Annotated in this window: 103 protein-coding genes, 7 tRNA genes, 3 rRNA genes and 1 pseudogene (2 of these 114 cut by a window edge); 78 read left to right on the top strand and 36 right to left on the bottom strand. The window is 65.3% G+C overall.

Going from position 1 to position 111,552, the window contains the following annotated elements; translation table 11 throughout:
• Both M8R19_RS13105 and M8R19_RS13100 read left to right on the top strand, forming a co-directional pair.
• Nucleotides 1–384, top strand: partial view of a helix-turn-helix domain-containing protein gene (locus M8R19_RS13105; protein ID WP_043319201.1) — the 3' portion only. 165 nt of this gene lie to the left of the window's left edge; the window shows 384 of its 549 coding nt (coding positions 166–549); its start codon lies off the left edge, out of view; its stop codon occupies nucleotides 382–384.
• A 36-nt stretch (nucleotides 385–420) separates the two neighbouring features.
• On the top strand, nucleotides 421–1,770 hold the full coding sequence (locus M8R19_RS13100; protein WP_249917992.1) for a glutamine synthetase family protein: 1,350 nt from the start codon (nucleotides 421–423) through the stop codon (nucleotides 1,768–1,770).
• Nucleotides 1,771–1,960: 190 nt separating this feature from the next.
• On the opposite strand, the gene putA is transcribed toward M8R19_RS13100, so the two are convergent.
• Nucleotides 1,961–5,896 (bottom strand): trifunctional transcriptional regulator/proline dehydrogenase/L-glutamate gamma-semialdehyde dehydrogenase, encoded by a 3,936-nt coding sequence (gene putA / locus M8R19_RS13095; RefSeq protein ID WP_249917991.1) that lies wholly within the window; start codon nucleotides 5,894–5,896, stop codon nucleotides 1,961–1,963.
• A gap of 355 nt (nucleotides 5,897–6,251) precedes the next feature.
• Here putA and M8R19_RS13090 point away from each other — a divergent pair, with 355 nt between their 5' ends.
• Nucleotides 6,252–6,410: a YqaE/Pmp3 family membrane protein gene (locus M8R19_RS13090; RefSeq protein WP_009615518.1), complete on the top strand. Its 159-nt coding sequence runs from the start codon at nucleotides 6,252–6,254 to the stop codon at nucleotides 6,408–6,410.
• Between the two features lie 290 nt (nucleotides 6,411–6,700).
• Here the strand turns inward: M8R19_RS13090 and M8R19_RS13085 are convergent, their stop codons facing one another.
• Complete coding sequence (locus M8R19_RS13085) at nucleotides 6,701–7,189, bottom strand: BRO-N domain-containing protein (protein ID WP_058073292.1); 489 nt, start codon at nucleotides 7,187–7,189, stop codon at nucleotides 6,701–6,703.
• A gap of 458 nt (nucleotides 7,190–7,647) precedes the next feature.
• Here M8R19_RS13085 and M8R19_RS13080 point away from each other — a divergent pair, with 458 nt between their 5' ends.
• The 4 genes and pseudogenes from M8R19_RS13080 to M8R19_RS13065 all read left to right on the top strand — a co-directional run.
• On the top strand, nucleotides 7,648–7,830 hold the full coding sequence (locus M8R19_RS13080) for a type II toxin-antitoxin system HicA family toxin (protein WP_009615522.1): 183 nt from the start codon (nucleotides 7,648–7,650) through the stop codon (nucleotides 7,828–7,830).
• Nucleotides 7,831–7,862: 32 nt separating this feature from the next.
• Nucleotides 7,863–8,267: a type II toxin-antitoxin system HicB family antitoxin gene (locus M8R19_RS13075; protein ID WP_009615524.1), complete on the top strand. Its 405-nt coding sequence runs from the start codon at nucleotides 7,863–7,865 to the stop codon at nucleotides 8,265–8,267.
• Nucleotides 8,268–8,416: 149 nt separating this feature from the next.
• Nucleotides 8,417–8,671 carry a type II toxin-antitoxin system Phd/YefM family antitoxin gene (locus M8R19_RS13070; RefSeq protein ID WP_249917990.1) on the top strand — a complete coding sequence of 85 codons (255 nt, stop codon included), beginning with the start codon at nucleotides 8,417–8,419 and terminating at the stop codon, nucleotides 8,669–8,671.
• Nucleotides 8,671–8,856, top strand: a pseudogene (locus tag M8R19_RS13065) (PIN domain-containing protein); the annotation flags it as partial. The gene M8R19_RS13070 and the pseudogene M8R19_RS13065, both read left to right, overlap by 1 nt.
• Before the next feature lie 362 nt (nucleotides 8,857–9,218).
• Here M8R19_RS13065 and M8R19_RS13055 read toward each other — a convergent pair.
• A complete protein-coding gene (locus M8R19_RS13055; RefSeq protein WP_249917989.1) occupies nucleotides 9,219–9,833 on the bottom strand; it encodes an SEN1982 family lipoprotein in 615 nt (204 codons plus the stop codon).
• Between the two features lie 387 nt (nucleotides 9,834–10,220).
• Nucleotides 10,221–11,405, bottom strand: coding sequence for a Fic family protein (locus M8R19_RS13050; protein ID WP_249917988.1), 1,185 nt, complete (start codon nucleotides 11,403–11,405; stop codon nucleotides 10,221–10,223).
• A gap of 53 nt (nucleotides 11,406–11,458) precedes the next feature.
• Here M8R19_RS13050 and M8R19_RS13045 point away from each other — a divergent pair, with 53 nt between their 5' ends.
• Together M8R19_RS13045 and M8R19_RS13040 are read left to right on the top strand one after the other, a co-directional pair.
• Nucleotides 11,459–11,686, top strand: a complete 228-nt coding sequence (locus M8R19_RS13045; RefSeq protein WP_249917987.1) for a type II toxin-antitoxin system HicA family toxin — start codon at nucleotides 11,459–11,461, stop codon at nucleotides 11,684–11,686.
• A gap of 28 nt (nucleotides 11,687–11,714) precedes the next feature.
• Nucleotides 11,715–12,137 (top strand): helix-turn-helix domain-containing protein, encoded by a 423-nt coding sequence (locus tag M8R19_RS13040; RefSeq protein WP_058073289.1) that lies wholly within the window; start codon nucleotides 11,715–11,717, stop codon nucleotides 12,135–12,137.
• Between the two features lie 24 nt (nucleotides 12,138–12,161).
• Here M8R19_RS13040 and M8R19_RS13035 read toward each other — a convergent pair whose 3' ends face one another.
• The 6 genes from M8R19_RS13035 to rpsU all read right to left on the bottom strand — a co-directional run bounded on the left by M8R19_RS13035 (nucleotide 12,162) and on the right by rpsU (nucleotide 21,410).
• Entirely contained in the window at nucleotides 12,162–12,932 is a 771-nt protein-coding gene (locus M8R19_RS13035; RefSeq protein WP_249917986.1) for a nuclease-related domain-containing protein, read from the bottom strand.
• Between the two features lie 177 nt (nucleotides 12,933–13,109).
• Nucleotides 13,110–13,186: transfer RNA gene (locus M8R19_RS13030), tRNA-Ile, on the bottom strand.
• A 16-nt stretch (nucleotides 13,187–13,202) separates the two neighbouring features.
• Entirely contained in the window at nucleotides 13,203–16,937 is a 3,735-nt protein-coding gene (locus M8R19_RS13025) for a bifunctional diguanylate cyclase/phosphodiesterase (protein WP_249917985.1), read from the bottom strand.
• 120 nt (nucleotides 16,938–17,057) lie between these two features.
• A complete protein-coding gene (gene rpoD, locus M8R19_RS13020) occupies nucleotides 17,058–18,908 on the bottom strand; it encodes an RNA polymerase sigma factor RpoD (RefSeq protein ID WP_249917984.1) in 1,851 nt (616 codons plus the stop codon).
• Nucleotides 18,909–18,986: 78 nt separating this feature from the next.
• Complete coding sequence (dnaG, locus tag M8R19_RS13015) at nucleotides 18,987–21,005, bottom strand: DNA primase (protein ID WP_249917983.1); 2,019 nt, start codon at nucleotides 21,003–21,005, stop codon at nucleotides 18,987–18,989.
• A 189-nt stretch (nucleotides 21,006–21,194) separates the two neighbouring features.
• Nucleotides 21,195–21,410: a 30S ribosomal protein S21 gene (rpsU, locus tag M8R19_RS13010; protein WP_003085057.1), complete on the bottom strand. Its 216-nt coding sequence runs from the start codon at nucleotides 21,408–21,410 to the stop codon at nucleotides 21,195–21,197.
• A 203-nt stretch (nucleotides 21,411–21,613) separates the two neighbouring features.
• Between rpsU and tsaD the strand changes: the two genes are divergently transcribed.
• Nucleotides 21,614–22,639, top strand: a complete 1,026-nt coding sequence (gene tsaD / locus M8R19_RS13005; protein WP_116425450.1) for a tRNA (adenosine(37)-N6)-threonylcarbamoyltransferase complex transferase subunit TsaD — start codon at nucleotides 21,614–21,616, stop codon at nucleotides 22,637–22,639.
• 93 nt (nucleotides 22,640–22,732) lie between these two features.
• Here tsaD and plsY read toward each other — a convergent pair whose 3' ends face one another.
• On the bottom strand, nucleotides 22,733–23,302 hold the full coding sequence (gene plsY, locus M8R19_RS13000; protein WP_074984348.1) for a glycerol-3-phosphate 1-O-acyltransferase PlsY: 570 nt from the start codon (nucleotides 23,300–23,302) through the stop codon (nucleotides 22,733–22,735).
• 82 nt (nucleotides 23,303–23,384) lie between these two features.
• Here plsY and folB point away from each other — a divergent pair, with 82 nt between their 5' ends.
• Both folB and folK read left to right on the top strand, forming a co-directional pair.
• On the top strand, nucleotides 23,385–23,738 hold the full coding sequence (gene folB, locus M8R19_RS12995) for a dihydroneopterin aldolase (RefSeq protein WP_043269307.1): 354 nt from the start codon (nucleotides 23,385–23,387) through the stop codon (nucleotides 23,736–23,738).
• Nucleotides 23,729–24,265 carry a 2-amino-4-hydroxy-6-hydroxymethyldihydropteridine diphosphokinase gene (gene folK / locus M8R19_RS12990; protein ID WP_249917982.1) on the top strand — a complete coding sequence of 179 codons (537 nt, stop codon included), beginning with the start codon at nucleotides 23,729–23,731 and terminating at the stop codon, nucleotides 24,263–24,265. The genes folB and folK overlap by 10 nt, the downstream gene beginning before the upstream one ends.
• 227 nt (nucleotides 24,266–24,492) lie before the next feature.
• On the opposite strand, the gene M8R19_RS12985 is transcribed toward folK, so the two are convergent.
• From M8R19_RS12985 to M8R19_RS12930, 12 genes are all read right to left on the bottom strand, one after another.
• Complete coding sequence (locus tag M8R19_RS12985) at nucleotides 24,493–25,719, bottom strand: multifunctional CCA addition/repair protein (RefSeq protein ID WP_116425448.1); 1,227 nt, start codon at nucleotides 25,717–25,719, stop codon at nucleotides 24,493–24,495.
• A gap of 264 nt (nucleotides 25,720–25,983) precedes the next feature.
• The gene (locus M8R19_RS12980; protein WP_249920174.1) at nucleotides 25,984–26,493 is read right to left on the bottom strand and encodes a DUF4136 domain-containing protein; all 510 of its coding nucleotides are present in this window, start codon (nucleotides 26,491–26,493) and stop codon (nucleotides 25,984–25,986) included.
• 58 nt (nucleotides 26,494–26,551) lie between these two features.
• Entirely contained in the window at nucleotides 26,552–28,105 is a 1,554-nt protein-coding gene (locus tag M8R19_RS12975) for a SpoVR family protein (RefSeq protein ID WP_074984341.1), read from the bottom strand.
• Nucleotides 28,102–29,373: a YeaH/YhbH family protein gene (locus M8R19_RS12970; RefSeq protein WP_058487628.1), complete on the bottom strand. Its 1,272-nt coding sequence runs from the start codon at nucleotides 29,371–29,373 to the stop codon at nucleotides 28,102–28,104. Before M8R19_RS12970 ends, M8R19_RS12975 begins: the two co-directional genes overlap by 4 nt.
• Before the next feature lie 93 nt (nucleotides 29,374–29,466).
• Nucleotides 29,467–31,389, bottom strand: a complete 1,923-nt coding sequence (locus M8R19_RS12965) for a PrkA family serine protein kinase (RefSeq protein ID WP_009615576.1) — start codon at nucleotides 31,387–31,389, stop codon at nucleotides 29,467–29,469.
• A gap of 275 nt (nucleotides 31,390–31,664) precedes the next feature.
• Entirely contained in the window at nucleotides 31,665–31,994 is a 330-nt protein-coding gene (glpE, locus tag M8R19_RS12960) for a thiosulfate sulfurtransferase GlpE (RefSeq protein ID WP_116425446.1), read from the bottom strand.
• A 22-nt stretch (nucleotides 31,995–32,016) separates the two neighbouring features.
• On the bottom strand, nucleotides 32,017–32,841 hold the full coding sequence (locus M8R19_RS12955) for a symmetrical bis(5'-nucleosyl)-tetraphosphatase (RefSeq protein WP_116425445.1): 825 nt from the start codon (nucleotides 32,839–32,841) through the stop codon (nucleotides 32,017–32,019).
• Nucleotides 32,841–33,221 (bottom strand): Co2+/Mg2+ efflux facilitator ApaG/CorD, encoded by a 381-nt coding sequence (gene apaG, locus M8R19_RS12950; protein WP_043319225.1) that lies wholly within the window; start codon nucleotides 33,219–33,221, stop codon nucleotides 32,841–32,843. Before apaG ends, M8R19_RS12955 begins: the two co-directional genes overlap by 1 nt.
• Before the next feature lie 28 nt (nucleotides 33,222–33,249).
• The gene (gene rsmA / locus M8R19_RS12945) at nucleotides 33,250–34,056 is read right to left on the bottom strand and encodes a 16S rRNA (adenine(1518)-N(6)/adenine(1519)-N(6))-dimethyltransferase RsmA (RefSeq protein ID WP_116425444.1); all 807 of its coding nucleotides are present in this window, start codon (nucleotides 34,054–34,056) and stop codon (nucleotides 33,250–33,252) included.
• 100 nt (nucleotides 34,057–34,156) lie between these two features.
• Nucleotides 34,157–35,158 (bottom strand): 4-hydroxythreonine-4-phosphate dehydrogenase PdxA, encoded by a 1,002-nt coding sequence (gene pdxA, locus M8R19_RS12940; RefSeq protein ID WP_116425443.1) that lies wholly within the window; start codon nucleotides 35,156–35,158, stop codon nucleotides 34,157–34,159.
• Between the two features lie 133 nt (nucleotides 35,159–35,291).
• On the bottom strand, nucleotides 35,292–36,584 hold the full coding sequence (surA, locus tag M8R19_RS12935) for a peptidylprolyl isomerase SurA (protein WP_249917981.1): 1,293 nt from the start codon (nucleotides 36,582–36,584) through the stop codon (nucleotides 35,292–35,294).
• The gene (locus M8R19_RS12930) at nucleotides 36,565–39,357 is read right to left on the bottom strand and encodes an LPS-assembly protein LptD (protein WP_249917980.1); all 2,793 of its coding nucleotides are present in this window, start codon (nucleotides 39,355–39,357) and stop codon (nucleotides 36,565–36,567) included. Before M8R19_RS12930 ends, surA begins: the two co-directional genes overlap by 20 nt.
• Nucleotides 39,358–39,484: 127 nt before the next feature.
• Here M8R19_RS12930 and M8R19_RS12925 point away from each other — a divergent pair, with 127 nt between their 5' ends.
• Genes M8R19_RS12925 through M8R19_RS12915 form a run of 3 tightly spaced genes read left to right on the top strand, consistent with a single transcriptional unit; the run spans nucleotide 39,485 to nucleotide 41,931 of the window.
• Complete coding sequence (locus M8R19_RS12925) at nucleotides 39,485–40,501, top strand: aminoglycoside phosphotransferase family protein (RefSeq protein ID WP_249917979.1); 1,017 nt, start codon at nucleotides 39,485–39,487, stop codon at nucleotides 40,499–40,501.
• Nucleotides 40,498–41,172: an N-acetylmuramate alpha-1-phosphate uridylyltransferase MurU gene (murU, locus tag M8R19_RS12920; RefSeq protein ID WP_249917978.1), complete on the top strand. Its 675-nt coding sequence runs from the start codon at nucleotides 40,498–40,500 to the stop codon at nucleotides 41,170–41,172. Before M8R19_RS12925 ends, murU begins: the two co-directional genes overlap by 4 nt.
• Nucleotides 41,173–41,931 carry a DnaJ domain-containing protein gene (locus M8R19_RS12915; RefSeq protein WP_249917977.1) on the top strand — a complete coding sequence of 253 codons (759 nt, stop codon included), beginning with the start codon at nucleotides 41,173–41,175 and terminating at the stop codon, nucleotides 41,929–41,931.
• 14 nt (nucleotides 41,932–41,945) lie between these two features.
• On the opposite strand, the gene M8R19_RS12910 is transcribed toward M8R19_RS12915, so the two are convergent.
• Complete coding sequence (locus M8R19_RS12910; RefSeq protein ID WP_249917976.1) at nucleotides 41,946–42,986, bottom strand: alpha/beta hydrolase family protein; 1,041 nt, start codon at nucleotides 42,984–42,986, stop codon at nucleotides 41,946–41,948.
• A gap of 143 nt (nucleotides 42,987–43,129) precedes the next feature.
• On the opposite strand from M8R19_RS12910, the gene M8R19_RS12905 reads away from it, so the two are divergent.
• The 10 genes from M8R19_RS12905 (at nucleotide 43,130) to trpE (ending at nucleotide 55,754) form a co-directional block, all read left to right on the top strand.
• Nucleotides 43,130–45,553, top strand: a complete 2,424-nt coding sequence (locus M8R19_RS12905) for a PAS domain-containing sensor histidine kinase (RefSeq protein WP_249917975.1) — start codon at nucleotides 43,130–43,132, stop codon at nucleotides 45,551–45,553.
• 39 nt (nucleotides 45,554–45,592) lie between these two features.
• Complete coding sequence (locus M8R19_RS12900) at nucleotides 45,593–46,222, top strand: response regulator (RefSeq protein WP_043269277.1); 630 nt, start codon at nucleotides 45,593–45,595, stop codon at nucleotides 46,220–46,222.
• A 142-nt stretch (nucleotides 46,223–46,364) separates the two neighbouring features.
• Nucleotides 46,365–47,402 (top strand): ABC transporter substrate-binding protein, encoded by a 1,038-nt coding sequence (locus M8R19_RS12895; RefSeq protein ID WP_116425535.1) that lies wholly within the window; start codon nucleotides 46,365–46,367, stop codon nucleotides 47,400–47,402.
• 344 nt (nucleotides 47,403–47,746) lie between these two features.
• On the top strand, nucleotides 47,747–48,856 hold the full coding sequence (locus M8R19_RS12890; RefSeq protein ID WP_009615598.1) for an ABC transporter ATP-binding protein: 1,110 nt from the start codon (nucleotides 47,747–47,749) through the stop codon (nucleotides 48,854–48,856).
• Nucleotides 48,857–48,897: 41 nt separating this feature from the next.
• Nucleotides 48,898–49,956 (top strand): ABC transporter substrate-binding protein, encoded by a 1,059-nt coding sequence (locus M8R19_RS12885; RefSeq protein WP_074984326.1) that lies wholly within the window; start codon nucleotides 48,898–48,900, stop codon nucleotides 49,954–49,956.
• 174 nt (nucleotides 49,957–50,130) lie between these two features.
• Nucleotides 50,131–51,378 (top strand): ABC transporter permease, encoded by a 1,248-nt coding sequence (locus M8R19_RS12880; RefSeq protein ID WP_074984324.1) that lies wholly within the window; start codon nucleotides 50,131–50,133, stop codon nucleotides 51,376–51,378.
• Nucleotides 51,379–51,391: 13 nt separating this feature from the next.
• Nucleotides 51,392–52,219 carry an ABC transporter permease gene (locus M8R19_RS12875; protein ID WP_074984321.1) on the top strand — a complete coding sequence of 276 codons (828 nt, stop codon included), beginning with the start codon at nucleotides 51,392–51,394 and terminating at the stop codon, nucleotides 52,217–52,219.
• Between the two features lie 478 nt (nucleotides 52,220–52,697).
• Nucleotides 52,698–53,372 carry a ribulose-phosphate 3-epimerase gene (gene rpe / locus M8R19_RS12870; RefSeq protein ID WP_074984318.1) on the top strand — a complete coding sequence of 225 codons (675 nt, stop codon included), beginning with the start codon at nucleotides 52,698–52,700 and terminating at the stop codon, nucleotides 53,370–53,372.
• Nucleotides 53,372–54,196, top strand: a complete 825-nt coding sequence (locus tag M8R19_RS12865) for a phosphoglycolate phosphatase (protein WP_249917974.1) — start codon at nucleotides 53,372–53,374, stop codon at nucleotides 54,194–54,196. The genes rpe and M8R19_RS12865 overlap by 1 nt, the downstream gene beginning before the upstream one ends.
• Before the next feature lie 70 nt (nucleotides 54,197–54,266).
• A complete protein-coding gene (gene trpE, locus M8R19_RS12860) occupies nucleotides 54,267–55,754 on the top strand; it encodes an anthranilate synthase component I (RefSeq protein WP_009615607.1) in 1,488 nt (495 codons plus the stop codon).
• A gap of 347 nt (nucleotides 55,755–56,101) precedes the next feature.
• On the opposite strand, the gene M8R19_RS12855 is transcribed toward trpE, so the two are convergent.
• Complete coding sequence (locus tag M8R19_RS12855; protein ID WP_043319249.1) at nucleotides 56,102–56,410, bottom strand: pyocin activator PrtN family protein; 309 nt, start codon at nucleotides 56,408–56,410, stop codon at nucleotides 56,102–56,104.
• Nucleotides 56,411–56,539: 129 nt separating this feature from the next.
• Entirely contained in the window at nucleotides 56,540–57,298 is a 759-nt protein-coding gene (locus M8R19_RS12850) for an XRE family transcriptional regulator (protein ID WP_043269263.1), read from the bottom strand.
• A gap of 395 nt (nucleotides 57,299–57,693) precedes the next feature.
• On the opposite strand from M8R19_RS12850, the gene M8R19_RS12845 reads away from it, so the two are divergent.
• From M8R19_RS12845 to trpC, 25 genes are all read left to right on the top strand, one after another.
• On the top strand, nucleotides 57,694–57,903 hold the full coding sequence (locus M8R19_RS12845) for a TraR/DksA C4-type zinc finger protein (protein ID WP_009615610.1): 210 nt from the start codon (nucleotides 57,694–57,696) through the stop codon (nucleotides 57,901–57,903).
• 17 nt (nucleotides 57,904–57,920) lie between these two features.
• Nucleotides 57,921–58,280, top strand: coding sequence for a PA0613 family protein (locus M8R19_RS12840; RefSeq protein ID WP_009615611.1), 360 nt, complete (start codon nucleotides 57,921–57,923; stop codon nucleotides 58,278–58,280).
• A 66-nt stretch (nucleotides 58,281–58,346) separates the two neighbouring features.
• Nucleotides 58,347–58,826, top strand: a complete 480-nt coding sequence (locus tag M8R19_RS12835; RefSeq protein WP_249917973.1) for a GNAT family N-acetyltransferase — start codon at nucleotides 58,347–58,349, stop codon at nucleotides 58,824–58,826.
• Between the two features lie 280 nt (nucleotides 58,827–59,106).
• A complete protein-coding gene (locus M8R19_RS12830; protein WP_009615613.1) occupies nucleotides 59,107–59,439 on the top strand; it encodes a phage holin family protein in 333 nt (110 codons plus the stop codon).
• Nucleotides 59,440–59,467: 28 nt separating this feature from the next.
• Entirely contained in the window at nucleotides 59,468–59,986 is a 519-nt protein-coding gene (locus M8R19_RS12825) for a hypothetical protein (protein WP_074984310.1), read from the top strand.
• A complete protein-coding gene (locus tag M8R19_RS12820; protein ID WP_249917972.1) occupies nucleotides 59,983–60,546 on the top strand; it encodes a phage baseplate assembly protein V in 564 nt (187 codons plus the stop codon). Before M8R19_RS12825 ends, M8R19_RS12820 begins: the two co-directional genes overlap by 4 nt.
• Nucleotides 60,547–60,646: 100 nt before the next feature.
• The gene (locus M8R19_RS12815) at nucleotides 60,647–60,973 is read left to right on the top strand and encodes a GPW/gp25 family protein (protein ID WP_043269256.1); all 327 of its coding nucleotides are present in this window, start codon (nucleotides 60,647–60,649) and stop codon (nucleotides 60,971–60,973) included.
• Entirely contained in the window at nucleotides 60,970–61,860 is an 891-nt protein-coding gene (locus tag M8R19_RS12810) for a baseplate assembly protein (protein WP_069862271.1), read from the top strand. The genes M8R19_RS12815 and M8R19_RS12810 overlap by 4 nt, the downstream gene beginning before the upstream one ends.
• Nucleotides 61,853–62,467 carry a phage tail protein I gene (locus M8R19_RS12805; protein ID WP_249917971.1) on the top strand — a complete coding sequence of 205 codons (615 nt, stop codon included), beginning with the start codon at nucleotides 61,853–61,855 and terminating at the stop codon, nucleotides 62,465–62,467. Before M8R19_RS12810 ends, M8R19_RS12805 begins: the two co-directional genes overlap by 8 nt.
• Nucleotides 62,458–63,948: a phage tail protein gene (locus M8R19_RS12800; protein WP_249917970.1), complete on the top strand. Its 1,491-nt coding sequence runs from the start codon at nucleotides 62,458–62,460 to the stop codon at nucleotides 63,946–63,948. Before M8R19_RS12805 ends, M8R19_RS12800 begins: the two co-directional genes overlap by 10 nt.
• A 10-nt stretch (nucleotides 63,949–63,958) precedes the next feature.
• Nucleotides 63,959–64,474 (top strand): DUF4376 domain-containing protein, encoded by a 516-nt coding sequence (locus M8R19_RS12795; protein WP_249917969.1) that lies wholly within the window; start codon nucleotides 63,959–63,961, stop codon nucleotides 64,472–64,474.
• Nucleotides 64,475–64,569: 95 nt separating this feature from the next.
• On the top strand, nucleotides 64,570–65,727 hold the full coding sequence (locus tag M8R19_RS12790) for a phage tail sheath subtilisin-like domain-containing protein (RefSeq protein WP_249917968.1): 1,158 nt from the start codon (nucleotides 64,570–64,572) through the stop codon (nucleotides 65,725–65,727).
• Nucleotides 65,728–65,739: 12 nt separating this feature from the next.
• The gene (locus tag M8R19_RS12785) at nucleotides 65,740–66,243 is read left to right on the top strand and encodes a phage major tail tube protein (RefSeq protein ID WP_043269248.1); all 504 of its coding nucleotides are present in this window, start codon (nucleotides 65,740–65,742) and stop codon (nucleotides 66,241–66,243) included.
• A gap of 10 nt (nucleotides 66,244–66,253) precedes the next feature.
• Nucleotides 66,254–66,565, top strand: a complete 312-nt coding sequence (locus M8R19_RS12780) for a phage tail assembly protein (RefSeq protein ID WP_009615639.1) — start codon at nucleotides 66,254–66,256, stop codon at nucleotides 66,563–66,565.
• A gap of 158 nt (nucleotides 66,566–66,723) precedes the next feature.
• On the top strand, nucleotides 66,724–68,646 hold the full coding sequence (locus tag M8R19_RS12775; RefSeq protein ID WP_249917967.1) for a phage tail tape measure protein: 1,923 nt from the start codon (nucleotides 66,724–66,726) through the stop codon (nucleotides 68,644–68,646).
• A 28-nt stretch (nucleotides 68,647–68,674) separates the two neighbouring features.
• A complete protein-coding gene (locus M8R19_RS12770; RefSeq protein ID WP_249917966.1) occupies nucleotides 68,675–69,511 on the top strand; it encodes a phage tail protein in 837 nt (278 codons plus the stop codon).
• On the top strand, nucleotides 69,495–69,701 hold the full coding sequence (locus M8R19_RS12765; RefSeq protein WP_009615647.1) for a tail protein X: 207 nt from the start codon (nucleotides 69,495–69,497) through the stop codon (nucleotides 69,699–69,701). The genes M8R19_RS12770 and M8R19_RS12765 overlap by 17 nt, the downstream gene beginning before the upstream one ends.
• A 46-nt stretch (nucleotides 69,702–69,747) precedes the next feature.
• Nucleotides 69,748–70,764, top strand: a complete 1,017-nt coding sequence (locus tag M8R19_RS12760; RefSeq protein WP_249917965.1) for a phage late control D family protein — start codon at nucleotides 69,748–69,750, stop codon at nucleotides 70,762–70,764.
• A gap of 11 nt (nucleotides 70,765–70,775) precedes the next feature.
• Nucleotides 70,776–71,393: a glycoside hydrolase family 19 protein gene (locus tag M8R19_RS12755; protein ID WP_249917964.1), complete on the top strand. Its 618-nt coding sequence runs from the start codon at nucleotides 70,776–70,778 to the stop codon at nucleotides 71,391–71,393.
• Nucleotides 71,390–71,524: a hypothetical protein gene (locus M8R19_RS33185; protein ID WP_283939461.1), complete on the top strand. Its 135-nt coding sequence runs from the start codon at nucleotides 71,390–71,392 to the stop codon at nucleotides 71,522–71,524. The genes M8R19_RS12755 and M8R19_RS33185 overlap by 4 nt, the downstream gene beginning before the upstream one ends.
• A gap of 12 nt (nucleotides 71,525–71,536) precedes the next feature.
• The gene (locus M8R19_RS12750) at nucleotides 71,537–71,749 is read left to right on the top strand and encodes a hypothetical protein (protein ID WP_249917963.1); all 213 of its coding nucleotides are present in this window, start codon (nucleotides 71,537–71,539) and stop codon (nucleotides 71,747–71,749) included.
• Complete coding sequence (locus tag M8R19_RS12745; protein ID WP_249917962.1) at nucleotides 71,746–72,006, top strand: hypothetical protein; 261 nt, start codon at nucleotides 71,746–71,748, stop codon at nucleotides 72,004–72,006. The genes M8R19_RS12750 and M8R19_RS12745 overlap by 4 nt, the downstream gene beginning before the upstream one ends.
• 312 nt (nucleotides 72,007–72,318) lie before the next feature.
• Nucleotides 72,319–72,915 carry an aminodeoxychorismate/anthranilate synthase component II gene (locus M8R19_RS12740; RefSeq protein WP_074984283.1) on the top strand — a complete coding sequence of 199 codons (597 nt, stop codon included), beginning with the start codon at nucleotides 72,319–72,321 and terminating at the stop codon, nucleotides 72,913–72,915.
• Complete coding sequence (gene trpD, locus M8R19_RS12735; protein WP_043269234.1) at nucleotides 72,912–73,961, top strand: anthranilate phosphoribosyltransferase; 1,050 nt, start codon at nucleotides 72,912–72,914, stop codon at nucleotides 73,959–73,961. Before M8R19_RS12740 ends, trpD begins: the two co-directional genes overlap by 4 nt.
• Nucleotides 73,958–74,794 carry an indole-3-glycerol phosphate synthase TrpC gene (trpC, locus tag M8R19_RS12730; protein ID WP_249917961.1) on the top strand — a complete coding sequence of 279 codons (837 nt, stop codon included), beginning with the start codon at nucleotides 73,958–73,960 and terminating at the stop codon, nucleotides 74,792–74,794. Before trpD ends, trpC begins: the two co-directional genes overlap by 4 nt.
• 476 nt (nucleotides 74,795–75,270) lie before the next feature.
• Here trpC and crp read toward each other — a convergent pair whose 3' ends face one another.
• Nucleotides 75,271–75,918, bottom strand: coding sequence for a cAMP-activated global transcriptional regulator CRP (gene crp / locus M8R19_RS12725; RefSeq protein ID WP_043269230.1), 648 nt, complete (start codon nucleotides 75,916–75,918; stop codon nucleotides 75,271–75,273).
• Between the two features lie 358 nt (nucleotides 75,919–76,276).
• Here crp and M8R19_RS12720 point away from each other — a divergent pair, with 358 nt between their 5' ends.
• Nucleotides 76,277–76,699, top strand: a complete 423-nt coding sequence (locus M8R19_RS12720) for an OsmC family protein (protein ID WP_249917960.1) — start codon at nucleotides 76,277–76,279, stop codon at nucleotides 76,697–76,699.
• A gap of 222 nt (nucleotides 76,700–76,921) precedes the next feature.
• On the top strand, nucleotides 76,922–77,716 hold the full coding sequence (gene speD, locus M8R19_RS12715) for an adenosylmethionine decarboxylase (protein WP_009615665.1): 795 nt from the start codon (nucleotides 76,922–76,924) through the stop codon (nucleotides 77,714–77,716).
• A 149-nt stretch (nucleotides 77,717–77,865) separates the two neighbouring features.
• On the opposite strand, the gene coq7 is transcribed toward speD, so the two are convergent.
• The 6 genes from coq7 to hemJ all read right to left on the bottom strand — a co-directional run bounded on the left by coq7 (nucleotide 77,866) and on the right by hemJ (nucleotide 82,480).
• A complete protein-coding gene (coq7, locus tag M8R19_RS12710) occupies nucleotides 77,866–78,513 on the bottom strand; it encodes a 2-polyprenyl-3-methyl-6-methoxy-1,4-benzoquinone monooxygenase (protein WP_058073245.1) in 648 nt (215 codons plus the stop codon).
• Between the two features lie 98 nt (nucleotides 78,514–78,611).
• Nucleotides 78,612–78,950 (bottom strand): histidine triad nucleotide-binding protein, encoded by a 339-nt coding sequence (locus tag M8R19_RS12705; protein WP_009615667.1) that lies wholly within the window; start codon nucleotides 78,948–78,950, stop codon nucleotides 78,612–78,614.
• A gap of 77 nt (nucleotides 78,951–79,027) precedes the next feature.
• Nucleotides 79,028–79,819 carry an SDR family NAD(P)-dependent oxidoreductase gene (locus M8R19_RS12700; RefSeq protein ID WP_249917959.1) on the bottom strand — a complete coding sequence of 264 codons (792 nt, stop codon included), beginning with the start codon at nucleotides 79,817–79,819 and terminating at the stop codon, nucleotides 79,028–79,030.
• 52 nt (nucleotides 79,820–79,871) lie between these two features.
• Nucleotides 79,872–80,966: a DUF805 domain-containing protein gene (locus M8R19_RS12695; RefSeq protein ID WP_249917958.1), complete on the bottom strand. Its 1,095-nt coding sequence runs from the start codon at nucleotides 80,964–80,966 to the stop codon at nucleotides 79,872–79,874.
• A gap of 103 nt (nucleotides 80,967–81,069) precedes the next feature.
• A complete protein-coding gene (locus M8R19_RS12690; protein ID WP_249917957.1) occupies nucleotides 81,070–82,038 on the bottom strand; it encodes an NAD(P)H-dependent flavin oxidoreductase in 969 nt (322 codons plus the stop codon).
• Between the two features lie 19 nt (nucleotides 82,039–82,057).
• Complete coding sequence (gene hemJ / locus M8R19_RS12685) at nucleotides 82,058–82,480, bottom strand: protoporphyrinogen oxidase HemJ (RefSeq protein ID WP_173427880.1); 423 nt, start codon at nucleotides 82,478–82,480, stop codon at nucleotides 82,058–82,060.
• Between the two features lie 188 nt (nucleotides 82,481–82,668).
• Here hemJ and argC point away from each other — a divergent pair, with 188 nt between their 5' ends.
• Nucleotides 82,669–83,703, top strand: a complete 1,035-nt coding sequence (gene argC, locus M8R19_RS12680; RefSeq protein ID WP_249917956.1) for an N-acetyl-gamma-glutamyl-phosphate reductase — start codon at nucleotides 82,669–82,671, stop codon at nucleotides 83,701–83,703.
• A gap of 146 nt (nucleotides 83,704–83,849) precedes the next feature.
• Complete coding sequence (gene erpA / locus M8R19_RS12675; RefSeq protein ID WP_009615673.1) at nucleotides 83,850–84,200, top strand: iron-sulfur cluster insertion protein ErpA; 351 nt, start codon at nucleotides 83,850–83,852, stop codon at nucleotides 84,198–84,200.
• Between the two features lie 50 nt (nucleotides 84,201–84,250).
• Here the strand turns inward: erpA and M8R19_RS12670 are convergent, their stop codons facing one another.
• On the bottom strand, nucleotides 84,251–85,342 hold the full coding sequence (locus M8R19_RS12670) for an anhydro-N-acetylmuramic acid kinase (RefSeq protein ID WP_249917955.1): 1,092 nt from the start codon (nucleotides 85,340–85,342) through the stop codon (nucleotides 84,251–84,253).
• Between the two features lie 3 nt (nucleotides 85,343–85,345).
• Nucleotides 85,346–86,800 carry a peptidoglycan DD-metalloendopeptidase family protein gene (locus M8R19_RS12665; RefSeq protein ID WP_249917954.1) on the bottom strand — a complete coding sequence of 485 codons (1,455 nt, stop codon included), beginning with the start codon at nucleotides 86,798–86,800 and terminating at the stop codon, nucleotides 85,346–85,348.
• A 185-nt stretch (nucleotides 86,801–86,985) separates the two neighbouring features.
• Between M8R19_RS12665 and tyrS the strand changes: the two genes are divergently transcribed.
• Nucleotides 86,986–88,185, top strand: coding sequence for a tyrosine--tRNA ligase (tyrS, locus tag M8R19_RS12660; protein ID WP_074984260.1), 1,200 nt, complete (start codon nucleotides 86,986–86,988; stop codon nucleotides 88,183–88,185).
• 124 nt (nucleotides 88,186–88,309) lie between these two features.
• On the opposite strand, the gene M8R19_RS12655 is transcribed toward tyrS, so the two are convergent.
• Nucleotides 88,310–88,582: a hypothetical protein gene (locus M8R19_RS12655; RefSeq protein ID WP_249917953.1), complete on the bottom strand. Its 273-nt coding sequence runs from the start codon at nucleotides 88,580–88,582 to the stop codon at nucleotides 88,310–88,312.
• 136 nt (nucleotides 88,583–88,718) lie between these two features.
• On the opposite strand from M8R19_RS12655, the gene M8R19_RS12650 reads away from it, so the two are divergent.
• From M8R19_RS12650 to rpsG, 23 genes are all read left to right on the top strand, one after another.
• A 16S ribosomal RNA gene (locus M8R19_RS12650) occupies nucleotides 88,719–90,255 on the top strand.
• Between the two features lie 148 nt (nucleotides 90,256–90,403).
• Nucleotides 90,404–90,480, top strand: a tRNA-Ile gene (locus M8R19_RS12645).
• 27 nt (nucleotides 90,481–90,507) lie between these two features.
• Nucleotides 90,508–90,583, top strand: a tRNA-Ala gene (locus tag M8R19_RS12640).
• A 236-nt stretch (nucleotides 90,584–90,819) separates the two neighbouring features.
• A 23S ribosomal RNA gene (locus M8R19_RS12635) occupies nucleotides 90,820–93,709 on the top strand.
• A gap of 134 nt (nucleotides 93,710–93,843) precedes the next feature.
• Nucleotides 93,844–93,959, top strand: a 5S ribosomal RNA gene (gene rrf, locus M8R19_RS12630).
• The 16S, 23S and 5S rRNA genes sit together here with 2 tRNA genes alongside, the layout of an rRNA operon.
• Nucleotides 93,960–94,542: 583 nt before the next feature.
• A complete protein-coding gene (birA, locus tag M8R19_RS12625) occupies nucleotides 94,543–95,487 on the top strand; it encodes a bifunctional biotin--[acetyl-CoA-carboxylase] ligase/biotin operon repressor BirA (RefSeq protein WP_249917952.1) in 945 nt (314 codons plus the stop codon).
• The gene (locus M8R19_RS12620; protein WP_249917951.1) at nucleotides 95,477–96,226 is read left to right on the top strand and encodes a pantothenate kinase; all 750 of its coding nucleotides are present in this window, start codon (nucleotides 95,477–95,479) and stop codon (nucleotides 96,224–96,226) included. Before birA ends, M8R19_RS12620 begins: the two co-directional genes overlap by 11 nt.
• Nucleotides 96,227–96,234: 8 nt before the next feature.
• Complete coding sequence (locus tag M8R19_RS12615) at nucleotides 96,235–96,918, top strand: SPOR domain-containing protein (RefSeq protein ID WP_249917950.1); 684 nt, start codon at nucleotides 96,235–96,237, stop codon at nucleotides 96,916–96,918.
• A 140-nt stretch (nucleotides 96,919–97,058) separates the two neighbouring features.
• Nucleotides 97,059–97,143 (top strand) — tRNA-Tyr (locus M8R19_RS12610).
• Between the two features lie 25 nt (nucleotides 97,144–97,168).
• Nucleotides 97,169–97,242: transfer RNA gene (locus tag M8R19_RS12605), tRNA-Gly, on the top strand.
• An 18-nt stretch (nucleotides 97,243–97,260) separates the two neighbouring features.
• Nucleotides 97,261–97,336, top strand: a tRNA-Thr gene (locus M8R19_RS12600).
• Nucleotides 97,337–97,419: 83 nt separating this feature from the next.
• Nucleotides 97,420–98,613 carry an elongation factor Tu gene (tuf, locus tag M8R19_RS12595; RefSeq protein WP_009617114.1) on the top strand — a complete coding sequence of 398 codons (1,194 nt, stop codon included), beginning with the start codon at nucleotides 97,420–97,422 and terminating at the stop codon, nucleotides 98,611–98,613.
• A 53-nt stretch (nucleotides 98,614–98,666) separates the two neighbouring features.
• Nucleotides 98,667–98,742: transfer RNA gene (locus M8R19_RS12590), tRNA-Trp, on the top strand.
• 46 nt (nucleotides 98,743–98,788) lie between these two features.
• Nucleotides 98,789–99,157, top strand: a complete 369-nt coding sequence (gene secE / locus M8R19_RS12585) for a preprotein translocase subunit SecE (RefSeq protein WP_074986527.1) — start codon at nucleotides 98,789–98,791, stop codon at nucleotides 99,155–99,157.
• A 9-nt stretch (nucleotides 99,158–99,166) separates the two neighbouring features.
• Nucleotides 99,167–99,700, top strand: a complete 534-nt coding sequence (nusG, locus tag M8R19_RS12580) for a transcription termination/antitermination protein NusG (RefSeq protein ID WP_074986525.1) — start codon at nucleotides 99,167–99,169, stop codon at nucleotides 99,698–99,700.
• Between the two features lie 119 nt (nucleotides 99,701–99,819).
• Nucleotides 99,820–100,251 (top strand): 50S ribosomal protein L11, encoded by a 432-nt coding sequence (gene rplK, locus M8R19_RS12575; protein ID WP_074986522.1) that lies wholly within the window; start codon nucleotides 99,820–99,822, stop codon nucleotides 100,249–100,251.
• Entirely contained in the window at nucleotides 100,251–100,946 is a 696-nt protein-coding gene (gene rplA, locus M8R19_RS12570) for a 50S ribosomal protein L1 (protein WP_074986520.1), read from the top strand. Before rplK ends, rplA begins: the two co-directional genes overlap by 1 nt.
• A gap of 204 nt (nucleotides 100,947–101,150) precedes the next feature.
• Nucleotides 101,151–101,651: a 50S ribosomal protein L10 gene (rplJ, locus tag M8R19_RS12565; protein WP_009617123.1), complete on the top strand. Its 501-nt coding sequence runs from the start codon at nucleotides 101,151–101,153 to the stop codon at nucleotides 101,649–101,651.
• 77 nt (nucleotides 101,652–101,728) lie between these two features.
• Nucleotides 101,729–102,097: a 50S ribosomal protein L7/L12 gene (rplL, locus tag M8R19_RS12560; protein WP_009617125.1), complete on the top strand. Its 369-nt coding sequence runs from the start codon at nucleotides 101,729–101,731 to the stop codon at nucleotides 102,095–102,097.
• Between the two features lie 221 nt (nucleotides 102,098–102,318).
• The gene (gene rpoB / locus M8R19_RS12555; RefSeq protein ID WP_074986516.1) at nucleotides 102,319–106,392 is read left to right on the top strand and encodes a DNA-directed RNA polymerase subunit beta; all 4,074 of its coding nucleotides are present in this window, start codon (nucleotides 102,319–102,321) and stop codon (nucleotides 106,390–106,392) included.
• Nucleotides 106,393–106,454: 62 nt separating this feature from the next.
• Nucleotides 106,455–110,654 (top strand): DNA-directed RNA polymerase subunit beta', encoded by a 4,200-nt coding sequence (rpoC, locus tag M8R19_RS12550; RefSeq protein ID WP_074986514.1) that lies wholly within the window; start codon nucleotides 106,455–106,457, stop codon nucleotides 110,652–110,654.
• Nucleotides 110,655–110,804: 150 nt separating this feature from the next.
• Nucleotides 110,805–111,176: a 30S ribosomal protein S12 gene (gene rpsL / locus M8R19_RS12545; protein WP_009617130.1), complete on the top strand. Its 372-nt coding sequence runs from the start codon at nucleotides 110,805–110,807 to the stop codon at nucleotides 111,174–111,176.
• A 100-nt stretch (nucleotides 111,177–111,276) separates the two neighbouring features.
• Nucleotides 111,277–111,552: the 5' portion of a 30S ribosomal protein S7 gene (gene rpsG / locus M8R19_RS12540; protein WP_074986512.1), read on the top strand. It continues 195 nt past the right edge of the window; 276 of the gene's 471 nt are visible here — the first part of the coding sequence; it begins with the start codon at nucleotides 111,277–111,279; the stop codon falls past the right edge of the window.

Below are 111,552 nucleotides of genomic sequence, written 5' to 3'. Positions count from 1 at the left end.
ATCAGCGAAGCCCTCGGCGTGCCGACCACCTATTTCTACGCCGAGGGGCCGGCGCGCGAGCTGGCCTGGGTGACGCGCCCGGCCGACCGCCGCACGCTGTACTACGCCGGCGGCATCACCGACATCCTCGCCTCGCCGAACATGTCCGGCGGCTTCTCGATGCTCGACAGCATCCTCGCCCCCGGCGCCACCAGCGGCGAGGACCACCTCAACGACAGCTCCGAACAGGGCGGCTTCGTGCTGGAGGGCGAACTGACCCTCTGGTACCAGGACGAGACCGTCACCCTTTACCCCAACGACAGCTTCCAGCTGCCGCCGCACGCGAAATTCCGCTACGGCAACCTGACAGACAAACCAACGAGGGTGCTCTGGATCTTCACCTGAAGGCATCCGGCTGCGCCCGACACAGGCACCAAGAAGATGAACCGCCAAACCTTCCCCGACCTGCTCAGCGAAGTACGCGCCTTCCGCGCCCAGAACCCGGACGTGCGCTACGTCGACCTGATCTGCCTGGACATCCCCGGGCACTTCTACGGCAAGCGCTACCCGGTGGACATGCTGGAGAAAGTCGCCGCCGGCTCGCCCCTGAAACTGCCGCAGAACTGCGTGCTGCTGGGCGTGCAGGGTGGCCTGCACCCGATCGGCGACTACTGCTTCAACGACGGCGACCCGGACGCGCCGCGCCGGCTGATCCCCGGCACGCTCAAGCCGGTGCGCTGGGAGAGCCAGCCGCTGGGGCAGATGATCATCAGCTCCGACGGCACCGAAGCGCCCATCGAGTTCGAACCGCGGGAAGTGCTGGCGCGCGTGCTCAAGCGCCTGGAAGGCAAGGGCATCCGCCCGGTGGTGGCCTTCGAGCTGGAGTTCTACCTGTTCGACAGGAAGCTCAAGGACGGCCTGCCGCAGTACCCGCGCGACCCGCTGTGCGACGACGAGGACGACCAGCCGAACATGCATATCGAGCGCCTGTCGCGCTTCTCCGACGTGCTGCATGAAATCGTCGAAGCCTCGCGCGAGCAGGGCGTGGACGCCAACGTCATCACCGCCGAGATCGGCCCGGGCCAGTTCGAGATCAACTTCGCCCACTGCGAGGACGGCCTGCACGCCGCCGACCAGGCCGCGCTGTTCACCCGCGCCACCCGTGGCGTGGCGCTCAAGCACGGGCACCGCGCCAGCTTCATGAGCAAGCCCTACCTGCACGCGCCGGGCAGCGGCATGCACGTCCACGTCAGCCTGTACGACCGCGACGGCCGCAACCTGCTCGACGGTGACAACCAGCGCCCGCTGCGCCACGCCGTGGCCGGCTGCCTGGAACTGCTGCCGCACTGCATGCCGATCTTCGCCGCCAACCACAACGCCTACCGCCGCTATGGCTCGCGGGTGAACGCGGCGAGCAAGGCCAGCTGGGGCTTCGAAGACCGCGACGCGTGCATCCGCATCCCCGAGTCCGACGGCAGGAACCTGCGCATCGAGCACCGCCTGGCCGGCGCCGACGCCAACCCGTACCTGGTCCTGGCGGCCATCCTCACCGGCATGGAATACGGCCTGGAAGCGGGCAAGGAACCCATCGCCCCGCTCAACGAAGACCGCGACAGCGGCATCGACTTCCCCCGCGACATGCTCGGCGCGGTGGCAGCCATGGAGAATCACCCGATAGTGAAAGAGGGGCTCGGCAGCGAGTTCGTCTTCGTCTACTGCGAGAACAAGCGCCACGACCACCTCGAATTCATGGACGAGGTCAGTGCGCGCGAATACCGCTGGTTCCTGTAGGGAAGGGATGCGGCGGGGAGGGTAGCCCCGCCGCGGCGTCCGCCGGTTGGCTGGACGCGAGGCACGGAATGCCTGGAGGGAAAGCCGCGCTACCGGGCGGGTAGCCCCCTCGACGAGGGCGGTAGCGCGGTTCGCGCCGCAAGGGCGCGGGTGTTGCTGGCGGCGGCCGGGTAGGGCCGCCGCCGTCGCATCAGCCGATGGTCATCAGGCTGGCGTTGCCGCCGGCGGCCGCGGTGTTCACGCTCAGGGCGTGCTCCACCAGCAGGCGTTCCAGCGGTACGTCGGTTTCACCTTTGCCCAGGCCGTGCACGCCAACGATGGCGCCCTTGCGCTTGGCGGCCTGTTCGCACACCTCGCGCAGCTGGTCGGAATCGCCGTGGTGCAGGATGGCGTCGAAGGCGGCTTCGTCGGCGGTCCAGTCGTTGACCAGCTCGATACGCTTCTGCACTTCCTTCGGCAGGCTGTCGCGCAGCTCGCGCTGGCTCGCCGGCCATACCGCCAGGCTGCCCACCGCCAGGGTGGCGGCCAGTTGCACCAGCAGGTCGGCGCGCTCCTCAGCGAGGTTCAATACACGCTCGCGCGGCAGCAGGGTGTAGGTGTTGCGCTCGCCGGTCGGGCCAGTCAGCACGTGGCAGGCGTAGCTCTGCGCCAGGCTGGCGAACTCGTCCGCCACCTTCGCCAGTTCCGGCTCCTGCTTGGCCGCCCAGTCGCGTAGGGCTTGCAGCGCCTTCTCGCGCTCGGCCGGGCGCGGCAGGGCCTGGACGTTGTCGCCGGTCAACTGCCTGGCCACCGCATCGCGCGGGCGGGTCGACAGCAGGCGGAACAGGTACAGCGGGCCGCCGGCCTTCGGGCCGGTGCCGGACAGGCCTTCGCCGCCGAAGGGCTGCACGCCGACCACGGCGCCGACGATGTTGCGGTTCACATACAGGTTGCCGACGTGAGCGTTGCCCACCACCTGGCTGATGGTCTCGTCGATGCGGGTGTGCACGCCGAGGGTCAGGCCGTAGCCGGAGGCGTTGATCTGCGCCAGCAGCTGGTCCAGGTCGGAGCGCTCGTAGCGCACCAGGTGCAGCACCGGGCCGAAGATCTCGCGCTTGAGTTCGTCGAAGCTGTCCAGCTCGATCAGCGTCGGCACCACGAAGGTGCCGCGCTTGAGCGCGTCGCCGTTCACCCGCGCGGCCTGGAAGACCTTGCGGCCCTTGTCGCGCATGGCCTGGATGTGGCGGTCGATGTTGCCCTTGGCTTCGGCGTCGATCACCGGGCCGATGTCCACGTTCAGGTGTTCCGGCGAGCCGAGGGTGTATTCGGCCATGGCGCCCTTGAGCATCTGCACCACGCGGTCGGCCACGTCGGCCTGCACGCACAGCACGCGCAGGGCCGAGCAGCGCTGGCCGGCGCTGTCGAAGGCGGAGTTGATCACGTCCACCACCACCTGCTCGGCCAGCGCCGAGGAGTCGACGATCATCGCGTTCATCCCGCCGGTCTCGGCGATCAGCGGAATGGCGCGGCCCTGGGCGTCCAGGCGGCCGGCGATGTTGCGCTGGAGGATGCCGGCCACCTCGGTGGAGCCGGTGAACATCACGCCGCGCACGCGCTCGTCGCCGACCAGGCGCGCGCCGACGGTTTCGCCGCGGCCCGGCAGCAGCTGCAGCACGCCGGCCGGCACGCCGGCTTCGAGCAGGATGCGCACGGCCTGGGCGGCGATCAGCGGGGTCTGCTCGGCCGGCTTGGCCAGCACGGTGTTGCCGGCGGCCAGGGCGGCGGCCACCTGGCCGCTGAAGATCGCCAGCGGGAAGTTCCACGGGCTGATGCACACCACCGGGCCCAGCGGGCGGTGGCTGTCGTTGGAGAAGGTGCGGGCCTGGGCCGCGTAGTAACGCAGGAAGTCCACCGCCTCGCGCACCTCGGCGATGGCGTTGGCGAAGGTCTTGCCGGATTCGCGCACCAGCAGGCCCATCAGCTGCTGCATCTCGCTTTCCATCTGGTCGGCGGCGCGTTCCAGTACGGCGGCGCGCTCTTCCGGCAGGGTGGACTGCCAGATCGGCCCGTTGGCCTGGGCGCTGAGCAGGGCGTTGTTCACGTCCGCCTCGCTGGCCTCGTGCACCTGGCCGACGACGTCGCGGTGGTCGGCCGGGTTCTTCACCGGCTCGGCCGCGGCGGGCGCCGGGGCTTCGCCGCCGAGCACCGGCTGGGCCACGTAGGCCTGGTTGGTGCTGGTCAGCAGCGCCGAGGAGAGCGAGCCCAGGCGGTGTTCGTTGGCCAGGTCCAGGCCCGCGGAGTTGGCCCGGCCTTCGCCGTAGAGGTCACGCGGCAGCGGGATGCGCGGGTGCGGCAGGCCGAGGGTGCCTTCCTGGGCGGCCATCTGCTCGACCTGCTGCACCGGGTCGGTCACCAGGTCCTGCAGCGAGATGCTGTGGTCGGCGATGCGGTTGACGAAGCTGGTGTTGGCTCCGTTTTCCAGCAGGCGGCGCACCAGGTAGGCCAGCAGCGTCTCGTGGCTGCCCACCGGGGCGTAGATGCGGCACGGGCGGTTGAACTTGCCGTCGGCGACCTTGCCCACCACCTGCTCGTACAGCGGCTCGCCCATGCCGTGCAGGCACTGGAACTCGTACTGGCCGGGGTAGTAGTTCTGCCCGGCGATCTGGTAGATGGCCGACAGCGAGTGGGCGTTGTGGGTGGCGAACTGCGGGTAGATGGCCTCCGGCACCGCCAGCAGCTTGCGCGCGCAGGCGATGTAGGAAACGTCGGTGTAGGGCTTGCGGGTGTAGACCGGGTAGCCCTCCAGGCCGTTGACCTGGGCCAGCTTGATCTCGCTGTCCCAGTAGGCGCCCTTCACCAGGCGGATCATCAGGCGGTGGCGGCTGCGCTTGGCCAGGTCGATCACATAGTCGATCACGTACGGGCAGCGCTTCTGGTAGCCCTGGATGACGAAGCCGATGCCGTTCCAGCCGCTCAGCGATGGCTCGAAGCACAGGCGCTCCAGCAGGTCGAGGGAGATTTCCAGGCGGTCGGCTTCCTCGGCGTCGATGTTGATGCCGATGTCGTACTGCTTGGCCATCTGCGTCAGGCCCAGCAGGGTCGGGTACAGCTCGTCCATCACCCGGTCGTATTGCGCGCGGCTGTAGCGCGGGTGCAGCGCCGAGAGCTTGATGGAGATGCCCGGACCTTCGTAGATGCCACGGCCGTGGGAGGCCTTGCCGATGGCGTGGATGGCCTGCTCGTAGGAGGCCAGGTAGCGCTTGGCGTCCTCGTCGGTCAGCGCGGCTTCGCCGAGCATGTCGTAGGAATAGCGGAAGCCACGGCTTTCCATGTTGGCCGCGTTGGCCAGGGCTTCGCCGATGGTCTCGCCGGTGACGAACTGCTCGCCCATCAGGCGCATGGCCATGTCCACGCCCTTGCGGATCAGCGGCTCGCCGCTCTTGCCGATGATGCGGTTGAGCGAGGAGGTCATGCCCGCCTCGGTGTGGGTGGACACCAGCTTGCCGGTGATCAGCAGGCCCCAGGACGCGGCGTTGACGAACATCGACGGGCTCTGGCCCAGGTGCTGGCTCCAGTTGCCGTTGCTGATCTTGTCGCGGATCAGCGCGTCGCGGGTGGCCTTGTCCGGAATGCGCAACAGCGCCTCGGCCAGGCACATCAGCGCCACGCCCTCCTGGGACGACAGCGAGAACTCCTGCAGCAGGCCCTGCACCAGGCCCTGACGGCCGCCGGCGCTCTTCTGGTTGCGCAGCTTCTCGGCGATGCCCAGGGCCATCTTGTTGGCGGCCTCGGCCTTGTCCTGCGGCAGGCGGGCCTGCTCCAGCAGCATCGGCAGCGCTTCGGTTTCCGGGCGGCGGTAGGCGGAAGTGATGGCGGCGCGCAGCACGGACTGCGGCAGGATGCTCTCGGCGAAGTCCAGGAACACCTGCAGGCCCTGCTCGTTCAGCGCCTCCAGCGATTCCTCGCCGGCCGCGGCGGCCAGGCCGGACTGCGCGGCGGGGGAGAGACCACCCTCGATCTGCTCCAGATAGTTGAAGATCGCCTGCTTGATGATCCAGTGCGGCGTGCGCTCGATGGCTTGGGCGGCTTGCTTCAGACGTTCACGGGTGGCGTCGTCCAGCTTCACGCCAAGGGTGGTGGTGGCCATGGTTGTACCTGTTATTGAAAGTGGGCACGGCGGAAATGTGGCGAGAATTTAAACGCCGGACGACAAAGGTGCAACCAGGTGCAACCAGCCATTGGTCGAACTCGACGGACTGTGTAGAAAGGTGACCATGCCGGCGGATGCAGCGGATGCCCGGCGATCGTTGCAAGAAGCGGACCTTGCCTTGCATTTTAGGAGAGCGGGCATCTGCGCGCTGGGGCGGGAGCGGGGTTGCACCTTTTCGGTACGCAGCGGCCTGACACTGCCCGCAACCATGGCCCGCAAAAGGATTGAACGCCAGCGAAGCGGCCGTGGTCGATGCTGGTGTCAGTAGCCACAGTTACAAGGAGCACCCGCCATGGACCTGATCCGCATCCTCATCGCCATCATCCTCCCGCCCCTGGGCGTGTTCCTCCAGGTCGGCTTCGGCGGGGCGTTCTGGCTGAACATCCTGCTGACGCTGCTGGGGTATATCCCGGGCATCGTGCATGCGGTTTACATCATTGCGAAGCGGTGAAGGCTGCTGCATGGCTGGGGGCGTCGTCGCCGGGGTGGCGTTCGGCAACCCTCTCCCTGAAGGGAGAGGGGACCGTTGGGCAGATGCGGGCGTTTTGGAGTTAGCCGGTTAGCCAGGTAGGTTTCGGCTGAAACCATTATCTCTCTCGGCACGGACAAGCCCCCTCTCCCTTCAGGGAGAGGGCTGGGGAGAGGGAACCCAAGTTAAAAACCGCACCTGACCCAACCTTGACCCCCGTAGGATGGCGTTGAGCGCAGCGATACCCATCACCATGAATACCGCCCCCAACCCTACGACTCCCGCCGAACCTCCCGCTCCATCAACCCCACCGCATCCCCAAACCGCACCCACAACTTCCCCTGCCAATCCAGCACGCTCAACTGCTGCCCCTGCACCCGCTTCACCCTTCGCCGAGGCAAATCCGGATCGCCCTGCCGAGCATCCCGCAACGCCGGCACCACCTCATTGCTCAACCACTGCCGCAAGCCCCGGTTCTCCGGGTGATAGAAATGCACCATCAGCAACGCATACACGCCGCTCTCGCTGACCAGCCACTCACGCGTCACCTCGCCGCCGGCCACCTGCAGGCACTCGAACCGCTGTTGATCGGCATCCAGTTTGTGGATAACCCGCGTGGACACATGGCTGTTGGTCAGCCGCGCCAGGTCACGCCCGACGAACCATGCCTGGTTCTCGATCAGCACCGCCCGCAGGGGCCGGCGATGACGCAGGAACACGGAAGGGACGAGGACGGAATCGGAAGTGGAAGAAAGGCTCATGCTGTCGCTCCTTGCTGCATCGAAGAAGCCGCCACCCAGGCAATCCGGAGAAGGGAGGCGGACCGTGCAAGGGTGGAAAACCGGATAACGAGTAAGCCGGCCGGGCAAACGCCCGCCTCGCACGGTCCGCCAAAAGCGTACAGGGCACTACCGGCACGTCGTGCCTACTTCGCCCTGAAAGAGTGGACCGCTCGTTAATCAGGTTTCCACACCTGGCCACGTCTGATCCGTGGCAGGTGGAACGCTACGCAGCCGTCTTGTAAGACGGCAACGCCAATGCCTCGCAGGAAACTTCCCTGTTTTCAGCTGCTGCCAATCCCATTGCACCGCCCAAAGCCCTGGCGCTCTTCAATTGCGGCGGAGCGCCTGACGGCAAGGTCGAAAGTTGGGTGTGTAGTGTGTGTAGATAATCACAGCCTTGGTGTGTAGCATACACACCAAGGCTGGGCGGAGGGACGATGCGCAGTCGAGAAATCATGGAGTTGATCCGGGCGGATGGCTGGTTCCTGGTTGAGGTGAAAGGCAGTCATCACCAGTTCCGGCATTTCACCAAGAAGGGGCGGGTGACGGTTCCCCACCCCAGGAGCAACCTGCCGATCGGGACCGTGAACAGCATTCTGCGCCAGGCCGGCCTGCGATGAGTCGGCCGTCAGCCCAGGAGGAGGGCATCAACATGAAATTCCCCGTGGTTCTGCACAAGGATGCCGACTCGGATTACGGCGTGACCATCCCTGACGTGCCTGGCTGCTTCTCCGCCGGCGGCACCGTCAGCCAGGCGCTGGAAAACGTCCAGGAAGCCCTGGCCCTGCACTTCGAAGGCCTGGTGGCCGACGGCGAGACGCTCCCTCAAGCCCAGGAGGTGGACACCCACATGGGCAACCCCGACTACGCCGGCGGTGTCTGGGCGGTGGTTGACTTCGACGTCACCCCCTACCTGGGCAAGGCCGTGCGCTTCAACGCCAGCCTCCCGGAAAACCTCCTGCAACGCATCGACGAACGCGTGAAGCGCGACCATCGCTACGCCTCTCGCTCCGGCTTCCTGGCTACCGCCGCGCTGCGTGAGCTGTCTTCGAACTGAACCAGACTCTGTGTAATCAAGCGGCTTTTCGCGGGGGAGCGAAAAGTGCATGGCAAGCCCTTCTGGGAGGATGAGCCGAATAATCAGATTATTCGGCTCATTTCATGAATCGATTGTGCGAGCTATCCAGAGATGCGGGAGGTACCGCCATGACCATCACGACCCTATCCAGTCGAGAACTTGACCAGGATGTTACCCGCGCAAAGAAGGCGGCCAAGCAAGGGCCGGTGTTCATCACGGATCGTGGCAAGCCCGCTCATGTGTTGTTGAGCATCGAGGAATACCAGCGGCTTACGAAGCAGCGTCGCAACATTGCCGATTCTCTGGCTATGCCGGACGTTGCGGACATCGAGTTTGAAGCACCACGTGTGACCATCGGCACCCAGCCGGCTGACTTCTCATGATGTTCGTTCTCGACACCAACGTGGTGTCCGAAGTGCGAAAGGTTCGGGCCGGCAAAGCTGACCCGAACGTTGCGGCATGGAGTGAAAGCGTCGATGCCGCCGAGCTTTTCGTGTCTGCCATCGCCATCATGGAACTGGAGCTCGGTGTTTTGCCGATTGAGCGAAAAGACGCCACCCAAGGGGCCTTTGGGGAATGTCGAGCACTCCCAGAACGGCTGCTCTGCTTTCGGGCCTGATTTCACCGTACTGATCACCAAGGCGCTGCCGCATCCGCTGCGCTGCGCGAACTGTCTTCGGGCTGAGCCTGAGGCTGCACAATCACGCGACTTTTCGTGGGGGATTCAGCGCTCTTCGCGGTCGTCCTGTCGCTTGTCTATCTGTACTTCCATCACCGTGGGGAGTCTGCTCGGGATCATGAAGAATGATTTGGTCGCGTCGCAAGCACCTCGCTACAGTCAGCGGTAAATGACAAAGCGGCGCTTCCAGAGTGGAGCGCCGCTTTATCTTTCCTGATGTCGTGGGTTGGTCCTGTGTACACCCTTCAGGGCTACAACAGCGCTTTATGCATCCATCCTTCGTTGGTCAGAACCAGAACGGCCTTGTCTGGAGTGTCGTTTTTGATCTTCTTGGCAAATTCGCCGTAGGCCGACTGCAGGCTCTCCGAATTGGCCCAGTCGGCGGGCTCCTTGACCTTATATCGGAAGTTTACCTGTGACATCTTTGCGCCCAATATGTCGCTCGGCTCGGTGAAGTTGTCGATTCCGACTACGGTGTATTTTCCTGTGCAAAAGCCGGCCTCAGCGAAAAAGCCGGTGGACTCTCCGGTAACGAGGTACTTCTTGCCCAGGTCGGTGACTTGGTACTCGCTGGCAGACTTCACTTTGCTCCAAGACTTCGGCTTGACATCGGCGGCGTGCTTGACCAGCAGCCCTGCCTCAACCAGGGCATCCGCTTGCTTGTTCTGTCGGTTCGGTTTGTCCGAGTTTTCTAGAGTGAACGGAAGTTTCCTGGTCGGAACCTCCACGCATAAGCCCTTCTGGGTGTCCAGATAGGCTTGGATGGCGTTTTCAAAGTTGCCCTCGTTTGCGTCTTTGGCGCTGCCGCACGCAGCAAGAGCCAGGGCCAGGCAGCTGAAGGCGGCAATTTTCAAGGTGGTGTGCAAACGCAATACCTCCATAGGTCAAGGAACTGTATGAGCGGCATCCTTTCAGGGGGCACCAGGGCGCCTCTGCTTCGAAGCAATTGAGTTCACTCTGTAAGGTGCGCCGCTGGTGAGCCAGGTTTCCGCACTTTGTGTACCTGACTCATGGCAGGGCAAACGCTACGTAGCTCTCTTGTAGGACGGCAATGTCAATTTCGAGTAGGGGGCTTCCTGGTTTTTTGGCAGTTGCTGACTCGCACGGATATTCGTGAAACCGCACGGTCTTGAATGACCGAAGCCAGTAAAGGGCAAGTTCGAGCGTGTATGGTGTGTAGATAGACCTGCCCTTGGTGTACGAACTCTTCCAGCTGAGCCAGACACTGTGCACTCAAACGGCTTTTAGGGGGATCAGGAGTCGTCGCGGCTGTCCTGTCGCTTGGCTGGCAGCAGGGGCGAGGCAGGCCAATTGATCTGGTACCGAGTGCTGCGCCCGCCGCCTGGCAGGCGGACCAGGCAACCCTTGTCGAGCAGGTCGCCCAGATGGCGGGTTGCGGTTGCCTTGGAAACCTTCGCTACAGCCTGGTACTGGGCGGCGCTGATGCCTTGCTCGAACCCGCCGCGTTCGCCCAGCAGGTCGCCATCGAGCAGGCGGTTGAGCACCTTCAGCTGTTCGGTTGAAAGCACCTGCTCGCGGTGCGCCTGCCAGAAACGCGCCTTGCCCAGAACCCGGTCGATACGTGCCAGCGCCTGCTCCAGGCTTTTCAGCAGGGTGGCCAGGAACCACTCCAGCCAGGCGGTGATATCGAGCGAAGCCTTCTGGCTGCTTTCCAGTATCCGGTAGTAGCCGCGTCGATCCTCGAGAATGCTGGAGGACATGGCATAGAAGCGGATGGCCTGCTGCTCGCCCTGAGCCAGGGCCAGGTCGGTGATGGCGCGAGTCAGCCGCCCATTACCATCATCGAAGGGATGTAGGGTCACGAACCAGAAGTGCGCGATGCCGGCTCGCAGCAGTGGGTCCAAAGCAACATCGGCACGGCTGCTGGCGAACCAGTCGAGAAAGGCCTGAAGCTGTACTTCCAGCCCCGCGCGTGGCGGTGCCTCGAAATGCACCGTGGGCCGATCGAGCCGGCCGGAGACCACCTGCATTGGCTCATCGCCCCGCAGATCGCCGACGTGGATTCGGGCGTGTGGAGACGTATCGCTCATTGGGAAAAGCAGGCGGTGCCAGTGCAGCAGGCGTTCCAGCGTCAGTGGCTGAGCATGGCCGCGCGTGGCATCCAGCATCAGTTCGGCCAGGCCCTCGGAGCGCGGCGTACTGCGCCCGCCATTCTCCAGGCCCAGCCGCCGCGCCAGGGAGGAGCGCACCGACTCGACATTCAGCTGCTCGCCTTCGATGGCGGAACTGGTGACGATATTCTGCAGCAATGCATCCAGCGCATTCTCCGCATCACTGCCGGCATCGATCGTCCCAGCCATGCCCAGCAGACGCCCCTGGGCCTGGGCGCAACTGCGTAGTAGCGGGGCAAGACGCTCGGCCTGCCAGCGGAAATCCGGCCAGTCAGGCTGCTGCCAGATCCAGAGGGGCTCGTTCATGGCAAGTCATCCAAGGGCGGGGAGCCGAATAAATGGATTATTCGGCTCATTGAATGAGCCGATTGTGCGAGCTATTCGGCTCAGCGTCCAGTCAGGTGATGTCCTCCTGGTTGTTCATCTTGCTCCGCATGCCTCATTCGGTGCTGTCGGAGGCTGATAGTTTTGCCCGTACGGTGGTTTACTTCGGCGACAACCAGACGATCTTCCCGGACCACGGTGCCAAGGAAATGGGCGAAGGGCTGAGGAAGAAAATAATCAAAGACTTGGGGCTCAAGGATTGAGGTCCGGCCCTGCTAGAGGTGTCGAGCTATGTTTGACTATCCCGTGACCGTGCATCATGAGGCGGGCAGCGTGTGGGTCAGCTGTGATGACGTGCCCGAGTTGGCCAGTGCAGGGGATACGGAAGAGGAAGCGCTGCTGGATGCCATCGATGGCCTTGAGACGGCCCTGTCGATGTATGTGGAGCGCAAAGTACCGATTCCGCTTCCCTCGCGAGCTGCGCCAGGCCAGCCAGTGGTGTGCTTGCCTGCGCTTACTGCAGCTAAGGCTGCCCTCTGGAATGCCATGCAGGCACAGGGCGTGAACAAGGCCGAAATGGCTCGCCGGCTGGGGGTGAACCGTCCTCAGGTGGACCGCTTGGTGGATCTGCTGCACCGCTCGAAGATCGAGCAGGTAGAGCACGCGCTGGCGGTACTGGGCCAGCGGATTGCGCTGACAGTTATTGCGGCCTGATGGCGCAGGTTCCTGGCCCATCTCTCAAAGATTCTGCATCGTCCGGCACTTGGGAAAAGTCGAGCAGCCCCAGAACTGCTGCCCTGCTTTCGGGCCTGATTTCACCGTACGGATCACCAAGGCGCTGCCGCATTTGGGGCATTGCCGCTCTGCCGTTGGGTCACTGCGCCGCTTGAGGTTCTGCACGTGCTCGCGGTGGGTGGCGTATGTCGGCGTGCGGCGCCCTGTTTGCAGGGCATTCAGCATGGTTTCGACTTCGGTCGTACTGAACACCGGTTGCCGGAATGACTTGATGTAGCGGATAAAACCGATGCCCTGGGTGACGTTGGCTGGCAGTTCGGTTTTGAAAGTGCTGCCGCCGACGAAGGTGATGACCGAATGCAGGTGCTCGGGGTTGACGCCAAGGGTGGCTTCCAGGGCCTTGAGGTGTTTGTAGTTCTGCCGCAGCGGGTTCTGGAATTTGAAGGTGCGTTTGTAGATCTTCTGCGTCCACTGCGCCTGCTTCTCGTTGCCGAAGATCCATCCGCTCATGTTCTTCGTTTCCAGCACGAAGATGCCGTAGGGCGAGAGGAACACGTGGTCGATCTGGGTGGTGCCGTCTGGCGTGCTCAGGGTGACATTGTGCAGGCGGCGGTAGGTCTGCTTGTCCAACTGCCAGTGGGCAAACAGCCGCACCAGAAGCTCGCCGATGTGGCCCTTGGCCCACGGCGATTTGAGCAGGCCAATCAGCAGTATCAGCGGGATGAACCAGGCGGCAGTGCCCCAGACCTGAGCGATGATGGGGGTGAAGTCCATTTCTTGACCTTCGGCGATCCTTTGATTGTGCGGATCTTACCGAAAGTAAGCGCGAAGGACTTCACGGGCACGCTGGCGTAACGGCGCTGTACCGTTTTCGTACCTTGGGACCAAAGCGCTGATCTAGATACTACGGCTGTAGAAAGCGCAAAGCCGCGCAATGCGCGGCTTTGAAGGTGGTGGGCCCACACGGACTCGAACCGTGGACCAAAGGATTATGAGTCCTCTGCTCTAACCGACTGAGCTATAGGCCCCCAGAAGGCCGGCGGATTATACCGGCGTCCCTTGCGCGGTGCCAATCGGATGCAGCGGGGTGAGGAAGCGGGCTGCGAATTGTTCGGCAGGCAGGGGCGGGCTGAGGGCATAGCCCTGGACCTGGTCGCAGCCTTCTTCGGCGAGGAAGCGTTCCTGTTCTTCGCGTTCCACGCCCTCGGCGATGATGGTCAGGTTCATGCTGCGGCCCAGGGCGATGATGGCGCGGGCGATAGCGGCGTCGTGCGGGTCGTCCGGCAGGCCGTGGACGAAGGACTGGTCGATCTTGAGGATGTCCAGCGGCAACTGCTTGAGGTAGCTGAGCGAGGAGTAGCCGGTGCCGAAGTCGTCGATGGCCAGTTGTACGCCCAGGCGTTTCAGGGCGTGCAGGGTGGTCAGGGCCTCGTCGGTCTGGTGCATCAGGAAGTTCTCGGTGATCTCCAGTTGCAGCCTGGGGGCGTGCAGGTTGTAGCGCTGCAGCAGCTCGCGCACCTGATCGACCACGTCGTGCTGGTACAACTGGGCGCCGGCGAGGTTCACCGACAGCGGGCCGAAGGCGGCGTGGCTCTGTTGCCAGCGGCTCATCTGCCGGCAGGCTTCTTCCAGCACCCAGGTGCCCAGGGGCAGGATCAGCCCGGTTTCCTCGGCCAGGGGGATGAAGCGGTCTGGCGGGATGGCGCCGTATTTGGGGTGGCTCCAGCGGATCAGCGCCTCGGCGCCGACCAGCGCGCCGGTGTCCAGGGCCTGCTTGGGCTGGTAGTACAGCTGCAGCTGGTGGGTTTCCAGGGCGCGGCGCAGTTCGTGTTCCAGGGCCACGCGTTCGTTGGCCTGGAAGGTCAGCTCGCGGGTGTAGAACTCGACGCGGTTGCGGCCTTGGGCCTTGGCCCGGTACATGGCGGCGTCGGCGTTCTTCACCAGGGTGGCGACGTCCTTGCCGTCCACCGGGAACAGGCTGATGCCGATGCTGGCGCTGACGAAGAATTCCTTGTCGTCGGCGACGAAGGCGTGGCTGAAGCAGTTCAGCAGTTTCTTCGCCACGTGTTCGGCATCGGCGCTCTGGTGCAGGCCGGGCAGCAGGATGATGAATTCGTCGCCGCCCTGGCGTGCGACGGTGTCGATATCGCGCAGTTGTTCGCGCAGGCGCCGGGCGATGGATTTCAGCAGTTGGTCGCCGACCGGGTGGCCGAGGCTGTCGTTGATGTGCTTGAAGCGGTCCAGGTCGAGGAACAGCACGGCGCCCAGCTGCTGTTCTTCCTGGCTTTCCTTCAGGGCGGAGGTCAGGCGCGATTCGAACAGCAGGCGGTTGGGCAGGCCGGTGAGCGGGTCGTGGTGGGCCTGGTAGTCGAGGCGGGCCTGGGCGTACTTGAGCGTGGAGATGTCGGCGAAGACGCCGACGAAGTGGCTGGTTTCGCCGTTGTTGCCCCGCACGGCGCTGATGGTCAGCCACTCCGGGTAGAGTTCGCCGCTCTTGCGCCGGTTCCAGATTTCGCCCTGCCAATGGCCTTCGGCGTTGAGGTGGTGCCACATGGCGACGTAGAAGCTGCTGTCGTGCTGCCCCGAGGCCAGCAGGCGCGGTGACTGGCCCAGCACTTCGTCCTCGCCGTAGCCGGTGATTTCGCTGAAGGCGCGGTTGACTGCGATCATGCGCTGGCTGGCGTCGGTGATCATCACGCCTTCGGCGGTGCTTTCGAACACGGTGGCGGCCAGGGTGAGCTTTTCCTGCATCTGCTGGCGTTCGGTGATGTCGCGGGCGATGGTCAGCAGGCAGTCTTCGCCGCTGATGACGATGTGGTGCGCCGAGAGTTCGCAGAGCCGGGCGGCGCCTTCGCGGGTGCGGATGAAGGCGGTGAAATCCTGCACCGTCGAGCGTTCGTGGATCATCTGCAGCAGGCGCTCGCGGTCCTGCGGGTCGGCCCACAGGCCCAGTTCCAGGGTCGAGCGCTCGCTGGCGCTCTCGCGGCCGTAGCCGGTGATGCGGGTGAAGCCTTCGTTGGCCTCCAGCAGCAGGCCGTCGCGGATGCGGGTGATGAGCATGCCGTCGGGGGAGGCGTGGAAGGCCTTGGCGAATTTTTCCTCGGAGGCGCGCAGTTGCTCCTGGGTCTGCTTGAGCTGGGAGATGTTGCGCGCCACCACCACCAGGGCGGGCGTGTCGTCCAGGGCCACGCGCTGGGCCGAGAGCAGGGCGGTGAAGCGGCTGCCGTCGCGGCGATGCAGGCTGATCTCGATGTTGTTGAGGTTCTCGCCCTGCAGGCGTTCGAGCATGCGCGGGCCCATGCCCGGCTCGCTCCAGATGTTCAGCTCGGTGGCGGTCTTGCCCAGGGCTTCGCTGGCGGGGATGCCGACCTGTTGTTCGAAGGTGCTGTTCACCGCCAGCAGGCGCCCGTCGATGCGCCGGGCGAGGACGATGATGTCCGGGCAGTGGTGGAACACCGAGGCGAATTTCTGCTCGGACAGGCGTAGGGCCTGCTCGGTGCGCTTGGCCTCGGTGATGTCGATCATCAGGCCGCGCAGGATGAGTTCGTCGCCGTGGCGGATGAGGGTGACGATGTCGCGTATCCACACCACGCGGCCGTCGGCGGCGAGCATCCGGTAGTCCAGGCTGTGGTTGCGCCCGGCGCGGCTCTCGGAGAAGCAGAAGCTCACCGCCTGTTCGGCGTCGGCCGGGTGCAGGGTGCGCTGCCAGAACCCCGGCTGCAGCCATTCGTGCTGCGGGTAGCCCAGCAGTTCCTGGGCGTGGGGCGAGACGTAGGTGAAGCGGTTTTCCGACAGGCGCATTTCCCAGGCGATGGCGGCCATGCTCTCGACCAGGCCGCGGAAGTGCTGCTCGCTGTCGCGCAGGGCCTGTTCGAGCCTCACCCGCCGCGCCACTTCGCCGCGCAGGCGGCGGTTCATCGCTACCAGGGTGGCGACGATCGCCAGGCTCACCAGCAGGGCCGGCAGGCCGATGGTCAGCAGGTGGTGCGACCAGGCCGGGCGGTTGTCCAGCAGGCCGCCGACCCAGGGTGTCTGCAGGGCTTCGACTTCGTCGCTGGTGAGTTCGGCGAAGAGTTTGTCGAGGATACCGGCGAGCATCGCGTCGCTGCGCGGCACCGCCATGGCCAACTGGTAGCGATAGGGCGTCTCGCCGCTGATCTGGATGCCTTCGAGCTTGAGCTGGCGCAGGCTCCAGACGCTGGAGGCGAAGTCGCCGACGAAGGCGTCGACCTGCCCGGTGGCCAGGGCCTGCAGGGCCGCCGCGACGCTGGGCAGGGGCAGCAGGTTGAGGTCCGGGTGCTTGGCGATCAGCAGTTCATGGGGCGCGTAGTGGTCGACCACGCCGACCTTCAGGCCGTACAGCGCCCGCAGGTTTTCCGGGTTGGGGCCATCCTTGCGGGCGAGGATGACGATGGGGAAGTCCAGGTAGGGGCGGGTGAAGGTCAGGTATTCGCTGCGTTCGGGCGTGGCCATGATGCCCGGTAGCAGGTCGACCTGGCCGTTGCGCGCCTGTTGCAGGACTTCGTTCCAGCTGCTCGGTTCGCTGGGCTGCATGCCGACCTGCAGGCGGTCGCTGATCAGTTGCACGTAGCTGGCGGCGAGCCCCTGGTAGCGGCCCTGGTCGTCACGGAACTCGAAGGGCGGCCAGGAGGCGTCCACGCCCAGGCGCAGCTGCGGATGCTGGCGCAGCCAGGTCTGTTCTTCCGGCGTGAGGGTGAGTGCCTGCGCCTGGAGGACCCAGCATGCCAAGCACAACAGAAGAGCCTGCAGACGCGGCATGGAGAGCCTCGGACCCGGGGAGTGGATATGCCGAAGTGTAGTCGGGCCCCGGCCGCTCCAGTAGCCCCCTGCCAGTATCCCTGAAAGAAAAACCCCCGGGCTGTGCCGGGGGTTCTTCGATCACTCGTCGAGGAAGGAGCGCAGGTGCTCGCTTCGCGACGGGTGGCGCAGCTTGCGCAGCGCCTTGGCTTCGATCTGGCGGATACGCTCGCGGGTCACATCGAACTGCTTGCCGACTTCCTCGAGGGTGTGGTCGGTGTTCATGTCGATGCCGAAGCGCATGCGCAGCACCTTGGCTTCCCGGGCGGTGAGGCCGGCGAGGACTTCGCGGGTGGCTTCCTTGAGGCTCTCGCTGGTCGCCACTTCGATGGGCGACTGCATGGTGGAGTCCTCGATGAAGTCGCCCAGGTGCGAGTCTTCGTCGTCACCGATCGGGGTTTCCATGGAGATCGGTTCCTTGGCGATCTTCAGGACCTTGCGGATCTTGTCTTCCGGCATGTCCATGCGTTCGCCCAGCTCTTCCGGGGTCGGTTCGCGGCCCATTTCCTGCAGCATCTGGCGGGAAATGCGGTTGAGCTTGTTGATGGTCTCGATCATGTGCACCGGGATACGGATGGTGCGCGCCTGGTCGGCGATCGAGCGGGTGATCGCCTGGCGGATCCACCAGGTGGCGTAGGTCGAGAACTTGTAGCCGCGGCGGTATTCGAACTTGTCCACCGCCTTCATCAGGCCGATGTTGCCTTCCTGGATCAGGTCGAGGAACTGCAGGCCGCGGTTGGTGTACTTCTTGGCGATGGAGATCACCAGACGCAGGTTCGCCTCGACCATTTCCTTCTTGGCGCGGCGGGCCTTGGCCTCGCCGATGGACATGGCGCGGTTGACGTCCTTGATTTCCGAGACCTTGAGGTCGACGTTGCTTTCCAGCGCGGACAGCTTCTGCTGGTTGCGGACGACGTCGTCCTTCACGCGCTCCAGGGCTTCGGCGTACTTCGGCTTGGCCTTGAGCACGCTGTCGACCCAGGCTTCGTCGGTTTCCCGGCCGGGGAACAGGCGCAGGAAATCGGCGCGCGGCATGCGGGCGTCACGCACGCACAGTTGCATGATGGTGCGTTCCTGGCGGCGCACCTGGTCCAGGGCGTCGCGCACGCGGGTGACCAGGGCGTCGAACTGCTTGGGCACCAGCTTGATCGGCATGAACAGTTCAGCCAGGGCGAGCATTTCCGCATCGGCCTGCTTGCTGCCGCGGCCGTGCTTCTTCAGCGCCTTCTTGGTCTTGTCCAACTGGTCGGCGACCAGGCCGAAGCGGCGCGCGGCCTCTTCCGGGTCCGGACCGCCGTCGCCTTCGTCTTCGCTGTCGTCGTCGGACTCCTCGTCCTCTTCCTCGTCATCCTTGGCCTTGGCGTCGCCGCCCTTGTCCTTGAGGTCGAGTTCGACTTCCTCGGCGGGAACCGAGCCGTCGTCCGGGTCGATGTAGCCGCTGAGGATGTCGGACAGGCGGCCGCCTTCGCTGACCACCCGCTGGTATTCGTCGAGGATGCCGTCCACCGCGCCAGGGAACTGGGCGATGGCGCTCATGACTTCGCGGATGCCTTCCTCGATGCGTTTGGCGATTTCGATCTCGCCTTCGCGGGTCAGCAGTTCCACGGTGCCCATTTCGCGCATGTACATGCGCACCGGGTCGGTGGTGCGGCCGACGTCGCTCTCCACCGCGGCCAGGGCGGCGGCGGCCTCTTCGGCTGCGGCTTCGTCGGTATCGGTTTCGGCCAGCAACAGGGCATCCGCATCCGGGGCTGTCTCGAATACGTTGATCCCCATGTCGTTGATCATGCGGATGATGTCTTCCACCTGTTCCGGATCGGAAATATCCTCCGGCAGGTGGTCGTTGACCTCCGCGTAAGTCAGGTAGCCCTGCTCACGACCACGGCTGATCAACTCTTTGAGACGAGATTGCTGTTGCGCTTTTCCGGACATAACACCCTATCCACTGAAGGTCTTGGCGGGCTGAAATAAGCCGAGGATTATACCAGATTCGAGGCTTCAGGCGCCAGTTCAGCTCTGGAGGCCTGGTGAAGAGGCATTGCTGAAGTGTTCCCTCAATAGAGCTTTCTCTTCGTCAGTCAGTTCACTGGGGCTCTTCTGCATCACGCTGCGCAGCCGCGCCTCGCGGCTGTTGTGCAGCTGACTGTGTGCAAGTGTAGTAATGGTGTCGCAGAACTGCTTTTCAAGATTGCCCTGGTCGATCAGCCATTCCTTTTCCGCCAGGGCCTGCAGCAGGCGTCCTTGCGGGGTGCCGTGCCAGCGCGCGATCAGTTGCATCGAGCGCTGCTTCGGGTTCTTCTGCAGCGCTTCGACGAGCGCCGCCAGCAGCTGCGAGTAGGTCTGCCCTTCGTTGGCGAAATGGCTGGCGTCCTCGACCTTCTGCGCCAGCTGCGGGTGGTGCAGCAGGGTGCGCAGCGCGGTCAGGGTGGGCGATTCGACGCTGATCTCGGTGCGCGGCTGGCGTGGGGCGAAGTCGCCGCGCTTGCCGCCCTTGCCACCTTTGCCGTCCCATTTGCGCTCGCCCTTCCAGGGCTTCTTGCCCGCTTTGCCGCCAGCGAAATCCGACGGCGCCTCGAAATAGCTGGCGCTGTCCTGGTAGCTGGGCTCGCCGTGATCGGCGAAGTGGCCTACATCGTAGTCGCTGTATTCATGCGCGTGGCTGTCCGGGGCGTTGCTTTGCGTGGCCTGGCTGTGCCCTTGGGCATGGCTTTGGCCGCTGCTTGAGCGCGGCGCGTTCAGCTGGTTCAGCGCCTCGCCGCTCAGCCCGGTGAGCTGGCCCAGGCGCTGGCGCATCAGCAGGCGCAGGGTGTTGCCGGGGATCTTCTCCAGCAGCGGGCCGGCCAGGGTCGCCAGGTGCGCCTTGCCTTCCAGGGTGCTGGGGTCGGCTTCCTGCATCAGCTGCTGGAAGAAGTAGTCGGCCAGCGGCTGGGCCTGGTGGGCCAGGCGCGCGCGGAAGGCGTCGGGGCCTTCGGCGCGGACCAGGCTGTCCGGGTCCTCGCCCTCGGGGAGGAACAGGAAGCGGATCTTGCGGCCGTCCTGCAGGTTCGACAGGGCCGATTCCAGTGCGCGCCAGGCGGCCTTGCGCCCGGCCTGGTCGCCGTCGAAGCAGAACAGGATGTTCGGCACCAGGCGGAACAGGCGCTTGATGTGTTCCTCGCTGGTGGCGGTGCCGAGGGTGGCCACGGCGTTGCGGATGCCCTGCTGCGCCAGGGCGATCACGTCCATGTAGCCCTCGACCACCATGATTTCGTCGAGGTCGCGGTTGTTCTTGCGCGCCTCGAACAGCCCGTAGAGTTCCTGGCCCTTGTGGAACACCGGGGTTTCCGGGGAGTTCAGGTACTTGGGCTTGTCGTCGCCCAGCACCCGGCCGCCGAAGGCGATCACCCGCCCGCGGCTGTCGCGGATGGGGAAGATCACCCGGTCGCGGAAGCGGTCGTAGCGCTTGCCGCTGTCGGGGTTCTCCACCAGCAGGCCGGCGTCGAGCATGGCCTTGAGCTGCAGGTTGTCGCCGCCCAGGTGCTTGAGCAGGTTGTCCCAGCCCGGCGGGGCGAAGCCCAGGCCGAAGTCACGGGCGATCTCGCCGGTCAGGCCGCGGCCCTTGAGGTATTCCACCGCGGCCTTGCGCGCCGGGTGGCTCTTCAGCGCCTGGCGATAGTAGTCGGCGGCAGCGCTCAGCAGCGGGTACAGCGGCGAGTCGGTCGGCTGCCGCGGCTTGCCGCGCCGGCCTTCCTCGCGGGGGATGTCCATGCCGGCGCGTTTGGCCAGGTCCTCGACGGCCTGGACGAAGTCCAGGTTGTCGTGGTCCATGATGAAGCCCAACGCGTTGCCACCGGCGCCGCAGCCGAAGCAGTAGTAGAACTGCTTGTCGGGGCTGACGGTGAAGGAGGGCGTCTTCTCCTTGTGGAACGGGCAGCAGGCGCTGTAGTTCTTGCCGGTCTTCTTCAGCTGGATGCGCGAACTCACCACATCGAGGATGTCGGTGCGGTTGAGCAGGTCATCGATGAAGGATTGCGGAATCAGGCCGGCCATAGACTCGTCGGGACGCAGGATGGACCCAGGCATACACCCAAGGCTGGCTTGGAGTATGGCATTTCATGGGGCGTGAAAAGCAAAAAACTCCGAGCTTCGCCAGGTGCGAATCGGAGTGCGGTGTAACTTTTCAGGCACTCGCCCGGCGAGTGGGCCGGGCGATGTGCAGAGCGTGCGGCTGAGTCGAACTCAGTACAGACGCTCGCGGCGGCGCTGTTCGCGCTGCACTTTCTTGGCGTGACGCTTGACAGCGGCAGCGGCCTTGCGCTTGCGCTCGGCGGTGGGCTTCTCGTAGAACTCGCGGCTACGGACTTCAGCCAGTACACCGGCTTTTTCGCAGGAGCGCTTGAAACGACGCAGGGCTACGTCGAAGGGTTCGTTCTCTTTAACTTTGACGGCGGGCATCCAGGTCGTACCTTCAATGATTACCGGGGATTTATCGCGCTCCTGGCAGTAGGCACTGGAGACGGCGGTTTTCAAGGGTTGCGGATATTAACGGTTCGGGCTCAGGAATGCAAAGCCTCCGATCGAAAAACGCTGGTCGGTACCCGCAGCGGGCGATTATCATGCGCCGCTTCCCATTTGCCCAGAGTTGAAGGCTCGAACCCATGCGTGTGCTGGGGTTGGAAACCTCCTGCGACGAAACCGGCGTCGCCCTCTACGACAGCGAACACGGCCTGCTGGCCGACGCGCTGTTCAGTCAGATCGATCTGCATCGCGTCTACGGCGGGGTCGTGCCCGAGCTGGCCTCGCGCGACCACGTCAAGCGCATGCTGCCGCTCATCCGCCAGGTGCTCGACGAGGCCGGCTGCCAGCCGGAGCAGATCGACGCCATCGCCTACACCGCCGGCCCCGGCCTGGTGGGCGCGCTGCTGGTCGGCGCCTCCTGCGCCCAGGCCCTGGCGTTCGCCTGGGGCATACCGGCGGTCGGCGTGCACCACATGGAAGGCCACCTGCTGGCGCCCATGCTGGAAGAGCAGCCGCCGCAGTTCCCGTTCGTCGCCCTGCTGGTCTCCGGCGGCCACACCCAGTTGGTGCGGGTGGATGGCATCGGCCGCTACCAGCTGCTCGGCGAGTCCCTGGACGACGCCGCCGGCGAGGCCTTCGACAAGACCGCCAAGCTGCTCGGCCTGGGCTACCCCGGTGGCCCGGAGATCGCCCGCCTGGCGGAAAAAGGCACGCCGGGGCGCTTTGTCTTCCCGCGGCCGATGACCGATCGTCCGGGCCTGGACTTCAGCTTCAGCGGCCTGAAGACCTTCGCCCTGAACACCTGGCAGCGTTGCCGGGAGGCGGGCGACGACGGCGAGCAGACGCGCTGCGACATCGCCCTGGCGTTCCAACAGGCGGTGGTCGAGACGCTGACCATCAAGTGCCGCCGCGCCCTCAAGCAGACCGGCCTGAAGAACCTGGTGATCGCCGGCGGGGTGAGCGCCAACCGCGCCCTGCGCGAGCACCTGCAGAAGATGCTCGGCGAACTCCGCGGCCAGGTGTTCTATGCCCGTCCGCGGTTCTGCACCGACAACGGCGCGATGATCGCCTACGCCGGCTGCCAGCGCCTGCTGGCCGGCCAGCACGACGGCCCGGCGATCGACGTGCGCGCGCGCTGGCCGATGGAGTCGCTGCCGGCGGTATAAAAAGATGGCTGCAAGCGACAGGCGGCAAGCTGCCAGCGGCGTGCCGCCACTTTTCGCTTGCAGCTTGTCGCTGGTGGCTTGAAGCTCCCTGTCCTAGAAATGTCGCTCGCGCCCGGCCACGAGATCGCGCAGGTTGCCGCGGTGGCGCCAGACGATGAGCCCGGTGAGCAGTGTCATCGGCAGCAGCGCCGCCGGCAGTTGCCAGGCCAGCAGCGGCAGGGTGAGCGGGGTGGCGACCAGCGAGGCGAGCGAACTGGTGCGCGAGAGCTTGAAGGTGAGCAGCCAGGCCACCGCGGCGAGCAGCGCGGCCGGCGGGTAGAGCGCCAGGAGCATGCCGGCGGCGGTGGCCACGCCCTTGCCGCCACGGAAGTTGAAGTACAGCGGGTAGAGGTGGCCGATCACCGCCGCCACGCCGACCCAGGCCTCCTGCATCGCGCCCAGGCCGAACAGGCGGGCGACGAGCACCGGCACCAGGCCCTTGGCCAGGTCGCCGACGAGGGTGAGGATGGCGGCCTTCTTCCCGGCCAGGCGCAGCATGTTGGTGGCGCCGGGGTTGCCGGAGCCGCCGGCGCGCGGGTCGGCGGTGCCGAAGAGGCGACTGAGGAGTACCGCGAAGGACAGCGAGCCGAGCAGGTAGGCGAGGATCGCCAAGAGCCAGACCATGGTTTCCACCGGGGACGAGACTGTCCCCGATTCTAGCGGGGTGGCGTACGCTTGTCGTGCACTGGCCTTGGAGCAGCAGTAAGTGGACAAAGTTTTTATCGAGGGCCTGGAAGTGGACACCGTGATCGGCGTCTACGACTGGGAGCGGGGGATACGCCAGTGCCTGCGTCTGGACCTGGACCTGGGCTGGGACATCCGCCCGGCGGCGGCCGACGACGACATCGCCAAGGCGCTGGACTACGCGGTGCTCTCCGAGCGCATCGGCGAGTTCGCCCGTGACGCGCACTTCCAACTGGTGGAAACCTTCGCCGAGCGCCTGGCCGCGCTGCTGATGGGCGAATTCGGCATCCGCTGGCTGCGCCTGCGGGTGACCAAGCCGGGTGCGGTTGCCGCTGCTGCCGGCGTTGGCGTGGAGATCGAACGCGGATGCCGCTGACCACCGTTTTCCTCGGCCTGGGGAGCAATGTCGAGCGCGAGCGTCATCTGCACGCCGGGCTTGAGGCGCTTACCGGCTTCGTCCGCAACCTGCGCTGCTCGCCGGTGTTCGAAAGCGAGCCGGTGGGCATCCGCAGCGGCCCCTTCATCAATCTGGTGGTGACCGGCGAGACCGAGCTGCCGCTGGCCGAGCTGAGCCTGCGGCTCAAGCACATCGAGGCCGACAACGGCCGCTACGCGCCGGAGCGCAAGGGCCTGCCGCTGGATATCGACGTGCTGCTCTACGGCGACCTGCACGGCGAGTTCGACGGCCTGGTGCTGCCGCGCGCCGAGGTGCTGAAGAACGCCTTCGTGCTCTGGCCGCTGGCGCTGCTGGCGCCGGATGTGCGTCATCCGGGCGCCGGGCGTGATTTCGCCAGCCTTTGGGCCGAGGCGGACATCGACCAGCGCCTGTGGCCGGTGCCCTTCCAGTGGCGCGGCGCCGAGCTGACGCCGGCGGAATTGATCGCGGCGCACCCGGCGGCCTGATCCCGTCTGCCTTTCGTAGGAGCGAGCTTGCTCGCGAACCCGCATTCCCTCGTTCACGGAGGAAAGCGTTCGCGAGCAAGCTCGCTCCTACAAGAGGGCGGGGTGTAGGGCGGATAACGTTCGACGTTATCCGCCGTTTGACCCGGGCTCCAGGCTACTCCGGGTTTGGCCTTGGAGTTGGCGGTGGTTTGGGTGTGGCGGCGTATAACCGCGAACGGTTATACGCCCTACGGGTGGGCTTCCTTGTAGGCCTTGAGTGCCTTCAGGCGTTCGCGCTTGAGGGCTTCGCCCAGTTCCGCGCCCTTGAAGCCCTTTTCCAGCAATGGCTGTACCGCTACTTCGCGGGCCGCCTTGGCGGCGCCGCGCAGGTAGTCGGCTTGTGGATAAGCGCGGTTTTCCAGGCCGTGGCGGCCGCGGGCGTCCATTTCGCTGGCGGCGATGAATTCCTCGAAGCGCTGCGGCCGGCGGTAGACGTCGAAGGCCTGCAACAGCTCCAGCAGGGTGCTGGGCCGCAGTTCCAGGGCGCGGTGGGCGTGGGTGTGGTATTCGCCGACCAGGCGCGCCAGTTCCTGGCAGTCGCGCGGCGCCTTGAAGCGGGCGTTGACCGCGTCGATCAACGGCAGTCCCAGGTGTTCGTGGGCGATGTGCCGGGGCCAGTCCTCGCGGCGGGTGCGCGCCTTGCCCAGGTCGTGGAGCAGGCAGGCCCAGCGCACGGTCAATGGCTGGCGGTGCTCGGCGCACTGGCGCAGCACGGCCAGCAGGTGTTCGCCGGTGTCGATTTCCGGGTGGTGCTGGGCTGGTTGCGGCACGCCGAACAGGGCGTCGACCTCGGGCATCAGCACGGCCAGGGCGCCGCAGTCGCGCAGCACCTGGACGAACACGTCGGGGCGGGCTTCCATCAGCGCGCGGGCGATTTCCTTCCAGCTGCGTTCGGGCGTCAGGGCTTCCAGCTCGCCGGATTCGGACAGCTCGCGCATCAGCGCCAGGGTTTCGTCGGCGACCTTGAAGTCCAGCGGCGCGAAGCGCGCGGCGAAGCGGGCCACGCGCAGCACGCGCAGCGGGTCTTCGACGAAGGCCGGGGAGACGTGGCGCAGCAGGCGGGCTTCGAGGTCGCGCTGGCCGCCGTAGGGGTCGATCAGCCGGCCGTTATCGTCCTCGGCCATGGCGTTGATGGTGAGGTCGCGGCGCACCAGGTCTTCTTCCAGGCTCACGTCGGGGCTGGCATAGAAGGTGAAGCCGCCGTAGCCGCGGCCGCTCTTGCGTTCGGTGCGGGCCAGGGCGTATTCCTCGCCAGTCTTGGGATGGAGGAATACCGGAAAGTCCGCGCCCACCGGGCGGTAGCCCTTCTCGAGCATGTCTTCGGCGCTGGCGCCGACCACCACCCAGTCGGTATCGCTGACCGTTTGGCCGAGCAGACGGTCGCGAACGGCGCCGCCTACCTTGTAGATCTGCATGAAGCTTTCTCCTGTCAGGGGGATAGCTTCGGGCTTCGGGGCGTGGGGGGCAAGCCTGTAGGCGCGCGCCCTGCGCGCGAATCGCGGGCAGGGCCCGCTCCTACAGGGGAATGGCGTGGAGCGGATCTCATCCGCGAATCGCGCCGGAACCTCCGGCTATCGCGGACAAGGTCCGCTCCTACGGCAAACACGCCCCGTAGGATGGTGTTGAGCGGAGCGATACCCATCACCACGACCGCATGGGTATCGCAAGCTCAACCCATCCTACGGGGTGGCCTGGGGAATCTGGCTTACCAGTGCTTCGACCGCGTGGCGCAGCAGTTCGCTGCTGGCGTGGGCCGGGCTGAGCCCGGTGCTGACGGTGCCTTCCCAGAGCACCCGGTCCTTCAGGTCGGTCAGGCGCACGCGCAGGGTGCCGGTTTCGTCGCGCAGGCGGTGGATGGCCAGGTAGGGGCCGAGGGATTGCGGCGGCGGCACGTCGACCTTGAATTCCAGCGGCGCGTCGCGCAGGGCCAGCCAGTAGTAGACGCGCAGTTGCGCGGCGCCGGCCTCGCGGTAGCCGCGCTGCTCCAGGCCCTGGCGCAGCCAGGCGTTGATCAGCGGGTAGCGGCTGGCGTAGGGCAGGGCGTCGACGGCGTTTTCCGGGGGCATCAGCTGGAAGGCTTGCAGGCCGGCCAGGCGGCTGTCCGCCGCCTGGGTCACCCGGGCCTGGGGGATCTGCGTGGTGCAGGTCGCGAGAGCGAGGCAGAGCAGGAGGATGGCGAAAAGACGCATGGCGACCTCGGCTGGGCTTGGCGCCATGCTCGGTCCTGCCCCGGGGAGGGTCAACCGATCAAATGGGCGGGATGATCAGGTCCAGCCGCGGGTAGCCGTCCTCGTTCTCGCGTTCACCCTTTGGGGGCATGTGGTGGGTCTGCACGACCTGCTCGCCGTTGAGGGTTTCCAGGTGGATGTCGAAGCCCCACAGGCGGTGCAGGTGCTTCATCACGTCCTCGGTGGATTCGCCCAGCGGCTGGCGGTCGTGCTGCTGGTGGCGCAGGGTCAGGGAACGGTCGCCGCGGCGGTCGACGTTCCAGATCTGCACGTTGGGCTCGCGGTTGCCCAGGTTGTACTGCGCGGCGAGGGTCTCGCGGATCTTGCGGTAGCCGTCGTCGTCGTGGATGGCGTCGACCAGCAGGTCGTCCTTCTGGTCGTCGTCGAGGATGCTGAACAGCTTGAACTCGCGGATCACCTTGGGCGAGAGGAACTGCAGCACGAAGCTCTCGTCCTTGAAGCTCTTCATGGCGAACTTGAGGGTGGCCAGCCAGTCGCTGCCGGCGTAGTCGGGGAACCAGCGGCGGTCTTCCTCGGTGGGCTCCTCGCAGATGCGACGGATGTCGCGGTACATGGCGAAGCCCAGGGCGTAGGGGTTGATGCCGCTGTAGTAGGGGCTGTCGAAGCCGGGCTGGTAGACCACGCTGGTGTGGTACTGGAGGAACTCCATCATGAAGCCGTCGGTGACCAGGCCCTCGTCGTAGAGGTCGTTGATCAGGGTGTAGTGCCAGAAGGTCGCCCAGCCTTCGTTCATCACCTGGGTCTGGCGCTGCGGGTAGAAGTACTGCGCCACCTTGCGCACGATGCGCACCACCTCGCGCTGCCAGGGCTCCAGCAGCGGGGCGTTCTTCTCGATGAAGTAGAGGATGTTCTCCTGCGGCTCGCTGGGGTAGCGCGCCAGTTCCTGTTCCTTGTCCTTGCCGGCGGCGCGCGGGATGGTCCGCCACAGGTCGTTGACCTGGCGCTGGATGAGTTCCTCGCGTTCCTTCTGGCGCTGCCGCTCTTCCTCGGCGGAGATGGGGTAGGGCCGCTTGTAGCGGTCGACGCCGTAGTTCATCAGGGCGTGGCAGGAGTCCAGCAGGTCTTCCACCGCATCGATGCCGTAGCGCTCCTCGCATTGCATGATGTACTGCTTGGCGAACACCAGGTAGTCGATGATCGAGCTGGCGTCGGTCCAGGTGCGGAACAGGTAGTTGCCCTTGAAGAAGCTGTTGTGCCCGTAGCAGGCGTGGGCAATCACCAGCGCCTGCATGCACTGGGTGTTTTCCTCCATCAGGTAGGCGATGCAGGGGTCGGAGTTGATGACGATCTCGTACGCCAGGCCCATCTGCCCGCGCTTGTAGTTCTTTTCCGTGCTGAGGAAATGCTTGCCGTAGGACCAGTGGTTATAACCGATGGGCATGCCGACCGAGGCGTAGGCGTCCATCATCTGCTCGGCGGTGATGACCTCGATCTGGTTCGGGTAGGTGTCCAGCGCGTAGCGCTCGGCGATACGGCTGATCTCCCGGTCGTACTGGCGGATCAGCTCGAAGGTCCATTCCGACCCGGTGGCGATGGGCTGGCGCTTGCTCATGCGACTAGCCTCCTCTGGAACAGTTCGCGGAACACCGGGTAGATGTCCGCGGCGGAGACGATCTGCTGCTGGGCGAAGCTGTCTTCGAAGGCTTCGCGCACCCGTTCGTACTCGAACCACAGCGCCTGGTGCTCGCGCGGGGTGATCTCGACGTAGGTGTAGTACTGCACGAACGGCATGATCTGTTTCATCAGGATATCGCGGCAGACGGGCGAATCGTCATTCCAGTTGTCGCCGTCGGAGGCCTGGGCCGCGTAGATGTTCCACTCGTGGGTGGGGTAACGCTCGGCCATGATCTCCTGCATCATCTTCAGCGCGCTGGAGACGATGGTGCCGCCGGTCTCCCGGGAATAGAAGAATTCTTCCTCGTCCACCTCGCGGGCGCTGGTGTGGTGGCGGATGAACACCACTTCGATCTTCTCGTAGTTCCGCTTGAGGAACAGGTACAGGAGGATGAAGAAGCGCTTGGCGATGTCCTTGGTCGCCTGGGTCATGGAGCCGGAGACGTCCATCAGGCAGAACATCACCGCCTGGGAGGTGGGGTTGGGCTGCTTGATCAGCAGGTTGTACTTGAGGTCGAAGGTGTCCAGGAAGGGCACGCGGTCTATGCGCGCGCGCATGCGGGTGATTTCCTGCTCCAGCGCCTGGATGTCGCCGAGGTTGTCCGGTTCCTCGCGCTTGAGCCGTTCCAGTTCGGCCACGGCGGCGCGCAGCTTGCCGCGGGTGGAGCCGGTCAGGGCGATGCGCCGGGCGTGGGCCGAGCGCAGGGTGCGGACGATGTTGATGCGCGAGGGGTTGCCGTCGTTGCTGATGCCGGCGCGCACGGTCTTGAAGGTGTCGCTGCCGGTGATGTGGCGCTTGACCAGGTTGGGCAGTTCCAGGTCCTCGAACATGAAGTCGAGGAATTCCTCCTGGGTGATCTGGAAGACGAAGTCGTCCATCCCCTCGCCCTGGTTGCTGGCCTTGCCGCCGCCACGGCCACCGCCGCCGCCCTGGGGCCGGGCGATGTGCTCGCCGGTGGTGAATTCCTTGTTGCCCGGGTGGACGATGGTCTGCCGCCCGCCACGGCCGTGGTGAAGGATGGGTTCGTCGATGTCGCGGCCGGGGATGCTGATCTGTTCGCCGTGCTCCATGTCGGTGATCGAGCGCCGGCTGACGGCCTCCTCGACCGCCTTTTTGATGTGCTCACGGTAACGCCGCAGGAAGCGCTGGCGGTTCACCGTGCTCTTGTTCTTGCCGTTCAGACGGCGATCAATCACGTAGCTCATACGAGCCCTCCGGGCTGAAGGCCGGAGGCTGGAGGCTGAACGGGAGCCACTTGTCGTCCAGCGTTCAGCCTCCAGCCTTGAGCGGCTTTTGGGTTACTGCGACTTGCGTACCCGCAAGTACCACTCGGAAAGCAGGCGCACCTGCTTCTCGGTGTAGCCGCGCTCGACCATGCGCCGGACGAAGTCGTTGTGTTTCTGCTGGTCCTCCTTGCTGGCCTTGGCGTTGAAGCTGATGACCGGCAGCAGGTCCTCGGTGTTGGAGAACATTTTCTTCTCGATCACCACGCGCAGCTTCTCGTAGGACAGCCAGCTGGGGTTCTTGCCGTTGTTGCCGGCGCGGGCGCGCAGCACGAAGTTGACGATTTCGTTGCGGAAATCCTTCGGGTTGCTGATGCCGGCCGGTTTCTCGATCTTCTCCAGCTCCTCGTTGAGGGCGGCGCGGTTGAGGATTTCGCCGGTTTCCGGGTCGCGGTATTCCTGGTCCTGGATCCAGAAGTCGGCGTAGAGCACGTAGCGGTCGAAGATGTTCTGGCCGTATTCGCTGTAGGACTCAAGGTACGCGGTCTGGATTTCCTTGCCGATGAATTCCACGTAGCGCGGCGCCAGGTATTCCTTGATGAAGCGCAGGTAGCGCTCGCGGGTTTCCGGCGGGAACTGTTCCTGCTCGATCTGCTGCTCCAGCACGTAGAGCAGGTGCACCGGGTTGGCCGCCACCTCGTGCGGGTCGAAGTTGAACACCTTGGAGAGGATCTTGAAGGCGAAGCGGGTGGAAAGCCCGGCCATGCCTTCGTCGACCCCCGCGGCATCGCGGTATTCCTGGATCGACTTGGCCTTGGGATCGGTGTCCTTGAGGTTCTCGCCGTCGTAGACGCGCATCTTCGAGTAGATGTTGGAGTTGTCCGGCTCCTTCAGGCGCGACAGCACGGAGAACTGCGAGAGCATCTTCAGGGTGTCCGGGGCGCAGTGCGCGTGGGCCAGCGAGCTGTTGATCAAAAGCTTGTCGTAGATCTTGATCTCGTCGGTGACGCGCAGGCAGTACGGGACCTTGACGATGTAGATACGGTCGATGAAGGCCTCGTTGTTCTTGTTGTTGCGGAAGCTGTGCCACTCCGATTCGTTGGAGTGGGCGAGGATGATGCCGCTGTAGGGCAGCCCGCCCAGGCCCTCGGTGCTGTTGTAGTTGCCCTCCTGGGTGGCGGTCAGCAGCGGGTGCAGGACCTTGATCGGCGCCTTGAACATCTCGACGAATTCCATCAGGCCCTGGTTGGCCCGGCACAGCGCGCCCGAGTAGCTGTAGGCGTCGGCGTCGTTCTGCGGGTACTCCTCGAGCTTGCGGATGTCCACCTTGCCCACCAGGGCGGAGATGTCCTGGTTGTTCTCGTCCCCCGGCTCGGTCTTGGCGATGGCGATCTGGTTGAGGATCGAGGGGTGCAGCTTGACCACGCGGAACTGGCTGATGTCGCCGCCGAACTCGTTGAGCCGCTTGGTCGCCCACGGCGACATGATCGAGCGCAGGTAGCGCCGCGGGATGCCGTAGTCTTCCTCGAGGATGGCGCCGTCCTCATCCGGGTTGAACAGCCCCAGGGGCGATTCGAATACCGGCGAGCCCTTGATGGCGTAGAAGGGCACCTTCTCCATCAGTTGCTTGAGCTTTTCCGCCAGGGACGACTTGCCGCCGCCCACCGGGCCGAGCAGGTAGATGATCTGTTTCTTTTCTTCCAGGCCCTGGGCCGCGTGGCGGAAGAAGGCGACGATCTGGTCGATGCATTCTTCCATGCCGTGGAAGTCGGCGAACGCCGGGTAGCGGCGGATCACCTTGTTGGAAAAGATTCGCGACAGCCGTGGGTCGGTGGAGGTATCCAGCAGTTCCGGCTCGCCGATGGCCATCAGCATGCGCTCGGCCGCGGTGGCGTAGGCGGTCTTGTCCTGCTTGCAGATATCCAGGTACTCCTGCAGGGAGTATTCCTCCTGGCGGGTCGCTTCGAAGCGTTCCTGGAAGTGACTGAAAATACTCATGACGTCTCCTCGCTCGATGCATGGAGCCGGCACGGGATCGGTGTGAGTGGGTGCGGACGGGCTGCCAGCGTGGCCGGCGAATTTCCCCCAGAACTCCAACGGTACCTGGCTTGCGCCCTGAACCGCCCCAAATGGTCACTGCCGATTCCCGGAAGCCGGTGGGCCGGCTCTCCCCTTTTGGATGGCCTGAGGAAAAGGATAGTTCGTTATCCGGCCTGTAAAGGGGAATCGGGTGAGAAGTTACAGATTTATTTGTGGAACCTCGGCCGGGCCCCTCAGTCCGCCTGGCCGCTGCTGGTATCCGCGGGATAGACGCTGCGCCACAGTTCGAAGCCGCCGTCGACGCTGTACACGTCGGTGAAGCCCTGCTGGACGAAGTAGGCAGCCGCGCTCTGGCTGGAATTGCCGTGGTAGCAGAACACCAGCAGCGGGGCGTCGAGGTCGGCCTGGCGGATGAAATCGGCCACCGAGTAGTTGTCGATGTGGCGGGAACCGCTCACGTGGCCCAGGGCGTAGCTCTGCGGGTCGCGGATATCCACCACCTGGGCGCCGGCCTGGCGCAGCTGGTGGGCCTGTTCGGGGGCGATGCGCTTGAATTCGCTCATGTTCTCTGCTCTGTGGGTGGGCTCAGCCGGCGTTGCCGGCGCAGCTGCAGGCGATGCGTTCGCCGCTGTCGACGTTCAGCAGGGTCATGCTACCGCCCCACACGCAGCCGGTGTCCAGTGCGTAGAGGCCGGGCACGTCGCACTGGCCTTCCAGCGCCGCCCAGTGGCCGAAGATGATCTTGCGCCCGGCGGCCTTGCGAGCGGGGTAGCTGAACCAGGGGGCATAGCCTTCCGGCGCGGTGCCCAGGCCTTCCTTGCTCTTGAGGTCGAGCTTGCCGTCGGGGGTGCAGAAGCGCATGCGGGTGAAGTAGTTGGTGATCACCCGCAGGCGGTCGATGCCGTGCAGCTTCTTGTCCCACTTGGCCGGCTCGTTGCCGTACATGCCTTCGAGGAACAGCGGCAGGCGCTGGTCGTCGCGCAGGGCTTCCTCCACCTCGGCGGCGCGCTGCAGGGACTTCTCGATGCTCCACTGCGGCGGGATGCCGGCATGCACCAGGGTGACGTCGCGCTGGGCGTCGTAGTGCACCAGGGGCATGTTGCGCAGCCAGTCGAGCAGGTCGTCGCGCTCCGGCGCCTCGAGGATTTCGCGCAGGGTGTCGGCCTTCTTCAGGCGCTCGGCGTTGTAGGCCACGGCCAGCAGGTGCAGGTCGTGGTTGCCCAGCACGCAGACCACCGAATCGCGCATGGCGTAGAGGTAGCGCAGGGTTTCCAGCGACTGCGGGCCGCGGTTGACCAGGTCGCCGACCAGCCACAGCTTGTCGCGGGCGGGGTCGAAGGCTACCCGCTGCAGCAGTTGCTTGAGCGGCTCCAGGCAACCCTGCAGGTCGCCCACGGCGTAGGTGGCCATCAGTGCAGCGCTCCGGGAACGGCGAGGCGGAACACCGGGATCTCGGCGTCGAAATGGTGGCCATCGGCGGCGACCATCTGGTAACTGCCGGACATGCTGCCGACCTTGGTGGCCAGCACGGTGCCGCTGGTGTAGGTATGGCTGGCGCCCGGCTCGATCAGCGGCTTCTCGCCCACCACGCCGGCGCCGCGCACTTCCTGCACGTGGCCGTCGCCGTCGGTGATGATCCAGTGGCGGCTGAGCAGCTTGGCCGCCTGCTCGCCCTGGTTGTGGATGGTCACCGTGTAGGCGAAGACGTAGCGCTGCTGCTCCGGCTGCGATTGCTCGGGCAGGTGGCGGGTGGTGACACTGACGGAAATCTGGTATCGGGGATCGCTCATGCTCGGCTCGGGCGTCTCGTCGAGGGTTTCACTGCTCGGGGGCCAGTTCCGCCAGGCGGTTGGCCAGGCGCACGAAGTCGGCCACGTCCAGCTGTTCCGGGCGCAGGCTGGGGTCGACGCCGGCGGCTTCGATGTCTTCGATGGACATCAGGCTGCGCAGGGTGTTGCGCAGGGTCTTGCGGCGCTGGTTGAAGGCTTCGCGGACGATGCGTTCGAGCAGGCGGTGGTCCTTGGCCGGGTGCGGCGGCTCGGCGTAGGGCGCCAGGCGGACGATGGCCGACTCCACCTTGGGCGGCGGGTTGAAGGCGCCGGGGCCGACGGTGAACAGGTAGTCCACCTTGCAGAAGTACTGGACCATGATCGACAGCCGGCCCCAGTCGCCGCCGCCGGGCTCGGCGGCCAGGCGCTCGACCACTTCCTTCTGCAGCATGAAGTGCATGTCCTGGATGATCCCGGCGTGCTCCAGCAGGTGGAAGATCAGCGGCGTGGAGATGTTGTAGGGCAGGTTGCCGACAACCCGCAGCTTCTCGCCGGCCTGGGGCAGGGTGGCGAAGTCGAACTTCAGGGCGTCGCCCTGGTGCAGGCGGAAGTTCGGCTTGAGGCCGAAGCGCCATTTCAGCTGCGGGATCAGGTCGAGGTCGAGCTCGATCACGTCCAGCTGCGCGCCGCTGTCCACCAGGCCTTCGGTCAGGGCGCCCTGGCCCGGGCCGATCTCCAGCAGGTGCTGGCCTTCCTTGGGGGCGATGGCGCGCAGGATGCGGTGGATCACCCCGGCGTCGTGCAGGAAGTTCTGGCCGAAGCGCTTGCGCGCGCGATGTTGGAAAAGCTCGGACATAAAGGCGGCTCCAGGCTTCAAGCTGCAAGCGACAAGCAAGAGCCAAAGCGGTGTTCAAAAGGAGAAAAGTTTACCAGCTAGCTCCGCTTGCCGCTTGCCACTACTGGCTGCCGGCGCGAGCGGCCGCCATCTGGTAGGCCGTCTCCAGCGCCACCTGCAGGCTGCCGCCGTCGATGCGGCCGGTGCCGGCCAGGTCCAGGGCGGTGCCGTGGTCCACCGAGGTGCGGATGATCGGCAGGCCCAGGGTGACGTTCACCGCCGCGCCGAAGCCCTTGTACTTGAGTACCGGCAGGCCCTGGTCGTGGTACATGGCCAGCACCGCGTCGCAGTGCTCCAGGTGCTTGGGGGTGAACAGGGTGTCGGCCGGCAGCGGGCCGATCAGTTGCATGCCTTCGCCGCGCAGGCGCTCCAGGGTGGGCTCGATGACGTCGATTTCCTCGTGGCCCAGGTGGCCGCCCTCGCCGGCGTGGGGGTTGAGGCCGCAGACCAGGATGCGCGGCTCGGCCAGGCCGAACTTGTCGCGCAGGTCGGCATGCAGGATGCGGGTGACGCGCGCCAGGCGTTCGGGCGTGATGGCGTCGGCCACCTCGCGCAGCGGCAGGTGGGTGGTCACCAGCGCCACGCGCAGGCCGCGGGTGGCGAGCATCATCACCACCTGCGGGGTGTGGGTCAGCTCGGCGAGGAACTCGGTGTGCCCGGAGAAGGCCACGCCGCCTTCGTTGATCACGCCCTTGTGCACCGGCGCGGTGATCATCCCGGCGAAGCTGCCGTCCAGGCAGCCCTGGCCGGCGTGGGTCAGGGTCTGCAGCACATAGCCGGCGTTGGCCGGGTCGAGCTGGCCGGGCTTCACCGGCGCCCCCAATGGGGTATCCCAGACGTAGAGCGAGCCTGCCGGGGCGGGCGCCTGCGGCCACTGGCCCGGGCCGGTTTCCAGCAACTGGATGTCCAGGCCCAGCAGGGCGGCGCGCTCGGCCAGCATCTGCCGGCTGGCGATGGCTACCAGCGGGTGGGGCTGGGCCTCGCGGGACAGCAGCAGGCACAGGTCCGGGCCGATGCCGGCCGGCTCTCCGGGGGTGAGGGCGAATGGCTTGGAGGCTTGCATGGCGGGTGTCTCTAGGGCTTCGGTCGCGCCGGGCGGCCGGGGTTGTTCGGTATGGGCCCACTCTACGCCGAAGCGTGGCGCGGATAAAAAGAAACCCGGCCTTGGGGCCGGGTTCCTGTATTGCGCGGGACGCTTACAGCTTGATCTCGACGTAGGCTTCGTCGCGGATCTGCCGCAGCCAGGCCTGCAGTTCCTCGTCGTACTTGCGGTTGCGCAGGACCTGGGCGGCCTGCTGCTCGCGGAACTTGTCGCTGCTGTCGGTGGCGCGGCGACCGAGGACTTCCAGGATGTGCCAGCCGAACGGCGAGCGGAACGGCTTGGACAACTGGTTCTGCGGGATGCTGTTCATCACGTCGCGGAACTCCGGAACCAGGGATTCCGGATCGACCCAGTTGAGGTCGCCGCCGTGCAGTGCCGAGCCCGGGTCTTCGGAGAACTGCTTGGCCAGCTTGCCGAAGTCCTCGCCGCTCTGGATGCGCTCGTAGAGCTTCTGCGCCAGCTTCTGGGTTTCCTCGTCGCTGCGGATTTCGCTGGGCTTGAGCAGGATGTGGCGGACATGCACCTCGTCGCGCACCATCTTGCTGCCGCCGCGCTTCTCTTCCAGCTTGAGGATGATGAAGCCGCCGGGGGTGCGCACCGGCTCGGTGACGTCGCCCACGGCCAGGCTGCCGATCATGCCGTCGAACGGCGAAGGCAGCTGGGCGGCCTTGCGCCAGCCGATCTCGCCGCCTTCCAGAGCGTTGTCGCCGGCCGAGCGGGAAATCGCCAGCTGGTTGAAGTCGGCGCCCTGCTTGAGCTGCTGGTAGACCTCCTGGGCCTGCCTGCCGGCGGCCTGGAGGGTTTCCGGCGAAGCGCCGTCCGGCACCGGGATGAGGATGTTGGCCAGGCGGTACTCTTCGGAGAGCTGGATCTTGCCCAGGTCCGAGGCCAGGAAGTTCTGCACTTCCTGGTCGCTGACCTGGATGCGCTCGGCCACGCGGCGCTGGCGCACGCGGCTGATGATCATCTCACGGCGCACCTGCTCGCGGGCGTCGTCGTAGGACAGGCCGTCGCGGGAGAGGGCGGCGCGGAACTGGTCCAGGCTCAGGTTGTTGCGCTGGGCGATGGTGCCCATGGCCTGGTTCAGTTCCTCGTCGGTGATGCGGATGCCGGAGCGCTCGCCGATCTGCAGCTGGATGTCCTCGATGATGAGGCGCTCCAGTACCTGCTGGGTCAGCACGTGCTCGGGGGGCAGCGGCGCGCCGCGCTTCTCGATGGTCTGGCGGACTTCGCGCAGGCGTTGGTCGAGCTGGCTCTGCATGACCACGTCGTTGTCGACGATGGCCACGACACGGTCCAGCGGGGTGACTTCGGCGTGGGCTGCGGAACAGACCAGCAGGGCGCCCAGCATCAGCGGGCGCAGGGCATTACATAGAGCTGTCTTCACGTTGACGATAACCTTGGATGCCTTGGTCGAGGAAGCCTTCGACTTGGTTGCCTACAACGCCGCCAAGGCCCTTGAGGATGATTTGCAGGAAGATGCCGCGGTCGGCTTTCGAGTCGGACGTGTAGAAGTTGTCGTCGTCGTACTTCAGCCAGTAGCGGTTGACCAGTCGCAGTTTCCAGCAGCAGCTGTCGTATTCGAAGCCGCCGAGGGCCTCGAGGGTACGGTTCTGGTTGTAGTCGTACTGCCAGCGGGCGATCGCGCTCCACTGCGGGACGATCGGCCAGATGACCGAGAAGTCGTGCTGCTCGATCTTGTACTCGTCGCTGTTGTAGCTGAAGCGGCCGAGGTTCGGGTCGAACGACTTGCTGTCCGCGCGGTAGCGGTAGCCGGCGTTGAACACCTTCTGCGGCTCGGCTTCGGGCTGGTAGTGGAACATCACGCTGCCGCTGTCGGTGTGGTGCGTGTTGGGGTTCCAGTTGTAGTCCGAGCTCAGGCGCCAGTCGTGGTTGAAGCGATAGACGCCCTGCAGGGCGTAGGGCGAGCGCCAGGTGTCCGCGTCGGGGTTGTCGATCGGGTTGTTCGGGTTCGCCAGGTTGTAGTTGCGGATGTACTTCTCGGTCAGGCCCGGCAGCTGCACGCGGCGGTCGGAGAAGTAGTAGATCTGGCCGGCGCTGACGGAGGCGCGCTCGAAGCCGTTGTCCTCGATGAAGCGCGAGGTGGCGCCCAGGGACAACTGGTTGGCGTCGCCGATGCGGTCCTTGCCGGTGAAGCGGTTCTCGCGCCACAGCGAGTCGTAGCTGAAGTTGAACTCGCCGGTGTCGAAGCTCGGCAGGTTGTCCTGGTTGCGGTACGGCACGTACAGGTACATGGCGCGCGGCTCCAGGGTCTGGCGGAACTTGGTGCCGCCGAACGTGGTGTCGCGGTCGAAGTACAGGCCGCCATCGAGCTTGGCCAGCGGCAGCGAGCGGTCCGGGCTGCTGTCGTAGCTGACTTCGCCATAGTTGGTGGCGCTGTTCAGCTGTGCCTTGCCCTGGCCGTCCAGGTCCAGGTCGTACTTGGTGTACATCGCCTTCAGCGTCGGCGTCAGGAAGCCCCAACTGCTGGCCAGCGGCAGACTGATGCCGGGCTCGAAGTGCGCGCGGTCGCCGGTGGCGCGGGCCAGGCCGGAGATGTTCACGTCCGGGCGCTGGCCGAGCACGTTGCCGTCGGCGTCGAAGTAGACGTCCTCGTCCAGGTTGCGGTCGAAGCGCACCAGTTCGCTGCCGTAGGTGAACTCCAGGCCGCCCGGGTGATAGGGCAGGCGACCGTCGAGGGTCAGCTGCGGCAGGCGGTCGTAGGGGGTCACGTCGGTCACGGTGGCCAGCTGGTAGGCCTGGGCGTTGAGGCGCGCGGTGAAGTCGTCGCCACGGTAGGTCAGGGCGCCCTGCTGGTTCACGTAGGTCGGCGAGCCCAGGCCCAGGGAGGTGTCCAGGTCCTGGAAGTAGTACGGGTCGCTGATGCGGGTGTAGTCGACCTGCGCCAGCCAGCGTGAATCCAGGCCGCTGGTGTTCTTCCAGCCGTACATCCAGCGCTGGTCGGTGAAGTGCGGCTGGCCCTCGCGGCCGTCGTCCCTGTCGTTCAGGTAGGCGGCGTTGACCTGGCCTTCGCTGCTGTGGGTCAGGTAGCGGAACTCGCCTTCCATCATCAGGCCACGCTTGGCCATGTAGCGCGGGAACAGCGTGGCGTCGTAGTTCGGCGCCAGGTTGAAGTAGTACGGGGTGACCACGAACATGCCGGTGTCGCTGGTGCTGCCCAGGGTGGGGGGCAGGAAGCCGGACTGGCGGCGATCGTCGATCGGGAAATAGATGTAGGGGGTGTAGAACACCGGAATGTCCTTCACCCGCAGGGTCGCGTTGGTCGCGGTGCCGAAGCCGGTGGCCGGGTTCAGCTTGATGTTGTTGCCCTTGACGTACCAGGAGTTGCTGCCCGGCTCGCAACGGGTGTAGGTCCCGTCCTTGAGCTGGATGATGGCGTCTTCCTGGCGCTTGGCGTAGAGCGCGCTGCCGCGGACCTGGGCCTGGTGCATGACGTACTCGGCGTTGTCGATCTTCGCCTCGCCGTTGTCCAGTTGCAGGTCGGCGTGGTCGCCGACGATGAGCGCGCCGTTGTCGCGCAGGCGCACGTTGCCGGCCAGCTCGCCGCGGTTCTCGGCCTGGTGCAGGTTGGCCTCGTCGGCTTCCACCTGCATGCTGCCCTGGCGCAGGACCACGTTGCCGGCCAGGGTCGCGACCTGCGACTCCTGCTCGTAGCGCGAGACCTTCGCCGAGACGTAGGTCGGGGCCTCGTCGCGCGGGGTCTTGTCGTTCATGCCCGGGCGGGTCGGTTCGATGTAGGCGCCGCTGCAGTACAGGCCGACCTCCGCCAGCTGGGCGGCGGTGAGCTTCTCCCGCGGGACCCAGTCGAGGTGGCTGTAGTCGGCGCTGCGCGACTTGAGGCCTTTGCCGCCGCTCTCGGTGACCAGCTTCTGCCTGGGCTCTTCGGCTCCGGCTGCCGCACCGCCGGCGACGGTTTCGCCGCTGGCGCGGGTGCTGACCGAGCTTTCGGTATGCTCCGGACGCGGCGGCAGGGCGCTGGCCGGCTGCTGCGAGGAGCAGTCCCAGCTGCCGCCGGAGGGGGTGCAGTTGAACTGTTCGGCCGCCGTGGCGGTCGAGGAAGCGAGCGGCTGCATAGCCAGCAGGCCACCGGTCACCAGTAAGGGGAACTTTCTACGGAACACGGGGAGAATCACTGCCATCTTGTTAATCCGGGCTTCCTGCGAGCCATCGGCCAGATTCGGCCATAGCCACTCGATGGGCTCAAAAAGATGCTGGATAATAAAGCATGACCCGCGCAACGGCTAGGGCCGTGGAGAACCCCCAAAGATGTCTGAGGATGCCCGTTACCAGCTCCTGAATCGCTGGTTGGACTCTTGTTTACCCGTAGTGTTCAGTGCCGAGGGATGGGGGCCGGTGCCACCCGCCGAGCTCACCCCGGCCAGCAGCGACGCCAGCTTCCGCCGCTATTTCCGCTGGCAGGGCGAGGGCCGCACGCTGATCGTCATGGACGCGCCGCCGCCCCAGGAGGACTGCCGCCCCTTCGTCAAGGTGGCCGGCATGCTCGCCGAGGCCGGCGTGCATGTGCCGCGGATTCTTGCCCAGGACCTGGAGCAGGGCTTGCTGCTGCTCGACGACCTGGGCCGCCAGACCTACCTGGACGTGCTCAACCCGCAGAACGCCGAGGAACTCTTCGAGGATGCCCTGGACGCCTTGGTGGCCTTCCAGCAGGTGCCGGCTGAAGGCCGCCTGCCGGCCTACGACGAGGCGCTGCTGCGCCGCGAGCTGGGCCTGTTCCCCGAGTGGTACCTGGGCTGTCACCTGAACATCGAGCTGCAAGGCGAGCAACTGGCGCGCTGGCAGCGCACCTGCGACCGCCTGGTGAGCAGCGCGCTGGAGCAGCCGCGGGTGCTGGTGCACCGTGACTACATGCCGCGCAACCTGATGCTCAGCGAGCCGAACCCCGGCATCCTCGATTTTCAGGATGCGGTGTACGGCCCGGTGACCTACGACGTCACCTGCCTTTATAAGGACGCCTTCCTCAGCTGGCCCGAGCCGCGCGTGCACGACGGCCTCAGCCGCTACTGGCGCAAGGCCCAGGCCGCCGGCATCGCGCTGCCGCCGACCTTCGAGGAATTCTTCCGCGCCAGCGACCTGATGGGCGTGCAGCGCCACCTGAAGGTGATCGGCATCTTCGCGCGCATCTGCCACCGCGACGGCAAGCCGCGCTACCTGGGCGACGTGCCGCGCTTCTTCCGCTACCTCGACAGCGTCGTCGCCCGCCGGCCCGAGCTGGCCGACCTGGGTGCGCTGCTCGCCGAGCTGCCGCAACCGGTGGCGCCATGAAGGCGATGCTCCTCGCCGCCGGCAAGGGCGAGCGCATGCGCCCGCTGACATTGCACACGCCCAAGCCGCTGGTGCCGGCCGGCGGCCGGCCGCTGATCGAGCACCAACTGCTGGCCTTGCGCCGCGCCGGCTTCCATGACCTGGTGATCAACCACGCCTGGCTGGGGCAGCAGATCGAGGACTACCTCGGCGATGGCTCGCGCTTCGGCGTCGGCATCCGCTATTCCGCCGAAGGCGAGCCGCTGGAGACCGGCGGCGGCATCTTTCGCGCCCTGCCGCTGCTGGGCGAGGCGCCCTTCGCCCTGGTCAACGGCGACATCTGGACCGACTTCGACTACGCGCGCCTGCAGGGCGCGCTGGCCGAGGGCGACCTGGCGCACCTGGTGCTGGTGGACAACCCCGGGCACAACACCCGCGGCGACTTCCGCCTGGAAGGTGAACGCGTCGGCGACTATCGCGAAGGCGAGCCCAGCTACACCTACAGCGGCATCGCCGTACTGCACCCGGCGCTGTTCGCCGCCTGCACGGGCGGTGCCTTCAGGCTGGCGCCGCTGCTGCGCGAGGCCATGGCCGCCGGCCGCGTCAGCGGCGAGCTGCACCGCGGGCGCTGGGTGGACGTCGGCACCCACGAGCGCCTGGCCGAAGTCGAACGTCTGCTGGCGGCCGGCTGAATGTTCTGGCCGGGCACCCTGATAGGCATAGTCGCCGGCTGGGCGCTGGCGAGCATCCCCGGGGCCATGCTCGGCGGCCTGCTCGGCCAGGTGCTGGACCGCCGCCTGCGCCGACGCAGCTGGCGCGAACTGCTCGATGAGCTGCGCGGCGGCGCGCGGGTACCGGAGGAGGAACTGCTGTTCCTCCTGCTCGGCCGGGTGGCCAAGAGCCGTGGCCGCGTGCAGGACGCGCACATCCAGCAGGCGCGGGCGGAAATGTTGCGCCTGGGCCTGGACGAGGCCGGGCGCCTGCGCGCCATCGATGCCTTCAACCGCGGCAAGCAGGGCGGCTCGCGCCTGGAGGAGGGCGTGCAGCAGTGCCGGGGCCAGCGGCCCAGCGTCGACGGCCTGCTGCAGGCTTGCTGGCGCATGGCCTGGGCGGCCGGCGCGCCGAGCGCGGCGGAGAAGGCGCTGATCCTGCGCTGGGGCGAGGGCTTCGGCCTGCCGCGCGCCACCGTGCTGTCCCTGGCCGCCGGCGCCGAGGCCCTGCGCGCGCCGCCGAGCCGGGCGGAAAGCTATCGCCAGGCCCTGCGCCTGCTGGGGGTGGAAGACGACAGCCCGGTGGAGGAGATCAAGCGCGCCTACCGCCGGCTGATCAGCCAGCACCACCCGGACAAGCTGGCCGGCGCCGGCGAGGCGCGCATCGCCGCCGCCACCGAGAAGACCCGCGAGATCCAGCAGGCCTATGCCCTGGTCCGCGAGCGCCGCGGTTTCCGCTAGGGCTCGGGGCCGGTTTACTCTGCGGGTGCCTGCTTGATGTGCAGCGACAGCCACCCGCGGATGCGCCGGTAGAGCTGGTCCTGCTCGGTGGCGCGGTCGGCCGGCAGGGCGTTCATGCCAATCTGCACGTAGGTCTTGCCGGTCTCGCGCCGGCTTGCCTGCAAGCGGGCCTTGGCGGCGTCGCGGTCGACGCGCCTGTCCTTGTAATAGAAGTCGCCGGTGGCCAGTTGCAGGCGCGGCACCATGTCTTCCAGCGCCGGGCGGAAGTCCCGCGGCACTTCGGCGTTGACGATCAGCAGGTTGTGGATTTCGCCGGGCTCGCGCTCGGCCAGGTAGCGCGCCGCCCAGTAGGCGCCGGTGCCGTGGCCGAGAAGGACGATGCTCTTGGGCTTGCCTTGCAGGGCGAAGTCGAGGCCGGCCTGGATGCGCGCCATGACTCGGTCGGCATAGGCCTTGCGCCGCTCGATGGCCGCATCTGGCGCCGGCGGCGCTTCGCTGCTGGCCTGGGCCGGCTCGCCGCTGCCGGCTTCGGCGGTGCTTTCCGGGGTGGGCGTGGCGGCGCCGGATTCGCCCTGAACGTCCTTGCTGCTGGCGCCGGCGTCGCTGTCGGCGGCGGCCTTGTCCGCGCTTTCCCTGCGCGGCGCCGGCTGGCTGTCCTGCGGGTCGGGCAGGCCGAGGGCGAGGGTCTGCCAGCCGGCGTCGGGCAGCTTGCGCCGCAGCGGGCCCACCGCCACCGGCCAGTCGGGGTTCTCGCCATCGCCGGGGACGATGATCACCACGCCCTCGGCCTGCGGCGCGTTGGCCGGCAGCCATAGGGCGAGGAAGCTTTCCTCGCCGGCCTGCAGCGTCTGTTGCTGTTTCTGCGGCAGGCGCTGCTGCAGGGCGCTGGCTTCGTCCTGGCTGCGTTCCTCCAGGGCCGGGCGCGCGGGCGTCGCCGGCGCCACCGCCGGGCCGGGCGGGCTGGCCGGTGCGTCTTCGGCCCAGCCCGGGGCCAGGGGCGCCAGGCTCAGGGCCAAGCAGAGGGCGAGGCGGGTAGGCTGTGCGGGACGGGACATGGGGCGGGTTCCTGGCGTGGTTCGGACAGGGGGTGGCAAAACGGCCAGACTAATTCCTTGTTTCTGCTTTGTCAGGCACCGGTCTTATCGGGTTCCCCTCGCCATGGGGTAATGTAGGCGCGCTTTTTTCTCGGGGAGCGGGCATGGGACGACTGTGGTGGAGCGCCGTGGCGGCGTTCCTGTTGTGCATTCCGTTGTGGGGCGCGGCGCAGGACCTGCCGGCCGGCGTGCCCCTGGACGCCGCCCAGCGAGCCTGGTTGCAGGCGCACCCGCAGCTGCGCGTCGGCGTGGTCCTGGATGCGCCCTACGCCCAGCAGGACCGGCGCCTGCAGCAGCTTTCCGGCGCCCACGTCGAGCTGCTCGACTGGATCGCCGGCGCGCTGCAGGTGAGCCTGCAGTGGCGCGTCTATGCCGACCAGGACGAACTGGAGCGTGCCGCCCGCGCCGGCGAAATCGATCTGGCCCCGGGGCTTGCCCAGACTCCTTCCAGCCTGCGCGACTGGCTGTTCTCCGACCCCTACCTGCGGGTGCCGCGCCTGCTCATCGGCTTCCGCGACGGCCCCGGCTCCGTGGAGCTGGAGCGCCTGGGCGCGCTCGAACCCGTGGCGCTGCGTGGCCCGGGGGCAGTGTCCGACTACCTGCGCGGCACCTACCCGAGCCTGGAGCTGCAGCTCACCGACAGCGACCGCGAAGCCCTGCGCCGGGTGCTCGGCCAGGACGCCGGCTACGCGGTGGTCGACGAGGCGCACCTGGCCCGCCTCAGCCGCGAGGTCGAGTTCTCCGGCTTCCGCGTGCTGGCCGACATCGGTTATCCGCAGCTGTTGCGCCTGGCCACCCGCCGCGACCTGCCGGAGCTGGCCGGCATCCTCGACGCCAGCCTGCGCGCCCTGCCGGCCAAGCAGCTGGACCAGCTGCACGAGCGCTGGCTGCAGCCGCAGTATCCGCGCCTGGGGCAATCCCCCGGCTTCTGGCAGAACCTCTGCATCCTCCTCGGCCTGTTGCTGCTCATGGCCCTGGCCACCGCGCTGTGGCTGCGCCACCAGCGCAACGTGCTGGAGCAGCGCCTGCTCGCCGCGCGCCGCGACATGGAGCTGCGCCAGGCGGCCGAGGAAGCCCTGCGCCTGACCCAGTTCGCCATCGACAGCAGCACCGTGGGCATCCTCTGGGTCAACTGGGACAGCCACGTGCGCTACGCCAACCGCGCCGCCGAGGACATGCTCGGCTACGCCCCCGGCGAGGTGATCGAGCGGCCCCTGGCGGACTTCGAGCCCAGCCTGGGCATGGACGCCTGGCTCGACCTCTGGCGCCGCGCGCGCAACAGCGAAGAGGGGCCGCTGAGCTTCGAAAGCCACCTGCGCCGCGCCGATGGCCAGTGGCTGCCGGCGGAAGTGTCGCTGAGCTTCCTGCGCTTCGGCGGCTCGGAATACCTGCTGGTGTTCCTCAACGACGCCACCGAGCGCCGCCGCGCCCGCGCCGCCCTGGAAGAGAGCGAGGCGCGCCTGCAGGGCATCGCCGCCAACGTCCCCGGCCTGGTGTTCCGCCTGGAACCCAGCGCCCCCGGCGGCTCCGACTTCGCCCACCTCAGCTTCATCAGCGGTGGCAGCGAGGCCTCGCTGGGCTATTCCCCCGGCTACCTGCGCGAAAGCGGCCTGGGCATCCTCGGCCTGGTGCACCCGGGCGACCGCGACGGCTATCTGGCCAGCCAGCTGGAGGCAGTGGCCGGCGGCAAGAACTGGCACTGGCAGGGGCGCATCCTGACCCGCTCCGGCGAGCCGCGCTGGGTGGACATCAAGGCCACCGCGCGGCACCTGGAAGACGGCCGCCTGGCCTGGGACGGCGTGGTCTGGGACATCAGCGACAACAAGCAGATCGAGCTGGAGCTGGCGCAATCGCGGGCGCAGCTGCGCGAGCTGTCGGCGCACCTGGAAAGCGTGCGCGAGGAAGAGAAGGCGCGCATCGCCCGGGAAGTGCACGACGAGCTGGGCCAGGTGCTGACCGTGCTCAAACTGGAAACCTCCATGTGCGAGCTGGGCTACGGCGAGCTGGACCCCGGCCTGCGCGAGCGCCTGGGCAACATGAAGAAGCTCATCGCCCAGCTGTTCCAGCTGGTGCGCGACGTGGCCTCGGCGCTGCGCCCGCCGATCCTCGACGCCGGCATCGGCTCGGCGCTGGAGTGGCAGGCGCGGCGCTTCGAGACGCGCACCGGCATCCCCTGCCTGGTGGAGGTGCCGGAGAACCCGCCGCGCCTGGGCGACGCCAAGGCCATCGGGTTGTTCCGGATCCTCCAGGAGGCGCTGACCAATGTCATGCGCCACGCGCAGGCGCATACTGTGGAACTGGCCCTGCGGGTGGAGGGCGCCGAACTCTGCCTGAGCATCAGCGACGATGGCCGCGGCTTCGATACCGCGGCGGCCTGGGGCGGCAGCTCCTTCGGCCTGGTCGGCATGCGCGAGCGCGTGCTGATGCTCGGCGGCGAGCTGGAGATCGACAGCCAGCCGGGGGAAGGCAGCTGTCTGCGGGTGCGCGTGCCGCTGGATGCGGGGGAGTTGTCGGAGCCGGGGCCGTAACGGGGCCGGCGCGGTTTTGTCTGTTCGGGGGAGGGCAGCGTGATTCGAGTACTGGTGGCCGAAGACCACACCATCGTCCGCGAGGGCATCAAGCAACTGATCGGCATGGCCAAGGACCTGCAGGTGGTGGGCGAGGCCACCAACGGTGAGCAGTTGCTCGAAACCCTGCGCCAGGTGCCCTGCGAGGTGGTCCTGCTGGACATCTCCATGCCCGGCGTCAACGGCCTGGAGGCCATCCCGCGGATCCGCGCGCTGAACGATCCGCCGGCGATCCTCATGCTGTCCATGCACGACGAGGTGCAGATGGCCGCCCGCGCGCTGAAGATCGGCGCCGCCGGCTACGCCACCAAGGACAGCGACCCGGCGCTGCTGCTCACCGCCATCCGCAAGGTCGCCAGCGGCGGCCGCTACATCGACCCGGAACTGGCCGACCGCATGGTCTTCGAGGTCGGCCTGACCGATTCGCGGCCGCCCCACGCGCTGCTCTCCGAGCGCGAGTTCTCGGTGTTCGAGCGCCTGGTCAAGGGCGAGGGCGTGAACGAGATCGCCCAGCACCTGGCGGTCAGCAGCAAGACCATCAGCACCCACAAGGCGCGGCTGATGCAGAAGCTCGGCGCGCATTCGGTGGCCGACCTGGTCAAGTATGCCGTGGAGCACAAGCTGGTCTGAGCCGGCGCGCGGCGGGGCGATTCGCCGATGCTTATGTGAGTCCCTTCCGGTTTTTGCAACGCCCGGCTACCTAGCCGGCTGGCGAAAGGGAATCATTGCCCGCTCAGTGGGGTACTTCATCAGAATAAGGAGAAGAGGGATGTTGTTGCGAGCGGTACGGGGCGGGCTGCTGGCCGGCCTGCTGGGGACTGTCGCCACGCCGGCGCTGGCGGACTACGTGACGGTGATTTCCTTCGGTGGGGCCAACAAGGCGGCCCAGGAGAAGGCCTTCTACGAACCCTTCAAGACGGCCACCGGCACGGCGGTGGTGCACGGTTCCTACAATGGCGACCTGGACAAGCTCAGGCAGATGGTGGAGATCAGCCATGTGTCCTGGGACGTGGTCGAGGTGGAGGCCCCGGAACTGGCGCGCGGCTGCCAGGAGGGCCTGTTCCAGAAGCTCGACCAGCGCCTGATCGGCGACCCCGCCGACTACGTGCCCGGCGCGGTGCAGCCCTGCGGCGTCGGCATCTTCGTCTGGACCACCCTGCTGGCCTACAACCAGGACAAGCTGCAGGGCAAGCCCCAGGGCTGGGCCGATTTCTGGGACCTGAAGAAATTCCCCGGCAAGCGCGGCCTGCGCTGGGGCGCCAAGTACAGCCTGGAGTTCGCCCTGATGGCCGACGGCGTGGCGCCCAAGGACGTCTACCAGGTGCTCGGCACCCCCGGTGGCGTCGACCGCGCGTTCCGCAAGCTCGACGAGATCAAGCCGAGCATCCACTGGTGGAAGTCCGGCCAGGACCCGGTGCGCGACCTGTCCGACGGCACCGTGGTCATGAGCTCGGCCTACAACGGCCGCATCGCCGCGGCCCAGCCCGAGCAGAAGGGCCTGCGCATGGCCTGGGCCGGCGGCATCTACGACTTCGACTTCTGGGCGCTGCCCTCGGGCGTGTGGAAGAAGGACCTGGCGGAGAAGTTCATCGCCTTCGCCAGCCAGCCCGAGCAGCAGAAGGTCTATGCGCAGAACATCGCCTACGGCCCGACCAACCGCAAGGCGGTGGAGCAGCTCGACCCGCAGGTGGCCGCCAACCTGCCCACCGCGCCGCGCAACATGGCCGACGCGCTGGGCATGAACGTGGCTTTCTGGGCAGAGCATGGCGATGCTCTGGAGAAACGCTTCCAGGACTGGGCCAAACGCTGAGAACCTGCCTACGATCTGCTGCGCGTCGGCATGACTGCGTTGAGAACAGGCGAGCGATGCTCATTTAGCGGCCTGAACTCCGCTCACTCGCCTGTTCCCGCCTTGTCCTGCTCTAGCTCGCGAGATCGTAGACAGGCTCCAGGTCGCTTTCGGATATGCCGGTGTCGCACCCAATGCGACACCGGCTTTCTGCGACTGATAGCCACACTTTTCGTGTAGGGATCGCCCTACAGACGATCCTCTTCTACCCTTATAGCAAGTTCTCTCCCCGCCCGATTTGCGCGCATTGCAGGCTTCTCTAGTCTTGCTTCACGGCAATTACTTACAAATACAAAGGTGCGGTTATGGCCGAGACTCAGGCGAACGATGTGCTGGTGAGCTTCCGTGGCGTCCAGAAGAGCTACGACGGCGAGACGCTCATCGTCAAAGACCTCAACCTGGATATTCGCAAAGGCGAATTCCTCACCCTGCTGGGGCCGTCCGGTTCCGGCAAGACCACCAGTCTGATGATGCTGGCCGGTTTCGAAACCCCCACCTCCGGCGAGATCCAGCTGGCCGGCCGCTCCATCAACAACGTCCCCCCGCACAAGCGCGACATCGGCATGGTGTTCCAGAACTATGCCCTGTTCCCGCACATGACCGTGGCGGAGAACCTGGCCTTCCCGCTCTCCGTGCGCGGCATGAGCAAGACCGACGTGGCCGAGCGCGTCAAGCGCGCGCTGTCCATGGTCCAGCTCGACGCCTTCGGCGGGCGCTACCCGGCGCAGCTCTCCGGCGGCCAGCAGCAGCGCGTGGCCCTGGCCCGGGCGCTGGTCTTCGAGCCGCAGCTGGTGCTGATGGACGAACCCCTGGGTGCGCTCGACAAGCAACTGCGCGAGCACATGCAGATGGAGATCAAGCACATCCACCAGCGCCTGGGCGTGACCGTGGTCTACGTGACCCACGACCAGGGCGAGGCGCTGACCATGTCCGACCGCGTGGCGGTGTTCCACCAGGGCGAGATCCAGCAGATCGCCCCGCCCCACGAACTCTACGAACACCCGCGCAACTCCTTCGTGGCCAACTTCATCGGCGAGAACAACCGCATCGCCGGGCAACTGGCGAGCCACGAGGGCGAGCGCTGCGTGGTGACCCTGGCGCGTGGCGAGAAGGTCGAGGCGCTGGCGGTGAACGTCGGCCAGCCCGGCGACCCCGTCAGCCTGTCGATCCGTCCCGAGCGGGTGCGCCTGAACGGGCACAGCGAAAGCTGCGTGAACCGCTTCTCCGGCCGTGTGGCCGAGTTCATCTATCTTGGCGACCACGTGCGCATCCGCCTGGAGGTTTGCGGCCGCACCGATTTCTTCGTCAAGCAGCCGATCGCCGAGCTCGACCCTGCGCTGAGCGTGGGTGATGTGGTACCGCTGGGCTGGGCCGTGGAGCACGTGCGTGCCCTCGACCCGCTGTCGGCGGCCTGATTCGAAGAAAAACAAACCAGCACACTGTGGAGAGAAGAATAATGTCGAAGTCCCCGTTCCACCCGTCGAAGGCCGGCCTCAAGCTCGCCGCGCTGACCCTCGGCCTGGCTTGCGCCGCGCAGTCCATGGCGGCCACCGATCTGACCGTGATCTCCTTCGGCGGCGCCAACAAGGACGCCCAGACCAAGGCCTTCTACCAGCCCTTCGAGAAGGCCACCGGCAACAAGATCGTCGCCGGCGAGTACAACGGCGAGATGGCCAAGGTGAAGGCCATGGTCGACACCAACAGCGTGACCTGGGACCTGGTCGAGGTGGAATCGCCGGAGCTGGCCCGCGGCTGTGACGAAGGCATGTTCGAGGAAATCGACCCGGCCATCCTCGGCAAGGCCGAGGACTACGTCCCGGGCGCCGTGAGCAACTGCGGCGTCGGCTTCTTCGTGTGGTCCACCGTGCTGGCCTACAACGCCGACAAGCTGAAGACCGCCCCCACCGGCTGGGCCGACTTCTGGGACCTGAAGAAGTACCCGGGCAAGCGCGGCCTGCGCAAGGGCGCCAAGTACACCCTGGAATTCGCCCTGATGGCCGACGGCGTCGCGCCCAAGGACGTGTACAAGGTGCTGGCCACCAAGGAAGGCCAGGACCGCGCCTTCAAGAAGCTCGACGAGATCAAGCCGAGCATCCAGTGGTGGGAAGCCGGCGCCCAGCCGCCGCAGTACCTCGCCTCCGGTGACGTGGTGATGAGCTCGGCCTACAACGGCCGCATCGCCTCGGTGCAGAAGGAAAGCAACCTGAAGGTCGTGTGGAACGGCGGCATCTACGACTTCGACGCCTGGGCCATCCCGAAAGGCGACAAGAAGAAAGAAGAAGCCCTGAAGTTCATCGCCTTCTCGGTCAAGCCCGAGCAGCAGAAGATCTACGCCGAGAATATCGCCTACGGCCCGGTGAACAAGAACACCGTGGGCCTGCTGGACAAGGGCGTGCAGGCCAACATGCCGACCACCCCGGAAAACATCGCCAACCAGGTGGGCATGGACGTGACCTTCTGGGCCGACTACGGCGAGCAGCTGGAACAGCGCTTCAACGCCTGGGCCGCCAAGTAAGGCTGGCCCCGCCGCCCGCCCGGGCGGCAACCGCGGCAGCGATGCCACGGCCCGCAGGCCCTGCGGGCCGTTCCCGCCGGGAAAAGCTCCCGGCGCGGCGGCGCTCGCCGTGACACACCTGATACACCACACCTTGGCCGCCCTCGCGGGCGGCCCGTTTTACCGGAGTTCGCTATGGCCACCGCTGTGTCCTTGAACGAGGTCGCCGGCCCCACCCTGAAGCAGCGCCTGGCGCGTGCGGAGCGGATGAATCGCCTGAAATCCCAGGCGTTGGTCCTGCCGCTGTTGCTGTTCCTCCTGCTGACCTTCCTGGTGCCGATCGCCGCGCTGCTCTACAAGAGCGTGTACAACCCCGAAGTGGTCGGCTCGCTGCCCAAGACGGTCAACGCCATCACCACCTGGGACGGCAAGTCGCTGCCGCCGGACGCGGTCTACCAGGCCCTGAGCGAAGACCTCTACGCTGCGCGCAAGAACCAGACCATCGGTGACCTCTCCAAGCGCCTGAACATGGAACTGGCCGGCTACCGCAGCCTGATGGCCAAGACCGCCCGCGCCCTGCCGTTCAAGGAGCAACCGGCTTCCTACAAGGACGCCATGGAGACCATCGACGAGCGCTGGGGCGACCCGGCCTACTGGCAGGTGATCCGCCGCAACGCCAGCAGCATCACCCCCTATTACCTGCTCGCTGCCCTCGACCACCGCATCGACGACCTCGGCGAACTGGCCCCGGCCACCCCGGACCAGTCCATCTACCTGGACATCTTCGCCCGCACCTTCTGGATGGGCGCGGTGATCACCGTCATCTGCCTGCTGCTGGCCTACCCGCTGGCGTACCTGCTGGCCAACCTGCCGACGCGCAAGAGCAACCTGCTGATGATCCTGGTGCTGCTGCCGTTCTGGACCTCCATCCTGGTGCGCGTCGCGGCCTGGATCGTGCTGCTGCAGTCCGGCGGGCTGATCAACGGCGCGCTGCTCAAGCTGGGCCTGATCGACCAGCCGCTGCAACTGGTGTTCAACCGCACCGGCGTATACATCGCCATGGTGCACATCATGCTGCCGTTCATGATCCTGCCGATCTTCAGCGTGATGAAGAGCATCTCGCCCAGCTATATGCGCGCGGCCATCTCCCTGGGCAGCCACCCGTTCGCCGCCTTCTGGAAGGTCTACTTCCCGCAGACCGTGGCCGGCGTCGGCGCCGGGTGCCTGCTGGTGTTCATCCTGTCGATCGGCTACTACATCACCCCGGCCCTGCTGGGCAGCCCGAACGACCAGATGGTCAGCTACTTCGTCGCCTTCTACACCAACACCACCATCAACTGGGGCATGGCCACGGCCCTGGGCGGCCTGCTGCTGTTCGCCACCCTGGTGCTGTACGTGATCTACGGCTGGCTGGTGGGCGCGAGCCGCCTGCGCCTGGGCTGAGGAGAGAAAGAAGATGCTGAGTCCCTACATGTCCCCGGTCGAGCGCGTGTGGTTCTATACCCTGCGCATCCTCTGCGGCCTGGTGCTGCTGTTCCTGGTGCTGCCGGTGCTGGTGATAGTGCCGCTGTCGTTCAACTCCGGCACCTTCCTGGTCTACCCGCTGCAGGGCTTCTCGCTGCGCTGGTACGCCGACTTCTTCCACAGCGCCGAATGGATGCGCTCGCTGACCAACAGCATGATCGTGGCCCCGGCGGCCACCCTGCTGGCGATGGTCTTCGGCACCCTGGCGTCGATCGGCCTGACCCGCGGCGAGTTCCGCGGCAAGGCCCTGGTGATGAGCCTGGTGATCTCGCCGATGGTGGTCCCGGTGGTGATCATCGGTGTGGCCGCCTACCTGTTCTTCGCCCCGCTGGGCCTGGGCAACAGCTACATCTCGCTGATCATCGTGCACGCGGTGCTGGGCGTGCCCTTCGTCATCATCACGGTGTCGGCGACCCTGCAGGGCTTCAACCAGAACCTGGTGCGCGCTGCCGCAAGCCTGGGCGCGCCGCCGGTGCTGACGTTCTTCAAGGTGACCCTGCCGCTGATCGCCCCCGGGGTGATCTCCGGCGCGCTGTTCGCCTTCGCCACCTCGTTCGACGAAGTGGTGGTGACGCTGTTCCTCGCCGGCCCCGAGCAGGCCACCCTGCCACGGCAGATGTTCAGCGGCATCCGCGAGAACCTCAGCCCGACCATCGCCGCCGCGGCGACCCTGCTGATCGGCTTCTCGGTCCTGCTGCTGCTGACCCTGGAATGGCTGCGCGGCCGCAGCGAGAAACTGCGTACCGCGCCCACCACCTGATCCGCCGCTCCTACGCCGCAGGCGGGGACGGCTTTTCGTAGGATGGCGTTGAGCGAAGCGATACCCATCACTGCAACCGCATGGGTTTCGCAAGCTCAACCCATCCTACGAAAAGCGCCTCGGCGCGGCCTGCAAGACCGCAGCTCCTACGGTTACAGGGAAGCACGGACGTAGGAGCGGACTCCGTCCGCGATTGGATTCACCGGCCACCCCGGACGCCCCGGTGGCACGGACGGCGGCGTATAACTGCGAACGGTTATACGCCCTACGCCGATGTTGCTTCTCGTAGGATGGCGTTGAGCGAAGCGATACCCATCACCACCACCGCATGGGTTTCGCAAACTCAACCCATCCTACGAAAAGCGCCTCGGCGCAGCTTGCAAGACAGTTGCTCCTACAACCATCGCCTCGATCCCCCTCGCTCGCTCCGAGCGGCTACAATGCGCGCCATCCGTGATTCCGCCCACAGAGGTGCGCCATGCAACCCTACGCCATCGCCCCGTCGATCCTCTCCGCCGACTTCGCCCGCCTGGGCGAGGACGTGGACAAGGTGCTCGCCGCCGGCGCCGACATCGTCCACTTCGACGTGATGGACAACCACTACGTGCCGAACCTGACCATCGGCCCGATGGTCTGCTCGGCGCTGCGCAAGTACGGCGTCACCGCGCCCATCGATGTGCACCTGATGGTTTCCCCGGTGGACCGCATCATCGGCGACTTCATCGAGGCCGGCGCCACCTACATCACCTTCCACCCCGAAGCCAGCCAGCACATCGACCGTTCCCTGCAACTGATCAAGGACGGCGGCTGCAAGGCCGGCCTGGTGTTCAACCCGGCCACCTCGCTGGACGCGCTCAAGTACGTGATGGACAAGATCGACATGGTCCTCCTGATGAGCGTGAACCCCGGCTTCGGCGGGCAGAAGTTCATCCCCGGCACCCTCGACAAGCTGCGCGAGGCCCGCGCGCTGATCGACGCTTCCGGCCGCGACATCCGCCTGGAGATCGACGGCGGGGTGAACGTGAAGAACATCCGCGAGATCGCCGCGGCGGGCGCCGACACCTTCGTCGCCGGCTCGGCCATCTTCAACGCCCCCGACTACGCCGAGGTCATCCGCGCCATGCACGCCGAACTGGCGCAGGCCGGCAAGTGATGAGCGCTGCCCAAGCGCTGTTCGCCGGGCGCCTGCCGCGCCTGGTGATGTTCGACCTGGACGGCACCCTGGTGGACTCGGTGCCGGACCTCGCCGCCGCGGTGGACAAGGCCCTGATCGGCGTGGGCCGCCCGCCCGCCGGGCTGGAGCAGGTGCGCCACTGGGTCGGCAACGGCGCCCGGGTGCTGGTGCGCCGCGCCCTGGCCGGCGGCATCGAGCATGAAGGCGTCAGCGAGGAGGACACCGAGCGCGCCCTGGCGCTGTTCATGGACGCCTACGCCGACAGCCACGCGCTCACCGAGGTCTACCCCGGTGTGGTGGACACCCTGAAATGGCTGAAGAAACAGGACGTGGAGCTGGCGCTGATCACCAACAAGCCCGAGCGCTTCGTCGCCCCGCTGCTGGACGAGATGGGCCTGGGCAAGTTCTTCCGCTGGATCGTCGGCGGCGACACCCTGCCGCAGCAGAAGCCCGACCCGGCCGCGCTGCTGTTCGTGATGAAGGCCGCCGGCGTCGCGCCCGGCGAGGCGCTGTTCGTCGGCGACTCGCGCAACGACGTGCTGGCCGCCAAGGCCGCCGGGGTGCGCAGCGTTGGCCTGACCTACGGCTACAATCACGGCCGGCCGATCGCCGAGGAGCAGCCGAGCCTGGTGCTGGACGACCTGCGCCAACTGCTGCCTTGCTTCGACCCGGGCAAAGCGATAGTGTTGCCGGACGACGGTTCCAACCCCGCCCATCGAGACTCCAACGTGCTGGACACGGCTCCCCGCAAACTCTGGATGAAAGTCATCAAGGCCCTGGCCCGCTGGCGCTGGCGCGCCTGACATTCCTCCGGCCGGACCTCCCGGCACCCGTTTGCCACTGCCCGTTCCACCTCCTCGCACGAGACCGCTCATGAACCGCGACGCATTCCAGCGGCTGGCCGCCGAAGGCTACAACCGCATCCCCCTGACCTGCGAAACCCTCGCCGACTTCGACACCCCGCTGTCGATCTACCTGAAGCTCGCCGACGGCGCCAACAGCTACCTGCTGGAATCGGTGCAGGGCGGCGAGAAGTGGGGCCGCTACTCCATCATCGGCCTGCCGTGCCGCACCGTGCTGCGGGTGTACGGCCACAGCGTGAGCGTCAGCGTCGACGGCGTGGAAAGCGAGCGCTTCGACTGCGAGGACCCGCTGGCCTTCGTCGAGCAGTTCAAGGAGCGCTACCGCGTGCCGACCCTGCCGGGCCTGCCGCGCTTCAACGGCGGCCTGGTCGGTTACTTCGGCTACGACTGCGTGCGCTACGTCGAGCCGCGCCTGGCGCAGTGCCCGAACCCGGACCCGCTGGGCAACCCGGACATCCTGCTGATGGTCTCCGACGCCGTGGTCGTCTTCGACAACCTGGCCGGCAAGCTGCACGCCATCGTCCTCGCCGACCCGGCCGAGGCGGATGCCTACGACAAGGGCCAGGCGCGCCTGGAGGAACTGCTGCAGCGCCTGCGCCAGCCGATCACCCCGCGCCGGGGCCTGGACTTCGCCGCGGTCAACGCGCCCGAGCCGCAGTTCCGCGCCAGCTTCACCCGCGAGGACTACGAGCGCGCGGTGGACACCGTCAAGGAATACATCCTGGCCGGCGACTGCATGCAGGTGGTGCCGTCGCAGCGCATGTCCATCGACTTCAAGGCCGCGCCCATCGACCTGTACCGCGCGCTGCGCTGCTTCAACCCGACGCCCTACATGTACTTCTTCAACTTCGGCGACTTCCACGTGGTGGGCAGCTCGCCGGAGGTGCTGGTGCGCGTGGAGGACGGCGAGGTCACGGTGCGCCCGATCGCCGGCACCCGCCCGCGCGGCGCCACCGAGGAAGCCGACCGCGCCCTGGAGCAGGACCTGCTGTCCGACGCCAAGGAAATCGCCGAGCACCTGATGCTCATCGACCTGGGCCGCAACGACGTCGGCCGCGTGTCGCAGACCGGTTCGGTGAAGGTCACCGAGCAGATGGTCATCGAGCGCTACTCCAACGTCATGCACATCGTTTCCAACGTCAACGGCCAGCTCAAGCCCGAGCTGAGCGCCATGGACGCCCTGCGCGCGATCCTCCCGGCCGGCACCCTGTCCGGCGCGCCGAAGATCCGCGCCATGGAAATCATCGACGAGCTGGAGCCGGTCAAGCGCGGCGTCTACGGCGGCGCCGTGGGCTACCTGGCGTGGAACGGCAACATGGACACCGCCATCGCAATCCGCACCGCCGTGATCAAGAACGGCGAACTGCACGTGCAGGCCGGCGGCGGCATCGTCGCCGACTCGGTGCCGGCGCTGGAATGGGAAGAAACCATCAACAAGCGCCGCGCCATGTTCCGCGCGGTGGCTCTGGCCGAACACACCGCGCGCCTCGAAGACTGAGCGCTGCTGCCGTAATGCAGAACGCCGTTTCCCCGGGAGGGGAAACGGCGTTTTCGTTGGTGCCCGCAGTTTTCCCGTAGGAGCGGACCTTGTCCGCGATAGCCGTAACCACCGGCGCGATTCGCGGGCAGGGCCCGCTCCTACAGTTCCAGGGAGGAACGGAACGTTTTTTCGTAGGAGCGAGCTTGCTCGCGAACCGCATGGCACCGCGTTTGTTCGCGAGCAAGCTCGCTCCTACGAAGAGCACCTCGGCACACCCGCCTCCCAGGAACTGTAGGAGCGGATCTCATCCGCGAATCGCGCGCAGGGCGCGCTCCTACATGGGGACGGCATGTTCGCTCGACCCATCACGCCTGCTGCCCCGCCCGGCGCCGGGCCAGGGCGGCATCCGCCAGGCTGGCGCGCTGCTCGACATAGGCCGCCAGGTGATCCACCGCCACGTACTGCATGGCCTTGTGGCTGTCGTCCAGGGTGGTCACCGGCAGGGCGATGCGCCCGCAGGCCAGGGCCTTGCCGAAGTTCTCCCGGTTGAGGTTGCGGAACCAGCGCTCGCGCACCTGTTCCAGGGGCACCAGCACGTCGCCGAAGATCTGGTAGACCAGCGCCACGGTTTCCTGGCGTGGCGCCGGTTGGGTGTCGGAGTTCGACGGCAGCATGGCTTCCTCCTGCTTGCGGTTGTCGTTCGATGGAGGAAATATAGCTTTTGTTGTTTTTCCTGGCAATCGCCGTTCGCCCGGCTTTCCTTCGCACAGAAGAAACCCCGCGGCGGCGGGGTTGGGGAGGGCTCAGCGAACCAGCGTGGGCGCGCGGCGATGGCGCACCGTCGACCACCAGAACACCCAGCCGATGATGCTCAGCTGGCTGGCCTGGATGGCCTGGGCGTCGTATTCCTCGTCGCCGTACTCGTCGCGGTTGAAGCTGCGCAGGCGGATGCCGCCGCCCGGCAGGCGGTAGAGGAACTTCACCCGCAGCATGCCCTCGTGCTCCAGGGCGTAGATCTCGCCGTCGGTGATGTGCGTCGTCGCCGTATCGATGCCGATGGTGGAGCCATCCATGATCAGCGGCTCCATGCTGTTGCCGGTGAGCTGGGCGCAGATGGCCGCGTCCGGGTCGACCCCGGCGGCGCGCAGGGTGGCGTAGGAGAAGCGCAGCTTGCGCCCCTCGATCTGGCGCACCGCGGTGCGCCCGGCGCCGGCGGACATTTCCACTTCCTTGTACAAGGGCAGTTCCACCTCGTCTTCGTCCAGCGGCGTGCTGCTGTCCCAGGGATGCAGCGGCTCCAGGCGCAGCGGGCTGCCGTCGGCCGGTGGCGTGGCGGCCTGCGGCGAGCCTTCGCCGGTGCCCAGCCAGACCGGCGAGACGCCCAGGGCCGCGGCGATCTCGATCAGCTTGCGGGTGCTCTGCGCCTTGCCGGCGGTCAGCTTGTGGATGGTGTTCTGCGAGACCCCGGCCGCTTCGGCGAGGCTCTCCTGCTTGAGGTTGCGCGCGGCCATGGCCTGCTTGAGGCGCTCGGCGAGCGTGGAGGGGCGGGCTGTGCTGTTCATGGCGGCACTCTACCGCCCGTTCCGGGGAAGTGTAAATAGCTTTGGTGTTGACGATAAATAGCTTTGGTTGTAGTTTTTCCTTCGCTGGCCTTCTGAAGGTTGTTTCCGAGCCGGCGGCGGACGCGATCCGACACGAGGGTGCCGGCGCCTCCGTCTTCCGCGGCAGGGAGGCCGTGGGTTGCCTGCGGCCCGTGCGTCACGGGGCAGGCTGACGGCGGAAGCGGGCGAGGAGCGCACCGCTTCCGCACGGCGAGTGGCGTCCACCTGAGCGCCACGCATCGACAAACAGCACGCGAATGACCTGGCAGCGCGGCCGCGGGACGGCACGCGCAGGGCGGGTCGTCGCCCGGAGAAAAGCATGAACGCACCAGCGCAACACCACGGGGAGGTCGCCCATGGCTGATCTCGCCGACTACGCCAACGACCTGGCCCTGGAACGCCTCGACGCCCTGCTGGCGGCACGGCGCGGCAGCGAGCCGGAGCCAGCCGCCGCCGACTGCCAGGTCTGCGGCGAGCCCATCCCCGAGGCCCGCCGCCTGGCGGTGCCCGGCTGCAACCGCTGCCTGGACTGCCAGGCCCTGGACGAACTGGAACGGCGCCGCTGAAGGCGCGGGAGGCAAACGTGATCAAGCCGATCGATGAAATGCTCAGGCTCTGGGCCGAGGAAATGCACAGCCCGGGCGTGGCCGGTGGCGGCTATGCCGGCGGCAACCTGCTGGCGCTGATGATCGCCAACAAGGGCGAGATGATCCGCGGCACCCGCGGCAGCCGGGTACTGCTCGACCGCGTCGCCGAGCTGGACCTGATCGTCAACGGTCTGCCCGAGCAGCAGAAGCAGGTGGTCAGCGAGCACTACCTGAACCGCGACAGCGAACCCGAACAGAAGTACCGCCACTGCCGCTGCAGCCGCAACACCTTCTACCTGCGCCTGCATGTGGCGCACCAGAGCATCCAGGCCCGCCTGCTGCGCCGCGTGGCCTGACCCCGCCAAGCCCGGCCCCGCGCTGGGCTTTCTCCACCCATGCGCCGTTGCGCTATGCTCGCGGCCATGGACAGCACCTCCCTCACCCTGCGCCCCGCGAGCCCGGCCGATGCCGAGGCGATCCTGCGGATACTCGGCGAAACCTACGAAACCACCTGGAAACCCCAACTGACAGCCGAGGCGCGAGCGCGCTTCGAAGCGGCAGGGCGCACCCGCGCCTACGTCCAGGCGCGCCTCGGGCATTTCCACCTGGCCTGCCTGGGCGGCGAGGTCGTCGGCCTGGTCGACTGGCGCGACGACTTCATCGATGCCCTGCACGTCTCGCCCCGCGCCCAACGCGCCGGCGCCGGCAGCGCCCTGCTGCGCTTCGTCGAACGGCAGATGGCCGCGGCCGGCTACGCGCAGGCGCGCCTGGAGACCGACACCTTCAACAGCCAGAGCCGCGCCTTCTACGCCAGGCACGGCTACGCGGAAATCGACTTCTACCCCGACGAGGAATGGCACAGCGGCTTCACCACGGTGCTGCTGAGCAAGCCCCTGGGCTGAATCGCAGTGCCTCGCCGGTGCGTTGCCGGGGCATTGCCCACCTATTGCGGTGCCAGGGCGGAAATGCCTTGTCCGGCCGGGAATCGGGGGGTACAAAGTCATCAATCTTGCAAAGGTGCGTCCCCAGGGAGCACCGCTGAAAACCTCGTCGAGCCCGGCCCCAGCGCCGGGCTTTTTCGTTTCCGCCGCCCGCTTTCGCGGCCTGCGGCCGTAATCCCCGGCTGGCTGATAGCCGCCGGTTCCGCCCGCCGGCGCGGGCGTTTGTCTTCAAGGTGAACCCATGGGCAATGAACCCGAGATGCCGCTGTGGGTATCGATCCTGCTGGCCGCCGTGGGCGGCGTCAGCGGCGAGATGTGGCGGGCCGACAAGGCCGGCCTGGGCGGCTGGGGGCTGCTGCGGCGCCTGGCGTTGCGCTCCGGCGCTTCGATCGTCTGCGGCGTGGCGGTGATGTTCCTGGCCCTGGCCTGCGGCGCCTCGCTGCTGCTCAGCGCCGCCGTCGGCAGCCTGACCGCGGCGGCCGGCGCCGAGATCGCCGTCGGCCTCTACGAACGCTGGGCGGCCCGCCGCCTGGGTGTCTGCCAATTGAGCGACAGCGACCACGAGCGTCGCTGAACGAATCCATCCGAAACAGGGAGGCGCCATGCCTGACCAGGAGTTGACCCTCGAAAGCCTGCTGGCCGCCGTCGAACAGCGGCTGCGCGCGGTACTGCCGGAGGCCGTGCAGATACTGCGCGGCCCACTGGGCACGGCCACCCCGCAGCTACCCGCGCTGCTGCTGGAATACGCCGCGCTGGCGCCGGGCCGCGACCCCGGCACCGGCGAGACGGCGCTGCTGTGCCGGCTGCAGGCACGCCTGCTGCTGCAGCGCGACGACGCCGAGGCGGAAGTGCTGGCGCTGCAGCTGGCTTCGCTGATCGCCGTCCTGCTGCGTGCGCAGACCTGGGACCTGCCGCTGGAGCCGGCCGGCTTCGTCCAGGCCCGGCCCGAGGCCAGCGAGGCCTACCGCGTCTGGCTGCTGGAGTGGGACCAGCCGCTGCTGCTGGGTACGCCGGAATGGCCCTGGGAGGACCTGCCGCCGGGCTCGCTGCTGCTGGGTATCGAGCCGCAGACCGGCCCCGGCCACGAGGCCGACTACTTCGCCCCGGAGGACCTGGCATGAACCCGACCTACGTGAGCGCCGAGCACGACCGCATGCTCGCCTCGCTGATCGTGCCCTGCGTGGTGGTCGCCGTGGACCTGGCCGCCGCCCGGGTGCGGGTGCGCAATGGCGACTGGACCAGCGCCTGGGTGCGCTGGCACGCCCAGGGCGCAGGCCCGGCGCGGCACTGGCGGGCGCCGGGCATCGGCGAACAGGGCGTATTGCTCAGCCCCTCCGGCGTGCTGTCCATGGGCACCTTCGTGCCCGGCCTGTACGGCGACGCCGGCGCCCCGGCGGACAGCCGCGACCACGTCGAGACCTGGCGATTCGCCGACGGCGGCAGCCTGAGCTACGACTGGGCGGCGCACAGCTACAGCATCGAGCTGCCCAGCGGCAGCGTCACGGTGAAGGTGGGTGGGGCGCAGGTACTGGTCAGCGATTCCAGCGTGACGGTCAAGGCCGGGCAGATCAGCCTGCAGGGCGAGGTGGCCATCCAGGGCAACCTGGCGGTGCAGGGCAACGTCACCAGCAGCGGCTCGATCATGGACACCACCGGCAACAGCAACCACCACACCCACTGAACCGTCACTTTCATCCACAGGCCCGCCATGCGCGGGCCTCTTCGTTTCTGGAGAACAGCATGGGCAAGCACAACCGCCCGCCACAGGGGAGGGCGCGGCCATGATCGGCATGGACAGGCGCAACGGCCAACCCCTGGGCGGCCTGGCGCACCTGAAACAATCCATCGAGGACATCCTCGGCACGCCCCTGGGCAGCCGGCGCATGCGCCCGGAGTACGGCAGCCAGCTGCGGCGCATGGTCGACCTGCCGCTCAGCGAAGGCTGGAAAAGCGCGGTGCAGGCCGAGGTCGCCCGTTCCCTCGGGCGCTGGGAGCCGCGCATCCGCCTGCAGTCGGTGAAGGTCAGCGCGGTGCTCGATGGCCGCGTCAGCCTGCTGTTGAGCGGGCTCTACCAGGGTGACGGTTTCCAGCTGGAGGTGCAGGCATGAGCATCATCGACCTGTCGCAGCTGCCGCCGCCGGACGTGGTGGAAAGCCTGGACTTCGAGAGCCTCTACCAGGAGCTGCTGGAAGCCTTCCGCGCGGCCATGGGCGAAGGCTGGGACGCCGCGCTGGAGTCCGATCCGGTGGTCAAGCTGCTGGAGCTGGCGGCCTACCGTGAGCTGCTGCTGCGCGCCCGCATCAACGACGCCGCGCGGGCAGTGATGCTCGCCTACGCCACGGGCAGCGACCTCGAGCAACTGGCCGCCGGCTACAACGTGGCGCGCCTGGTGATCCAGCCCGCCGATCCGTCGGCGGTGCCGCCGCTGGAGGCGGTGCTGGAGAGCGACGACTCGCTGCGCAACCGCACCCAGCTGGCCTTCGACCAACTGTCGGTGGCCGGGCCGCGCAATGCCTACGTGGCCTTCGCGCTGGGCGCCGACGGGCGCATCGCCGATGTCTCGGCGATCAGCCCCGCGCCCTGCGAGGCACTGATCAGCGTGCTGTCCCGCGAAGGCGATGGCAGTGCTGCCGAGGACATCCTCGAAGCAGTGCGCCTGGCGCTGTCCGACGAGGACGTACGACCGGTGGGCGATCGCGTCACCGTGCAGTCGGCGAGCATCGTCGACTACCGGGTGGAGGCGGTGCTCTACATCTACCCGGGGCCCGAGGCCGAGCTGATCCGCCAGGCGGCGGAAGCCTCGCTGCAAGGCTACATCGCCACCCAGCGCCGGCTCGGCCGCGACATCCGCCGCTCGGCGCTGTTCGCCGCGCTGCATGTGGAGGGCGTTCAGCGCGTAGAGCTGGCGCAGCCGGCCGCCGACGTGGTGCTGGACGCCACCCAGGCCGCCTATTGCACCGGCTACGCCATCAGCGTGGGAGGCTCCGATGAGTAGCCGCCTGCTGCCCAGCAACGCCACGCCGCTGGAACGGGCGCTGGCCGACGTGCAGGTGAGCGATCTACCGATCCCGCTGCGCGAGCTGATGGACCCGCAGCGCTGCCCGCTGGCGCTGCTGCCCTACCTGGCCTGGGCCTGGTCGGTGGACCGCTGGGACCCGGACTGGGCCGAGCCGGTGAAGCGCAAGGCGATAGCCGCGGCGTTCCGTATCCACCAGCACAAGGGCACCATCGCCGCGCTGCGCCGGGTGATCGAGCCGCTGGGCTACCTGATCGAGGTGATCGAGTGGTGGCAGAGCGCGCCCATGGGCGAGCCGGGCACCTTCGGCCTGCGCATCGGCGTGCTCGACAGCGGCATCAGCGAAGCCATGTACCAGGAGGTGGAGCGCCTGATCGACGACGCGAAGCCGCTGACCCGCCACCTCATCGGGCTGGACATCAGCCTGGAAACCCAGGGGCCGATCTACGTCGGCTCCGGCCAATACGACGGCGACATCACCACCGTCTACCCCTATCTCCCGGACGTCATCGAGACCCGCGGCGGCTACGGCCTGCCCGGCCGGGAACACACCATCGACCAACTGAGCGTCTACCCATGGCCGTGACCTACTACGCACTCCTGACCACCATCGGTGCCGGCAAGCTGGCGAATGCCACCGCGCTGGGCACCACCCTGAAAATCACCCAACTGGCCGTCGGCGACGGCGGCGGCAACGTCCCGACCCCGGACGCCAGCCGCACCGCGCTGGTCAACGAAGTCCGCCGCGCGCCGCTGAACCAACTGAGCGTCGACCCGGCCAACGCCGCGCAGATCATCGCCGAGCAGGTCATCCCCGAGGACGTCGGCGGCTGGTGGATCCGCGAGATGGGCCTGTACGACGAGGCCGGCGCACTGATCGCCTACGCCAACTGCGCGCCGTCCTACAAACCGCAACTGGCCGAAGGCAGCGGCCGCACCCAGACCGTGCGCATGGTGCTGATCGTCAGCAATACCGCATCGGTGGAGCTGAAGATCGATCCGAGCGTGGTGCTGGCTACCCGCGAGTACGTGGACAGCGCCATCGTCAGTGCGATGAACAAGCTGGATCAGAAGCAGTCGGTGCGTGTTGCGACCACCGCCAACATCACCCTGAGCGGCTTGCAGACGCTGGATGGCGTGGCGCTAGCTGCTGGCGACCGGGTGCTGGTGAAGAACCAGACCAACGCGCCGGACAACGGCATCTACCTGGCAGCCAGCGGTGCCTGGAAGCGTGCGGGGGATGCGGATGCAAGCGTCGAGGTGACGCCGAACCTGACTGTTGCGGTGGAGGAGGGCAGTACCCTGGCGGACAGTATCTGGCAACTTACCACCAATGCCCCGATCGTGCTGGGGACCACTGCGCTGGTGTTCCAGAACATCACTACCGGGTTGGCGCCGTTGGCCTCGCCGGTGTTTACCGGGAATCCGACGGCACCGACGGCGGCGCAATTCGATAATGATACTTCGTTGGCGACTACTGCGTTTGTGCAACGGGCCTTGGGAAGTTTCGCAGGTGTAAATACCTATAGTGGTAGCCAGACACTGTCTGCTGTTGATGTTGGAAAAGTCGCAAGCTTCAGTCTATCGGCCAATGCGACAGTCACTCTGCCTAGTACAACTTCGTTCCCCGATGGAGCGACTCTGAGCGTATTCAACGCCTCGCAAAACTTTTCCATCACGTTGGCTGGACCAATTGCCGGGCCAACAAGCGAGACTCGAGTGATTACGGGGCAGGGAATAAGGCAACTCTGCAAGATGGGCGCCTCCTGGGTTGCCTACTCGGGTGAGAGCCTATCTCTATTGGCTCCGACGGGCTATCAGCGTCTGCCCTCTGGCCTGATTCTGCAGTGGGGAGCTTTTTCCTTGGGGGCTGCGGCGGGTGCCAATCAGAATATTTTGTTCCCTGTCGCTTTCCCAAATACAGGGCTCGCTGTATGGACAGGTGTCATCAATGCAGCTTTTGACATGATTGGTTCTTCTGCTCTGACTAAGACCGGGGTGTTGATTGCCAAAGGCAATTCGGATACCTCGGACCGAAGCGGGTATTGGTTTGCGATCGGATACTAGGGGCTATGAAATGATCTATTTCAGTGAAAGCGAAAGTGGCTTTTACCTATCCGATATTCACACGATGATTCCTGCGGACGCGATAGAAATTAGCCAAGAGCGGTACGAGGAGCTTCTCAGAGGGCAATCCGCAGGGCTTCATTTAGTTAGTCAGAGTGGAGCTCCGTTGCTCCAAATCCCGGTTCTTGATACGAGCACTGGCACTATCCATACGAGGATCGCTGCTAGACGGTGGTATGAGGAAACGAGGGGTATTGTCGTAGATTCCATAACGCTCAGCACCGAGCGAGAGAGTCAGTCTCAATTGCTCGGAATAGCGTTGTTGGCTGCTTTCGACCCGAGCTACAGCTGTAGTTGGAAATGCAGTAGTGGATTTGTCGAGCTCAATGCCCAACAAGTTCTGGCTATAGCGAAGGCAGTCCGCGCCCACGTCCAAGCCTGCTTCGACCGCGAAGCCGAGCTCCTGGCCCATCTGGAAGCTGGCACCTTCGAGGAATCCATGCTCGACCAGGGCTGGCCCGCCTGAGCCAACGCCCATCGCAATCCAGCCCACCGCACCCGCGGCCCGGGCCAACCAAGCAACCGCCTACCGGCGGTTTTTTTATGTCTGGAGAAAACCCTATGAGCTTCTTTCACGGCGTTACCGTGACCAACGTCGACGTCGGCGCGCGCACCATCGCGCTGCCGTCGTCCTCGATCATCGGCCTGGTGGATACCTTCACCCCGGGCGCTCCGGCCACCGCCGAGCCGGATGTGCCGGTGCTGCTGACCAGCCTGCGCGAGGCCGCTGCCGCCTTCGGCGCGGGCTCGGCGATCTACAAGGCCTGCACCGCCATCTTCACCCAGGCCTCCGCTGTGGTCGTCGCGGTCGGTGTGGTCGAGGTCGAGGACCCGGCGCAGCAGACCTCGGCGATCATCGGCAGCGTCACCGAGTCCGGTCAGCGCACCGGCCTGCAGGCGCTGCTCGACGGCAAGTCGCGCTTCAACGCCCAGCCGCGCCTGCTGGTGGCGCCGCAGCATTCCGCCACCGAGGCCGTGGCCACCGCCATGGACGCCCTGGCCGGCAAGCTGCGCGCCATCGCCATCGTCGACGGGCCGAACAGCACCGACGAGGCGGCCATCGCCTATGCCGGCGAGTTCGGCAGCAAGCGCGTGTACCTGGTCGACCCCGGCGTGCAGTACTGGGACACCGAGGCCAGCGCCACCGCCGACGCTCCGGCCTCGGCCTACGCCGCCGGGCTGTTCGCCTGGACCGACGCCGAGTACGGCTTCTGGTCCTCGCCGTCGAACAAGGTGTTCACCGGCATCACCGGCACCACCCGTCCGGTGGAGTTCCTCGACGGCGACGCGACCTGCCGCGCCAACCTGCTGAACAACGCCAACGTCACCACCATCATCCGTGACGACGGCTACCGCCTGTGGGGCAACCGCACCCTGTCCAGCGACCCGAAGTGGGCCTTCGTGACCCGCGTGCGCACCCTCGACATGGTGATGGACGCCATCCTCGCCGGGCACAAGTGGGCGGTCGACCGCGGCATCACCAAGACCTACGTCAAGGACGTCACCGAGGGCCTGCGCGCCTTCATGCGCGACCTGAAGAACCAGGGCGCGGTGATCGACTTCGAGGTCTATGCCGACGCGGAACTCAACACCGCCAGCCAACTGGCCCAGGGCAAGGTGTACTGGAATATCCGCTTCACCGACGTGCCGCCCGCCGAAAACCCCAACTTCCGCGTGGAAGTCACCGACCAGTGGCTCACCGAAGTCCTCGACGCCTAAGGAGCAACACCCATGATTCCGCAAACCCTGAGCAACACCAACCTGTTCGTCGACGGCGTCAGCTTCGCCGGTGACGTGCCGTCGCTGACCCTGCCCAAGCTGAGCATCAAGACCCAGGACTACCAGGCCGGCGGCATGGACGCGCCCATCGCCCTGGACATGGGCCTGGAGAAGATGGAGGCGAAGTTCTCCACCAACGGCGCGCGCCGCGAGGCGCTGAACTTCTTCGGCCTGGCCGACCAGAGCGGCTTCAACGGCGTGTTCCGCGGCTCCTTCAAGGGCCAGAAGGGCGACGCCGTGCCGGTGATCGCGACCCTGCGCGGCATGCTCCAGGAAGTCGACCCGGGCGACTGGAAGGTCGGCGAGCTGGCCGAGTTCAAGTTCAACGTGGTGGTCAGCTACTACAAGCTGGAGGTCGACGGCCGCGAGGTCTTCGAGATCGACCCGCTGAACTCGGTGCGCCGCGTCAACGGTGTCGACCAGTTGGCCGCCCTGCGCGGTCACCTCGGCCTGTGAGGTGCGCGCCATGACCCAAGCACAACCGGCCTGGCTCAGCCTGGGCGCCGACGCCGCCACCGTGCGCCTGTCGCGCCCGGCGCAATGCAACGGCGTCAGCGTCGACAGCCTGACCCTGCGCGCCCCCACGGTGCGCGACATCCGCCTGGCCACCCGCGTCGGAGGCGATGCGGAGGAGCGCGAGCTGCAACTGTTCGCCTCCCTCGCCCAGGTCAGCGCCCAGGACCTGGAGGGGCTCAAGCTCAGCGACTACCAACGGCTGCAGAACGCCTACTTTCGCTTGGTGCGCGAAGACGGCGACGAGCCCGGCGCGGATGCGTGAGCTGGCGCGGCGCCTGGCCCGCGAACTGGGTTTCGGCGCCGCCGACCTCGACGGCATGAGCCAGGGCGAGCTGCTCTGGTGGCTGGGCGAGGACGCTGCCTGAGGGCGCGGGAGCGGCGTGCATGCGCCGCTCCCGCCTTTGATGGATGGAATGAGCGATGAGCGAGAAACAGAAGATCAGCATCGTGCTCGGCGGGGTGCTCGACGCCAGTTTCGGGGCGGTCGTGGCGGACGCCAAGGCGCGTGTGGAAGCGCTCCGGCGCAGCAGCGAGCGTGCCTTCGACCTCCAGGGCCTGGTCGGTGAAACCCGCGACCTGCAGGCGGAATACCTGCGCCTGCAGCGCATCGGCGACGCCCAGGCGGGCACGACCCTGCGGGCACTGGAAGGCAACCTGGCGCTGCTCAAGCGGCACGGCCTGGAGGTGGGCAACCTGTCGAAGCTGTATGAGCGCCTGGGCCGCAGTGTGCGTGGTAGCGAACTCAGGGCCCGGGGCTGGGAGCAGCTGGAGAGCGCCGGCCGCCGCTTCGGCGAGCTGGGCAGGTTCGGCAGCGCCATGGGCGTGCCCATCGGTATCGCCGCGGATTACCAGGAACGCATCCGCGCCCTGGCGATCCGTGGCGGTATCGCCGGCACCGCGCAGGAACGGCAGCTGTCGCAACGGATACAGGAAAGCGCGCAAGGCAGCGGGATGAGCCGGGACGACAGCGCAAGCCTGCTCGCTGCGCTGATGGACAGTGGCATGCGGCAGCAGGACGCCCAGGCGCTCCTGCCGTTGGCGGCGAAATTCGCCCGCAGCCAGGGCGCCGGGCTCGCCGACACCGCGGCGCTGCTGCGCAGCCTGCAGGTGAAGGCCGGGCTCGATACTCCCGCCGAGCTGGCGAAGACGCTGGACTCTCTGGCCTTCCTCGGCCAGCAGGGCGAGTTCGAGACGGCGGACCTGGCGCGCCACCTGCCGGAACTGTTGTCCAGGGCGCACCCGCGAAAGGGGCAGGGCAGCAAGGCTGTCGTTCGCCTGGGGGCCATGCTGGAACTGCAGATGCGCAAGAGCGGTTCGCCCGAAGAGGCAGCCGAAAGGGTGGGCAAAGGGCTCAAGGGCCTGCTGCCGGCCTCGGGTGGCGGGAAGGAGTTGCAGCACCTGCAAGCGCAGGCCCTGAAGGCCAGCGGAGTGGTCGACAGCCTTCTCCTCCAGCGCAATGACACGACCTCGGCCCGCATCGGTGCGGCGCGGGCATCCAGCGAGACGCTGCTGGGAGCCGTCGGCGATGCGCTCGTGCCCTATGTGGACCCTGCGCTGGAGGTAGGCTCCGAGGCTTTCCGCCGCGCGACGCAACTGGTCAACGAGAACCCCGGCGTGGTGGCTTCGGCGGTGGGCCTGTTCGGTGCCTACAAGGGTGGCCGGGCGCTGTTCGAAGCGGGGCGCGGCGCTGTGAACCTGGCGCGGGGCGGCCTGCTCGGTGCGCGAGCCGGGAAGCTGCCGGAGATCGCGCTGCGCACAGGCAACACGGTGAGTGGAGTGCCCGCCGTGCTCGACGCGGCCGGCAAGGGCGGTGCGCAACTGGCCCGCGGCGGTCGCCTGCTGCTGCGCGGTGCCGTACCGCTGAGTGCCGGGCTGGCCGTGCTGGGCGCCGTGGAGACCTATGCCAGTGACGGCTCCGCCCAACAGAAGGGCGAAGGCTATGGCGGTGCCGCCGGCGCCCTGGTGGGAACCGCGCTGGGCGCTGCCGTGGGCTCGATAGTCCCGGTGGTGGGCACGGCCATCGGCGGTGCGCTCGGCGGCTTGCTGGGCGAGAAGCTGGGCGGCTGGGGCGGTGGCAGGCTCGGCGCCTGGCTGGGCAAGGAGAGTGCAGCGGCGAAGGCCGAGGCCGCCAGTGCGCCCGAAGCGAAGCTGCCTCCCGCCGCGCCAGCGATACCCCCGGTGCAGAACTGGCACTTCTCCCCGCAGATCACCCTGAACGTCGGCGGCGGTCTGTTCGAGCCGCGCCTGCTGGCCGAACAGCTGCTGCCGCAACTGCGCCGGCTGCTCGACGAATTCAACAGCCGCCAGCGCAACGACAGCCTGTTCGACCTGCCGAGGCTCTGAACGGCGACATGACGAATGAGGAGCCAGCATGGCTTACATGGAGCAACTACAGGCCGGCCTGCGGTCTATCGGCCAGGCCATCGAGGCCGGCCGCCGCGAGCTGAAGGGCACGGTCGATCCACTGGACCAGGCCATCGGCGAACTGCAGGACGCCAGCGGCCAGCTGGAGAAACTGCTGGGCCTGCCGCCCGGCGTGTCGGCGCAACTGCAGCGCGTGATGCGCGGCATCGACCAGGCCAATGCGCGGCTGGACAGGGTGGTGGCCGTCTATTCGAAGGCCGAGCGCGCCGTGCAGCGGGTGGACGAGCGGCTGGACGCGCTGGGCCAGCAGGCGGCGCGGGCTGGTCAGGCGATCAACCGCATCGCCGGGGCGATCAGCCCGAAGCTGGCCAACATCATCCCCAGCGAGCTGCTGGCGCCGCTGACCACGCCGGCGGCGGAAGCGGTCAAGCCGCAGCCCCACCTGCTGGTGATGCGGCCGCTGGCGCCGAACGCCACGCCCTTCTACTTCAACCTGTCCACCGCGGCCTTCGACAAGCTGGTGCGCGACACCCAGTACAGCTGGGTGCCCCAGGCGCGCCTGGACCGGCGCCCGGCCCTGCAGTCGCCGGGGCAGGGCGCGGAGACGCTGAGCCTCAGCGGCACCATCGCCACCCTGCTGGGCGCCGGCGTCGGCCAGCTGCAGAAGCTGCGCGACATCGCCGCGCGCCGCGAGCCGCTGAGCCTGAGCAACTGGTCCGGCCAACTGCTGGGCAACTGGTGCATCACCCGCATCGGCGAGAACCAATCCAGCCTGCTGAGCGACGGCGTGCCGCGCAGCCAGGCCTTCACCCTGGAGTTCACCCGCTATGGCGACGATCTGTAGAACCGCGGACGGCGACTGCCTGGACAGCCTCTGCCAGTACCACTACGGGCACCTGCTGGGCAGCGTGGAAGCCGTCCTCGAAGCCAACCCCGGCCTGGCCGACGAGCCCCAGCCGCTGCGCGCCGGGCTGCTGATCCGCCTGCCCGAGCTGCCGCCCCCCAGCGACCCCCGGGTACGCCTGTGGGACTGACCCCCGACCCCGCTCCGGCGGGGTCTTTCCTTTCCGGAGGCCTGAAGTGCGCCCGACCTTCCGTCTGCTCGCCAACGGCAGCGACATCACCCACCTGCTCAGCGACCGTCTGCTCAGCCTGGTCCTGACCGACAAGCCGGGCCTGGAGTCCGACACCTTCGAACTGGTCCTCGACGACCGCGACGGCGCCATCGCGCTGCCCGCGCGCGGCGCCTGGCTGGACCTGTTCCTCGGCTACGCCGGGGAGGAACTGGCGCCCATGGGCCGCTACCGGGTGGATGCGCTCCGCTTCGACGGGCCGCCCCGCCGGCTGACCCTGAGCGGCCGTGCCGGCGACATGCACGGCGAGGGCAAAAGCACCCGCTGCGCCGCCTGGGAGAACGCCAGCCTGGCGCGGATCGTCTTCGACCTGGCCGCGCGCAACCACTGGAGCGCACGCTGCCCGGTGCAGGTGAACGTCGCCCGCGCGGAGCAGTTGAACGAATCGGACTTCAACTTCATCACCCGCCTGGCCCGCCAGCACGACTGCACTGCCAAGCTGGCCGACGGCCTGTTGCTGGTGCTGCCGCGCCAGGCCGGGGAGAGCGCCTCCGGGCGCGCCATCGCGCCGCTGGAGCTGATGCCGGGCGATGTCGGTTCCTTCGACCTGCGCCTCGACGACCGTACCGTCTACCGCCGGGTGAAGACCTGCTACCAGGACCCGGCCAGCGGCGCCATGCGCCAGGTGGCGCTGGAAAACCCGAAGGCGCCGGAGGACGTCAGCGCCGAGTTCATCGACCGCCATCCCTACCCGGACCGCGGCGCCGCCGAGCAGGCGGCCAGGGCGCGGCTGGCCGACTTCAACCGCGGCAGCGCCTTCGTGCGCCTGCAGATGCCCGGGCGCAGCGACCTGTTCGCCGAGCGCGGCGTGCGGCTGAGCGGCTTCAAGGACGGCCTGGACGGCGAGTTCCTCACCGACTCGGTGGAACAGCGCCTGGATGCCAGCGGCTGGAGCACCACCATCACCTGCAACGGCGGCGCCCAGGGCAAGGCCGATGCCGCGGGTGGCAAGGGGCGCAGCTGAAGGAGGGCAGCATGGAGATCACCGACCAACAACTGCTGCAGCTGTTTCCCCGGGCCGGCCAGGCCCTGCCCTGGCTGGCGCCGGCGATGCGTGCCCACGGGGTTGACCGAGCGCCGCGCGTCGCCGCTTTCCTCGCCCAGGTCGGCCACGAGAGCGCCGGGCTGACGCGCCTGGTGGAAAACCTCGCCTACGGCGCCCAGGGCCTGGCGGACACCTGGCCGCGGCGCTTCCGCAACGCCGCCGGCAAGCCCACCGCGCTGGCTTGCCGACTGGCCTACCAACCCCAGGCCATCGCCAACTTTGCCTACGCCGGGCGCAACGGCAACGGCGACGAGGCCTCCGGCGATGGCTGGCGCTACCGCGGCCGTGGCCTGCTGCAGATCACCGGCCGGGCCAACTATCGGCGCGTCGGCATGGCGCTCGGCCAGGCCTTCGAGGCTCACCCGGAATCGCTCGCCGAACCGCACTGGGCCTGCGAATCGGCGGCCTGGTGGTGGGCGGCCGGGGGCCTGAACGAACTGGCTGATGCCGGCCGCTTCGAGGACATCACCCGGCGCATCAACGGTGGCCTCAATGGCCTGGCCGAGCGCCGGAAACTGTGGCGACGGGCGCAGGAGGTGCTGGGATGAGCCTGTACCGGAAGCTCGCCGTCGTCCTGCTCCTGATCGGCCTCGGCATTGCCGTGGGCGCCTGGCTCGCGGCCTGGCACCTGCGTCCGCAACTGGACGCCGCCCGCGTCGAGGGTGTGCTCTGTGCCTAGGGCAGCAGCGCGTTGCAGGCCCAATTGATCGAGCAGAACCGCCGCCTGGATGAACTGGCGCTCGCCGCGCGGAAGCGCGAGATCGACGCCGCGCAGGCGCTGCGGGCGGCCCAGGTGCAGGCGGATGCCCACGAGGCGGCCGCCCAGCGCCTGCTGGCGGGGCACAGCGACGGTGAGGACTGCGCCGCAGCACGCCGGCTCATCGACCAGGAGCTGGCGCCATGAAAATCCTCCTCCTCGCCGGTCTGTCGCTGCTCACGGCCTGCACCGTAGCGGCGCCAACCCAACCGGCCGCGCTCGAAGTGCGGGTGCCGATAGCCATTCCCTGCCGGGCGCCGGCTGTCCCCATTCCGGTGTTCGCCACTTCCCTCCTGCATCCTTCCGACTCGCTGCAGACCAAGGTCCGCGCACTGCTCGCGGAGCGCCAGCAGCACCTGGGCTACGAGGCCCGCCTGCGCGCCGCGCTGGAGGCCTGCCGCTAGCCGCCCGCCGGCTCCCGGCGCCGCGCGGGCCCGTGCGGCTTGCGTTGCCGGGCGGCCATCGGCTACTGTTCGGCAATCATCTGGCGAGATCGCTACCGTGATTCACCGCAACAGCATCCTCATCTCCCTCCTCAAGGCATTCGCCCGCTGGCGCTGGCGCGCCTGATTCCTTCTTTCCCGGCCCTCGCGCCGGTCCCTTCCCCGCGTTCGTCCCCCCATCCGCTGGCATAATGGCCAGGTCCTGCCCAGGCCGCCCCGGGTGCGCCGGCGACGCGAACCGAAAGCAGTGCAATCATTGAGGTCCGAGCAGACATGCTGCTGATGATCGATAACTACGACTCCTTCACCTACAACCTGGTGCAGTACTTCGCCGAGTTGAAGGCCGACATCCACGTCATTCGCAACGACGAGCTGAGCGTCGAGCAGATCGCCGCGCTGAACCCCGAGCGCATCGTGCTCTCCCCCGGGCCCTGCACCCCCAACGAGGCGGGTGTGTCGCTGGAGGTGATCCAGCGTTTCTCCGGCAAGCTGCCGCTGCTGGGCGTATGCCTGGGGCACCAGTCCATCGGCCAGGCCTTCGGCGGCGACGTGGTGCGCGCGCGCCAGGTCATGCACGGCAAGACCAGCCCGGTGTTCCACACCGACCAGGGCGTGTTCGCCGGCCTGAACAACCCGCTGACGCAGACGCGCTACCACTCCCTGGTGGTCAAGCGCGAAACCCTGCCCGAGTGCCTGGAGATCACCGCCTGGACCGCCCATGACGACGGCTCCGTGGACGAGATCATGGGCCTGCGCCACAAGACGCTGAACGTCGAGGGCGTGCAGTTCCACCCCGAGTCCATACTTTCCGAGCAGGGCCACGAAATGCTGGCCAACTTCCTCAAGCAGCAGGGCGGAGTGCGCGCATGAACATCAGGGAAGCCCTCGACCGCGTGGTCAACCAGCTCGACCTTTCCACCGAGGAAATGCAGGCGGTCATGCGCGAGATCATGACCGGCCAGTGCACCGACGCGCAGATCGGCGCCTTCCTCATGGGCATGCGCATGAAGAGCGAGACCATCGACGAGATCGTCGGCGCGGTCTCGGTCATGCGCGAGCTGGCCGACGGCGTGAAGCTGCAGAGCCTGGACCGCGTGGTCGACGTGGTCGGCACCGGCGGCGACGGCGCCAACATCTTCAACGTGTCCTCGGCCTCGGCCTTCGTGGTCGCCGCCGCCGGTGGCAAGGTGGCCAAGCACGGCAACCGCGCCGTGTCCGGCAAGAGCGGCAGCGCCGACCTGCTGGAAGCCGCCGGCATCTACCTGGACCTGAAGTCCGAGCAGGTGGCCCGCTGCATCGAGAGCGTCGGCGTGGGTTTCATGTTCGCCCAGGTCCACCACAAGGCCATGCGCTACGCCGCGGGCCCGCGGCGTGAGCTGGGCCTGCGCACCCTGTTCAACATGCTCGGCCCGCTGACCAACCCGGCGGGCGTGCGCCACCAGGTGGTCGGCGTGTTCAACCAGGCGCTGTGCCGGCCGCTGGCCGAGGTGCTCAAGCGCCTGGGCAGCGAGCACGTGCTGGTGGTGCATTCGCGCGATGGCCTGGACGAGTTCAGCCTGGCCGCCGCCACCCACGTCGCCGAACTCAAGGACGGCGAGGTGCGCGAGTACGAAGTGAAGCCGGAAGACTTCGGCATCCGCAGCCAGACGCTGATCGGCCTCACCGTGGACAGCCCGCAGCAGTCCCTGGAGCTGATCCGCGACGCCCTCGGCCGGCGCAGGACCGAGGCCGGGCAGAAGGCCGCCGAGCTGATCGTGCTCAACGCCGGCGCCGCGCTCTACGCCGCCGACCTCGCCAGCACGCTGCACGAGGGCATGCACCTGGCCCACGATGCCCTGCACACCGGCCTGGCCCGGGAAAAAATGGACGAATTGGCCGCCTTTACCGCCGTTTACCGAGAGGAGAATGCACAGTGACTGTGCCCACGGTTCTGCAGAAGATTCTGGCCCGCAAGGCCGAGGAAGTCGCCGAGCGCCGCGCGCACGTCTCCTTCGCCGAGCTGGAGCAGCGCGCCCGCGCCGCCGACGCGCCGCGCGGCTTCGCCGCGGCGCTGCTGGCGCAGGCCCAGCGCAAGCAGCCGGCGGTGATCGCCGAGGTGAAGAAGGCTTCGCCGAGCAAGGGCATCCTGCGTGAGAACTTCTCGCCCGCGGACATCGCCCGCAGCTACCAGGAAGGCGGGGCTACCTGCCTGTCGGTGCTGACCGACATCGACTACTTCATGGGCAGCGACGCCTACCTGCAGGAAGCCCGCGCCGCCTGCGCGCTGCCGGTGATCCGCAAGGACTTCATGATCGACCCCTACCAGGTGGTCGAGGCCCGCGCCATCGGCGCCGACTGCATCCTGCTGATCGTCTCCGCGCTGGACGACGCGCGCATGGCCGAACTGGCCGCGGTGGCCAAGGAACAGAGGCTCGACGTACTGGTCGAGGTGCACGACGGCGATGAGCTGGAGCGTGCGCTGAAGACCCTGGATACCCCGCTGATCGGCATCAACAACCGCAACCTGCACACCTTCGAGGTGAGCCTGGATACCACCCTCGACCTGCTGCCGGAGATTCCGCGCGATCGCCTGGTGGTGACCGAGAGCGGCATTCTCAACCGTGCCGACATCGAGCTGATGGAGGTTAACGAGGTATATGCGTTCCTGGTTGGCGAGGCGTTCATGCGCGCCGACGATCCGGGGGTAGAGCTCAAGCGGCTGTTCTTCCCTGAGCGTCGTGCGGCGGTATTGGGGGCTGATCCGGACTGATTCTGGGGGGCGCAATCAGGAAGGCTGGCATTATTGTAATGCTGGTCTCTTGAGTCGTGCATGGGATCGGCAAAGGTGTTCGGCCTTGGCTTTCGATCTCTCTCCCTGAAGGGCGAGGGGGCTATGCGGAGCGAGCGGCGAAATTCCCGCGAACGCGGAACGTAGGGCGCATAACGCCTACGGCGTTATCCGCCGAATCGCGGACGGAGTCCGCTCCTACGGTTCCAGGGAAGCACGGGCGTAGGAGCGGACTTTGTCCGCGATTGGATGACCGGCCACGCCGGGCGTCCCAGGGGCATAGCCAATGGCGGATAACCGCGAACGGTTATCCGCCCTACGTTCCGCGTGAATGGGGGGCGATTCACAAGCGAAGCTATTTCCCATCCCGTAGGAATAGCTGGTGAGAACGCCGTTCCCCATGCAGGGAAACGGCGTTCTTTCTCAAGTGAATGGCATTACACCTTGAAGTCCGGGCTTCAGCGGGTGCCGAACACCACCATGGTCTTGCCCTTCACGTGCACCAGGCCCTGCTCCTCCAGGCTCTTCAGCACGCGGCCGACCATCTCCCGCGAGCAGCCGACGATACGGCCGATCTCCTGGCGGGTGATCTTGATCTGCATGCCGTCGGGGTGGGTCATGGCGTCCGGCTGCTGGCACAGGTCCAGCAGGGTGCGGGCGACGCGCCCGGTGACGTCGAGGAAGGCCAGGTCGCCGACCTTGCGCGTGGTCTTGCGCAGGCGCTCGGCCATCTGGCTGCCGAGGGTGAGGAGGATCTCCGGATCCTGCAGGCAGAGTTCGCGGAACTTGGTGTAGCTGATCTCGGCGACCTCGCATTCACCCTTGGCGCGAACCCAGGCGCTGCGTTCCTGGGCGGCGCTGCCGTCCTTCTCGAACAGCCCCATCTCGCCGAAGAAATCACCGCTGTTGAGGTAGCCGATGATCATTTCCCGGCCATCGTCGTCCTCGATCAGGACGGTGACCGAGCCCTTGATGATGAAGAACAGGCTTTCGCAACGATCCCCGGCGTAGATGATGGTGCTCTTTGGGGTGTAGCGGCGGCGGTGACAGTGTGCGAGCAACTTGTCGAGGTTTTTGTGTTTGGGTGTAAGGGTAATAGCTACCATGCCCGAGTCCCGAAATTATAAGAATGGCCCTGTGCACGACAGGCGCTTTTGTCGAGTTGTTATGTGTCGTCCCTGGCTGGCTTACCGTGACGTTACGACGCTCTCCCCCGAGCATCGGTGCCGCAGCTCGATGGCTGGCGGTCTTTTTTAATGGCAAGAGCTTAAACAGACGTTCTGGCGCCGACAATCAAAAGCTGGTCGGGCTGTCAATTTAACCTCGTGAGTGTGCCAGTAAAATGACGCCAGCATAATAGAACGTTAAGGTGTCAGGGCTCGAATTGAGACCTGGTCAACATCGCCGGGCATTCCAGGCCTTGTGATAAGCTGTCGCCCCCTTTTTTCCGGCGGAAGCCTTTGCATGAAAGCGAGAATCCAGTGGGCCGGCGAGGCCATGTTCCTCGGTGAATCCGGCAGCGGTCATGTGGTGGTGATGGACGGTCCGCCCGATGCCGGTGGCCGCAACCTGGGCGTGCGCCCGATGGAGATGCTGCTGCTCGGCCTGGGCGGCTGCACCAACTTCGACGTGGTCAGCATCCTGAAGAAGGGCCGCCAGCCGGTGGAGAGCTGCGAGGCCTTCCTCGAGGCCGATCGCGCCGGCGAGGACCCGAAGGTGTTCACCAGGATCCACGTGCACTTCGTGGTCAAGGGCCGTGGCCTGAAGGAAGCCCAGGTCAAGCGCGCCGTCGAGCTGTCGGCGGAGAAGTACTGCTCGGCCTCGATCATGCTCGGCCGCGCGGGCGTGGAGATCACCCACGACTACGAGCTCGTCGAGCTCGGCTGACATCCTCTCGTCACGGGATCGTCATGGCGGTGGCGTAAAGGCTGGCAGAGGTCGCCCGACCTCTGCATAATGCGCCACCTTTTTTCGGGGCCAGGCCCCAAACCAAGCAACCACAATCGCCAACGCGAAGAGGTGTAAACCGTCCTACGCAGGTGCGCCGTAAGCATCTGACGGGCATGCTCAACCACGCGGCAGAGCCGCATTGAAGAGAGTTCCCCCACGGTGAAAAGCAAACTCAAGCTCCACGGGTTCAACAACCTGACGAAGACCTTGAGCTTCAACATCTATGACATCTGCTACGCCGAGACGCCGGAAGACCAGCAGGCGTACGTGCAGTACATCGACGAAGAGTACGATGCCGAGCGCCTGACGCAGATCCTCACCGATGTTGTCGACATCATCGGCGCCAACATCCTGAACATCGCCCGTCAGGACTACGACCCCCAAGGCGCCAGCGTTACCATCCTGATCTCCGAGCAGCCGGTCACCCCGACCGACAGCCAGATCGAGGAATCCCCCGGGCCGCTACCGGAAACCATCCTGGCGCACCTGGACAAGAGCCACATCACCGTGCACACCTACCCGGAGATCCATCCGGTGGAAGGCATCGCGACCTTCCGGGTGGACATCGACGTTTCCACCTGCGGGGTGATCTCGCCGCTGAAGGCGCTCAACTACCTGATCCACCAGTTCGACTCGGACATCGTCACCGTGGACTACCGCGTGCGCGGCTTCACCCGCGACGTGGAGGGCAAGAAGCACTTCATCGACCACGAGATCAACTCGATCCAGAACTACCTCTCCGACGACACGTACGAGGCCTACCAGATGACCGACGTGAACGTGTACCAGGAGAACCTGTTCCACACCAAGATGCTGCTCAAGCAGTTCGACCTGGACAACTACCTGTTCGGCGACGCCACGAGCAACCTCTCGCCGGAGCAGCGCAAGCAGGTGGAAGAGCGCGTCCGCCACGAGATGCTGGAGATCTTCTACGGTCGCAACATGCCGCACTGAGGCGGCAGGCAAGAGCGAAGCTGTGGATAGGCCTCACCTGTAGGAGCGAGCTTGCTCGCGAAGCGGCCCCGTCGCGGAGTCGTTCGCGAGCAAGAACTAGGCGTCCCCCTCGATCCTACGAAGAGCTCGTCGCGCTGTTCGCCTGAAGCCTAGATGCGGTAGGTGGTCTTGGTCATCACCTTGGACAGCAGCGTCATGCCGAACTTGACCGGCGCCGGGAAGCGCAGGCCGCCGGCCTCGATGGCGTTGCTGGCGTGCTGCTCCTCGTCGATGCGCATCTGCTCGAGGATGGCGCGGCTCTTCTGATCCTCGGCCGGCAGTTGTTCCAGGTGTTCGTCGAGGTGCTTGCACACCTGGTCCTCGGTGGCCGCGACGAAGCCCAGGCTCATGCGGTCGCTGATCAGCCCCGCCGCCGCGCCGACGCCGAAGGACAGGCCATAGAACAGCGGGTTGAGCAGGCTCGGGCGGCTGCCCAGTTCGCGGATGCGCTGTTCGCACCAGGCCAGGTGGTCGACCTCCTCGTCGGCGGCTTCCTCCATGGCCTTGCGCACGTGCGGCAGCTTGGCCGTCAGCGCCTGGCCCTGGTACAGCGCCTGGGCGCAGACCTCGCCGGTGTGGTTGATGCGCATCAGCCCGGCGATGTGGCGGCTGTCGGCTTCGTCGAGCTCGGCGTCGGGCTGCACGATGGCCGGCGACGGACGTGCCGGGTGACCGCTGAAGGGCAGCAGGGTGCGCAGCGCGGCATCGGCCTGCAGCAGGAAGCGGTCGGCGGGGGAGTAGTGACGGTCGGCGGACATGGCGCACCTCCGAAAGGGAAAACAGCGGCCAGTTTAACGGATTGCCGATGACAGGTCTTGCGGCGGGGCGCCTGCGTGGCCGCCCCGCGCCTGGCGGCTCAGCCCGGCGGCCAGTGCATCTGGCGCTGGCCGAGCACGTGCATGTGGATGTGGTGCACGGTCTGGCCGCCCAGGTCGTTGCAGTTCATCACCACGCGGAAGCCTTCCGCGCAGCCCTGCTCGGCGGCCAGGCGCTGGGCGGTGAGGAGGATGTGCCCGGCCAGCGGCTTGTCGGCTTCCTCCAGGTCGTTGAGGGTGGCGATGTGGCGTTTCGGCACCACCAGGAAATGCACCGGCGCCTGCGGGCCGATATCGTGGAAGGCGATGACCTGGTCGTCTTCGTAGAGCTTGCGCGCCGGGATTTCCCCCGCGGCGATCTTGCAGAACAGGCAGTCCATGGGATGTTCTCCGGTAGGGGGCGATGGTCCGCAGTTTAGCCGGCCGCGGCCGGGGAACCCAGCCTGGCGCGCTGGGGCTACGGGTTGGGCAACACCGAGCGGTTGGCTCGCCCGGTGATCCAGCGCACCAGCCAGCGCGGCGCCAGGCGCGGGCTCCAGGCCATCAGGCGGTTGCGCCAGCCGGGAATGATGATGGCCTTGTTGCGCCGCAGGGCCTTCACCGTGATCAGCGCCACTTCCTCGGGGCTCATCATCAGCTTGCTGCCGTCCAGGCGGGCGGCCTCCACGCTGGCATTGCGGAAGAAGGCCGTGCGCGTCGGCCCCGGGCACAGCACCGAGACCTTCACGCCGTGGCGCTTGAGCTCGGAGCGCAGCGCCTCGGACAGGTGCAGGACGTAGGCCTTGCTGGCGTAGTAGTTGCTCATCCAGGGGCCGGGCATGAAGCCGACCACCGAAGCCACGTTGAGGATCTGCCCGCCGCCGCTGCGCGCCATCTGCCCGCCGATGGCATGGCACAGGCGCGCCAGGGCGAGGACGTTGAGCTCGATCATCTCCTGCTCGCGGGACCAGTCCTGCTCGACGAAGGCGCCGCCGCTGCCGAAGCCGGCATTGTTCACCAGCAGCTCGATCTGCCGGCCGGACTGCTCCAGCTCATGCAGCAGCCCGGACAGCTGCAGCGGCTCGGACAGGTCGCAGATACGGAACAGCACGTCCACGCCGAAACGCTGGGCCAGCTCGTAGGCGATGCTTTCCAGGGCATCGCGCTGGCGCGCCACCAGGATCAGGGCCTGGCCGCGGCGCGCCAGGGCCTCGGCCAGGGCGAGGCCGATACCGCTGGAGGCGCCGGTGATCAGGGCATAGCGTGGCATCGATGGGTCTCCGGAATGGGGCGCGGATTCTAGCGCGCCCCATTGCCGTGGGCTATTGCTCCGAGGGCTCGTCGGCTTCCACGGCGGTAGCGTCCTCGTCGCTCTCGTCGTAGGCCTGGGATTCGGCGCTTGCGGCCGAGTCGTAGCTCTGGTCCTGGCTGTAGGCCGCTTCCTGGGCACGGGTGAGATAGCCCTGGTAGGCCGGGATGGCGATCGCGGCGAGGATACCGATGATGGGCACCAGGATCGACGCCCAGGCCAGGGCCACTACGCCACGGCTGTTCGGCGGCGGTGGCGGGCCGTAGCGGTTGGCGCCGACTGTGCCCGGCACCAGTAGCATCAGCAGCGCCATGACGCTGCCCACCACGGGAACGAAGTTGAGCAGCCACAGCCAGCCGGACCAGCCGATGTCGTGCAGGCGCTGCACGCCGAAGAAAATGCTGATCACGGCCATGCCGACGCAGGCGGCGATCAGCACCAGTCCGCCCAGCGTGTGGGAAACCGCGGTGAGGGCGGCGAACAGTGCGAAGGCCGGGATCAGGGCGAGGATCATGCCCATGCTCCAGCCCAGGTAGCGCACCCGGCCGATGCGGCCCTGGACCGTGAAGTACTGCAGTTCGCCATATTCCGGCAGCGCCTCGCCGACCGGCGCCTGCGGGGTGGCGTAGGGCGACTGGGCGCGTGGCGCGGCGGGGGCCGGCTCCGCGGGTTGCGTGGCGGCCAGCTCGGCCTGGCGCGCCAGGTACTTGTCGATGATGATGCCGCAGGCGCCGCACTCGCTGGCTTTGGCCTGCTCGTGGCCGCACTTCGGGCAGGCCATCCGCTGGTCATTGGCCGCCTGCTCCGTGGCTGCCGCGGCCTGGGTCTCGGCACTGGGATGATCCTCGGTCTCCACCAGCGACAGGCTGGAGGCCAGGTCGGATTCCTTGCGCGCCTGGGCGCCGGCATTGTGCAGGGCCTGCAGGTACTTGTCGGCCTCGCCCTCGGAAAGGTCGCGCTTGAGCACGACCAGTTGCCCGCTGAACAACGCCTCGATGCGCGCCAGGTCGCTCTTGAACAGGCGGGCGAGGTTCTCCTTGGCGGTTTCCAGCGGCGTTTGCGGCATCAGCGTGCCGTCGAACACGATCTTGTAGCGCGGTTCATCCATCGAGGGGCGTCCTTGTCGGTTGATTGGGCTGCAGCTTTTGGCTACAGCCTAATCGCAGGCCCTGAGGGCAACAAGCCAGCATGCGTGGATTTGCGAGCCCCGTTCAGGGGCGCAGCAGGCTGGGCAGGGCGCCGCCGCGCTGGAGCGCGTCGCGGTATTCCTGGTCCAGGCGCGCCACCAGCTCGTCCACCGACGGCAGGTCGCTGATGTTGCCCACGCCCTGGCCGGCAGACCAGACCGTCTTCCAGGCTTTGGCCTCGTCGTTGACCGGCTTGAGTTTCTCGCCGTAGTTGAGTTCGCCCTTCTCGTTCAGGCGCGCCATGTCGAAGCCGGCGGCCTCCAGGCTCTGGCGCATGAAGCTGGCCGGCACGCCGGAGACCGCGGGGGTGTGGATGATGTCGGCGGCGCGGGCTTCCAGCAGCATCTTCTTGTAGGCGGTGGAGGCGTTGCTCTCGCGGGTGGCGATGAAGCGCGTGCCGAGGTAGGCGAGGTCGGCGCCGAGGATCTGCGCCGCCAGGATCTCGTGCCCGCGGTTGATGCAGCCCGCCAGCAGCAGCGTCTTGTCGAAGAACTGGCGGATCTCCGCGACCAGCGCGAAGGGGCTCCAGGTGCCGGCATGGCCGCCGGCGCCGGCGGCCACCGCGATGAGCCCGTCGACCCCGGCTTCGGCGGCCTTCTCCGCATGGCGGCGGGTGGTCACGTCATGGAACACCAGGCCGCCATAGCTGTGCACCGCGTCGACCACCTCGCGCACCGCACCCAGGCTGGTGATGACGATGGGCACGCGGTACTCCACGCACAGCGCAAGGTCCGCCTGCAGGCGCGGGTTGCTGTGGTGGACGATGAGGTTCACGGCGTAGGGCGCCGCTTGCGGGGCGTTGGCCAGGCCGGCCTCGATCTCTTCCAGCCAGGCCTTGAAACCGCTGCTCTCGCGCTGGTTCAGCGCCGGGAAGCTGCCGACGATGCCGCTGTGGCAGCAGGCCAGCACCAGTTGCGGGTTGGACACCAGGAACATGGGCGCCGCCACCAGGGGCAGGCGCAGACGGCGGTCGAGCAGGGCGGGCAGGGACATGGGAGGCTCCGGACAGGATTCAGAAAGGTTTGACCACTACCAGAATGACGATGGCCAGCAGGAAAAGCACAGGGACTTCGTTGAACCAGCGGAAGAACACGTGGCTGCGGCGGTTCTCGCCACGGGCGAAGCGCTTGAGCATGGCGCCGCAGGCGTGGTGGTAGCCGATCAGCAGGACCACCAGGGTCAGCTTGGCGTGCAGCCAGCCCTGGCTCAGCCAGCCCGGGGTCAGGTAGAGCATCCAGGCGCCGAGGAGGATGGTGAGGATCATCGACGGGCCCATGATGCCGCGGTACAGCTTGCGCTCCATCACCTGGAAGCGCTCGCGGCTGGCGGCATCCTCGCTCATAGCGTGGTAGACGAACAGGCGCGGCAGGTAGAACAGGCCGGCGAACCAGCAGACCACTGCGACTATGTGCAGGGCCTTTATCCACAGATACAGCATCGATAGCTCCTCGGGTCACGGTTGCGCTGATAGTAGTGGCAGCCCCGTGCCAGCGTCACCCCCGCGAAGCCGAGCGCCCCTGCCGGCGACTCGTCGCCCGCGGCGCTTCGGCCTGTTCATGCGGGGCCCGCGCTCTTATCATTGGCGGTTCTGAGTGAGCCCCTTATTGGCGGAGTGACGGACAGATGATCAAGGTCGGTATCGTAGGTGGTACGGGTTACACGGGTGTGGAGCTGCTGCGCCTGCTGGCCCAGCATCCCGAGGCGCGCGTCGAGGTGATCACCTCGCGCTCCGAGGAGGGCGTGAAGGTCGCCGAGATGTACCCGAACCTGCGAGGCCACTACGACTACCTGTCCTTCAGCGTGCCGGACGTGCAGCGCCTGGGCGCCTGCGACGTGGTGTTCTTCGCCACCCCGCACGGCGTGGCCCATGCCCTGGCCGGCGAGCTGCTGGCCACCGGCACCCGCGTCATCGACCTGTCCGCCGACTTCCGCCTGCAGGATGCCGAGGAATGGGCCAAGTGGTACGGCCAGCCCCACGGCGCGCCGCAACTGCTGCCCGAAGCCGTCTACGGCCTGCCGGAAGTGAACCGCGAGGCGATCAAATCGGCGCGCCTGATCGCCGTGCCCGGCTGCTACCCGACCGCCGCCCAGCTGGGCTTCATCCCGCTGCTGGAAGCCGGCCTGGTCGATACCTCGCGGCTGATCGCCGACTGCAAATCCGGCGTCAGCGGTGCCGGCCGCGGCGCCAAGGTCGGTTCGCTGTTCTGCGAGGCCGGCGAGAGCATGATGGCCTACTCGGTCAAGGGCCACCGCCACCTGCCGGAAATCAGCCAGGGCCTGCGCCGCGCCGCCAAGGGCGATGTCGGCCTGACCTTCGTTCCGCACCTGACGCCGATGATCCGCGGCATCCACGCCACCCTCTACGCCCAGGTGGCCGATCGCGGCGTGGACCTGCAGAAGCTGTTCGAGGAGCGTTACGCCAACGAACCCTTCGTCGACGTGATGCCGGCCGGCAGCCACCCGGAGACCCGTAGCGTGCGCGGCGCCAACGTCTGCCGCATCGCCGTGCACCGTCCGCAGGGCGGCGACCTGGTGGTGGTGCTGTCGGTGATCGACAACCTGGTCAAGGGCGCTTCCGGCCAGGCGATCCAGAACATGAACATCCTCTTCGGCCTGGACGAGCGCCTCGGCCTGTCCAACGTGGCCCTGCTGCCCTGAGGTTGGCCCCGGGCTCCCGCTGCGGGAGCCCGTCCCGAAGGATGTTCGACGAAGGATTGACCTGGCTTAGTTGACCATTTTTCTCGGGTAAGCGGATAATAGCCCGCAATGTTGTAACGTACGGCTTCGGCCGGGAGACATCTGACATGACCATCGAGACCTTCACCCCCACCCCGCTGATCTTCTCCAACGGGGCCGCGCACAAGGTGAAGACGCTGATCGACGAAGAAGGCAATCCGCGTCTGAAACTGCGCGTCTTCGTCACCGGCGGCGGCTGCTCGGGCTTCCAGTACGGCTTCACCTTCGACGAGGACACCGCGGACGACGACACCGTGGTGGAACGCGATGGTGTCAGCCTGGTGGTCGACCCGATGAGCTTCCAGTACCTCGCCGGCGCCGAGGTGGACTACCAGGAAGGCCTGGAAGGTTCGCGCTTCGTGATCAAGAACCCGAACGCCGCCACCACCTGCGGGTGCGGACAGTCGTTCTCGATCTGAGTCGGCCGTAATGACGAAACGCCGCGCATCTGCGCGGCGTTTTCGTTTGTTCAGGCGGGGTAGAGGGCGCCGAGTATCCGTGGCCCGGCCGCGCCTGTGACTTCCGGGCGGTTGCCGGGCAGGCGCTGGAGGAAACGGTGCGCCAGCCAGGCGAAGGCCATGGCCTCCATCCATTCCGGCGCCACGCCATATTCCGCAGTACTGGCCACCTTCGCCCTGGGCAGGTGCGCCGCCAGGCGCGCCATGAATGCGCCATTGAAGGCGCCGCCGCCGCATACCAGTACTTCTTCGCAGCCCGGCTGTGCGTGCAGCAGGGATTCGGCGATGCTGCGGGCGCTGAGCTCCAGCAGGGTGGCCTGCACGTCCTCGGCGGGCAGGACGGGGCCTTCGGCCAGCTTCGCCTTCAGCCAGGGCAGGTTGAAACGTTCGCGCCCGGTGCTCTTCGGCCCGCGGGTGGCGAAGAAGTCGTCGGCGAGGAAGCGCTGCAGCAGTCCGTCATTCACCTGGCCGCTGGCCGCCCAGGCGCCGTCGCGGTCATAGGATTCGCCGCGCTGGTCGTGGATCCAACTGTCCAGCAGCACGTTGCCCGGTCCGCAGTCAAAGCCGCGTACCGGCTCGCCCGGGGCGAGCAGCGAGACGTTGCTGAAGCCGCCGACGTTCAATACGGCTCGCAGCTTTTCGTTGCCGAACAGCGCCTGGTGGAAGGCCGGGACCAGCGGCGCGCCCTGGCCACCTGCGGCCAGGTCGCGGCGGCGGAAGTCGGCCACCACGTCGATGCCGGTCAGCTCGGCGAGCAGGGCGGGATTGTCGATCTGCACGGTGAAGCCGCGCTGCGGCTCGTGGCGCACGGTCTGACCGTGGCTGCCGATGGCGCGGATGGCTTGCGGCGGCAATTGCTGGCGCTGCAGCAGTTCCAGGATGCCCTGGGCGGCGAGCCGTACCCAGGCATTCTCGGCGCAGGCACCGCGGGCGATCTCGTCGGGGCCGCTGGCGCACAGGGCCAGGAGTTCGGCGCGCAGGTCCGCGGGCATAGGGAGGTAGTGGGAGGCGAGCAGGGTGGTGGAATCCTCACCCTGCTCGACCAGGGCGATGTCCAGGCCATCGAGGCTGGTGCCGGACATCACTCCCAGGTAGAGCGCCATGGCTCAGCGCTGCTGCTCTTGTTGCTTGTTCATGGCCAGGGAGGTGGGCTTCTCCTGGTCCATGCGCGCCATCAGCGGCTGGGTCTGGGCCAGGAAACGCTTGCGGTCCGGGCCGGCCAGCGGGTCGGCCATCGGCAGCTTGGCGCTCAGCGGGTCGACGTACTGGCCGTTGACATGGAACTCGTAGTGCAGGTGCGGGCCGGTGGCCAGGCCGGTCATGCCGACGTAGCCGATGATCTGCCCCTGCTTGACCGCGACGCCGCTGCGGATGCCCTTGGCGAAGCGGCTCATGTGGCCGTAGACGGTCTGGTAGGTCGAGCCGTGCTGGATGACCACCGCGTTGCCGTAGCCGCCCTTGCGCCCGGCCTCGAGCACCTTGCCGTCGCCGGTGGCCTTGATCGGCGTGCCGATGGGCGCGGCGTAGTCGACGCCCTTGTGCGCGCGGATTTTGTTCAGGATCGGGTGCAGGCGCCCCATGGAGAAGCGCGAGCTGATGCGGGCGAAGTCCACCGGGGTGCGGATGAACGCCTTGCGCATGCTGGTGCCGTCGGCGCGGTAGTAGCTGGTGTTGCCGGTCTTGTTGGTGAAGCGCACCGCGGTGTATTCCTTGCCGCGGTTGATGAAGCGCGCGGCGAGGATGTTGCCGGTGTCCACCTGGCGGCCGTTGACCACCTTCTTCTCGTAGATCACGTCGAACTGGTCGCCTTCGCGCAGGTCGAGGGCGAAGTCGATGTCGTAGCCGAAGATGTTCGCCAGGGCCATGATCAGGTCATGGGACAGGCCGGCTTCCTTGCCCGCGGTGAACAGCGAGCTGTCGATGCGGCCATGGGCGTAGGCGGTGTGCACATCCGGCTTGACCAGGTCGCGCTTGAACGCATAGCCCTTGGCGGACTTGTTCAGGCTGATGGTCTCCAGGTCGCTCTGCTTGATGCGTAGGCTCTGCAGCTCGCCTTGCGGGCTGATCAGGAACTCGACTTCGTGGCCGACGTCCAGGCGGGTGAACTGCTTGGCGTCCTTGCTGCTGGCCAGCACGTCGTGCACCAGGCCGGCCGGCAGGCCAGCCTTGGCGAAGACGGTGGAAAGGGTGTCGCCCTTGCCCACGGTCACGCGTTTCCACGCCGGTTCGGCGGGCGTGGCGGGTTGGGTGTCGTTGGAAGCCTTGAGTTCTTTCTTTTCTTCTTCCGCGTCTTTTCCGGCGCGGTTGTCGTCGTTCTGCCCTTCGATCCGTGCGAAGGGAGAATCGCTGTTCTCGGTGACCTGCGGGCTTCGCAGGTCGTCCTTTTCCTGAATGATGCGGTCGGAACCGCCGTCCAGCTCCAGATTGAGCGTGGTCTTCTTCGCCTCGACTTCACTCGAGGGGAACACCAGCAGAGCCAGGCTGAGGAGCGCTGCTACACCGCTTGCGGCCAGCAGATGGCTCTTCGGATAGTAGGGCGCTTTCTGATTCGATTGCGTCATGGCATGAGTGGTGTTTTTGGAATGTGAAATAACTGCCTAAAATATAACCAAATTCCCCTCGAAGCAAGTCTATCGCCCAGGGTTTGACGCCATTTCCCCGTACGCCGGGCAAAACTTGTTTTTAGTGCCCGATCTTGTATGGTTGGTTCCCTTTTGATTGCCGGAAAAACGGAACGGGAACTGTGATGAAGTCGGTCGAAGAGCAGCTGGCGCTGATCAAGCGTGGTGCGGATGAACTTCTGGTGGAGGCTGAGCTGGTCGAGAAGCTCAAGCGCGGCCAGCCACTGCGGATCAAGGCGGGTTTCGACCCGACCGCGCCGGACCTGCACCTCGGGCATACCGTCCTCATTAATAAGCTGCGTCAGTTCCAGGACCTCGGTCATCAGGTGATCTTCCTCATCGGGGACTTCACCGGGATGATCGGCGACCCCAGCGGCAAGAGCGCCACCCGTCCGCCGCTGACCCGCGAGCAGGTGCTGGAGAACGCCGAGACATACAAATCCCAGGTCTTCAAGATCCTCGACCCGGCCAGGACCGAGGTGGCATTCAACTCCACCTGGATGGACAAGCTGACTCCGGCCGATTTCATTCGTCTCGCCTCCCAGTACACCGTCGCCCGTATGCTCGAGCGCGATGACTTCAGCAAACGCTATGCCAGCAATCAGTCCATCGCCATCCACGAGTTCCTCTATCCGCTGGTGCAGGGCTACGACTCGGTGGCGCTGCGCGCCGACGTGGAGCTGGGCGGTACCGACCAGAAGTTCAACCTGCTCATGGGGCGCGAGCTGCAGCGCGCCTATGACCAGGAGCCGCAGTGCATCCTGACCATGCCGCTGCTGGAAGGCCTGGATGGCGTGAAGAAGATGTCCAAGTCCCTGGGCAACTACATCGGCATTCAGGAAGCGCCGGGTGTCATGTACAGCAAGCTCGTTTCCATTCCGGACACTTTGATGTGGCGTTACTTCGAGCTGCTCAGCTTCCGCTCGATGGACGAGATCAATGCCCTGCGCAAGGATGTCGAGGCTGGTGCCAACCCGCGTGACGTCAAGATCAAGCTGGCGGAAGAGATCGTCGCCCGCTTCCATGGCGAAGAAGCCGCCGCCAATGCCCACAAGTCCGCAGGCAATCGCCTGAAGGAAGGCGAACTGCCGGAAGACATCCCGGAAGTGGAAGTGGCCGCCACCGAGGACCTTCCCATCGGCGCCGTGCTGAACCGTGCCGGCCTGGTGAAGAACTCCGCCGTGGCTCGCGACCTGCTGGGCGCTGGTGGCGTGCGTATCGATGGCCATGCCGTGGATCGCAGCTTCGTCTTCAAGGTCGGTGCTACTCATATAGTGCAGGCCGGCAAGAAGGCGTTCGCGAAGGTCACTTTGCTGGCCGAGTGAAAACTTTCAGAAAAGTGTTGACGGGCATTCTGAAGTCCCTATAATGCGCACCACTCCCAGCGATGAAGCGCTGAAAGAGCTTGAAAATCAAGCACTTAAGCAGGTTCGAAGTTGAGAGTGGTGATCAGGCAGGTGATTCACTTGCCGCCTTTGGGTTCGACAGCTGCTCCGGCAGCGAGCCAAAAGGAAGATCGCCGAGGTGCTTGACAGCGAGTTTGTTCGCTGTAGAATGCGCCTCCCGCTGACGAGAAGCTCCGGCCGATCGACAGCGCAAGCGGTTGAGTAGGAACGAAAAATTCTGAAAATAACGCTTGACGAAATAAGAGGTTGGCGTAGAATGCGCGGCCTCGGTTGAGACGAAAGCCTTAACCAACTGCTCTTTAACAAGTTGAATCAAGCAATTCGTGTGGGTGCTTGTGAGCTAAGACTGGTGATCGCAAGATTATCAGCATCACAAGTAACACTCGTGAATTCGAGAGTTTTTTGCGATTGCTGAGCCAAGTTTAGGGTTTTCTCAAAACCCGATCAGTATTGAACTGAAGAGTTTGATCATGGCTCAGATTGAACGCTGGCGGCAGGCCTAACACATGCAAGTCGAGCGGATGAAGGGAGCTTGCTTCTGGATTCAGCGGCGGACGGGTGAGTAATGCCTAGGAATCTGCCTGGTAGTGGGGGACAACGTTCCGAAAGGAGCGCTAATACCGCATACGTCCTACGGGAGAAAGTGGGGGATCTTCGGACCTCACGCTATCAGATGAGCCTAGGTCGGATTAGCTAGTAGGTGGGGTAATGGCTCACCTAGGCGACGATCCGTAACTGGTCTGAGAGGATGATCAGTCACACTGGAACTGAGACACGGTCCAGACTCCTACGGGAGGCAGCAGTGGGGAATATTGGACAATGGGCGAAAGCCTGATCCAGCCATGCCGCGTGTGTGAAGAAGGTCTTCGGATTGTAAAGCACTTTAAGTTGGGAGGAAGGGCAGTAAGTTAATACCTTGCTGTTTTGACGTTACCAACAGAATAAGCACCGGCTAACTTCGTGCCAGCAGCCGCGGTAATACGAAGGGTGCAAGCGTTAATCGGAATTACTGGGCGTAAAGCGCGCGTAGGTGGTTTGGTAAGATGGATGTGAAATCCCCGGGCTCAACCTGGGAACTGCATCCATAACTGCCTGACTAGAGTACGGTAGAGGGTGGTGGAATTTCCTGTGTAGCGGTGAAATGCGTAGATATAGGAAGGAACACCAGTGGCGAAGGCGACCACCTGGACTGATACTGACACTGAGGTGCGAAAGCGTGGGGAGCAAACAGGATTAGATACCCTGGTAGTCCACGCCGTAAACGATGTCGACTAGCCGTTGGGATCCTTGAGATCTTAGTGGCGCAGCTAACGCGATAAGTCGACCGCCTGGGGAGTACGGCCGCAAGGTTAAAACTCAAATGAATTGACGGGGGCCCGCACAAGCGGTGGAGCATGTGGTTTAATTCGAAGCAACGCGAAGAACCTTACCTGGCCTTGACATGTCCGGAATCCTGCAGAGATGCGGGAGTGCCTTCGGGAATCGGAACACAGGTGCTGCATGGCTGTCGTCAGCTCGTGTCGTGAGATGTTGGGTTAAGTCCCGTAACGAGCGCAACCCTTGTCCTTAGTTACCAGCACGTTATGGTGGGCACTCTAAGGAGACTGCCGGTGACAAACCGGAGGAAGGTGGGGATGACGTCAAGTCATCATGGCCCTTACGGCCAGGGCTACACACGTGCTACAATGGTCGGTACAGAGGGTTGCCAAGCCGCGAGGTGGAGCTAATCCCAGAAAACCGATCGTAGTCCGGATCGCAGTCTGCAACTCGACTGCGTGAAGTCGGAATCGCTAGTAATCGTGAATCAGAATGTCACGGTGAATACGTTCCCGGGCCTTGTACACACCGCCCGTCACACCATGGGAGTGGGTTGCTCCAGAAGTAGCTAGTCTAACCGCAAGGGGGACGGTTACCACGGAGTGATTCATGACTGGGGTGAAGTCGTAACAAGGTAGCCGTAGGGGAACCTGCGGCTGGATCACCTCCTTAATCGATGATCTCAGCTTTCTCATAAGCTCCCACACGAATTGCTTGATTCACTGGTTAGACGATTAGGTTGTTGCTCGGTTGGTTAGAGCGCACCCCAGGCTCTTGGATTGAGAGTAGGGTGAGGTCGACCTGCAGGGCCGAAACGATTGGGTCTGTAGCTCAGTTGGTTAGAGCGCACCCCTGATAAGGGTGAGGTCGGCAGTTCGAATCTGCCCAGACCCACCAATTGTTGTGGTGGTGCCTTGATCTGATGGGGCCATAGCTCAGCTGGGAGAGCGCCTGCTTTGCACGCAGGAGGTCAGGAGTTCGATCCTCCTTGGCTCCACCATCTTCCGCAATCGTCGTAAAGCTCAGACAGGAATGTTCGATAGAACGAACCTTGCTGTCTGGTCTTTGTACCGGAACCGTTCTTTAAAAATTTGGGTATGTGATAGAAGTAGACTGAATGATCTCTTTCACTGGTGATCATTCAAGTCAAGGTAAAATTTGCGAGTTCAAGCGCGAATTTTCGGCGAATGTCGTCTTCACGTTCGAGACGTATGACCAGATTGCTTGGGGTTATATGGTCAAGTGAAGAAGCGCATACGGTGGATGCCTTGGCAGTCAGAGGCGATGAAAGACGTGGTAGCCTGCGATAAGCTTCGGGGAGTCGGCAAACAGACTTTGATCCGGAGATCTCTGAATGGGGGAACCCAGCCAGCACAAGCTGGTTATCACACACTGAATCCATAGGTGTGTGAGGCGAACCAGGGGAACTGAAACATCTAAGTACCCTGAGGAACAGAAATCAACCGAGATTCCCTTAGTAGTGGCGAGCGAACGGGGACTAGCCCTTAAGCTTCTTAGAATCTAACAGAACGCTCTGGAAAGTGCGGCCATAGTGGGTGATAGCCCCGTATGTGAAAGGTTCTAGGAAGTGAAATCGAGTAGGACGGCGCACGTGAAACGTTGTCTGAACATGGGGGGACCATCCTCCAAGGCTAAATACTACTGACTGACCGATAGTGAACCAGTACCGTGAGGGAAAGGCGAAAAGAACCCCGGAGAGGGGAGTGAAATAGAACCTGAAACCGTATGCGTACAAGCAGTGGGAGCCCACTTGTTGGGTGACTGCGTACCTTTTGTATAATGGGTCAGCGACTTATATTCAGTGGCGAGCTTAACCGAATAGGGGAGGCGTAGCGAAAGCGAGTCTTAATAGGGCGTTTAGTCGCTGGGTATAGACCCGAAACCGGGCGATCTATCCATGAGCAGGTTGAAGGTTAGGTAACACTGACTGGAGGACCGAACCCACTCCCGTTGAAAAGGTAGGGGATGACTTGTGGATCGGAGTGAAAGGCTAATCAAGCTCGGAGATAGCTGGTTCTCCTCGAAAGCTATTTAGGTAGCGCCTCACGTATCACTCCAGGGGGTAGAGCACTGTTTCGGCTAGGGGGTCATCCCGACTTACCAAACCGATGCAAACTCCGAATACCTGGAAGTGTCAGCGTGGGAGACACACGGCGGGTGCTAACGTCCGTCGTGAAAAGGGAAACAACCCAGACCGTCAGCTAAGGTCCCAAAGTTGTGGTTAAGTGGTAAACGATGTGGGAAGGCTTAGACAGCTAGGAGGTTGGCTTAGAAGCAGCCACCCTTTAAAGAAAGCGTAATAGCTCACTAGTCGAGTCGGCCTGCGCGGAAGATGTAACGGGGCTCAAACCACACACCGAAGCTACGGGTGCATCGTAAGATGCGCGGTAGAGGAGCGTTCTGTAAGCCTGTGAAGGTGAGTTGAGAAGCTTGCTGGAGGTATCAGAAGTGCGAATGCTGACATGAGTAACGACAATGGGAGTGAAAAACTCCCACGCCGAAAGACCAAGGGTTCCTGCGCAACGTTAATCGACGCAGGGTTAGTCGGCCCCTAAGGCGAGGCAGAAATGCGTAGTCGATGGGAAACAGGTTAATATTCCTGTACTTCTAGTTACTGCGATGGAGGGACGGAGAAGGCTAGGCCAGCTTGGCGTTGGTTGTCCAAGTTTAAGGTTGTAGGCTGGGCACTTAGGCAAATCCGGGTGTTCAAGGCCGAGAGCTGATGACGAGCTTTCTTTTAGAGAGCGAAGTGGTTGATGCCATGCTTCCAGGAAAAGCTTCTAAGCTTCAGGTAACTAGGAACCGTACCCGAAACCGACACAGGTGGTCGGGTAGAGAATACCAAGGCGCTTGAGAGAACTCGGGTGAAGGAACTAGGCAAAATGGCACCGTAACTTCGGGAGAAGGTGCGCCGGTGAGGGTGAAGTATTTACTGCGTAAGCCCACGCCGGTCGAAGATACCAGGCCGCTGCGACTGTTTATTAAAAACACAGCACTCTGCAAACACGAAAGTGGACGTATAGGGTGTGACGCCTGCCCGGTGCCGGAAGGTTAATTGATGGGGTTAGCGAAAGCGAAGCTCTTGATCGAAGCCCCGGTAAACGGCGGCCGTAACTATAACGGTCCTAAGGTAGCGAAATTCCTTGTCGGGTAAGTTCCGACCTGCACGAATGGCGTAACGATGGCGGCGCTGTCTCCACCCGAGACTCAGTGAAATTGAAATCGCTGTGAAGATGCAGTGTATCCGCGGCTAGACGGAAAGACCCCGTGAACCTTTACTGTAGCTTTGCACTGGACTTTGAGCCTGCTTGTGTAGGATAGGTGGGAGGCTTTGAAGCGTGGACGCCAGTTCGCGTGGAGCCAACCTTGAAATACCACCCTGGCATGCTTGAGGTTCTAACTCTGATCCGTTATCCGGATCGAGGACAGTGTATGGTGGGCAGTTTGACTGGGGCGGTCTCCTCCTAAAGAGTAACGGAGGAGTACGAAGGTGCGCTCAGACCGGTCGGAAATCGGTCGTAGAGTATAAAGGCAAAAGCGCGCTTGACTGCGAGACAGACACGTCGAGCAGGTACGAAAGTAGGTCTTAGTGATCCGGTGGTTCTGTATGGAAGGGCCATCGCTCAACGGATAAAAGGTACTCCGGGGATAACAGGCTGATACCGCCCAAGAGTTCATATCGACGGCGGTGTTTGGCACCTCGATGTCGGCTCATCACATCCTGGGGCTGAAGCCGGTCCCAAGGGTATGGCTGTTCGCCATTTAAAGTGGTACGCGAGCTGGGTTTAGAACGTCGTGAGACAGTTCGGTCCCTATCTGCCGTGGACGTTTGAGATTTGAGAGGGGCTGCTCCTAGTACGAGAGGACCGGAGTGGACGAACCTCTGGTGTTCCGGTTGTCACGCCAGTGGCACTGCCGGGTAGCTATGTTCGGAATAGATAACCGCTGAAAGCATCTAAGCGGGAAACTAGCCTCAAGATGAGATCTCACTGGGAACTTGATTCCCCTGAAGGGCCGTCGAAGACTACGACGTTGATAGGTCGGGTGTGTAAGCGCTGTGAGGCGTTGAGCTAACCGATACTAATTGCCCGTGAGGCTTGACCATATAACACCCAAACAATTTGTGTGTTGGACGGTGAAGTCGACGAACCGAAAGTTTGTGTGAACCGCAAAGAAGACCTGTCACATACCCGAATCTGGATGAGCGTGTGCGCAAGCCACGAGCATCCGAAAGAATTGCTTGACGACCATAGAGCGTTGGAACCACCTGATCCCATCCCGAACTCAGCAGTGAAACGACGCATCGCCGATGGTAGTGTGGGGTTTCCCCATGTGAGAGTAGGTCATCGTCAAGCACCTATCCCAAAACCCCTGATCAGCCTGGCTGGTCGGGGGTTTTGCTTTGGGGCGCGGAAAAGCCGGGGCGATGGGAGCAGATACCCGCGCCATTGCATTCCCCTTGTAGGAGCGCGCCCTGCGCGCGATATCGCGGGCAGGGCCCGCTCCTACAGGGGGGCGGGGCCATGGTGATGGGTATCGCTGCGCTCAACGCCATCCTGCGAGGGTGTGTCTCCTGCGCCCGTAGGAGTAATTGTCTACAGACTGTAGTGCTCTTCGTAGGAGCGAGCTTGCTCGCGAACAGAATCCTCGAAGGGGCTCATTCGCGAGCAAGCTCGCTCCTACAGGCGGGTTCGGACCCCGGCGAAACCCATGCGGCCATGGCGATGGGTTTCGCTGTGCTCAACACCATCCTACGAGAAGCATCTTGCGTAGGGCGGATAACGCCCCAGGCGTTATCCGCCGTCGGACCATAACCGCGAACGGTTATGCGCCCTACAAGGGGCTCCGGGCATTTCCTGGTGTTTCGCCCGCCGATAGTGCATAGGCAAGCGGAAAGCGCCTCTATATCATGCGTGCCTTATTGTGGCGGGACGCGATATGCAGACATTGCTGAAACTACTGGGCGATGGACGATTCCATTCCGGCGAGGAGCTGGGGGCGGCGCTGGGTATCAGCCGTAGTGCCGTCTGGAAACGCCTGCAGGGCCTGGAGAGCGAGTTCGGGTTGGAGGTGCAATCCGTGCGCGGCCGTGGCTATCGCCTGGCCGAGCCGCTGGTGGCCATCGATCCGCAACGGGTCCGGGCGCCCTGGCCTCTGGACGTGCTGTTCTCGGTCGATTCGACCAATGCCGAAGTCATGCGCCGCCTGGATGCCGGCGCCGCCACGCCCTTCGCCGTGGTGGCCGAGCGGCAGACGGCGGGAAGGGGGCGGCGCGGGCGCGCCTGGGTGAGTCCGTTCGGCGCCAACCTTTATTGCACCCTGGGTATCTCCGTGAGGGGAGGGCCCAAGGAGCTGGAAGGGCTGAGTCTGGTCGTCGGCCTTGCCGTGGTGCGCGCCATCCAGTCGCTCGGCATCGCCGGTGTCGGCCTGAAGTGGCCGAACGACATCCTGCTCGATGGCAAGAAGCTGGCCGGCATTCTCCTGGAGTTGACCGGCGACCCTGCAGACCTGTGCAGCGTGGCCATCGGCATAGGCATCAATGTGAACATGCGTGCCGCGGAAGGCATCGATCAGCCCTGGACGTCCTTGCGCGAAGCCGCGGGGCGCCCGGTGGATCGCAACGAACTGCTCGCCGCGCTGAGCCGGGAATTGGAGTGGCACCTGGCCCGTCATCGCGAGCAGGGCTTTGCGGCCAGCCAGCGGGAGTGGGAGTCCTTCCATCTGTGGCAGGGGCGCGAAGTCGTGCTTTCGACCGCTGCCAAGCACATCGTCGGCCGCGCCTTGGGGATCGACGAGCTAGGGGCGTTGCGCCTCGAGGTCGATGGCGTGGAAAGCCGCTTCAGCGGGGGCGAGTTGAGTCTGAGGTTGTCTGATGATTCTTGAACTGGACTGTGGCAATAGCCTGATCAAATGGCGGGTGGTCCGCTCCGCCGGGTTGGCGACCGTTGCCTCCGGCGTCGCGGATTCCGATGCTGCGCTGCTCGAGCGGCTGCGCGGCTGCGAGGGGCTCGCGCTTCGTCATTGCCGTCTGGTCAGCGTGCGCAGCGAACAGGAAACGGCGTCGCTCGTGCAGGCGTTGAGCGAGGCTTTCGGCATAGACGCGAGCATCGCGCAGCCGGCCGAGGTCCTGGCCGGTGTCCGCAATGGCTATCGCGACTACCAGCGCCTCGGTCTGGATCGCTGGGTGGCTCTGGTGGCTGGCTACAAATTGGCGGGTGGTGCGTGCTTGGTGCTCGATCTGGGCACCGCGGTGACCTCCGACCTGGTGGATGCCGCCGGGCAGCACCTGGGGGGCTATATCTGCCCGGGCATGCCGTTGATGCGGAGCCAACTGCGCACCCATACCCGGCGTATCCGTTACGACGACGCGGCGGCTCGCGAAGCCTTGCAGGGGCTCTCGCCGGGGCGCGAGACCGCGGAAGCGGTGGAGCGGGGCTGCCTGTTGATGCTGCGCGGTTTCGTGCGCGAGCAATATCAGTTGGCCTGCGAGTTGCTCGGCGGCGACTGCGCCGTGTTCCTCACCGGCGGAGATGCCGAGCTGGTCAGGGATGAGCTGCCCCAGGCGCGAATCCTTCCCGACCTGGTCTTTACCGGCCTGGCCATCGCCTGCCCGCTGGAGTAATACCCCTCATGCGTTGGTTCTTTCTGTTCCTCCTGGTGCTGAACGCCTTCTACTTCATCTGGCATCAGCAGCAGACGCCCTTGCGGGCGAAGGAAATCGCGCCCCTGAGCCTGTACCGCAGCGAGCAGAAGAACATCCGCCTGCTCAGCGAGTCGCCGGAGTCCGCGCAGCGGCGCCAGTCGGAAGCGGCCGGGGCGCCGCCTGCACAGGAGAGCGCATGCCTCTACTTCGGCCCCTTCTCCGACGAGAACCGGGCCAAGGCGCTCGAACAGCGCCTCACCAGCCTCGACATGCACGTGAGCCGGCAGAAGATCGACGCCGCCGCCGGAACCGACTACTGGGTCTACCTGCCGCCCCTGGCGTCGCGCCAGGCCTCGCTCTGGCAGCTGCGTGAACTGCAGGCGCGCAAGATCGATAGCTACATCATCACCGAGGGCAACCTCACCGATGGCATTTCCCTGGGGATCTTCCAGAACAAGGATTCGGCCGACGCGGTCGTCGAGCGCCTGAAGACCGCCGGATACGATGCCCTGGTGCGGGAGCTGGGGCGCAACCGCCACGACTTCTGGGTGCAGATCGCTCCCGAGAGCCGGCGCCTGGCGGACGACACTCTGCTGCGTCAGCTGGTCGTGGACTTCCCCGAATTGCAACGGCAAACAATGCCGTGCAAAAGCGTTGCAACCTCCGAATAGTTTGCATAAAATGGCGCCCGCTTCGTAGGGGGGACCTGAAAGGGGATGTCCGCGAAGTCGTTGTCGAAGAGCTAAGCTCAAGTTTTTAAAGAAAAAACTGTTGACAACGCGGTGGCACTCTGTAGAATGCCGCCTCACTCGGAGGGGTTCCCGAGCGGCCAAAGGGATCAGACTGTAAATCTGACGTCTCAGACTTCGAAGGTTCGAATCCTTCCCCCTCCACCAGTTTCAAGCGTGAGCGTCAGGCTCCGCGGGTATAGTTCAGTGGTAGAACCTCAGCCTTCCAAGCTGATGATGCGGGTTCGATTCCCGCTACCCGCTCCAGACTTGCTGCTTATGTTTGCTCATGTAGCTCAGCTGGTAGAGCACACCCTTGGTAAGGGTGAGGTCAGCGGTTCAAATCCGCTCATGAGCTCCACTTAACAAAGGCAGATATGAAAGTATCTGCCTTTGTTTTATCGGTGATACGGCTTTCTCAATTCCTAGTGGGAGACGGTCAAAATGGCTAAAGAGAAGTTTGAACGTAACAAACCGCACGTCAACGTCGGCACCATCGGCCACGTCGACCACGGTAAGACCACTCTGACCGCTGCTCTGACCAAGGTCTGCTCCGAGACCTGGGGTGGCTCCGCTCGCGCCTTCGACCAGATCGACAACGCGCCGGAAGAGAAAGCCCGTGGTATCACCATCAACACTTCGCACGTCGAATACGACTCGCCGGTACGCCACTACGCTCACGTAGACTGCCCGGGTCACGCCGACTACGTGAAGAACATGATCACCGGTGCTGCCCAGATGGACGGCGCGATCCTGGTTTGCTCGGCTGCTGACGGCCCCATGCCGCAGACCCGCGAGCACATCCTGCTGTCCCGTCAGGTAGGCGTTCCCTACATCGTCGTGTTCCTGAACAAGGCCGACATGGTTGACGACGCCGAGCTGCTGGAACTGGTCGAGATGGAAGTTCGCGACCTGCTGAACACCTACGACTTCCCGGGCGACGACACTCCGATCGTGATCGGTTCCGCTCTGATGGCTCTGAACGGCCAGGACGACAACGAGATGGGCGTTTCCGCCGTGCGCAAGCTGGTAGAAACCCTGGACTCCTACATCCCTGAGCCGGTTCGTGCCATCGACCAGCCGTTCCTGATGCCAATCGAGGACGTGTTCTCGATCTCCGGCCGCGGCACCGTGGTAACCGGTCGTGTTGAGCGCGGTATCGTCAAGGTCCAGGAAGAAGTGGAAATCGTCGGCATCCGTCCGACCACCAAGACCACCTGCACCGGCGTTGAAATGTTCCGCAAGCTGCTCGACGAAGGTCGTGCTGGCGAGAACGTCGGCGTCCTGCTGCGCGGCACCAAGCGTGAAGACGTAGAGCGTGGCCAGGTTCTGGCCAAGCCGGGCACCATCAAGCCGCACACCAAGTTCGAGTGCGAAGTGTACGTGCTGTCCAAGGAAGAAGGTGGTCGTCACACCCCGTTCTTCAAGGGCTACCGTCCGCAGTTCTACTTCCGTACCACCGACGTGACCGGCAACTGCGAGCTGCCGGAAGGCGTCGAGATGGTAATGCCGGGTGACAACGTCAAGATGACCGTCACCCTGATCGCTCCGATCGCCATGGAAGACGGCCTGCGCTTCGCTATTCGCGAAGGTGGTCGTACCGTTGGTGCCGGCGTGGTTGCCAAGATCATCGAATAATCGATTGATCTTTCCCTCTCAGGCCGGCATAATGGTCGGCCTGACTTTGTTCTAGGCCAGTAGCTCAATTGGCAGAGCGGCGGTCTCCAAAACCGCAGGTTGGGGGTTCGATTCCCTCCTGGCCTGCCAAATTTCTCGACGAAATTTGGCATTTCTTCAACGGGATTCCCAGCAGATGAATGCGAAGGCAGAAGCCAAAGAGTCGCGTTTCGATATCTTGAAGTGGCTCTTGGTCGCAGTGGTTGTTGTGGTCGGCGTCGTCGCCAACCAGTATTACTCCGCTCAACCGCTCCTCTATCGCGTGCTCGGTATCCTTGTTCTGGCGGCTGTTGCTGGCTTCGTAGCCCTGCAAACCGTCAAGGGTCGCGCTTTCTTCACCCTGGCGAAAGAGGCGCGCGCCGAGATTCGCAAGGTCGTATGGCCGACTCGCCAAGAAACGACTCAGACCACCATGATCGTGGTCGCAGTAGTGCTGGTAATGGCGCTGGTGCTGTGGGGGCTCGATTCCCTGCTGGGTTGGCTTGTTTCCATGATCGTAGGTTAAGGGTGTTCCGTGGCTAAGCGTTGGTACGTTGTGCATGCCTACTCGGGTTACGAGAAGCATGTCATGCGCTCGCTGATCGAGCGGGTCAAACTGGCCGGCATGGAAGATGGCTTCGGCGAGATTCTGGTCCCCACGGAAGAAGTCGTGGAGATGCGTAACGGCCAGAAGCGCAAGAGCGAGCGCAAGTTCTTCCCCGGCTACGTGCTGGTGCAGATGGAAATGAACGAGGGTACCTGGCACCTGGTCAAGGACACTCCTCGCGTCATGGGCTTCATCGGCGGTACCGCTGACAAGCCGGCTCCGATTACCGACAAGGAGGCTGAAGCCATCCTGCGTCGCGTCGCCGACAGTGGCGACAAGCCCAAGCCGAAGACGCTCTTCGAGCCGGGCGAAACCGTTCGCGTCATCGACGGTCCCTTCGCGGACTTCAATGGCGTGGTTGAAGAGGTCAACTACGAAAAGAGCCGGATCCAGGTCGCAGTGCTCATTTTCGGTCGCTCTACCCCGGTAGAGCTGGAGTTCAGCCAAGTCGAGAAAGTCTGACTGGCACAATGCATCCCACACCCCGCAGCCAGAGGCTGCGGGGTTTTGTCGTCCTTGGGATAAACGCGAAAGCAACCGGGGAGCCCTTGTGGCGCTAGAACCCGTAACTGGAGTAGCACATGGCTAAGAAAATTCAGGCTTACATCAAGCTGCAGGTAAAGGCTGGTCAAGCCAACCCGTCGCCGCCGGTTGGTCCCGCTCTGGGTCAGCACGGCGTGAACATCATGGAGTTCTGCAAGGCGTTCAACGCCAAGACCCAGGGCATGGAGCCCGGTCTGCCGACTCCGGTGATCATTACCGTTTACAGCGACCGCAGCTTCACCTTCGAAACCAAGAGCACCCCGGCTTCGGTACTGCTGAAGAAAGCTGCTGGCATCAGCAGCGGTTCCAGCCGCCCGAACAGCCAGAAAGTGGGCACCGTTACCCGTGCTCAGCTGGAAGAGATCGCCAAGGCCAAGCAGGCCGATCTGACCGCAGCTGACATGGATGCGGCCGTGCGTACCATCGCCGGTTCCGCGCGTAGCATGGGCCTCAACGTGGAGGGTGTGTAATGGCTAAGCTGACCAAGCGTCAAAAGGCTATCGCCGAGAAAATCGAAGCCGGCAAGCAATACGGCTTCGAAGATGCCGCCAAACTGCTGGCCGAGCTGTCGACCATCAAGTTCAAGGAGTCCGTGGACATCGCCATCAACCTGGGCGTCGATCCGCGTAAATCCGACCAGGTCGTTCGTGGTGCCACCGTTCTGCCGAACGGTACCGGCAAGAGCGTCCGCGTTGCCGTCTTCACCCAGGGCCCGGCTGCTGAAGCCGCTCTGGCTGCAGGCGCCGACAAGGTCGGCATGGACGAGCTGGCTGCCGAGATGAAGGCCGGCGACCTGAGCTACGACGTGGTCATCGCCTCCCCGGACGCGATGCGCGTTGTCGGTCAGCTGGGTCAGGTTCTCGGCCCGCGCGGCCTGATGCCGAACCCGAAAGTCGGTACCGTGACCCCGGACGTAGCCACTGCCGTGAAGAACGCCAAGGCTGGCCAGGTTCGCTTCCGTACCGACAAGAACGGCATCATCCACGCCTCCGTTGGCAAGATCGATTTCGAGCCGGTCAAGCTGAAGCAGAACGTCGAAGCTCTGCTGGCTGACCTGAAGCGCCTGAAGCCCGCCTCCTCGAAGGGCGTGTACGTTCAGCGCGTGACCCTGAGCACCACCATGGGCCCGGGTCTGCAGATCGATCAGGCTTCCCTGGAAGGCTGATAAGACAAAGTCGGGTGGTGGGCCTGGCTCATCACCCGCAGGTATTGGGGTCCCTGCCTGGCGGGGGCTGTCCAAGACCGTAGGCGGCGCAAGCCTTAAACCACAAGCCTACGCAGATGGTGCTCCCGATTCGTTAACCGGATCAGACACCAAAACGCCGTCCGGCTCCGGCTGGACGAAACGGTAACATCCAGGAGTAAACCCGTGGCAATCAAACTCGAAGACAAGAAGGCCATCGTCGCTGAAGTCAACGAGGCTGCCAAAGCCGGTCTGTCCGCTGTCGTGGCTGATGCCCGTGGCGTGACCGTCGGCGCAATGACCGGACTCCGTAAAGAGGCCCGCGCAGCTGGTGTGTACGTGAAAGTCGTACGTAACACCCTGCTCAAGCGCGCCGTTGAAGGCACTCAGTTCGAAGTGCTCAACGACACGTTCAAGGGCCCGACCCTGATTGCTTTCTCCAACGAACATCCGGGCGCTGCCGCCCGTATCTTCAAGGAGTTCGCCAAGGGTCAGGACAAGTTCGAGATCAAGGCGGCCGCGTTCGAGGGTCAATTCCTCGCAGCCAATCAGATCGACGTTCTGGCGACCCTGCCGACCTACAACGAAGCCGTTGCACAGCTGATGAGCGTGATCCAAGGCGCTACCAGCAAGCTGGCTCGTACTCTGGCGGCTATTCGCGACCAGAAAGAAGCCGCCGCTGCCTAAGGCAACCGGTACGCTTTCAAACCTTTTTTGTTTAATCGATGGCGCGAGCGCCGTCACCCAATACAGGAATTAGAGTCATGGCTCTGACCAACGAAGACATCATCAACGCCGTATCCGAAATGTCCGTCATGCAGATCGTTGAACTGATCAAGGCGATGGAAGAGAAGTTCGGCGTTACCGCTGCTGCCGCTGTTGCCGCTGGCCCGGCTGTTGCCGCTGCCGCTGCCGAAGAGCAGACCGAGTTCACCATCGTCCTGGCCGAAGCTGGCGACAAGAAAGTGAACGTGATCAAGGTCGTTCGTGAACTGACCGGCCTGGGCCTGAAAGAAGCCAAGGCTGTCGTTGACGGCGCCCCGGGCGTGGTCAAGGAAGGCGCTTCGAAAGAAGAGGCCGAAGCTGCCAAGAAAGCCCTGGAAGAAGCTGGCGCCAAGGTCGAGCTCAAGTAAGCTCGCCCCTTGCGTCTACAGCCCGAGCGTCAAGCGACAGGCTGATGGCTGGTGGCTTTTGCCACCGGCCTTTTTCCGTTCTGGGTGGGGTGCCGACAGGCCCCTTCCCATAACGGAAAACTCCCACCCTCAGGGGTGGCGCAAACGCCAGGTTTGCACGATTTTTCGGCTGCTCCCGTGGGAGAGGCCAAACAAGCAGGTGACCAAGCTGGGGAACGCTGATGGCTTACTCATACACTGAGAAAAAACGTATCCGCAAGGACTTTAGCAAGTTGCCGGACGTCATGGATGTGCCGTATTTGCTGGCCATCCAGCTGGATTCCTATCGCGAATTCCTGCAGGCAGGTGCAAGCAAGGATCAGATCCGCGACATCGGTCTGCATGCGGCCTTCAAGTCCGTTTTCCCGATTATCAGCTATTCCGGCAACGCTGCCCTGGAATACGTCGGTTATCGCCTGGGTGAGCCGGCCTTCGACGTCAAGGAGTGCGTGCTGCGCGGCGTGACCTTCGCCGTCCCGCTGCGGGTGAAAGTGCGCCTGATCATCTTCGACAAAGAGTCGTCGAGCAAAGCGATCAAGGACATCAAGGAGCAGGAAGTCTACATGGGGGAAATCCCCCTGATGACCGAGAACGGTACCTTCATCATCAACGGTACCGAGCGCGTCATCGTTTCCCAGCTGCACCGTTCCCCGGGTGTGTTCTTCGACCACGACCGTGGCAAGACCCACAGCTCCGGCAAGCTGCTGTACTCCGCGCGCATCATTCCTTACCGCGGTTCCTGGCTCGACTTCGAATTCGATCCGAAGGACTGCGTGTTCGTCCGTATCGACCGTCGCCGCAAGCTGCCGGCGTCCGTCCTGCTGCGCGCGCTGGGCTATAGCACCGAGGAGATCCTCGATGCCTTCTACGCGACCAACGTCTACCACATCAAGGGCGAAGGTCTGCGTCTGGAGCTGGTGCCGCACCGTCTGCGCGGCGAGATCGCCAGCTTCGACATCAAGGATGCCGCCGGCAAGGTCATCGTCGAAGCGGGCCGCCGTATCACTGCGCGCCACATCAACCAGCTGGAGAAGGCTGGCATCACCGAGCTGGAAGTGCCCTTCGACTACCTCATTGGCCGTACCGTGGCCAAGGCTGTCGTGCACCCGGCTACCGGCGAGATCATCGCCGAGTGCAACACCGAGCTGACCGTCGACGTACTGGCGAAGATCGCCAAGGCCCAGGTCGTGCGCCTGGAAACCCTGTACACCAACGACATCGACTGCGGTCCGTTCATCTCCGACACGCTGAAGATCGACTCCACCGGCAACCAGCTGGAAGCCCTGGTCGAGATCTACCGCATGATGCGTCCCGGCGAGCCGCCGACCAAGGAAGCCGCAGAGACACTGTTCGGCAACCTGTTCTTCAGCGCCGAGCGCTACGACCTGTCCGCCGTCGGCCGCATGAAGTTCAACCGCCGCATCGGCCGCAGCGAGATCGAAGGTCCGGGCGTGCTGAGCAAGGAAGACATCGTCGACGTACTGCGCACTCTGGTCGACATCCGTAACGGCAAGGGCATCGTCGACGACATCGACCACCTGGGCAACCGTCGCGTGCGTTGCGTCGGCGAGATGGCCGAGAACCAGTTCCGCGTTGGCCTGGTGCGCGTCGAGCGCGCGGTCAAGGAACGTCTGTCCATGGCCGAAAGCGAAGGCCTGATGCCGCAGGACCTGATCAACGCCAAGCCGGTGGCCGCCGCGATCAAGGAGTTCTTCGGTTCCAGCCAGCTGTCGCAGTTCATGGACCAGAACAATCCGCTCTCCGAGATCACCCACAAACGCCGCGTCTCCGCACTCGGCCCAGGTGGTCTGACCCGTGAGCGCGCGGGCTTCGAGGTCCGTGACGTACACCCGACCCACTACGGCCGCGTGTGCCCGATCGAAACCCCTGAAGGTCCGAACATCGGTCTGATCAACTCCCTGGCGACCTACGCCCGCACCAACAAGTACGGCTTCCTGGAAAGCCCGTACCGCGTGGTGAAGGAAGGCCTGGTCAGCGACGAGATCGTGTTCCTCTCCGCCATCGAAGAGGCCGACCACGTGATCGCCCAGGCCTCCGCGACCCTGGACGCGAAGGGCCGCCTGATCGACGAGCTGGTCGCCGTACGTCACCTGAACGAATTCACCGTGAAGGCGCCGGAAGACGTCACCCTCATGGACGTATCGCCGAAGCAGGTCGTTTCCGTCGCTGCCTCGCTGATTCCGTTCCTCGAGCACGACGACGCCAACCGTGCGCTCATGGGTTCGAACATGCAGCGTCAGGCCGTTCCGACCCTGCGCGCCGACAAGCCGCTGGTGGGCACCGGCATGGAGCGCAACGTCGCCCGTGACTCCGGCGTATGCGTGGTGGCTCGCCGCGGCGGCGTGATCGACTCGGTCGACGCCAGCCGTATCGTGGTGCGCGTGGCGGACGACGAAGTCGAAACCGGCGAAGCCGGCGTCGACATCTACAACCTGACCAAGTACACCCGTTCCAACCAGAACACCTGCATCAACCAGCGTCCGCTGGTGAGCAAGGGTGACGTGATCGCCCGCGGCGACATCCTCGCCGACGGTCCGTCCACCGACATGGGTGAACTGGCCCTGGGCCAGAACATGCGCGTCGCGTTCATGCCCTGGAACGGCTTCAACTTCGAAGACTCCATCTGCCTGTCCGAGCGCGTGGTCCAGGAAGATCGTTTCACCACGATCCACATCCAGGAACTGACCTGCGTCGCCCGTGACACCAAGCTCGGCCCAGAAGAAATCACCGCGGACATCCCGAACGTGGGTGAGGCCGCGCTGAACAAGCTGGACGAAGCCGGCATCGTCTACGTCGGCGCCGAAGTGCAGGCCGGCGACATCCTGGTCGGCAAGGTCACCCCGAAAGGCGAGACCCAGCTGACTCCGGAAGAGAAGCTGCTGCGCGCGATCTTCGGTGAGAAGGCGTCCGACGTGAAGGACACCTCCCTGCGCGTGCCGACCGGCACCAAGGGCACCGTGATCGACGTCCAGGTCTTCACCCGCGACGGCGTGGAGCGCGACAGCCGCGCCCTGTCCATCGAGAAGATGCAGCTCGACGAGATCCGCAAGGACCTCAACGAAGAGTTCCGCATCGTCGAAGGCGCCACCTTCGAGCGTCTGCGTTCGGCCCTGGTCGGCGCCGTCGCCGATGGCGGCCCGGCGCTGAAGAAAGGCACCGAGATCACCGACGAGTACCTCGACGGTCTCGAGCGCGGCCAGTGGTTCAAGCTGCGCATGGCCGAAGACGCCCTGAACGAGCAGCTGGAGAAGGCCCAGGCCTACCTCAGCGACCGCCGTCAGATGCTCGACGACAAGTTCGAGGACAAGAAGCGCAAGCTGCAGCAGGGCGACGACCTGGCTCCGGGCGTGCTGAAGATCGTCAAGGTCTACCTCGCCATCAAGCGCCGCATCCAGCCGGGCGACAAGATGGCCGGCCGTCACGGTAACAAGGGTGTGGTCTCGGTGATCATGCCGGTCGAAGACATGCCGCACGACGTCAACGGCACGCCGGTGGACATCGTTCTGAACCCGCTGGGCGTACCTTCGCGTATGAACGTCGGTCAGATCCTCGAAACCCACCTGGGCCTCGCGGCCAAGGGCCTGGGCGAGAAGATCAACCGCATGCTCGAAGAGCAGCGCAAGATCGCCGAGCTGCGCCAGTTCCTGAACGAGATCTACAACGAGATCGGTGGCCGCCAGGAGAGCCTGGAAGAGCTGTCCGATAACGAGATCGTCGCTCTGGCCAACAACCTCAAGGGCGGCGTGCCCATGGCTACCCCGGTGTTCGACGGTGCCAAGGAGCGCGAGATCAAGGCCATGCTGAAGCTGGCCGACCTGCCGGAGAGCGGCCAGATGCGCCTGTTCGACGGCCGCACCGGCAACCAGTTCGAGCGTACGACCACCGTTGGTTACATGTACATGCTCAAGCTGAACCACCTGGTCGATGACAAGATGCACGCACGTTCCACCGGCTCCTACAGCCTGGTCACCCAGCAGCCGCTGGGTGGTAAGGCGCAGTTCGGTGGCCAGCGTTTCGGGGAGATGGAGGTCTGGGCGCTGGAAGCCTACGGCGCCGCCTACACCCTGCAGGAAATGCTGACCGTGAAGTCGGACGACGTGAACGGCCGTACCAAGATGTACAAGAACATCGTGGACGGGGATCACCGCATGGAGGCCGGCATGCCCGAGTCCTTCAACGTGCTGATCAAAGAGATCCGCTCGCTCGGCATCGATATCGAACTGGAAACCGAATAACACGTGACGCTAGAACGGTGCGGCGGTCAGCCGCCGCACCGGGTCCGTGAGGAGGAAAGGCCTTGAAAGACTTGCTCAATCTGTTGAAAAACCAGGGTCAAATCGAGGAGTTCGATGCCATCCGTATTGGTCTGGCCTCGCCCGAGATGATTCGTTCCTGGTCCTTCGGCGAAGTTAAGAAGCCGGAGACCATCAACTACCGTACCTTCAAGCCGGAGCGCGATGGCCTGTTCTGCGCCAAGATCTTCGGCCCGGTGAAGGACTACGAGTGCCTGTGCGGTAAGTACAAGCGCCTGAAGCACCGTGGCGTGATCTGCGAGAAGTGCGGCGTCGAAGTCGCCCTGGCCAAGGTGCGCCGCGAGCGCATGGGCCACATCGAACTGGCTTCGCCGGTCGCCCACATCTGGTTCCTGAAGTCCCTGCCGTCCCGTATCGGCCTGCTGCTGGACATGACCCTGCGTGACATCGAGCGCGTGCTCTATTTCGAGAGCTACGTGGTGATCGACCCGGGCATGACCACCCTGGAGAAGGGCCAGCTGCTGAACGACGAGCAGTACTTCGAAGCCCTCGAAGAGTTCGGTGACGACTTCGACGCGCGTATGGGCGCCGAGGCCGTTCGCGAGCTGCTCAACCAGATCGACCTGGAGCACGAGATCGGCCGTCTGCGCGAAGAGATTCCGCAGACCAACTCGGAAACCAAGATCAAGAAGCTGTCCAAGCGCCTGAAGCTGATGGAAGCCTTCCAGGGCTCTGGCAACCATCCGGAGTGGATGGTGCTGACCGTCCTGCCGGTGCTGCCGCCGGACCTGCGTCCGCTGGTTCCGCTGGATGGCGGCCGCTTCGCGACTTCGGATCTGAACGATCTGTATCGCCGGGTGATCAACCGTAACAACCGTCTGAAGCGCCTGCTCGACCTGGCCGCTCCGGACATCATCGTGCGCAACGAAAAGCGCATGCTGCAGGAAGCCGTCGACGCCCTGCTGGACAACGGCCGCCGCGGTCGCGCCATCACCGGCTCGAACAAGCGCCCGCTGAAGTCCCTGGCCGACATGATCAAGGGCAAGCAAGGTCGCTTCCGTCAGAACCTGCTCGGCAAGCGCGTGGACTACTCCGGTCGTTCGGTGATCACCGTCGGCCCGACCCTGCGCCTGCACCAGTGCGGCCTGCCGAAGAAGATGGCCCTCGAGCTGTTCAAGCCGTTCATCTTCGGCAAGCTCGAAGCCCGCGGCATGGCGACTACCATCAAGGCCGCGAAGAAGATGGTCGAGCGCGAACTGCCCGAGGTCTGGGACGTTCTCGCCGAAGTCATCCGCGAACACCCCGTGCTGCTGAACCGTGCGCCGACCCTGCACCGTCTGGGTATCCAGGCGTTCGAGCCGGTGCTCATCGAAGGCAAGGCGATCCAGCTGCACCCGCTGGTTTGCGCGGCGTACAACGCCGACTTCGACGGTGACCAGATGGCCGTGCACGTTCCGCTGACCCTCGAGGCCCAGCTGGAAGCGCGCGCGCTGATGATGTCGACCAACAACATCCTCTCGCCCGCCAACGGCGAGCCGATCATCGTGCCGTCGCAGGACGTGGTGATGGGTCTGTACTACATGACCCGTGAAGCCATCAACGCCAAGGGCGAGGGCATGGCCTTCGCCGACCTGCAGGAAGTCGACCGCGCGTACCGCAGCGGCCAGGTCTCCCTGCACGCCCGCGTGAAAGTACGGATCAACGAGAAGATCAAGAACGAAGACGGCAGCCTGACCGCCAACACCCGCATCGTCGACTCCACCGTCGGCCGCGCGCTGCTGTTCCAGGTCGTGCCGGCAGGCTTGCCGTACGACGTGGTCAACCAGCCGATGAAGAAGAAGGCGATCTCCAAGCTGATCAACCACTGCTACCGCGTGGTGGGTCTGAAGGACACCGTCATCTTCGCCGACCAACTGATGTACACCGGCTTCGCCTACTCGACCATCTCCGGCGTCTCGATCGGCGTGAACGACTTCGTCATCCCGGACGAGAAGGCGCGCATCATCAATGCCGCCACCGAGGAAGTGAAGGAGATCGAGACCCAGTACGCCTCCGGCCTGGTAACCCAGGGCGAGAAGTACAACAAGGTGATCGACCTCTGGTCCAAGGCCAACGACGAAGTGTCCAAGGCGATGATGGCCAACCTCTCGAAAGAGAAGGTCATCGACCGCGAGGGCAAGGAAGTCGACCAGGAGTCCTTCAACTCCATGTACATGATGGCGGACTCCGGTGCGCGGGGTTCCGCGGCCCAGATCCGTCAGCTGGCCGGTATGCGTGGCCTGATGGCCAAGCCGGACGGCTCGATCATCGAGACCCCGATCACCGCGAACTTCCGTGAAGGCCTGAACGTACTCCAGTACTTCATCTCCACTCACGGTGCTCGTAAAGGTCTGGCGGATACCGCACTGAAGACCGCGAACTCCGGTTACCTGACCCGTCGTCTCGTCGACGTGGCCCAGGACCTGGTAGTGACCGAGATCGATTGCGGCACCGAGCACGGCCTGCTGATGTCCCCGCACATCGAAGGCGGCGACGTGGTGGAACCGCTGGGCGAGCGCGTGCTCGGCCGTGTGGTCGCGCGCGACGTGTTCAAGCCCGGTGGCGACGACGTCATCGTGCCGGCCGGTACCCTGATCGACGAGAAGTGGGTCGATTTCCTCGAGCAGATGAGCGTCGACGAAGTCCTGGTCCGTTCGCCGATCACCTGCGAAACCCGTCACGGCATCTGCTCCAAGTGCTACGGCCGCGATCTGGCCCGTGGTCACCAGGTGAACATCGGTGAAGCGGTCGGCGTCATCGCCGCGCAGTCGATCGGTGAGCCGGGTACCCAGCTGACCATGCGTACCTTCCACATCGGTGGTGCGGCCAGCCGGACCTCCGCCGTGGATAACGTCCAGGTGAAGAACGGCGGTACCATCCGCCTGCACAACCTGAAGCACGTCGAGCGTGCCGATGGCGCGCTGGTGGCGGTTTCCCGTTCCGGCGAGCTGGCCGTGGCCGACGACTTCGGTCGCGAGCGCGAGCGCTACAAGCTGCCGTACGGCGCCGTGATCTCCGTGAAGGAAGGTGACAAGGTCGACCCGGGCGCCATCGTCGCCAAGTGGGACCCGCACACCCACCCGATCGTCACCGAAGTGGACGGTACCGTTGCCTTCGCCGGCATGGAAGAGAACATCACCGTCAAGCGCCAGACCGACGAACTCACCGGTCTGACCAACATCGAAGTGATGGATCCGAAAGACCGTCCGGCTTCCGGCAAGGACATCCGTCCGGCGGTGAAGCTGATCGACGCCGCAGGCAAGGACCTGCTGCTGCCGGGCACCGACGTGCCGGCGCAGTACTTCCTGCCCGCCAACGCGCTGGTCAACCTGACCGACGGCGCCAAGGTGCGCGTGGGTGACGTGGTTGCACGTATCCCGCAGGAAACCTCGAAGACCCGCGACATCACCGGTGGTCTGCCGCGCGTTGCCGACCTGTTCGAAGCTCGTCGTCCGAAAGAGCCTTCGATCCTGGCGGAAATCAGCGGCACCATCTCCTTCGGCAAGGAAACCAAGGGCAAGCGCCGCCTGGTCATCACTCCGAACGACGGTAGCGATCCGTACGAGGAGCTGATTCCGAAGTGGCGTCACCTGAACGTGTTCGAAGGCGAACAGGTGAACCGCGGCGAGGTGATCTCCGATGGTCCGAGCAACCCGCACGACATCCTGCGTCTGCTGGGCGTCAGCGAGCTGGCCAAGTACATCGTCAACGAGATCCAGGACGTGTACCGCCTGCAGGGCGTGAAGATCAACGACAAGCACATCGAGACCATCCTGCGGCAGATGCTGCGCAAGGTCGAAGTGGCCGAGTCGGGCGACTCCTCCTTCATCAAGGGCGACCAGGTCGAACTGGTTCACGTGCTGGAAGAGAACGAAGTGCTGGGCAGCGTGGACAAGTTCCCGGCCAAGTACGAGCGCGTCCTGCTGGGCATCACCAAGGCCTCGCTGTCGACCGAGTCGTTCATCTCCGCGGCTTCCTTCCAGGAGACCACCCGCGTCCTCACCGAGGCGGCGGTCACCGGCAAGCGCGACTTCCTGCGCGGCCTGAAGGAAAACGTGGTGGTCGGTCGACTGATCCCGGCGGGTACCGGCCTTGCCTATCACAGCGAGCGCAAGCGTCAGCGCGAGCTCGGCAAACCGCAGCGCGTGAGCGCCAGCGAAGCCGAAGCAGCACTGGCCGAAGCGCTCAACCTGAGTGGCAATTAAGCCTTGAGCGAAGCCCCGGCTGTCCTGACAGCCGGGGCTTTGTCTTGACGGGGTGCTGGAAGCTCTTTAGTATTTTGTACCCCGAAAATTGGCAGGGCGCATGCTCTGCCATTTCGTTTAAGTGTCGTAAGACAATCAGTGGAGCTATAGATGGCAACTATCAACCAGCTGGTGCGTAAGCCGCGCAAGCGCATGGTCGACAAGAGCGACGTGCCGGCGCTGCAGAACTGCCCGCAACGTCGTGGCGTATGCACCCGCGTATACACCACCACGCCGAAAAAGCCGAACTCGGCACTGCGTAAGGTATGCCGTGTTCGCCTGACCAACGGCTACGAAGTCACTTCGTACATCGGTGGTGAAGGTCACAACCTGCAAGAGCACAGCGTAGTGCTGATCCGTGGCGGTCGTGTAAAGGACCTTCCGGGTGTGCGTTACCACACCGTGCGCGGTTCGCTGGACACCTCGGGTGTCAAAGACCGTAAGCAGGGTCGTTCGAAGTACGGCGCCAAGCGTCCGAAGTAATCCATTTTTCCTATTTGCTGAGTCGATAAGAGTAAGGTCGGGCGCGTAACCAAAGTGTTGCAGTCCCGGGCTAACCTGAAGACCGTTTGAGGGCTTATCAATGCCAAGACGTCGTGTAGCGGCCAAACGTGAGATCCTGGCCGATCCGAAATACGGAAGCCAGATTCTGGCCAAGTTCATGAACCACGTGATGGAAAGCGGCAAGAAAGCCGTTGCCGAGCGTATCGTTTACGGTGCTCTGGACAAGGTCAAAGAGCGCGGTAAAGGTGACCCCCTGGAACTCTTCGAGAAAGCTCTCGACGCCATCGCTCCGCTGGTCGAAGTGAAGTCGCGCCGTGTAGGCGGTGCTACCTACCAGGTTCCGGTCGAAGTACGT

The sequence above is a fragment of the Pseudomonas sp. R3.Fl genome, assembly GCF_023516765.1.
GTDB lineage: Bacteria > Pseudomonadota > Gammaproteobacteria > Pseudomonadales > Pseudomonadaceae > Pseudomonas > Pseudomonas citronellolis.
This window is presented reverse-complemented; position numbering and strand designations above follow the sequence as displayed.

Excerpts from the sequence above, each read along its gene's own strand:
- M8R19_RS13100 (WP_249917992.1), top strand. The coding sequence starts at position 421 with ATGAACCGCCAAACCTTCCCCGACCTGCTCAGCGAAGTACGCGCCTTC.
- putA (WP_249917991.1), bottom strand. The coding sequence starts at position 5,896 with ATGGCCACCACCACCCTTGGCGTGAAGCTGGACGACGCCACCCGTGAA.
- M8R19_RS13090 (WP_009615518.1), top strand. The coding sequence starts at position 6,252 with ATGGACCTGATCCGCATCCTCATCGCCATCATCCTCCCGCCCCTGGGC.
- M8R19_RS13085 (WP_058073292.1), bottom strand. The coding sequence starts at position 7,189 with ATGAGCCTTTCTTCCACTTCCGATTCCGTCCTCGTCCCTTCCGTGTTC.
- M8R19_RS13080 (WP_009615522.1), top strand. The coding sequence starts at position 7,648 with ATGCGCAGTCGAGAAATCATGGAGTTGATCCGGGCGGATGGCTGGTTC.
- M8R19_RS13075 (WP_009615524.1), top strand. The coding sequence starts at position 7,863 with ATGAAATTCCCCGTGGTTCTGCACAAGGATGCCGACTCGGATTACGGC.
- M8R19_RS13070 (WP_249917990.1), top strand. The coding sequence starts at position 8,417 with ATGACCATCACGACCCTATCCAGTCGAGAACTTGACCAGGATGTTACC.
- M8R19_RS13050 (WP_249917988.1), bottom strand. The coding sequence starts at position 11,405 with ATGAACGAGCCCCTCTGGATCTGGCAGCAGCCTGACTGGCCGGATTTC.
- M8R19_RS13045 (WP_249917987.1), top strand. The coding sequence starts at position 11,459 with ATGAGCCGATTGTGCGAGCTATTCGGCTCAGCGTCCAGTCAGGTGATG.
- M8R19_RS13040 (WP_058073289.1), top strand. The coding sequence starts at position 11,715 with ATGTTTGACTATCCCGTGACCGTGCATCATGAGGCGGGCAGCGTGTGG.
- M8R19_RS13035 (WP_249917986.1), bottom strand. The coding sequence starts at position 12,932 with ATGGACTTCACCCCCATCATCGCTCAGGTCTGGGGCACTGCCGCCTGG.
- M8R19_RS13025 (WP_249917985.1), bottom strand. The coding sequence starts at position 16,937 with ATGCCGCGTCTGCAGGCTCTTCTGTTGTGCTTGGCATGCTGGGTCCTC.
- rpoD (WP_249917984.1), bottom strand. The coding sequence starts at position 18,908 with ATGTCCGGAAAAGCGCAACAGCAATCTCGTCTCAAAGAGTTGATCAGC.
- dnaG (WP_249917983.1), bottom strand. The coding sequence starts at position 21,005 with ATGGCCGGCCTGATTCCGCAATCCTTCATCGATGACCTGCTCAACCGC.
- rpsU (WP_003085057.1), bottom strand. The coding sequence starts at position 21,410 with ATGCCCGCCGTCAAAGTTAAAGAGAACGAACCCTTCGACGTAGCCCTG.
- tsaD (WP_116425450.1), top strand. The coding sequence starts at position 21,614 with ATGCGTGTGCTGGGGTTGGAAACCTCCTGCGACGAAACCGGCGTCGCC.
- plsY (WP_074984348.1), bottom strand. The coding sequence starts at position 23,302 with ATGGTCTGGCTCTTGGCGATCCTCGCCTACCTGCTCGGCTCGCTGTCC.
- folK (WP_249917982.1), top strand. The coding sequence starts at position 23,729 with ATGCCGCTGACCACCGTTTTCCTCGGCCTGGGGAGCAATGTCGAGCGC.
- M8R19_RS12985 (WP_116425448.1), bottom strand. The coding sequence starts at position 25,719 with ATGCAGATCTACAAGGTAGGCGGCGCCGTTCGCGACCGTCTGCTCGGC.
- M8R19_RS12980 (WP_249920174.1), bottom strand. The coding sequence starts at position 26,493 with ATGCGTCTTTTCGCCATCCTCCTGCTCTGCCTCGCTCTCGCGACCTGC.
- M8R19_RS12975 (WP_074984341.1), bottom strand. The coding sequence starts at position 28,105 with ATGAGCAAGCGCCAGCCCATCGCCACCGGGTCGGAATGGACCTTCGAG.
- M8R19_RS12970 (WP_058487628.1), bottom strand. The coding sequence starts at position 29,373 with ATGAGCTACGTGATTGATCGCCGTCTGAACGGCAAGAACAAGAGCACG.
- M8R19_RS12965 (WP_009615576.1), bottom strand. The coding sequence starts at position 31,389 with ATGAGTATTTTCAGTCACTTCCAGGAACGCTTCGAAGCGACCCGCCAG.
- glpE (WP_116425446.1), bottom strand. The coding sequence starts at position 31,994 with ATGAGCGAATTCAAGCGCATCGCCCCCGAACAGGCCCACCAGCTGCGC.
- M8R19_RS12955 (WP_116425445.1), bottom strand. The coding sequence starts at position 32,841 with ATGGCCACCTACGCCGTGGGCGACCTGCAGGGTTGCCTGGAGCCGCTC.
- apaG (WP_043319225.1), bottom strand. The coding sequence starts at position 33,221 with ATGAGCGATCCCCGATACCAGATTTCCGTCAGTGTCACCACCCGCCAC.
- rsmA (WP_116425444.1), bottom strand. The coding sequence starts at position 34,056 with ATGTCCGAGCTTTTCCAACATCGCGCGCGCAAGCGCTTCGGCCAGAAC.
- pdxA (WP_116425443.1), bottom strand. The coding sequence starts at position 35,158 with ATGCAAGCCTCCAAGCCATTCGCCCTCACCCCCGGAGAGCCGGCCGGC.
- M8R19_RS12930 (WP_249917980.1), bottom strand. The coding sequence starts at position 39,357 with ATGGCAGTGATTCTCCCCGTGTTCCGTAGAAAGTTCCCCTTACTGGTG.
- M8R19_RS12925 (WP_249917979.1), top strand. The coding sequence starts at position 39,485 with ATGTCTGAGGATGCCCGTTACCAGCTCCTGAATCGCTGGTTGGACTCT.
- murU (WP_249917978.1), top strand. The coding sequence starts at position 40,498 with ATGAAGGCGATGCTCCTCGCCGCCGGCAAGGGCGAGCGCATGCGCCCG.
- M8R19_RS12915 (WP_249917977.1), top strand. The coding sequence starts at position 41,173 with ATGTTCTGGCCGGGCACCCTGATAGGCATAGTCGCCGGCTGGGCGCTG.
- M8R19_RS12910 (WP_249917976.1), bottom strand. The coding sequence starts at position 42,986 with ATGTCCCGTCCCGCACAGCCTACCCGCCTCGCCCTCTGCTTGGCCCTG.
- M8R19_RS12905 (WP_249917975.1), top strand. The coding sequence starts at position 43,130 with ATGGGACGACTGTGGTGGAGCGCCGTGGCGGCGTTCCTGTTGTGCATT.
- M8R19_RS12890 (WP_009615598.1), top strand. The coding sequence starts at position 47,747 with ATGGCCGAGACTCAGGCGAACGATGTGCTGGTGAGCTTCCGTGGCGTC.
- M8R19_RS12885 (WP_074984326.1), top strand. The coding sequence starts at position 48,898 with ATGTCGAAGTCCCCGTTCCACCCGTCGAAGGCCGGCCTCAAGCTCGCC.
- M8R19_RS12880 (WP_074984324.1), top strand. The coding sequence starts at position 50,131 with ATGGCCACCGCTGTGTCCTTGAACGAGGTCGCCGGCCCCACCCTGAAG.
- M8R19_RS12875 (WP_074984321.1), top strand. The coding sequence starts at position 51,392 with ATGCTGAGTCCCTACATGTCCCCGGTCGAGCGCGTGTGGTTCTATACC.
- rpe (WP_074984318.1), top strand. The coding sequence starts at position 52,698 with ATGCAACCCTACGCCATCGCCCCGTCGATCCTCTCCGCCGACTTCGCC.
- M8R19_RS12865 (WP_249917974.1), top strand. The coding sequence starts at position 53,372 with ATGAGCGCTGCCCAAGCGCTGTTCGCCGGGCGCCTGCCGCGCCTGGTG.
- trpE (WP_009615607.1), top strand. The coding sequence starts at position 54,267 with ATGAACCGCGACGCATTCCAGCGGCTGGCCGCCGAAGGCTACAACCGC.
- M8R19_RS12855 (WP_043319249.1), bottom strand. The coding sequence starts at position 56,410 with ATGCTGCCGTCGAACTCCGACACCCAACCGGCGCCACGCCAGGAAACC.
- M8R19_RS12850 (WP_043269263.1), bottom strand. The coding sequence starts at position 57,298 with ATGAACAGCACAGCCCGCCCCTCCACGCTCGCCGAGCGCCTCAAGCAG.
- M8R19_RS12845 (WP_009615610.1), top strand. The coding sequence starts at position 57,694 with ATGGCTGATCTCGCCGACTACGCCAACGACCTGGCCCTGGAACGCCTC.
- M8R19_RS12835 (WP_249917973.1), top strand. The coding sequence starts at position 58,347 with ATGGACAGCACCTCCCTCACCCTGCGCCCCGCGAGCCCGGCCGATGCC.
- M8R19_RS12830 (WP_009615613.1), top strand. The coding sequence starts at position 59,107 with ATGGGCAATGAACCCGAGATGCCGCTGTGGGTATCGATCCTGCTGGCC.
- M8R19_RS12825 (WP_074984310.1), top strand. The coding sequence starts at position 59,468 with ATGCCTGACCAGGAGTTGACCCTCGAAAGCCTGCTGGCCGCCGTCGAA.
- M8R19_RS12820 (WP_249917972.1), top strand. The coding sequence starts at position 59,983 with ATGAACCCGACCTACGTGAGCGCCGAGCACGACCGCATGCTCGCCTCG.
- M8R19_RS12815 (WP_043269256.1), top strand. The coding sequence starts at position 60,647 with ATGATCGGCATGGACAGGCGCAACGGCCAACCCCTGGGCGGCCTGGCG.
- M8R19_RS12810 (WP_069862271.1), top strand. The coding sequence starts at position 60,970 with ATGAGCATCATCGACCTGTCGCAGCTGCCGCCGCCGGACGTGGTGGAA.
- M8R19_RS12805 (WP_249917971.1), top strand. The coding sequence starts at position 61,853 with ATGAGTAGCCGCCTGCTGCCCAGCAACGCCACGCCGCTGGAACGGGCG.
- M8R19_RS12800 (WP_249917970.1), top strand. The coding sequence starts at position 62,458 with ATGGCCGTGACCTACTACGCACTCCTGACCACCATCGGTGCCGGCAAG.
- M8R19_RS12795 (WP_249917969.1), top strand. The coding sequence starts at position 63,959 with ATGATCTATTTCAGTGAAAGCGAAAGTGGCTTTTACCTATCCGATATT.
- M8R19_RS12790 (WP_249917968.1), top strand. The coding sequence starts at position 64,570 with ATGAGCTTCTTTCACGGCGTTACCGTGACCAACGTCGACGTCGGCGCG.
- M8R19_RS12785 (WP_043269248.1), top strand. The coding sequence starts at position 65,740 with ATGATTCCGCAAACCCTGAGCAACACCAACCTGTTCGTCGACGGCGTC.
- M8R19_RS12780 (WP_009615639.1), top strand. The coding sequence starts at position 66,254 with ATGACCCAAGCACAACCGGCCTGGCTCAGCCTGGGCGCCGACGCCGCC.
- M8R19_RS12775 (WP_249917967.1), top strand. The coding sequence starts at position 66,724 with ATGAGCGAGAAACAGAAGATCAGCATCGTGCTCGGCGGGGTGCTCGAC.
- M8R19_RS12770 (WP_249917966.1), top strand. The coding sequence starts at position 68,675 with ATGGCTTACATGGAGCAACTACAGGCCGGCCTGCGGTCTATCGGCCAG.
- M8R19_RS12765 (WP_009615647.1), top strand. The coding sequence starts at position 69,495 with ATGGCGACGATCTGTAGAACCGCGGACGGCGACTGCCTGGACAGCCTC.
- M8R19_RS12755 (WP_249917964.1), top strand. The coding sequence starts at position 70,776 with ATGGAGATCACCGACCAACAACTGCTGCAGCTGTTTCCCCGGGCCGGC.
- M8R19_RS33185 (WP_283939461.1), top strand. The coding sequence starts at position 71,390 with ATGAGCCTGTACCGGAAGCTCGCCGTCGTCCTGCTCCTGATCGGCCTC.
- M8R19_RS12745 (WP_249917962.1), top strand. The coding sequence starts at position 71,746 with ATGAAAATCCTCCTCCTCGCCGGTCTGTCGCTGCTCACGGCCTGCACC.
- M8R19_RS12740 (WP_074984283.1), top strand. The coding sequence starts at position 72,319 with ATGCTGCTGATGATCGATAACTACGACTCCTTCACCTACAACCTGGTG.
- trpD (WP_043269234.1), top strand. The coding sequence starts at position 72,912 with ATGAACATCAGGGAAGCCCTCGACCGCGTGGTCAACCAGCTCGACCTT.
- crp (WP_043269230.1), bottom strand. The coding sequence starts at position 75,918 with ATGGTAGCTATTACCCTTACACCCAAACACAAAAACCTCGACAAGTTG.
- M8R19_RS12720 (WP_249917960.1), top strand. The coding sequence starts at position 76,277 with ATGAAAGCGAGAATCCAGTGGGCCGGCGAGGCCATGTTCCTCGGTGAA.
- coq7 (WP_058073245.1), bottom strand. The coding sequence starts at position 78,513 with ATGTCCGCCGACCGTCACTACTCCCCCGCCGACCGCTTCCTGCTGCAG.
- M8R19_RS12705 (WP_009615667.1), bottom strand. The coding sequence starts at position 78,950 with ATGGACTGCCTGTTCTGCAAGATCGCCGCGGGGGAAATCCCGGCGCGC.
- M8R19_RS12700 (WP_249917959.1), bottom strand. The coding sequence starts at position 79,819 with ATGCCACGCTATGCCCTGATCACCGGCGCCTCCAGCGGTATCGGCCTC.
- M8R19_RS12695 (WP_249917958.1), bottom strand. The coding sequence starts at position 80,966 with ATGGATGAACCGCGCTACAAGATCGTGTTCGACGGCACGCTGATGCCG.
- M8R19_RS12690 (WP_249917957.1), bottom strand. The coding sequence starts at position 82,038 with ATGTCCCTGCCCGCCCTGCTCGACCGCCGTCTGCGCCTGCCCCTGGTG.
- argC (WP_249917956.1), top strand. The coding sequence starts at position 82,669 with ATGATCAAGGTCGGTATCGTAGGTGGTACGGGTTACACGGGTGTGGAG.
- erpA (WP_009615673.1), top strand. The coding sequence starts at position 83,850 with ATGACCATCGAGACCTTCACCCCCACCCCGCTGATCTTCTCCAACGGG.
- M8R19_RS12670 (WP_249917955.1), bottom strand. The coding sequence starts at position 85,342 with ATGGCGCTCTACCTGGGAGTGATGTCCGGCACCAGCCTCGATGGCCTG.
- M8R19_RS12665 (WP_249917954.1), bottom strand. The coding sequence starts at position 86,800 with ATGACGCAATCGAATCAGAAAGCGCCCTACTATCCGAAGAGCCATCTG.
- tyrS (WP_074984260.1), top strand. The coding sequence starts at position 86,986 with ATGAAGTCGGTCGAAGAGCAGCTGGCGCTGATCAAGCGTGGTGCGGAT.
- birA (WP_249917952.1), top strand. The coding sequence starts at position 94,543 with ATGCAGACATTGCTGAAACTACTGGGCGATGGACGATTCCATTCCGGC.
- M8R19_RS12620 (WP_249917951.1), top strand. The coding sequence starts at position 95,477 with ATGATTCTTGAACTGGACTGTGGCAATAGCCTGATCAAATGGCGGGTG.
- M8R19_RS12615 (WP_249917950.1), top strand. The coding sequence starts at position 96,235 with ATGCGTTGGTTCTTTCTGTTCCTCCTGGTGCTGAACGCCTTCTACTTC.
- tuf (WP_009617114.1), top strand. The coding sequence starts at position 97,420 with ATGGCTAAAGAGAAGTTTGAACGTAACAAACCGCACGTCAACGTCGGC.
- secE (WP_074986527.1), top strand. The coding sequence starts at position 98,789 with ATGAATGCGAAGGCAGAAGCCAAAGAGTCGCGTTTCGATATCTTGAAG.
- rplK (WP_074986522.1), top strand. The coding sequence starts at position 99,820 with ATGGCTAAGAAAATTCAGGCTTACATCAAGCTGCAGGTAAAGGCTGGT.
- rplA (WP_074986520.1), top strand. The coding sequence starts at position 100,251 with ATGGCTAAGCTGACCAAGCGTCAAAAGGCTATCGCCGAGAAAATCGAA.
- rplL (WP_009617125.1), top strand. The coding sequence starts at position 101,729 with ATGGCTCTGACCAACGAAGACATCATCAACGCCGTATCCGAAATGTCC.
- rpoB (WP_074986516.1), top strand. The coding sequence starts at position 102,319 with ATGGCTTACTCATACACTGAGAAAAAACGTATCCGCAAGGACTTTAGC.
- rpsL (WP_009617130.1), top strand. The coding sequence starts at position 110,805 with ATGGCAACTATCAACCAGCTGGTGCGTAAGCCGCGCAAGCGCATGGTC.